The sequence below is a fragment of the Pedobacter sp. Leaf216 genome (genome assembly GCF_001421515.1).
Lineage (GTDB): Bacteria > Bacteroidota > Bacteroidia > Sphingobacteriales > Sphingobacteriaceae > Pedobacter.
In genome coordinates, this window is record NZ_LMKM01000036.1 from 57,672 (window position 1) to 173,014 (window position 115,343).

A 115,343-nucleotide genomic window follows, 5' to 3' on the forward strand; every position below is an offset into this window, starting at 1 on the left:
TCTATTCAACATTCCTTTGTCGTTGTTCCAGAAGCGTTGATCTCTAAGACCAGCTTGCGATCCATAATAAATTTTATTACCTCCGGAGAATGTTAGTCCCAAACTTAGATCAAAGGCTTTATAGCGGAAGTTATTATCCAAACCGCCAAACCATTTTGGTATTGACTGACCTGTGATTGTTGCATCTAATGCAGCATCAATTGCTGGGGCATTCTGTCCAGCGTTTGGCCCATCAAGATATTGATACCTTGCAGCTGTAGCACGTCCAAAACTAAATCTCAATTTTTGCCCAAATCTATTTACAAAAATACGTTCACCGGTTGCAGGGTCCACACCGGCAGTAGGTACGGTGTAAATAGAGCCAATTGGATAGCCAACACGTGTTATATTAGCAGTTTCAAGAGAAGTAGCTCCAAAAACATCCGCATTGTTATTTCCCAGTGCAGTAACTTCATTTTTCAAAGTACTGAAAGTAAAACTCGTTGTCCAGCCAAAGTCATCACCATCAAAGTTTTTTGAATTTAATGTAAATTCAAGCCCCTTGTTATACATCCTTCCTATGTTTGTTGTGATGGCGTTGTCAGGAATACCTTTAGAAGGTGCCTGAGGAGCATTTTGAACAAGGTTGTCTATATCATTATGATAATAATCCACATCCAAAGAGAAACGTCCACCCAAAAATTCTAAATTAATTCCAATATCAGCTTTTTTACTTGTTTCCCACCTTAAATTAGGATTACCCGCCTGTGAAAATGACAGCGCTGAGGATGACCCATATAATCCTGGGCTGTAAAGGAATAGAGCTGGGTAATTACCAATATTTATATTTCCAACTTCTCCATAGCTTCCATGCAATTTAATACGAGTTAATACCTTGCTGAAGGCTAGATCTTTATAAAAATTCTCTTCAGAAATGGCATAACCAACGGAAGCGCCACCGAAATTACCATATTGATTTCCCGCTGAAAGGCCTGAATAACCATCTCTTCTGAAAGATCCGGTTAAATAATATTTCTTCTTAAAATCGTAATTGATGCTACCAAAAAAAGAACGGAAAGCATTATCTCCCTGTACTAACCCTGCTGGGGTAATGGCACCAAATGCACCTTGAAAAACCTCAATAAAGGGATCGATTACGCCTTGTCTGGTTGCACCATAACCAAGTGATTTGGTATACTGGTCTTCAGCACCTATAAATGCGCCTAAAGTATGATCACCGAAAACACCACTGTAATTTAAAGTATTAGACCAGTTCCATCTGCTATTTTTTACAAAGTTACTTGTAGCACCACCATTATAAGAAAAGCCATCTCCCTGCAAACGATTCACAAAAGAGTTATTATCAATTTTGAGATTATCTAAACTATAGGTGGTCTTAAAAGTTAGGCCTTTTAAAATTCGGATTGAAGCATAAGCATTAGCAATAATACGATCGCTTTCTGAAGTATTTTTATCTTCATTTACCAATACGGCCGCATTCGGATAATTCGATGCAATGGTATTAGCACCCAAACCAACCGAACCTGCCGGAGCATTTATGTTATAGGAGCCATCTTCATTGTAAGCGGCTACGTTTGGAGGAAGTACAATGGCCAGCCTTCCTAAGCCTACTGTTGAAAACGCCTGTCCCGCGAGTGAACCTGTATTTGGCGCACGGTTTAAAGTATTACTATATGAGAAATTAGTTCCAATTGTAACGTTTTTAAACAGTTTATGATCTAAATTTACACGTCCATTTTTTCTCTCAAATGAGTTACCAATAATAAATCCTTCCTGATTACTATAACCAACAGATACATAATATGAGGTTTTATCATTAGCACCCGAGAAGTTTAGCGCATGATTTTGAGAAGTCGCGGTTCTGTAAGCATAGTCATACCAATTGGTTTCCACCTGAGAGCCATCAGATTTATTTTGTAAAAAGAATGCCGGAGCCTGACCGTTATTGGTCCTTGATTCATTTTTGATCAGCACATATTCTGATGCATTTAATAAAGGGGTAAGATTTTGAGCTTTTGTAGTTCCTACCCAACCCTCGTAATTAACTTTAGTTGTTCCTTGCTTACCCTTTTTGGTGGTAATTACTACAACACCATTGGCAGCTCTTGAACCGTAAATTGCTGAAGACGCTGCATCTTTAAGTATATCAATTGATTCGATATCTGCTGGGTTGATATCCCCCAAAGCATTGCCCGCGGCACTATTAGATGATTGATCACCTGTGAATACCGGGATACCATCAACAATGATCAATGGGTAAGAACTTAATGAGATAGAGTTAAAACCACGAACCCTGAAAACAGGAGGATTGTTCAGTACGCCATTTGGTTGAATAATGTTTACACCGGCGGCTTTACCAGCCAATGCCTGTTCGAAACTCTGAACCGGCTGATTTTTAAGTTTTTCTCCACTCACACTCGCAATTGATCCTGTAACATCTCTTTTAGATTGCGTAGTATAACCTGTTACCACAACATCAGATAATGTTTTGGAATCACTTTTAAGCTGCACATTTACTATACTACCACCGCCAATAGTTTTGGTTTGACTCAAGAAGCCGATATAGGAAAATTCTAATGTTGTTGTATTACCTGCAACTTTAAGTGAATATTTGCCATTTGCACCTGTAGTGGTTCCGCCAGTTGCACCCTTAATTTTAACACTTACTCCAGGGAGGGGTAATCCATCCTCCAAACCCGTAACTGTTCCTGTGATTGTTCGATCTTGTGCTATTGCTGGGGAGGCAATAAACAACAATATGAACAAACTTTGTAGAAGTTTTTTCATAAAAAATTTAGTCTAGTTTTAGTTAATAATGGTTAATATATGATTATTATATTGTAATACAAATTTTACAATACTAAGCGGGCAATACTGTTTAAGAATAATGGTTCTTAAATGACTGCCAAATAACTTATAATACCCTCTTTGTTATCTTTAGCATTAAATGCTTCTTAACACCTTATTTATCTGATTTGATCAGGTGTATTAATTGTTCATTAATGTAATATTTCTTAAAAAAATCTACTGTGGTGGTTCTAACAGTAATTTGTGATAAGGCTTTAGCAGTCGATCGAGAGATCAGTATCTGAACTAGGGGGCACTTTAAATATTAATTGGTGGTAAAAAGAGAGAAATGCCGTGAAAAAAAGACACACAATAGAGCCATTTGAAGGTTTTTTCATAAAAAATTAATTTAGTTCGGTTAATGATTCACACAAAATACTATTTAAAACTCTTTTTTACAAAAATTATAGCTTAAAAGAAAAAGATACACACAAACAATCTCAAAACACCATTTAAAAACGACAATAAATCAAATTAAATCTAAAAAAAAACAAACATATCTTAAAAAGACGCCTATTTACGAACTCAATCCAATAAAAATCTTAATTATCAACGCTCACAAACACTAAAATTATAGTCATTGCAGAAAATTATGAACGTTAACGAAAAAAAGATATAAATATGATAAAGCAAAAAAAAAGGGCTGTTCAAATAGAACAGCCCTTATTAATTTTATTTTTTTTTTATTTTATGGGTTTTGTGCGCTCTGTGGAATAAGAGGATTTGCATTCAACTCATCGCGGGGAATTAAGAACAAAAACTTAACATCACCAGCAGGAATAGTTAATAAATTTGCAACTGATGTACCTACATAATTAGGAACATTTGCTGCGGTTCTATCTAAAGGCAGGTTCAAACGTTTTAAATCTAAATATCTGAAACCTTCACCCCAAAGCTCAACTCTGCGGTTAATCATGATTTCATCAATCAATGCTGTTCCGGTTTTAACCGTTTTAACCGCTGTAAGATCCCTTACTTTAACCAGATCAAACAACGCTGTTTGGGCAAGTGCATCCTGACCGCTACGTGCATAAGCTTCAGCTAAAATCAGATACATTTCTGCACTTCTCATCCATGGTGTATCACCCAATGAAGGGTCGCCAACTGTTTTTACAGAAAACTTTCTACTCATGTACGCACGACGTGTAAATGCTGCAGTAGGAAGCGGAAAGTTAGCCGCCGTTGGAGCTGGCTCCCATAATTTTCTTCTTACATCATTAACGGGAATTTGATTGTACAAATTTGAATTGATCATTTTTGGTGTACCACGCATATAAGTGGTATTTGCATTATAAGCTATTTGACCATAAAAAGACCCAAACGTATCTCCTTGCTCAGTGGTAGGCATTGCGCACCACATAAATTCAGATAATGCATTATTATTAAAGCCTGTTACATAATCTGTTTGACTCATTAATGGGTATTTACCCCCGTCAATCACATCTTTCGCAAATTTAATTGCGTTTGGATAATCTTGCATTGTTAAAGCAACCCTTGCTCTTAAGCCTCTTGCCACCCAAACATCAGCGTGTGTTTTATTTGTTTTGGTAGTAGAGTTTAAAGCAATTGCCTTATCTAAATCAGCAACAATCTGAGTATAAACTTCCTCTACAGTAGCACGTGGCTTTATAATGTCAGCACTAGTTAATACTAGAGGTACGCCCAATTGAGCATTAGGTTTTGCTGCTGCATTATACCTTGTTCCATAAAACTGCACCAGGTATGAGTAAGCATAGGCCCTGATCGTTAAAGCTTCTGCTTTCAATCTACTTTTTTCCGAATCTAAACCTGTTACACCCGGTAGGTCTATATTATCAAGCACATAATTTGCGTTGTTAATCATACGGTAAAAGGTACGGTAGTAGTAAAGGTTACTAGCATGAGTATCCGTTCGTGGTGCAACATAGTTACCTTCACCTGTTGAAGTAAACCATGTAGCTGCTGCCTGATGTAGATCCTCACCCATAAAATCTATACCCAACAATATACCTCCAACACCGGGTTTACCTTGTGCATTTGAAGTTGTGGTTGTAGTTCTGGTATTCATATAGGCATAAATACCACTAATTACTGCATTTGCATTTGTTGTTGAAGTAAATACCTCTTCCAAAGCAATCTGATCAGTTGGTTTGGTTTCAAGGTATTCCTTTTTACAGCCGGGAGCGATTAAAGCTACCACTAAGCTGGTTAATATTAAAAGCTTTTTCATATCTCTTTCTACACTATTTTTAAAGATTACAAGGTTAAATTAATACCCAAACTAAAGTTTCTGCTTTGTGGATAAACATTACTGTTTAGACCATCAAAAGATTCAGACGGGTTTAAACCTTTTCTTTTTGAATGAAGGTATAAATTCTCACCTGTTGCAAAAACACGGGCACTTGGTACCTTAATTTTGTTTAACCAAGCTTTAGGCAAATTATACGATAGGTTAACATTACGTAAGCTCCAGTAAGAAGCATCAATCAACCATCTGTTTGATGTTGCGTTGGTATTTGCGGTTGCTCCAAAATCAGCTCTTGGTATATTTGAAGTATTATTTGCTGGTGTCCAAGAGTTTAGAATATCCTGGTGCAATGCACCTCCATAAGAACCTGTACTCATTAAGCCTTGATATATAGAATCGTAAGCTTTGCCACCAACCTGGTAATTTACCATAAATGATAACGACAGGTTTTTGTAGCTGAATGTATTTACAAATGAGCCCATCAAATCTGGAATCGCTGTACCTGAATAGTCAAATTTTGCAAATGATTGGTTGGTTACATATTGTACACCATTCACCGTACGGATATTCGCAGGAAGTGTGCCATCAGCTGGAATATACAATGCAGCTCCATCATTTGGATCAACACCAGCATATTGTCTTAACCAATAATCATAGATGCCATGGCCAACCTCACGTTTTTTCGTTCCACTGATGATTGTTGGGGTTTCTGCCGGAAGCTTAGTAATCTTATTCTTAAAAATGCTCCAGTTGGTGATTAAACCCCAGGTAAAATTCTGTTCGCGAATGATGTCGCCACCCAGTTGAAGCTCTACACCTCTGTTATACATGGCACCAATGTTGCGATAAACACTTGTAACCGCTGCAGATAATGGTTGAGGTACACTGAAAATTAAATCATCTACTTGTTTGTTGTAGTATTCCAATTCACCATATAATCTCCTTCCAAAAAAAGCAAAAGAAACGCCTGTGTTTAGCGTGTTTTGTTTTTCCCAAGTTAAATTAGGCGTTGCAATAGATGCCAATAAAACCCCACCTTCGGTATTACTATTCGAACCTAGATCAAAAAAGGCTCTGTCTCCATAGTACCTATTATTTCCATTGCCATCAAGCAAAGCATTATTACCTACCTGACCGTATGAAACTTTTAGTCTTAAATCATCTAACCAGCTTACCTCTTTTAAGAAATTTTCTTTCTTAATGGCCCAGGTTGCTCCTGCTGAGAAAAACGTTCCCCATCTTTGATCTGCAGAAAATCTTGACGAACCATCACGTCTTAATGATCCATCTATAAAATATTTATCATCATAACTATAGCTAACTTTAGATAAATAAGACTCAATACGGTCGTTATCCTCTCTACCGTATGAACTAGATGATGTAACAAAATTAGCAAACTCAGTGTTACCACGAGCAACCATATTTGTTCTATCAGCCTGAAATATTCTGTATTTAAAGTAATAGTTTTCGTGGCCTGCTAATACTGAAATTGCATGTTTTCCAATCGTTTTATTATAGCTTAAAATTTGGTTAAAAGTGTAAGATTTAGTAACCGCATTACTTTGGAATTTATAACCATTAGAACCAGCACCATCACCTACAATTGGATTTTGAAACTGATCAACATTATTGTTTCTCAAATCCATGCTAATTGTTGGAGTGAAGGTAAAGTCTTTAAGAAATTTTACCTCAATGTAACTTCTTGCACTTAACTGGCTTCTTTTATAAGCATTATCATTAAGCATTGTTTCATAAACAACGTTTCTACCTGGAGAAGCACCTGATGGGCGATTCACAGCACCTGGATGGATACCATAATCATACCACTGCTCACCTGTTAGCGAATTAGCGATTGGCTCTCCAGCTGCATTAAAGGCATGTACCGGATAAATTGGGCCAATTCCTCTTGCAAATGAAAATGGATTTACAAAGCTAGAGCCGTTTCCTGTAGAAGCATCACTTGCGGTATTGGCATCAGACATTGCTCCTGATAAATTCAAACCTGTTTTTAACCAAGATCTAAGTTTGGTATTCACATTTACACGAGCGTTAAACCGTTCGAAGTCTGATTTCAGAATGAAACCACTATCCTTTAAATAGCCTAATGAAACGAAGTAATCTGTTTTATCACTTTTCCCTGCCGTGCTAACATTTGCATCTGTTCTTTTTCCAGTACGCTCTAATGGAGCATACCAGTTAAAATCATCATATAATAAAGATGCGTTAGGATTAAGCTTACCATCAGTACCTACAACTTGCCCCCCAGGAACATTAAACGGGTTATAAACCAAGTTTGTGAAAACATCTGCAGAAGCTTTTGTTGCAGCTGCTGCATCAGATAGCACAGGAGAAGCTGAAAACATCAAGTTGTTCTTGATTGCCTGCCAAACCGCTGGATAATATTGAGCAGCATCTAAACGCTCGTACTCAGGAATACCCCGGGTAGACCATCCTTGACTAAAGTTAACATTAATTGCTGGCTCTGCCGATTTCCCTCTTTTGGTAGTAACGATAATTACTCCATTAGCTCCCCTTGAACCATAAAGTGCTGAAGAAGATGCATCTTTCAATACAGAAATACTTTCAACATCATTTTGGTTGATATCGCCAATATTACCATCATACACTGCGCCATCAAGAACAATGAGCGGGTTATTTGATGATGAATAAGAACCAAAACCACGAATACGGATACCAGAACTATTTCCTGGTTGCCCGTTAGATGCTAGTACTGAAATACCTGGTGCAGATCCCTGTAAGGAAGCAGTAATATTAGTTACAGTTCTTTTTTCTAAGTCTTTAGCACTAATACTTGAAACAGAACCAGTAATGGATTCTTTTTTCTGTGTACCGTAAGCTACAACTACAACATCAGCCAGACTTTTAGAATCGGGAGCTAAACCAACATTTAAAATACTCGAAGAGGTGATGTTAACTGTTTTGCTTGAGAATCCGATATAAGAAAATTGTATTGCAGTAACAGAAGAACTGATTCTAAGCGAATATTTTCCATCACCACCGGTAATTGCCACCGCTTGTGACCCCACCGCTTTGACACTAACACCTGGAAGGGGAATGTTATCCTCTGTAGACGTTACTGTTCCTGTAATTGTCCGCTCTTGAGCCATTGCATTAAATGCAACAAACAAAAGCACGAACAAACTTTGTAAAAGTTTTTTCATGAATTTAAATTAGTTGTTTGATTAATTAAAGAATTAAAAAAACCAATCTACAGAAAAAAACAATATGTCTTCAAAATGATACAAAAATTTAATTTTAATCGCCTTTTTATGACAATTAAATTACCAAAAAAGACTGAGAAAGATAACGTATACTTTAGTTAAAAATATTTGGGAATTTACTTTCAGTTCACCATAAGGATTGCTTTGATAGCAAATCGAAATGTACTTACATAAATGCAGCAAAAAAAGGTAAGTACTCAATAGTTAAGGATTTTGTTCAAACATTAATGCATAATGGAATTAAATTATTCGCAGTCGACAAAAAATTATCATTAAACAGAGAAGGAGCATTATTATGCTCCTTCTCTGTTTACAATGTAACTTCTTCTATTTTAAAACATTTTTCCTGGCGGGTTAATATTTAAAGCAAAATCAAATTATTCCTTAAATTAGTATACCCATATAAACCTTTGCTTGATGCCTGGCTTTTGTGCAAAATCAATTTTTGCCCTTACTGAAAATACAGATGCGTAGTTGGTTCCTCTATAGGTTGAAGGGATCCAATCGATATCAAATGCTTTTTCAGCTATAATTAAACGTTTAGTTACAGGGATGCCGTCAACAACATAAGCAGCCATATAATTTGCTTTACCATTTTTATCAATATTGGTGATTAAATCAACATCAAGGGAACCATCGGCACTTTTATTTTCCTTTAAAATCATTCTTTTCAATTCAGTACCTAATAAAGAAATATATTGATCTATCGATGATATTGGCACCGGGATACTAGCCTTCTCCTTAATTTCGGGATCATCAGTCTTAACTTCCACTTTTAATCGGTTAATACTTACCGTATCAAGATATAGCAGTTTTTTAAGATCGTAATTATAGCGTAGAAACACATTACCGTTATCATTGAATGCGTACCAATTCCCGGAGCGAGCATTGTCTTTATATACACCTCTTAAAAAAACCTGGTCATTATCTTTAACAACTGAGTAAACGCCTTCTAGTTTTTTTGCATCGTTCATTGCGTAAACTACTTTTGTTTGATCAGAAAGAACAGATGTTTTTTGTTCATTTTGCGCAAATGATACTTGGTTTATTAAAGAAAATAATAAAATTAATGATAATAAATTTAGTATAGTTTTCATAATTTTTTTATTAAGAGTCGTTTAAATATAAACATAATTAAATAAAAAAGGGGTATGATTTTTATAATCACACCCCTTTTAAATTGCCGATCAATATTACCTTTCGTGATCGTATTTAATCACTAATCCAGTAACCGCTCTTCTATTAGAAGTTGGGTTCCATTCGAAGTTTAAAGTGAATGTTTTAGTAGCTGGATCATATTTACTTACAGTACCTGGTATATTTCTAAGTGACGTATTGCCCAAAGCATTCATAGTTACCAAGTTTGTTGCCGGATCTATGGTTGCACGTAAATTATCAATACCAGACACACCAGAACTACCTCCGTGCCAAGTCAAACCAGAAATTTGAACAGTGGTTAAGTTTATTGTTTGCAGAGAAAGATTGGGATTGCCAGCTAAATCACCATTTAACCCATCATTTTGAGTTGGTGTAGTAGGGTTTGTGTATCTTTGAACATTTCCGGCGGTAATTTTATATACACCATCATAAATGTTTTTTGGTGTTACATTTAATAAAATTGTATTAAAATTACCACTAATAATTCCAGATGACACTGATGAAATCGTTAATGGAAGCACTTGCAAACCAGTAAATTCAAATGTTAATGGGCGGAATGCAACGTTAAATGTTGCTTTGCTTGTTCCTGCTTTAATTACAACTTCTGTTGCACTTAAGGTATAGCTACCCGAACCTAACAAAGTATAACTACTTGAAGTTGCCGTATTATATTCATTGATCTTAGAAACAGTACCAGGAGTTATTTTCACTGTGATATCTTGAGGAGCCACAGCCTCCGGTCCAGAGTAACTAACTGTAATCGGCAACGTCGGAAGACTTGCTGTTGAATATGCAAACTGATACATAGGCGAAGGAGTACCATTTACAGCAATTTGAGCCGGATTTGCAAACTCAATCACATTATGACCCTTTGCAGGATCTAAAACCAAGCTGTCATCTTTAAGACAAGAGGTAAGCGTTGTTGATAAAAACGCCATAGCCAATAGATTTATAATATACTTTTTCATCTCTTTATATTAATTTAAGTCCCAAAAAATACGTGAACCGAATAGGGTAACTCCGGCAGGAACATTACTAGTATTCAAATTGAATTCTTGCTGAGGATATAATATTCTTCCGATTAATTTATCAGGTCTGGTTGAAACTGATTGTTTTGAAGCGAATGTCAATCTACCATCTGAAGATCCCTCAACAATCTTAGGATAACCTGTCCTTTTGAATTCGTTAAAAGCCTCATCGCAATTGATTACGTTCATGGCAATGTACTTTTGGGTAATTATCGCTTCGATTTTTTGATTCAAATCTGCAGCTAAGTTATAATTAACCAATCTATTTGTTGGGTTTTCATCAACTTGATATGCTTTAGATTCTGATACATACTCCCAATTTGGAATGGGAGCTCCATTCTGATCTTGATAAATGTATTTAAAGGATGCTTTAATACCTTCATCAAAAGCAGTTTGTGCGTTTCCAGTCAAATAACCACGAGCAAATGCCTCCGCCTGAAGGAAACGGCTTTCTGCTGCTAACATTATTGGCTGGCCTTGTGAAGGGCCCTTTGCAACCCCTATATAAGGTGTATTTGCATCTGTTCCAGTAAACCATGAGGTAAAATTAGCAGGAGGGATAACTGTTGACCCAACATTCTCTTCACCCAATCTGTTTGTTGCAGTATTTGGAAAACCTCTATACATTGCATAGCCCCTACCTTGATCAGAAATTTTATTTCCATTATAGAATGTAAAAATCCAGGTTGTTGGAATAGCTTGACTTTGAGACCTTGTATTGTCACTTGCAAAAGCCAAAGAGTTATATAATGGATTCTGTCTTCCAGATTCTTTTACATAGCCAGGTTGAACCAAAGCGTCGTCATCGATAAAACCAATTGTCAAGTTTAATGCAGCAAATTCTGTAGTTGCAAAAGATGAAAGTGCCGGTACTCCAGCCATCTTAATTAACAAACGTAGTTTTATAGTATTAGCAAACCTTTTCCAATAATTCATTTGCTGTTCCTTTTTGCTTCCAAATAAAGGATCAGTGCTTGAAGCAACAACTGTAGTTGTAGTTACTGCCTGTCCATCAGTGATTAACTTAATGGAAAGATTAAGTTGAGAAACTAAATCTTTATAGATGTCTTCAGCTTTATCATATTTTGGCGTCAGGTTTGAGCTTCCTTTTAAAGCATCTGTATAAGGTACGTCGTTATACTGATCAACTAGTTTAGAAAAAATGAATGCCTTCATTATTCGTGCAATTGCATTTGAATACGCTAATGCAGGCTTACCTGTAGTGTTATCAATTACATATTGATAATCGGTCGCATTGTCATAAACACTGCTAAATAAGTTGGTAAAACTACTCGCAGTATAAGCATAAGTAACACCTGCTCCATAACCACCAACACCGTAAATGTTTGCAGCAAATCCTCCCGGAAAATAATAAGCACTATTATAAGCTTGAGAAACTGAGGCTGTACCCACAATAGCTTGTGGCAATACCAATTCTGGAGTTGAAGATGTAGAGCTATTTGTATTATCGTTTATATCAAGATACTTTTTGCAGGATGTAAAACCCAATGCTAAAGAGATTATGAATAAACCGTTAAATATCTTTTTCATATGTGTATTATTAAAAAGTTAATGATAATGTGGCACCATAAACGCGTGAAGGCGGAGTTTGACCTAAAGAGGTAATACCAATACCATTGTTATCAGAACCAGCCGCACTATATTCAGGATCTGTATAAATATTAGTTTTAGGCGTCCAAATGAATAAATTTCTACCTTGAACACTGATACGCGCAGCTTTAACATACTTCAAACTTCCTAGAATTGATTTTGGAAGTTCATAAGATAATGAAAGCTCTCTTAATTTCCAGAATGCTGCAGAATAAGTATAATTTGTGGCTACACCAGTATTCGTTGGTCCATTTGTCCAAAAATCAACACCACCTGTACGCGTGGTAATGTTAGTATTTTCAACGTATGTATTTGTAACAGGATCCAGATATGACGAGTTAGGGATAACAAAACGTTCACGGTTAAAATAGGTTGTTCTGATACCAGCACCAGAGAAATCGAAACTTCCTGAATTTTGAGCCATAACGAAACCACCACGGTATTCAAACAAGCCCGCCAATCGGAAGCCTTTAAAGGTAACCGCAGCATCAACACCTAAGCGATGTTTTGGTTCGGTATTTCCCAAAATACTAGTTCCGGTAGTAACACTTGGAAAACCTGTAAACTTATCAACTATAATTCTTCCTTGAGGATCCCTATTGTAATCTGTTCCTTTTAATACAGGGAACGCAGATCCTTCAACCGCATAAACACCTAAAGTAGTAGTTCCAGATAATCCCAACTGGGTTAAGCCGTTACTAATAGAAACTACCTTGTTGTCGTTATAAGTATAGTTGGCACCAACAGTAACTTCTAAACCATTACTTGTATTTCTGTATGGAACAAAACGAAGGCTTGTTTCTACCCCCCTATTGCTAACTTCTCCTGTGTTAGTCAAATAAGATGAGAAACCAGTTGAGTTTGCAACATTTACTGGAACTGTTTGATCGGTAGTATTCGATTTATAATAAGTGAAACTACCTGTAATTCTTGATTTCAATAATGAGAAATCAACACCACCCTCATAGGCTAAAGTAATCTCAGGTTTAATATTAGGCGAAACAATACGATCACTCAAAGTAAATCCCGGAATACCATTATAAGGGTAACCATAAGCCTGACCAAAAGTTGGTAATAGCGAATAAGCACCGAAGTTTGAACTGTTACCTAAATTGACATTACCTACTTTTGAAACACCGCCTCTAATTTTCAAAGATTCTATAATCTTTGAGTTTTTTAAGAAAGGGATTGCATCCGAAGCAATGAATGAAATATCTGCAGCAGGATAAAAGAAAGATCTACTTTCAGGAGCCAATACAGATCTCCAGTCGTTTCTACCTGTTACGTGTAAGTACAAATAATCTCTGAAACCTAAACGGGCATCTGCATAAACGCCAATCTGTCTAGCTTTGAAATTAGATTCACCTGCACCTGGGTTTTGTAAACCGTTAGATATGTTATAGAATCCAGCGAGTGCTAAACCTCCATTTGTATTAACATTTACGCTTTTGTAAGTGTTCTGACGCATAGTAGCACCACCGATTACATTCAAAGAAAAGTCTTTACTTAATTTTTTAATGTATTGCGCCTGAAACTCTGGGTTAATTTGAACATTGTAACCTGAATAATCACTCACACCACCTACTACATTTGAAAAATTAGGGGTCAAACCTAACCTATATCCAGAATAAGTGAATTTATCTGTTGTAGATTTGTTTGAAAAAGCTCTGTTAGAGAGGTTAGCCCTAACCAATAAAGATAAATCTTTTATTGGTTTCCATTTTAATTGAGCATTACCAGTTAAATAATCATTACGAGTAGCACTTCTATTATTTCCTAACGCAAAGTAAGGATTTTGGTAATACTCATTATAGTAACCATCCGGTGTAGAAAAAGGATCATTTTTATAATCCTTATATCTTGTTAAAGGAATTTGTCCTGGCGATTGCAAAACATTATCATAAACTGTTGCAATAGCACTTGATTGATCGTAACGATTTTGGACATAATTTAAGTTAAAGCCGAAGGTAACATTATTACCTAAATCTCTTTCACCGTTAACACGCATGGTAAACCTATTATACTTATCTCCTGGAACGGTACTTTTTTGATCAAAATATTGACCAGAAAAATAATATGTTCCCTTATCATCACCAGAGGATAAGTTAAAGTCGGTTTGATTTGAAACACCAGTTTCCCAAAATGCATTTTTATTCTCATCAGAGTTAAATGAGTAAGGTACTGATTGGATAGATCCATCAGCTAAAGGCTTACCTATCGGACGAACAACACCATCAAACGCAGGACCATACTGTTGATTCTCAAATGGTGTATAACTTGGTACATCATCATTACCGGTACCAGAACCGAAACGCTCTTGTAATTGAGGTAAGAAACTTACCTGCTCAACATTAGTAGTATGACTAATATTTATAGTTGAAGCACCTCTTTTACCTTTTTTAGTTTGAATAATTAATGCACCGTTAGAAGCATCAGAACCATAAAGTGCGGCGGCACCAGCACCGTTCAGTACCTCAATGTTCTCAATATCCTCAGGATTTAAATTTCCTAAGATATCACTTGGCACAATCACGTTATCTACCACAACCAAGGCTTGGTTATTACCTAATAACGAACGGTTACCCCTTAATACCAAACGGATGTTTGGATTAACACCACTACTAACTGCGTTAACCTGTAATCCAGCAACCTTACCCGTTAAGGCACTTGCAACGTTAAATGCTTTACCTTGTGTTAATTCTTCAGCTTTAACGGTAGTAGACTGGTTACCTTGCTGACGACGCTGGATAGTAACACCACCGGCAGTTACAACAACTTCATTTAATGAAGTAACATCAGAATTTAAAGAGGCGTTAACTACATTGTTTGCTGGAATAACAAACTCTTTGGTTCCGTAACCTAAAAAAGTTACCACTAATGTTTTTCCATTTTTAGGAACACTAAGTGAGAATTTTCCGTTTGCGCCTGTTTGAGCGCCTAAACTTGGGATTTCTTTTACCCTTACTGATGCACCTGGTACAGGTAGACCATCTTCTTGAGATGTTACTGTACCAGTTACCGTTCTATCTTGTGCAAATGCTGAGGATGCGCATAGCACAAGAATGAACAAACTTTGTAGAAGTTTTTTCATAATTTGAAAATAGGTTAGTTAATGATTTTTGAAGTGCTAAATATAGTAGAGATAAGCTATATTTTAACAAAGTTTAACAAAACCTAAATGCATAATGACTTTATTTTGACAATTATACTGTATGAGTAAAAAGGCTTTTTGGGGAAAATCATACACAAGTTGTCAAATTATTTACGCAAAATTCACATTTTAAGACACCTAAGTACGCAGAATAGGCCTTTTGGATGATTATTAACTAGGTAATACTCACGAAAAAACCGTGCCAGAATCTACTAAAGTCTTAGTAGAAAATTTTAAGGAATTTTATCCATAAAACAATGATTTTTTTGAGATGAATAAGATTTACATAGTGCTATTTGGAGTATAGAATAAGATTTTTTACAAAAGTTGAGTTGCTTTTCTTCAAAAATTAGATCCATTAATTTATAATACAAGAATGACATATCATTAATGAAGGGAACAATTGCTTAACTTTTCCTATAAATAAAAAAGCCCTCCAGAAATAATTCTGGAAGGCTTCAATATTAAGATTGTTAATTATATTAGTTTACCAAAAGATTGTAATAAACGGTACTATACAAACTTATTGATTCTCCATCTGCTGAAACAATAGAGACAGGTAATACATATTTGGTATTTGCTGCTCCAATTAATGATGAATTAATTTTAAAAACTGCTGTGGCTGTTCGTTGGCCAGCTGGAATTGTAACTTGTAAATTAGAAACCGAATAAAGGTTTGCAGGTGCCAAAATATAACCTCCTGCAGGAACAGCCGTATTCAGTTTACCAATCGCATCATTAGCATTAACAGCTAAAGTAACCTTTAAATCTCTATCCAATGGCTTTGGAGAGGCAATGTTAACTACAACTGGTAAATCAGTCGCAGTTGTACTTGAAGTGTATGTTTTGGCAACCACTTTAACACCTGTTTCCTGATTTAACGCCGCCAAAGGCAATTCGATAGTAGTTCCTACCTTACTAAAATCAACAAAAGTATCTTTTGATTTTAGACATGAGCTTAAACTTATTATCGCTGAAAAAAGGATAACAGGAATAATTTTTTTTGAATGATATTTTGTTTTCATAGTTATAATTATTTAGCCCAAAAGATTTTGGATGTGAACTGATTAATTGTTCCCTGAGCCTTAACATTATCGCCGTTGTTAGACAATTCTGTTGCTGGATAGAAAATCCTACTTGGAATTGTTGGCTGAGTAGACTGAGTAGAAACCGGAATATCAGACGGGAAACCTGTTCTTCTGTATTCACTGTAAGCCTCAAGATTTCCATAACCATTTAAAGCAGTCCATTTTTGAACGATAATTGCCTGAACCTTATCTGTAGAAGCCGTCCAACTTACATTATTTATAGCCTGTCCGTAATAGGCAGCTGCTGCAGTTGCAGCATTAGGAACTGTTAAAGCAGTAAATGACGCAGTAATTCCTTTTTCATATAAGGATTGTGCATTTCCGGGAAGTATGCTATAAACAGCAGCCTCAGACTGTAGAAACAATGATTCGGCAGAACTCATTAACACCGCATTCATTGTGGGTCCTGTAAGTAAACCAGGGCCTATGCCACTTGTTTTTGGATTATTGCTTGGTGCTGTAGATCCATAAATATTTCCAAAAAATGGAACTGCTGGATCTGTTGGGGCAGGGGCAGGGGCATACAATCTAGACAAACGGGGATCATTCGTATTTTTCAATTTTGTAATAGCATAATTATTAGCTTTATAATAATCACCAGGAAGCGAAACAGCACCTGTTGCATTAGCACCATAACTTAGCCAGAACGGGCTTTGTTTGCCACTGTTGGCATCATCATTAGTATAGCCAGGGTTTGCAGCAACCTGGAACGTTTCATCCACGTAGCCATCAGCACTTGTGGCTAAAATAGCAGTTTTTAATGCTGCCTGTTTAGCTGGTAACTTATTCCATTGTCTAATCGCTAACCTTAACTTGATTGTATTAGCAAACTTAATCCAGTTGGCCATTGTACCTTTGAATACAATATCTGAAGTGCCCGGATTTACTGCAGATGTTGGTGCAGCTTTTATTGCTGCTATCGCCGCATCAAGTTGTTTAATTAAATCATCATAAATAGATTCGCCTGAGTCATATTTAGGAAAAAGAACATCTGGTGCTTTAAAGGCATCAGTATAAGGAACATTATTATAAGTATCAACCAATGTCTGAAATTCAAAAGCTTTCATAATTTTGCCTATTGAAGCAAAATGTACCAATGTTGGATCAGCAGTTCCTTTTTTAACAAGATCATTATAATTTGATAGGTTAAGGTAAAACTGGGTAAATATTTGGTAAGCGGTATTGGTGAAGTTATTTGTATTGAGTGCCGAATTGGGAACATAATTACCACTTGGTGTCCAGTAACCCATCCAAACCCCAACTGTAGCCGGATAACCACCTGTTGTAAGGCTAATCGCCCCATTACCAGTTGCTACTACGTTGGCATTATATAAATTAGCTGAAACAGCTAAAGTTCCCGACAGCTGAAATTGAGGGGTAGCCACAGAAGGTGTATTTGGGTTTACTTCCAGGCTCAAAAAGTCTTTCTTACAACCAGTAATGCCGATTATTGCAGAAAGTGCTATGATGGAAAATATCTTTTTCATAATTGTCATTTAAAATGTTACCTGAAGATTTGCACCGAAAATTCTTAAAGGAGGTGTTTGATTTGCATTGGTTACTCCGGTTGCATTAGAAGTATCCAAATTATATTCAGGATCGGTATAAGGGTTATCTTTTGGTCTAAACATAAATAAGTTTCTACCGGTTAGCGCAAAGTTCAATCCTTTGATAGCTTTAGTTTTGTTGATAAACTGCGTTAGATTAAAATTCAAAGCAATTTCCCTAATTTTCCAAAATGCAGCGCTTGTTACAAATGGAGTGGCAGCTGCGCCATAGTTAGATGATTGCCAGAAACCATAATTACCGTCAACAACCGGAACTGTCGTATTCGGAACGTAGACACCAGGGGAAGTTTGGATAACTGAATTAGGATAAATAAAACGTTGACGATCTGCTGAAGCACTTGTGGCAGATATCCCACCGAAATCCAATGTGGAAGCAACAGAGTTTAAAATTACAAATCCACTTTTATATTCTGCCACTGCACTAAGCGTCATAAACTTATAGCTAGCAGATAAATTTAAGCCCATAACATATTTTGGAGTCGTTCTTCCAAAATTTGTTAATCCTGAGCCCAATTGCGGATAACCTGCAGTTGTACCGCCTGCATCAACAATTACACGGCCCTGAAGATCACGTGCATAATCTGTTCCAAGTAATGATGGGAATGGCTGACCAACAACAGCATATACAGATGTAGTGGTACCAGAGCTAATCTGAAATTGTGTACTACCTGGAAGTAACGACTTAACTTCAGAATCGTAGATACCAAAATTACCGCCTAATTTCAAGCCAACTGAATTCGGCCCTGCAGGAAGAACTGTTCCGTTCAGTTCAAATTCATAACCATCGTTTTCGATTTCACCAGCATTAATTGTTGCAGTATTAAATCCTGTAGAGGCTGAAGTTTGAACACCTAATGTTTGGTTTTTGCTGTTTTGTTTATAATAGGTAGCATTTAAGTTAATCCTGTTATTTAATAAACCTAGCTCAATACCAATTTCCTTTTCATTTACAAACTCAGGCTCTAAGAGTGGGTTGTTATTGGTTGTACCTAACGATAAACCACCTAAACCACCGTATGGAAAACCAGGAGTACTAGAGAATACGTTATTGATTGAGTATGGTGGAACACTCACCTGACCAACCTTACTGATTGCGGCCCTAAGCTTACCATATGAAATGATCTTATTGCCCTTTAAAGCTTCAAAAGCATTAGTAAATACGAATGATCCAGATAATGAAGGATAGAAGAATGAACGCTTACTTGCAGATAAACGTGAATCATCATCATTTCTGGCAGTAGCCTGTAAGAATGCAATATCTTTATATCCAATATTTAGGGACGCATAAAAACCAATTTGACGAACAAAGAACTCACTTTGATTAGCCGTTGGCGCACCTGAAATTAATCCAATATTATAAAAATCCGGAATTAACAAGTTTGCGCTCTGGTCATTCTGTATACGTACTTTGGTTTGCCAGATGGTATTACCCAATAATAAATCTGTTTTGAAATCATCAAAGAAAGTATGATTAAATTTAACAAAAATATCCTGTTGTAAACGAGATGACCCTTGATTATTCAATGGATTATATGTTGTAGTACCATCACCATATTGAGTATAATCCTGTACAAAACCTGGCGATTTCCTAGAAGCACCATAACGGGATGGAATATTACTAACACCAAGCGGATCTCCTGCAGCATAAGCAGAAAACTGCACTTCTTTACGTGTATATTTTAAGGTATTTATACCAAAATTTTGAGATAAGCGATAAGTAGCATCAAACCATTTTGTAGGCTTTACATTTAAGCTAATATTACCCAAAAAAGTATCACTTTTATTTTCTCTTCTGGAATTCTTGATTTGCCAGAAAGGATTTACATTATAGGCACTATAGTAATCATTTGGATTATAAAATTTACTGTTATCTCCTTCAGCTAAATCTGCAATATTGATAAAAGCTGGCATTTGGAATAAATTAGCATACAAAATCTGAGTAGTTGCATTTGTAGAATAATTAATTCCATAAGTGCTCGTATTACCATTTGTATAGCCAACAGAATAATCTAATTTAAAAATACCAGATGTTTTAGTACCAGAAACACGTAAAGAAGTTCTTTTAGACAAATCATCAGGAATTACACCTTTTGTGTAAATATTTTGAGCAGAAAAGTAGAAATTGTTATCTACATCACCACTTTGATAAGAAAGATCATTTTGCTCGGTAAATCCTGTTTTGAAAAAAGCTTCAATGGGGCTTTTTTCGTTAGGAGAATAAGTAATCATATTTTTCTCCCCATTTGCAATAGGAGCACCTAACTGATAGGTTGCGCCATTGTATGCCGGGCCATATAACTGATTTTCATATCCAGTAAATAATGGAAACCCAGTATCCGGATCACGGAAACCATCTGCAACAGTTTCTCCTCCATAAGGACCAAATTTTGTTTGAATATCAGGAAAATAAGAAACTTTATTAATCTGAAACGAGTTACCGTATTTAATAATTGGTTTATTTGCTGTAGTACCCCTTTTTGAAGTGATAATTAAAGCACCATTTGAAGCTTCAGAACCATAAAGTGCTGATGCACTCGATCCTTTTAAGATAGTAACATCTTCAATATCATTTGGGTTTATCGAGTTTAACGTTCCGTTTGGAATAGGAACTCCATCCAGAACTATTAAGGCATTGTTATTACCGTTGATTGATCTTGCTCCACGTAATGTAATCCTTACCTGAGGATCAATACCATTATTAACAGTACTTACCTGCAAGCCTGCAGCTTTCGCAGTTAAACCATTTGCCAAGTTAGTTACATTGGTTTGGGTTAAATCTTTCGCACTAACATTAGTAGTGGAATAGCCAATTTCTTTTGCCTGTCTTTTGATACCCAAGGCACCTGTTACCACAACTTCTCCAAGTTGTTGAGAATCGGAGGATAGTACTGCATTAATTACAGTTGATGAGCCAATAGTAATTTCTTTTGTGCCGAAACCAAGGCTAGAAATGACCAGTGTAGTTGCATTTGCAGGAACTGAAAGTGAATACTTTCCGTTTGCGTCGGTAGATGCACCAATAGTAGTGCCCTTAACCTTTACAGAAACGCCTGGGATGGGAAGTTTGTCATCCAAAGCCGTAACTGTACCTGTGATTGTTCGATCTTGAGCCATTGCTGTAGTAACAATTAGCAACAATACGAACAAACTTTGTAGAAGTTTTTTCATAGTTAATAATAGGTTAGTTAATGATATTAATTGTACGCTAATGTAAAATTAACTACTTGTTGAAACAAATGTTTTTTAACATATTTTAACAAAACCTACTTTAAATAGACATAAAGGCACTATTTAATTAACTGATATTCTGATATAATCTACTTTTTAAACTAAAAACATAGTATTTGACACGCTGTAAATCAATAGCTACAGAACAGAATATTCCCAAAAAGCGTTTTTCCACCTTCCCAAAAATTTCTGAACAGGGGATTATTAGCCAGGTAAACAACCTCACCCCGGCCAAAATCCTGAACGCCAATTAGCAGTCCAGCTTTTAGTTCTTCCCGTGCTTTTTTTCCTACCACACCTGCCATTAAACTTTTTTCGTTAATTAACCCCACATTCCAACCCTTAACAAAAGGTTCGTAAATTTTGCGGTCGGTTTTTAAACTATAATAGGCTTTACCAAGGCCATAAGAAAAAGGATGGCTCGCATCGAGGTTAATCTTATAAATTGCCCCTGGTATAGTTGTTTCGAAGTCATCACGGTCTTTATCCTTAAAAAGCAGTTTATTGGCTTCCGGTTTTTCATCTTTTTTTACTGGGGCTTCTTTCTTTTTAATATCAAAGCCTTTTTTCTCCAATACACTTTCAATCGCATCTTCCATTAAAATAAGCTTACCGCCTTTATTCAGCCATGCGGTTAAACCATCCCCAATAAAAGGACTATAACTTCCATCAGGCAATAGGAGGGTATTAACTTTATTGATATCCAAATTATTGATGTCTTTTGCATTAATGATACTCGGTGAAAGGTTTAAATCATGCTCCAGATAAAACCATGCTTCGCCAAAAGCCAGAGATGACACTTCCATTCCAGATACTATAGCGATTTTTGGTTGTTTTAGGAGCGGATAAACATTAGATCCAAAATCCTTTCCTTTTTCTACAAAACCGCTGCTCACCGCTTGAATCGGTTTATCGAGCATTTTAGCAATTAAAGCCACTTTTTCCTTTATGCCTTTAAGTGATTTCTCATTTTCTGCCCGCAATACAATCAATGTTCCGGCAGGATAATCTTTACCGCCAACTGAAAAAGGCTGATCGGCCTGGCGCACTTTTATATTTTCTTTTTGCAGTGCAATTAAAAGGCGGGCATCTTCGTTGGTTCCCCAGCTAAAAAGCCATGCCAAGGGTTTATCTACCTCATTATTAACAGTTTTCGGTTCTTCCAAGGATGAGAATTTACCTCTGATGCTCTCTTTACTTGCATAACCTTTTAATCCATATACATAAGGCAGGGCCCAAGCGGTAATGTCGTATGTGTTAGAATCGGTTACAAATGTTTGCGGTTCCAATAAAACATTCGCCAAAACGGCACGCGGTTGCTGAACATTTACAATCAAATCATTACGACCTATCGTAAAGGATTCTTCCTTTTGCGTATCATAATCGTAAGCTTTTCCTGTTTTATCTCCTCCATAAGCAAATTCAATCTTGTTTTTTGTTAATAGCTCAGCCAATTTTTTCAACCGTGATAAATTGCTGGGCTTAATGATGTAACTTTTATAAATGCCTGGAGCAGTGGTTAGCTCTTGCTGAAAATATTTTTTATATTCTTCTAATAATTTTAGATGGTTTAAGGAAGTTACTTCAAGCGTCGACATTCCTGTGGTAAAGTGGTGTGCAATACGGTCTTTTAAGGTAAGCGTATCCCCATCATTTGTTACTACTGATAATCCTGCCCTTATTCCGCCCTGCTCATACGTCATCCCAATTGATCCGTTATATAAAGGATAGGTATCGCCATAAGAGGGATAAAGCAAATCGAAACGCTCTTTAGTGAAGTATTGCCACCCTTCGGCATCAAAATACTTTGCATTATTTTTTCCTACCACAACCTGAAAGCTCTTCTGCCAAGGCGTAATATCCTGGTGTACGGGCTCTGCTGCAGGTGCAAAATAATAAGGCTCATTATAGCCCTGTTCATGAAAATCTACATGCACTTGTGGCATCCATTGGTTATAGAGAGCCAATCTTTGCACGCTTTCTATTTGTGTTTGCCAGGCCCAATCACGGTTCAGATCGAAATAATAATGATTAGGTCTGCCACCTGGCCAAGGTTCAATATGCTCCCTTGATGATGGATCGGAATTAGGCGTTTTACCCACCACACTATTAAAGTAATTAACATAACGGTCTCTTCCATCCGGGTTTAAACAAGGATCAATAACAACAACTGTATTTTTTAGCCATTCATTGGCAGGCTTATTAATGCCCGAAACAAGCGTATAAAGCATCTTCATAGCGGTTTCGGTAGAATTTGCCTCGTTCCCATGCACATTGTAGCTTAACCAAAGAATGGCAGGTTGATTTGCTAAATCGATACTATTATTATTCGTTCCTGTTGACAGTACGATATTGTTATTTCTGATCTGCTCTAGCTTAGTTATATTTTCCGCTGATGAAACAATGGCAACCATTAAAGGCCTTCCTTCATTGGTTTTACCATACTCAATAAGTTTAATGTTTTTTGGAGAAGCCGCAGCAGTTTGCCTAAAGTAATCGGCTACTTTATGGTGAGGAGTAAAGTGCGAACCAAGCTCATAGCCCAAAAAATCATCTGGAGATTTTAGCTGGGCATGTACAAATAATACAGAACTAAGAAAGCTTAGGCAGAACGTTAACAGTCTCTTCATAGGAAAATAATTTTACCTAATGTACTAATTTTGTTTTTTGTTGTTGCTAAAGCTTAATTTTACATCATATTTTTTACGATAAGCATGATCACAACTGAAAAATTATACCAATACTACCTGCAAAGCCCCGTTATTTCTACCGATACAAGAAATATCAGTTCGGGTTGTATCTTTTTTGCCCTAAAAGGAGATCTTTTTAACGCCAATGAGTTTGCTGCCCAGGCCATTGAAAAAGGTGCGGCTTTTGCCGTTGTAGATGAAGAAAAATATGCCGTAAACGAGCAGTTTTTGTTGGTAAATGATGTTTTGACCGCTTTACAGGATCTTGCACGCCAACACCGCAAACAGTTAAACATCCCGGTGATCGGTTTAACTGGGAGTAATGGAAAGACAACCAGTAAAGAGCTGGTAAATGCTGTTTTAGCAGAGCAATATAAAACCTTTGCGACTTTTGGCAACCTAAATAACCACATAGGCGTTCCTTTGTCTATATTATCCATCACTGATGATGTTCAGATTGCGGTAATTGAAATGGGGGCAAACCACCAAAAGGAAATAGAACTGCTTTGTACCATTGCCCAGCCAACCCATGGCATTATTACCAATGTAGGCATGGCGCACCTAGATGGTTTTGGTGGATTTGAAGGGGTAAAAAAAGGAAAGGCCGAGCTTTACGCCTACTTAAAAGAAACGCATGGTTATACCTTTATTAATAGGGATAATGCTTATTTACTCGAAATGAGTACTGCTGCTGGCCTAAGTAAGTTAATTTATTATGGAACTGAAAATGGCAATACCATTAAAGGGACATTAAAAAGCAGCGATCCTTTTATTGAAGTGGAGTGGACAAATCATGATGTATCATCTACCGTAAAAACCAATTTAACCGGAAGTTATAATTTCGAAAATATTCTTGCAGCAATATGCATAGGTGATTTTTTCGACATGAGCCCTGAAGCAATAAATAATGGTTTATCGAATTATCAACCTAAAAACAACCGCTCGCAACTTACCAAAACAGAAAATAATACGGTTATTTGCGATTTTTACAATGCAAATCCCAGCAGCATGTCGGCAGCTTTAAAAAATATTGCGGTATTATCGGCAGGTAAAAAAATGGCTATTTTGGGCGATATGTTCGAACTGGGGCCTGAATCTCTTGCGCAGCATGACTTAATTGCAAAACAGGCAGCTGAAAGTGATCTGAATCAGATTATTTTTATCGGAAAAGATTTTTATACGTTTAAAAACGATGTTAACGGCGTTTTTTTCGAAAGCCCAGCCGAAGCAGAAAACTATCTGCAAGAAAATCCTGTGCAAAATCATCTGGTGCTATTAAAAGGATCACGCGGAATGAAACTGGAAAGTTTACTGCAATATTTATAACTTACTTTGAAAATTGAATTTCAGACTTCATCAGTAATTTATAAAAAGTTCGGCTTTATTTTAAAAAGATAGCTGATAAGCAATAGTTTTTTCAAACTTTTTTGAAGCCATAAAGTTGTTTTATTTTTTCCTATTATTGCAACGACTGTAGCGTAATACACGAACGAAACTGAATATAGTACTGCGTTTACGACATCCGGAAAAGAAAACTTGCGAAAAATCCATCTAAACCGTTTCGTCTGTTTTATGTACTACTTTCACCTCTATGCTAACAAAAATATAATCTTTTATAGTTACTATTCTCCTGTTTCTGTGGCTTGTTGGGTTCAGAACTCCTTCCGCATATTTATATACTACATTATTTTTGCAGTTGACTCTCTTTCAGCAGCATTGAGCTGGTAGACGGTTAGACATGGGAATATTTCGATCAACCCGAAAAAGATTCATATGAAGAGCGACATTTTCACAGGCTGATGCTTTTTAATTTCCCGAGGACTTACTTACAGTTAAGCCGACGTCGCTCACCTCCAACAGTGGATTATCACGCATATTTTGTTCAATCTCTATTTCAAACTTGCCATTTTTAGGAAAATGATAGTTAGTAAGCATTGGTAGGGTATAGGTAAATAGATTGCCCGATCCACTGCCCAGCCACTCACCGTCGTTTTTCGCCAGTTTGTATTGATACCGCCTGGTTACCGTGTTTTTACCATCCTTAAAATGTGCAAGAATAAAAATATTTGCATATTTATAATCAGCGGTATGCCTAAGTTTAAAGTATATATTATAGGCTTTGGTATTGTCTTTAATTTCAAACGAGGTAAGAATATGCCTGCGGTAGCTCCACCTTCGATCGGTAATTTCTACATTACTATCAATTACACTGGTGGTGCAGCCAACAAACAACGAAATCACCAATAAAAAACCAAGCAAAAACAATTGCTTTTTACTCTGTAGCAGGTTTATTTTCTGAGCCATTGTTATTATTTCGGCGGTTATTGTTCTTCCTACGGTTATTTCTGCTCTTATTTTTACTTTGCTCAGGTTTTAAACCATCTGCTCCAGCCTCACCCTCAGCTTTCACTACAGGTTTTTGTGCCTGGGGCTGCTGTGGTTTTTGCTTATTGATATTTTGCGGCTTAGGTCCGTTAACATGCTGTGGCTTAGGCACAACATGTTGCTGAGGCTTTTGCCCAGAATTTTGTGGCTGTTTCGGCCCGTTAGGCTGTGGCTTGTTCCCTTGCTGAGGTTTCTGTCCGCCTTGCGCAGGCTGTTGAGACCTGTTATTTGGACCGGCATTTTTATCGCCAGCAGGCACTCTATCTCTTCTATTCTGGTTATTATTGCGGCTATTTTTCTGGCTGTTGTTTCTGTTCTGGTTGTTTTTACCCCGTGATCGTTCATCCAACCGGGTTAAACTATCCTGACCAACCACATTCTCATAATCGAAAGATTTTTCGATCACAACCGGCGCAGCAATTTGAACCGCTTCTTCTTTAAGATTTGGTGCTTTTTTACCCGCCTTGTTCATGGCCATAATTTCTTTTACACGGGCCGCTTTAACCGGAATCCAGTTTTCGTCACCCTGGTAACTGAACCACATTATTTTTTTAAAAATATCTGTTTTCTGGTGGCGGGCATAACCTGCTTCGGTATCTAAGTTTTCGATTCTATCCGGAATATCCTTTAAAGCATCTAAATAGGTATCCAACTCGTAGTTTAGGCAGCATTTTAATTTGCCGCACTGGCCAGCAAGCTTTAAAGTGTTTAACGAAAGGTTTTGATAACGTGCAGCAGCTGTAGAAACGGTTTTAAAATTGGTTAACCATGTAGAGCAGCATAATTCGCGGCCGCAAGATCCGATTCCGCCTAAACGGCCTGCTTCCTGACGCATTCCAATCTGGCGCATTTCGATCCTGATGCGGAAACTTTCGGCCATTTTTTTAATCAGCTCGCGAAAATCGACACGGCCATCAGCAGTATAAAAGAATGTGGCCTTGGTTTTATCAGCCTGGTAATCAACATCACTGATTTTCATCTGTAACCGAAGATCAAGCGCCAGTTTACGGGCTTTGTGCATGGTTTCCCACTCCATCCCTTTGGCGGCGTTCCACTTTTCCACATCAGCCTCTGTGGCCTTGCGGTATATTTTTTTGGTTACCTGATCAAGCGCAGTTTTGCGGCGTTTCATCTGAATGCGCACCAATTCGCCTGTTAGCGAAACGTGCCCAACATCAAAACCACCCGTAGGCCCCTCAACAGCAACAAGTTCTCCAATTTCGAGATAAATATTGTCGTTATTAAGAAAAAACTCCTTACGCGAACCTTTAAATTTAATTTCTGTAACCTGAAAAGGTTTATAATTAGATGGCATATCCAAATTGGATAGCCAATCGTGAACTTCCATTGTTTGGCAACCACCGGTGCCACATGAGCCATTACTTTTGCATCCATTAGGGGTGCAACCACCACCTGTTGAACAACTTCCACATCCCATATTAATTGTATATATATTGAGTCCCCGCAGGGAGCGTTTTAAACTTGATAATTTTTACCAATTGTAAAGATACATCTAAAAACAGAATTTTCGGGTTTGCGTTTCTTTCAATGTGGTAATGCGCCTTTTCCAACTCGCCAATTATGGCTTCTGCCATGGGCAGTGTAAGTACGTGCGTACTGAGCTTTTTTGCTGTTTCAAAGGTTAATGGCGGCAGTTTTACCAATTCTTCGGCACCACTTAAAATCAAACAGCATTCGCGCAAATAGTTTACGCCATATTTTAAAAAATTCTTTTGGTTTTCTCTTCCCCACTTTGCCGCCTCATCGGTAAACTCCACTAAATCGGGTACTTTGTTGCCAAAACCCATTCTTAACCAGGCTGTAAATGTACCCGAGCTATCGCTTTGTGTATCTGCAGCCAGTGCTTTTGCTTCAATTAAATTCCCATCAGCTAAAAAGGAATAATCAATGGCCTGGTGCTCAGTTAATCCGCTTGCGTTTAATAAATACCCGGTTACCTCTTCTGATGATAATTTCGGGATCTTAACAATCTGCGTACGCGATAAAATAGTGGTTAAAATTTGGTCTTGGCTTTGCGCAATTAAGATAAACAGGGTATTTGCAGGTGGTTCTTCAATTAATTTTAACAGGGCATTACCGGCTTTATCCAAATATTCGGGCAGCCACATAATTAAAACCTTTGTTTCGGCTTCAAAAGCTTTATAGCTCAGTTTTTTAATAATATCGTGGCATTCTGCAATGTTGATATTGGCCTGTTTATTGGCTGCGTCAAGTTTTGACCGCCAGATATCAATATCAAAATAAGGATCGTGCATTACCATGCTGCGCCATTCTTCAAGTACATCTACAGCAATTTTTACACTTGCCGAAGCAAAAAAAGGATAGGAAAAATGAAGGTCAGGGTGAATTAAACGTTCGTACTTTCTGCAGCTCGAGCATTCGCCACAGCTATCATTTTCACCTTTGTTAAGGCAGTTGATGTATTGCGCATAGGCAATAGCCAAAGGCAAAGCACCCGAACCAGCCGCCGATAAAAACAGTTGCGCATGGCTAATGCGGTTTTCTTTAACCGTTTGCACCAATTGTTGCTTTACTCTTTCCTGTCCGATGATTTCTTTAAACTGCATTTGGTGCAAAATAAGAAATAGATATGAGAAGTTAGATATTAGATTTGAGATTTGACCAAAGTCAAGTTAATCTGGTTTAAGAAAAGTAAGCTCCGGTATTGCATTAACAAACCCCGGAGGTTTAAAAATCTGCGAGGTTTACCGATTATTTCAAAAACGTTACCTTTGAACTTTTTAAAATTAAAAGATGGGTTAACGCTTTACGCCAACACCTAACGCTTAACATTTATGGCAAGAATCCTCGCATTTGATTATGGCACAAAACGCATCGGTATTGCAGTAACCGATCCCTTGCAGATAATTGCAACCGGATTGGATACCGTACATCCGAAAGATGTAATCGAATATGTTAAAAAATATATGGTTAATGAACAGGTTGAGGCTTTTGTACTCGGCGATCCTAAGCAAATGGATGGTTCACCATCTGATTCGGCACAACATGTAAAGGGCTTTGCTACCTTGTTAAAAAAATCATTTCCCGATATTCCAAGGCACTGGGTTGATGAACGTTTTACCTCCAAACTTGCACATGAAGCAATTATGCAAAGTGGTTTGAAAAAAATGGATAGAAGGGATAAAGACAGGGTAGACACCATCGCTGCAACCATCATTTTACAATATTTTATGGAAAGTAACCGTTTATAACCAACAAATGAGCCTGATAAACGACGATTTACAAGATTTATTAATTGCCTACTGCGCGCCTGAAAGCGAACTGCTTCAACAGATAGACCGCGAAACCAACCTTAAAGTTTTAATGCCACGCATGTTATCCGGCCACTACCAGGGCAGGGTTTTGAGTATGCTCAGCAAAATGGTTTCGCCCAAACGTATTTTAGAAATTGGCACTTTTACCGGTTATGCAACTTTATGTTTAGCAGAAGGCTTATCCAGCGATGGCTTGCTGTATACTTTGGATATTAACGAGGAACTGGAAGACATGGTACGGAGCAATTTTAAAAAGTCTGCCTACAATGATCAGATTAAATACATCCTTGGCGATGCAACTGCTACCATTGCTCACTTGGATGAAAGTTTTGATATTGTTTTTATTGATGCCGACAAAAAAAACAATGGCACTTATTATGATTTAATTTTCGATCGCGTTCGCCCCGGAGGGATTATCATTGTGGATAATGTATTGTGGAGTGGAAAAGTACTTCAGGAGAAACAAGATAAAGACACCAGGAATATTACTAGTTTTAATGACAAAATAGCTGCAGATGAACGGATTGAAAAACTGATTTTGCCTGTTCGGGATGGTTTGTTTGTGATTAGGAAGAACTGATGTTGGCCTATAGTAAATTGCTCCTGGCCGTATAAGTCAAGGCTATTACCTATTAAACCATGGTCTATTAACCAAAAATGAAATGAAGAAAATCTTTACTTTTTGTCTTTTCCTTTTATCAGGAATTGTTGCAAAGGCGCAAGACACGGAAGAATATATTGCAGAACATGTAGAATATGCGCAGGGATTAATGCGCGACCATAAAATACCTGCAAGTATTATTTTGGCTGTTGCGATACACGAATCTGGCGCAGGTAACAGCAAAATAGCCCAACAAATGAATAATCATTTTGGTGTTAAAGGCCCGAACAACAATGCTGGAATCCGATCTTCTTATCGCGATTACTTAAATGCGGATGAATCTTACAGTCATTTTGTGGAAATTATGGAAACACGCGAGCCTTTTAACAATCTTTTCGCAAAATATGACCAGTATGATTATAAAGGCTGGGCTTATGGAATCCGCCGCTGTGGTTATGCAAGCAGCAGAAGCTGGTCCAGTCAGGTTATCGGACTGATTAAAAAATACGAGCTTTATCAATATGACGAAAGACCGGAAGGATACGAAGAACCGGTTTACGCAGCTCCGGTTCGCCACCGCACAAGAAGCCGAAGAACTACCACAACTTATACAGTAAAATCGGGCGATAACTTAAGTATCATAGCAAAAAAGAAAGGTACAACAGTTAAAAAATTGATGCAGAAAAACGGCATAAAAAAGCGAACTTAAAGCCAGGGCAGAAGTTGAAGTTTTAAGCAAAGCGCTAAGTCAATAGAAATTTAATTCATTCCAACAATTTACAATACCACAGCTCACAATTAACCAGTTAACCGATTTAAACAATTAAATATACACCAAGAATGCGTTCATCCAATCATTTAATTTTCTTAGCGGCAATCCTTATCTTTTTGAGCTCGTGCGGTTCGCGGAAATTTTCCAAAAACAACAAACAGATCGAAAAAGCAGCCAATAAGGCCAATAACAATTCGTACAAAAGCTATAATACTTTAAGCTATATAGATGAATTTAAGGGTGTAGCGGTAGAAGAAATGAATGCCAACGGTATCCCCGCCAGTATTACCTTAGCACAGGGAATTTTAGAATCGGGCAGTGGAAACAGCGATCTGGCCAAATATGCCAATAATCATTTTGGTATTAAATGCACATCCGATTGGAAAGGAAAAAACTATTTCCGCGATGACGACCAGAAAAATGATTGTTTTAGGGTTTATAAAGATGCCCGCGAATCCTTTAGGGATCATTCTGAATTTTTAAAACGCAAACGCTACAGCTTTCTTTTCCAGTTGGATAAAAACGACTATAAAAGCTGGGCGCAGGGATTAAAAACAGCAGGTTACGCCACCAATCCGAAATATCCTGATCTTTTGATCAATACAATAGAGAAATATCAACTTCATCAATACGATCAATCAGAAAGCGAAAAGCAGAAAATTGCGCGTGAGGATAGGGTATTTACTGAAATTAATCAAAATATTCCGCAGGAAAAAGCCAAATTTACACCTGTTGAAACACCTCCTCCCGGTGCAAAACCAATTCTTGCTGATGGCACTTATACCGTTGTAAAAGGCGATACCTTATATAATATTGCAAAACGGTTTAACCTAACTGTTGATCAACTTAAAATGCTGAACGAAATGAGTACGGATGCTATTAAACTGGGGCAGCTACTTAAGGTTAAATAATGTTAAGTACAAACATTGCCTGCCGGATATTTGTAGTTTTGTAATCTGATGAAATTTCTTTTCACACTTATTTCCCTCTTAGGCTGCTCTGTGCTGCTTTATGCACAAACAAAACCCGTGCAGGGAATCGTTATTGACAAAGAAACCAAACAACGGCTGGCAAAGGTTTACATTTACAACATCCGTACGGGTGATGGTTTATACAATACCACCAAAGGTGAATTTAGCACTTTTGCCATACCAGGCGATACTTTGGTTGCAGCTTTATCGGGCTATGGGGTTGATACAATGGTTTTTAAGGGCCAGCCGGCAATATATTTTCAACTTAAAACACTTGGCATACGACTTCGGGATGTAGTGATTCAGCGGCAAAGGTTAACACCCCAACAACTTTACGAAAAAAACGTACAGGAATACCGCTATCAAACCATGAAGGGCAGCAGTAAAGATTTATTAAACCTGGGCAACGGTGGGGTAGGCCTTGGTATAGATGCGATTTATAACTTATTAAGCAAACAGGGACGAAATGCGCGCCACCTTCAAAAAGTACTCGAAAAAGATTACCGTGAAGATTTGATCGATTATCGTTTTAATGCCAATTTAGTGCGGCAGGTTTTAGGCATAAAAGATGATGAACTAACGGATTTTATGCAGCAGTACCGCCCAACTTATCAATTTGTACTCGATGCAACCGATTATTCATTTAATCAGTTTATTAAAAATGCCTATAAAAGCTACAGGTTAAATCCGAAAGCATTGCAATTGCCTGCACTGCCTAAAATAACCATCGAGAAATTGTGAGAGCACCAATACTCATTGTTAAAAAGCTTCCTGCAGCAGGCATGGCCATATTTCCATTTATCTTATTAAAATCGGCAAGTTTTAAAAGTGACCCTGAAATTATCAATCACGAAAAAATCCATTTACGCCAACAACTGGAACTGCTTGTTTTTCCTTTTTACATTGCTTACCTGCTTAACTATTTAGTTAACCTCCTTCACTATAAAAAACACGAATTAGCCTACCGGAACATCGTTTTTGAAAAGGAGGCATATGATTATGAAGCAGACTTAAATTACCTTAAATATGGTAACTGGTACGGCTGGATCAAAAAGTTTTGAAACAACTGTTTTCGCATTCAATTCAATTGCCAATCCGACAATCATTTTGTTAAATGCTTTTTATCTCTAAAATTTTTCTTTTTCTTTGTAGGTAATGAAGAACTGTTTAGCTGCCATCATCCTGACTCTAAGTTTCTGCTCTACAAAATTATATGCACAGGAAATTGATACCATCCCGATCAATACAAAAGACCTGAACATTAAATTAAAACGCAGTCCGCTGCCAAGCAGACAAGGGCCGTTAAATTTTGAGCCTGTAAAAATTAAGCCTTTGGTTGTAAACGCCAAAATTAATTACTGGAAAACCAGAACCAATATAGGCATCAACGTTAACCAGGCGCAGTTTAGCAATAACTGGAAGGGCGGGGGTACCAACTCTGTTGCCGTTGGTGGCTTAGTGAACTGGAAAGCTGAATACAATAAAAACAGCTATAGCTATGTAAGTGAACTTGTTTTACAGTACGGTAAAATAAAAAACAAAGATCAACTGCAAAAGAAAACCAACGACCGTATTTTTTGGGATAATAAAGCCTCTTTTCAATTGTCTAAAAGCTGGTTCTTTTTCGGCTCGGTAAGTTTTGAATCTCAGTTTGATAAAGGTTTCAGGTATTACAGAGATGGCAATGGAGACGAGCAGCAGGTGCTGATCTCGAAATTTATGGCACCAGGTTATTTAACCGAATCGATAGGTTTTGAGTATAAACCGGTTAAATATTTCTCTACCAGGATTGGTACAGGTACAGCCAGACAAACTTTTGTACTTGATACAGCGGTTTACGACAATAAAAACGAAGTTTACGCGGTAGAAAAAGGAAAAAACTTTAAAAATGAACTGGCTTTCCAGGTTGTAAGTGCTTTTGATAAAGATATTTTCACCAACACCAATCTAAAAGCGAGATATGCCATGTTTATTCCTTATAAAGATTTTAAAGCGAGTAAAATAGATCATAGATTGGACATTGCTTTAACAGCAAAAATTAACCGTTTTATGAATACGAGCCTAACCGGTGTATTATTATTTGATGATGATACTGGTACAAATAAAATACAAGCCAACCAAACATTGGCCCTGGGTTTTGGCTTTACTTTCCCGAGGTAGAAATATTATCCCCCGCCAATTTTACCCATTTCCCAATAAGGTGCGGTAATAATCTGCCTAAAGCTTACCCCTTTTTGTTTGAGGTACTTTTTAAATGCTTGTACCGATTTAGCCCGGCCAGTTAAATAAAATGTAGCATTTCGCCACATTTCCCAGCAGATGGGATGCATGTTATCCATCCAGTTGATGGCGTTTTTTGCCGGGGAGTTCACATCAGCGGGCACAGTATCGATCAATAACTTAAGCTGATTTACAGCACTGAGGTTTTCTTCCATAAGCTCCAAAACGCCAAAGTATTCTACATCCTCATGCATTACTTTTTTACCAAACGATTCATACAAACCAAGGCTGGTTTCATCACCAAAAAAGAAGTGTTGGTTCGCCTCTTCATCGTATTTTACCTTTGCTCCATCAGCAATAAGTTTCAACTGATCTCCTTTTTTAATGTTAACTGCTAAACTATGTCCTGGCCCCTGTTTGTTAAGGTAAAAAATCACCTCGCAGGTTTCATTTGCTTCATCAAAGCCCGAAAGCGTATAATGCCTGTATTCGTTTGCATTTACCCTGAATAATACTTCATTGCCGGGCATAAAGTTAGCATCAAAAAAATCGCCTTTAAACGTAACGCACTTTAAGTTGCTGTTTAACATATTAATTCCGACAACTTCTACCTGGTATATTTTATTGCTGATCACTTTTTCCATTGTATTGGCCAGCCAGGATGGTATTTTAGGCATCATGTTTTTTTGTTTAGTAACTTTGCCCAAAAGTAGTTGTCTAATAACAGGATCTTTTTATACCAAAAGGATTAAAATTTATATCAAAAGGATTTTATGGGCCTAAACATTTATGATGGCGAAGAAGGATGTTATGTTGTTGGGAACAAGTTCGATAATTTAGCCCTAAACCAGGCATTGGTAACCGAAAGGAGGGATAAATACAGTTTTCCGTTTGGTGACGCTGAGATTGTGGAAATCGCTTTTTCGGGTATTTACATTGTTTATGGCGATGTAGTGGTAAAAAAAAGCCGTTTGCGGATTAAATCTTTTGATGAACCAGATATGGTAGAGCTCCATTTTTCATTAATGGGCGGCGGTATTATGGAAAACTTCCTTACCAATAAACGCATGGATATTAAATCCAATCAGCATAATATTATCTACAGTCCTGATTTTGATGGAACGGCGGAATTTTCATTAGGTGGGCCGCACAAATTTTTTGAGGTAAATTTCGAAAGATCACGTTTTATCGATTTAACCAGCGAAAGCAGTACTTTATTAAAGAATTTTGCAGAAAATATTACAAATAACCGTCCGGTAGAGATTTCGGCAGAAAACCTTCCGATCAGTTTAGCCATGCACAGTTGTATTAGCGACATTATAAACTGCCATTTTACGGGCGGCTTAAAGCTCTTGTTCCTTCAATCTAAATGTTTAGAGCTTTTGGCCCTACAAGCACAGGCTTTTGAGCTGGCGGCTAAAAAAACAGAAAGTCCAACCATCAAATCGGCCTATGATAAAGAACGCATTTATTATGCAAGAGAATTTTTATTGGCTAACGCAAGCCATCCGCCATCGTTAACCGAGCTTGCTAAAACCGCAGGAATAAATGAGTTTAAACTTAAACATGGTTTTAAAGAAATTTTCAATAATACAGTTTTTGGCTATTTAAGCGATTATAAATTAATGCGTGCAAAAGAACTTTTGGCCGATAACAGTAAAAACATTAAGCATATATCTGAAGAACTGGGTTATTCATCCGTACAACACTTTAGTAATGCTTTTAGTAAAAAATTTGGTGTAAGCCCAGGGAAAGCACGTTAATTAAATCGAAAATCCTTTAACGTAACCGTCACCTGCATTTATTTCAGTGCCTTACGGGCAAGAAAGATGTTGAAATAAATTTAGCACGCCGCCCGTTTATCATAAGCTGTGGCTTAAACCTTTTTCCTTTTTTTCTTTAAATCAAGATAATCTACATAATATAAAACCTTAACAGAAAGGCTGTTATTCTGCGGAGCATTTAAAATCCCGCTCAGGTTTTTATTGTACCGCTGCGTATAGTAAGTATCATAAGTTTCGGCGGCATCCTTATAAGAAACTGAAAGTGTGCTCCCTGGTGCAAACTGCCAGGTATAAATTAAATCAATGTTAAATACATTGTAATTTCTATCGGTACCTGTTAATGCTGGTCCTTTATAATCTGTTAAATTGCCATCTGGCTTAAGTAAATAAAATTCTTTGTTGCGCCTATCGCTCCAATAATGCCTCAACACAACCGTAAAGCCCATTAAATTGGTAAAGGTATATTTCGCATCAAAAGAGTTTTCTACCGTTCTGCGGTCGTATTTAGAAAAAATGGCTTTATCGCCCTGTGCTGTTACCCAGTTTACATAATTGTAGTTTGGATTAAAACTAAGGTCTAAACCAAAGGCAATTTTATCATTTAGCCTCAGGTTCTGGAAAAAGTAAAAATTATATTCCTTACCCTTAAAAAGTTCTTGTTCTTTATAACGGATGTTTCCGCCCAAATTATAGGCTTTGGCACGGTTGGGGTTAATGTATAAAGCAAAGCCATAGCTTTCGGGTGCCTTATATACATGTCCGTTTCTCGATTCGTAGAAATCATTCCTTGCAGCGGTATAAACACCATTTACTTCTGCCGACCATAAGTTTTTGAATTGAACATATGGACCGCCTTCTACAGAAAAAGTTTGATAGCTGCCTGGCATTGCCCTCCGCGAATATAAAACATTAAAATAGCTCAATAACTGATTGTACCAACTACTGGGTTTATAAACATTGTAATGGAAATCAAGCACCTGATCTAAAAAATTGTTATTGGTAAAAAAGCCTAAGTCAGATGGATCGAATTTATCATCGGCATATTGCTGCGAGTAACTCCAGGTAAAATTTCCGCTTTGTTTACCAAACTTTAGGCCATAACTGTATCCGGTAACCGCATCTTTACCTTTTAAATAACTCATTTTACCTGCGCCATTTATAAAGTATTTGTTGCCTTTATTGTTGAGGTTAAACAGTAAAGCGGTTACATTGGCATCGTAAGCCGAACCCTGCCTTAACACATTGGTATTAATAAACGTTGCCGAACTATTGTTTTTTAGCGACTGATCAAAAACCAAAATATTATAATTGGTAAGGGGTTGCGTTTCTACCTCACGAAGATTTCCCTGCGCATCTTCAACTTCCGTTTGCATGCTATTGGTAATGGCATTAAAAATCCCGATACCAAGGCCTTTCGCCGTACGCCCTGAAATTTTTGTGGCATTTAACACTTTAGCTTCCGTTTGATCTTTTACTACCTTATCTCCTCCTACTTCGCTATAATTATAATAAGATGGGATGGAGCCGATCCGCTTGGAATAAAAAAGATCACCTTTGTTAAAAAGTTCGGTTCCTTCGGTAAAAAACTGTCGGTTTTCATTAAATTTTACCTCAAAAGGAGTAAGGTTTAAAATCCTGTTATCTGATTGTACCTGACCAAAATCGGGCACTAATGTCATATCCAGCGTAAAACTGTTATTAATGCCATACTTCACATCCATACCACCGTTAAAGCGCGAAGTTGTATTTTTTATGCCCGGTAAATTAACAGGATAATGATTAACATAGGCCGAAACGTATGGAGAAAATGACAACCTCAATGGCGGTTTTACATCTTTTATTCCCATCCAAAGCCCTTCCTGATTTATAAATCCGTTTACTTTCGGATCAACAAAATTCCAAAAAGTTTGAAGGTTTTGCCGCTGAATCCGCCTGCTAAAATTTAATCCCCAGTTTTGCACATCTTTACCAGAAAAACGCAAAGCCGAATAAGGAATTTTCATTTCACACGTCCATCCTTTATCATCTATTTTAACTGCACTTTCCCAAACAGCATTCCAGTTTGCATCTTCATCACCTACCTGTGAGTATTTAGCATCAAACTGCACGCCCGCAGCGGTAACAAAAAACCCGTTACCGTTCATTTTATCATAAAAAGGATCAACAATAATGGAAATAAAATCGGCGTTACCAATATTATCTCTCGAAACCAGTTCGTGCGAAACACTATCAGGATTATCGTACATGCGTGCATAAACATAAATCGCAACGTCATCATAAATTACCTTCATTTCAGTACGTTTATCCTGAGTTTCAATTTTTCCGGGGTTGGGCTTATTTTCGATAAAATCTGTAGCAATAGGTACATTATTCCAGCATTCATCATCTAAAACACCATCAATTTTAGGAATATGGATTGTTCTTTTAGCATCCAACTGCTTTTGTTTAGCAATATCCTGTGCTTTACAGTAAGTACAAACAAATATTAAAATTGGGAGAATAAAGCGTTTCATGGGTTTAGGTTAGTTGGGTATAAGACTGCGTAAAGAACAAAATGTTGCACGGCCTGATTAAATAATATAGTAAACTAGCTAAAGTTTTGACTTTGAGTTGCGAAGATTTACAAGCAAAATTTAATACATTTGCCTTTTATTAAAAACAAGTAGCTTTTTGCTCATTGGCATTAAGCTTTTAGCTTAAAAAAAGATGTTTGATAATTTACAGGACAAGCTAGACAGAGCATTTAAAGTATTAAAAGGACAAGGCAGCATTACGGAAATCAACGTGGCAGAAACCATGAAAGAAATCCGCAAAGCGTTATTGGATGCCGACGTAAACTATAAAACAGCAAAAGCATTTACGGACGATGTGAGGCAAAAAGCTTTAGGGCAAAATGTGTTAACATCAGTTTCGCCAGGGCAATTGCTTACCAAAATAATGAACGATGAGCTTGCGGCCTTAATGGGTGGCGAGGTTACAGAGTTAGAAACCAAAGCAAACCCTACCATTATATTAATTGCAGGTTTAAACGGTGCGGGTAAAACCACCTTCGCGGGTAAACTGGCGCTGCATTTAAAAGGTAAAGGTAAAAAACCTTTACTGGTTGCCGGCGATATGTACCGCCCTGCGGCTGTAGATCAGTTGGAGGTTTTAGGAACGTCTGTAGGGGTTTCTGTATATGCCAACCGCGAATCAAAAGATCCTGTTGCCATTGCCTTGGAAGGTATTGAGCATGGTAAACAAAATGGAAATAATGTAATCATTATCGATACCGCCGGCCGTTTGGCTATTGACGAGTCGTTGATGAACGAAATATCGGAAGTTAAAGCCCAAACCCATCCACACGAAATTTTGTTTGTAGTGGATTCGATGACGGGACAGGATGCCGTAAATACAGCTAAGATATTTAACGATAGATTAGATTTTACAGGTGTTGTTTTAACCAAGTTAGATGGTGATACCCGCGGTGGTGCAGCACTTTCAATTAAATCGGTAGTAAATAAACCGATTAAATTTATTGGTACCGGCGAGAAAATGGAAGCCCTTGATGTTTTCTATCCAGATCGTATGGCATCGCGTATTTTGGGTATGGGTGATGTGGTTTCACTTGTTGAGCGTGCACAAATGCAGTTCGATGAGAAAGAGGCTGCAGAACTTCAGAAAAAAATCCGCAAGAATAAATTCGATTTCAACGATTTCTACAACCAGATTCAGCAGATCAAGAAAATGGGTAACATGAAAGATTTGATGGGCATGATTCCTGGTGTGGGTAAAATGATGAAGAATGTAGATATACAGGACGATGCTTTTAAATCAATCGAAGCCATTATCAATTCAATGACGCCGTTTGAAAAAGAAAATCCAGACAGCATTCAACAAAGCCGTCGCTTGCGTATTGCAAAAGGATCTGGCAGCAAGGTAGAAGAAGTAACCAAGCTGATTAAACAGTTTGAAGATATGCGTAAAATGATGAAACAGTTTTCGAACCCGGCAGCCGCAGCAGCAATGATGAAAGGTATGCCTAAAATGCCATTTGGCAGATAGTTTAAAAGGTTTAGGGTAGAGAAGTTTAGGGCCTAAGGTCTTATTCTTCGTGAAGATATTAATCCCGATCAGTAATGGTCGGGATTTTTTTTTGCATGAACATCGGTATTTTATATGAAAAAGCTGATTTAGTTTGGTAATTTGAGCAGAAAACGTTGTATTTGGCACTTAACCTAAAAAAATTTGATCCTTAGCTAAACAATCTCTATATTGTGATCAATATTCATCCCGAATAGTTTACATCTCCATTTATTTATTTAGAATTTAATGCTTGTAAAAACATACGGGAGTGCTGTTTATGGTGTAAATGCACTAACCATAACAATCGAAGTGAATATTAGTGCGGGTACCAAATACTACATGGTGGGCCTGCCCGATAATGCAGTTAAAGAAAGTTTGCAAAGGGTGGCCAGCGCAATAAACGTTTCTGGCTTTCGCATGCCCAAACAGAAAATTGTAGTCAACTTAGCTCCGGCCGATATCAAAAAAGAAGGTTCATCATACGATCTGCCAATCGCTATTGGCATTTTAGCAGCGTCAGGGCAAATTCCTGCTGATGAATTGGAGAATTATTTTATTATGGGAGAGCTATCATTAGATGGAAGCATTCAGCCCATAAAAGGTGCCTTACCAATTGCTATACAAGCCCAACAGGATGGATTTGATGGTTTTATCCTGCCCAAACAAAATGTTCGTGAAGCTGGCATTGTGAACGATTTAATTGCTTACGGTGTAGAAAACCTTGCGCAGGTAGTAGGTTTTTTTAATAAAACAGAACAGCTGGAACAAGTAAAGGTTAATACCAAAGAGGAGTTTTTAAAAAATATCAATAATTACGAACATGATTTTGCTGATGTTAAAGGGCAGGAAAATATAAAACGAGCGTTGGAAATTGCCGCTGCAGGTGGCCATAATGTAATTTTGATTGGTCCGCCGGGTGCCGGTAAAACCATGTTAGCCAAACGCTTACCTACAATTTTACCCCCGTTAAATTTAACAGAAGCGTTGGAAACAACAAAAATTCACTCCGTTGCCGGAAAACTTTCGGCAGCTGATGCTTTAATGACTATCCGCCCATACCGTTCGCCCCATCACACCATTAGCGATGTAGCTTTAGTTGGTGGAGGAATAAATCCACAGCCTGGAGAAATATCACTTGCACATAACGGTGTATTATTTTTAGATGAACTTCCGGAATTTAAACGAAGCGTTTTAGAAGTGATGAGGCAACCTTTGGAAGACCGCAAAGTTGCCATTGCCAGAGCACGGTTTTCAGTAGAATACCCGGCAAGCTTTATGTTGGTAGCCTCGATGAACCCCTGTCCGTGCGGGTTTTATAACCATCCGGAAAAGGATTGTGTTTGTGCCCCCGGCGTAGTGCAAAAATACCTGAGTAAAATATCTGGGCCACTTTTAGATCGGATTGATCTTCATGTTGAGGTTACGCCAGTTAATTTTAACGAATTGGCTTCCGCCCAAAGTGCAGAAAAAAGTGATTGTATCCGCGACCGCGTAATTAAAGCGAGAGAAATTCAGGACCTACGCTTTGCTAACCAGGAGGATTTGCATTATAACGCACAAATGAGCCCTAAAATGGTGCGCAAAGTATGCCAGATTAGTAACGAGGACACTACTTTATTAAAAACCGCTATGGAACGACTGGGCTTATCGGCCCGTGCCTACGACAGAATTTTAAAAGTTGCGCGAACCATTGCCGACTTGGCTGGAAGCGAGCACGTTGAACTCGAACACCTTGCAGAATCAATTAATTACCGGAGTTTAGATAGAGATGGCTGGGCGGGATAAAATGTTGTTAAGAAAGCGTTTAATTTATTTGTTATCTTGATAAACATTAAGTTTATTGGCGTGCAAATATCCCCTATGAAAAAATTGCCTTTTATATTTTTAAGCTTAATCATCATTTCCCTAAAAAGCAACAGTCAAACATTGCCGGATTTTTTTCCACCCAAAAACTACAAAATGGTTACCCAAACCAAAGGCGACTTAGATAAAGATGGCATTGAAGAATTGGTAATTGTTTTTGATACTGACAAAGCGGATGGAGAAAATGGATTTAAAAGAATGTTATACATCTGCAAACAAATAAATGGTAAAAACAAACTTTGGAAAAGCAATAGCAGCATTTTAAAAAGCAGTAAAGATTGTGGCTTCTGTATTGATGCAGGGGTAAATCTCTCGGTAAAAATCAAAAATAATACACTAATAACCGAACAAAGCTTTAACCACAACAGCAGGCATTATAGTACTTGGAAAAATGTTTATCGCTATCAAAATGCCGATTGGTTTCTGATCGGCTCTACCTATGATGATTACGATACCTGTGATTTTGATTACAAATACGACATTAATTTCTCTACCAAACAAGTGAGTGTCGCCTATACCTATGGCGATTGCGATGACGGAACAAAGATCCCAAAAGATAGTTTTTATAATTTCAAATACCCTTTTAAAGCACTTCCAAAAATGGATGGTTTTATCCCTGGCCAAATTGAATTAAAAATCCCCGCCAACGGCAAATATTTCTATTATTAACGCTCACCATACCTTCCATGAGAAAGATCTTTTGTTTATGCCTTATATTCATCACCAGCCATTCATTTGCCCAAAAAATATTCAATCAGTCAAATGCAAAAGGAAGCTGGCAATACGTTTATCCTTTTAAAAATACAAGTTATGTGCTGGCTTTACAATGCCTTACTACTGAAAAAGAACCGTTTTCAGAATTGTGCAACACAATACTGTACTTTGGTAAAACCGGAGTAAAAACCGACAAAATATTTTGGAAAAAAAATATTGAAATGCGCCACATAGCCGATAACCTTAAATATGAGGATTTTAACAATGATGGGGTTAAGGATTTATTAATTTTTGAAGATACCGGAGCAAGGGGAGGAAACTCTTTTTATAACCTTTATTTAATTAATCGTAAAAAATATACTTTAACTAAAGTTAAAAATTTTGATAAAATTGTTAACCCAAGCTATGATAAAAAGCATGGCGTAATTATAAGTTACGGTTTTACAGGAACCAATTATTATCAGTTGTACCGCCTTGATAAAAATTATAAACCATACAAAACCGGCGATTCTTTTGATGACAAAGAAAATCTAGACCTCGATAAAAAAATAACTGCAATTTTAAACAAAAAATAATTTTTGTCTACTTTATTCAATTAAACTGAACAGTTTTATTATCCAAAAACGATAACCATACATTTCAGGTAGACCTTTAAAAGATTTTCGTCTTTTGCTTTTTAAGCGACTAATCAACGCCTTGTATTACAGATGCTTACAAGTGAAAATAATTTTCTACTATCATGTCTTCTCTCCTTATTTACCCTTCCATCAAAACGGTTTGGCATAGTGATTGTCTTTAGGCAGTTACATTTATTACCTATATAAAATAAAAAAAGTGAAAGAGATGAAAAAGACAATCCAAATTTTCAGCATGCTATTAATAGCATTAACAGTAATGGTATCATGTAAAAAAGATACCGATCCGGCCGACAAAGATTTCTTTGTGGGTACCTATAAAGGAACAGTTTCTTATAGAAACGGTCAAACAACAATTAACAGCAGCGATGGCAAAGTAACTGTGAGTAAAGTTGGCGAAACTTATAACTTTTACTTTGGTAACAACATTCCTGATATTACAGGTGTAAAGTTTGAAAAGAAAAGCGATAACAATTATGTGAGCATAGGCTCAGGTTTAACTGGTATTAGTATTGATGCAAGTAATCTTAATATTTTAGTATCAAAAGATGGGCAAACATGGACAGCCAATTGCAACAGGTAAAAACATTGTAAAGCAAAAGGCCCGATTTTAAAATCGGGCCTTTTTTTTGTGACTATAACTCTTCTATATCCTCATCATCTTCTTCAGGCACGTACTTTTCAATGGCCTGGCCGATGGCATTAACTTCTTCATCTTCTTCAAAAATTGGCAATTCGGTTTTATAATCCATTTTTAGCCAAATTGAAGAGGTATCTTTTTGAATCTGAATATATTCCTTACCATCTTTAAAAATGGTGTAAGAATCATTTCCTTCAGGGAAAACTGAATAGTTTATTGGTCCGATTACGATATCAAAAGGCTCTTGCATGCTGAATGTTTTTTTACAAAGATAAAAAATCTTTTCGTTGACTTTGAGCTTGACCGGATATATCATACATTCTTATCTTTATAGGATCAATTGATAAAGATGGATTTTTCAAAAGCAGATAACAAGGTTGCCCGAAAATTATTTGAGGTAGCTTTACAAAGAGAATTAATAAAAGGCATGCACGAATTCGCTGAAGTTTTGGATCAATGGAAAACGCAACAGCCTGTAGACAATAGGGATGATTACTATAAGATATTTACTACAGTAAAGGATTTTGACAAACATATCGCCAGAAGATATGACGGTCTCAAAAATTCCTGGTTTTTTGATACGGTCATTGCTATGCTTTTAGACAAAACAATCACACAAGCTGATTTAGAACATTTTTCAGAAGAAGCCAAAACTGAAATCTTAAGGATTCTAAAATTCAGGGAAAACGACAGACTATAATTAAAAAATTACGCCTGATTGTTTAAAAATCCCATCAATTATACTACTTTACGGCTAAAGAATTTACTGTACAGATAAGAAGATGAAGTTAACGTTTTGGGGCGCAGCACAACAAGTAACAGGCAGTATGCACTTGCTGGAGGCTGGCCATTATAAAATACTGATAGATTGTGGGTTAGATTACGAGAAAGAAACCTACCAGGAAGAAAACCAACAGTTTCCATTCGATCCGGCAAGTATAAACCTGGTTATTTTAACCCACGCCCATATTGATCACTCCGGCAATTTACCTACGTTGGTGCGCCTGGGTTTTGATGGACAAGTACTTTGTACACCACCAACAGCCGATTTAACTTCAATATTATTATTCGATTCTGTGGAACTTTTTTTAAGAAAGGCAGGTCGAAAACCCAGAACCAAACGAGGCAATTTTAGTGGCCCAAAACCCTTGTATCTGCACAAACATGTGATGGATACGATTGATCGTTTTGTAACTATTGCTTTTAATAAGCCTTTTAAAATAAACGGCGATATTAGTTTAACTTTTGTTCCTGTTGGGCATTTATTAGGCGCAGCTGCCGCTGTTTTAACTATAAATGACCATGGTGAGGAAAAGAAAATTGCTTTTACCGGTGATATTGGAAGAGATAATTATCCGGTTTTAGTTAATCCCGAACCATTGCCCGAAGTTGATTACCTGGTAAGTGAAGCAACCTACGGCGGAAGAATGCATACTAAAGATCAAACTTTGGAAGAAAGATTGGTACAGGAAATTACCGAAGCTTGTATAAAAAGCCCCGGTAGATTGATTATTCCTGCATTCAGTATTGGTAGAACACAATCTTTGGTATTTGCTTTAAATCAAATTTTCACCAAAAAACTGTTGCCGCCAGTTCAAATCTTTGTAGATAGTCCTATGGCTATTCAAGCTACAGAGGTTTACCGTAAACACCATAACCTGGTAAACCAGGAGGCTAAGGATTTTTACCAAACCATGGGTGATGAATTTGAATTTGAGCATTTGGCTTATGTTCACACCATGAAAGAGAGTAAAGATGTTTCCAATTATTTTGATCCATGCATCATCATTTCATCAGCAGGTATGTTAGAAGGTGGCCGGATTCAGGATCACCTGTATTACAACATTCAAAATTATTACTGCACCATTCTGTTTATTGGTTATTGCGCAAAAGGAACACTTGGCTATAAATTATTAAGCGGCGCACCAATTGTTCGGATTAAAGACCGCGAAATGATGGTTTATGCTACAATACGCCAAACGGATTTGCTTAGCGGGCATGGCGACCATAACGATTTAATTAAAACAATAAAACAAACGGGGCAACCCAAAAAAGTATTCTTGGTTCATGGTGAAGATAAGAGCCTGCAAAGCTTATCATCGGCATTACAGGAAGATGGTTTTAATGTTGCAGTTCCCGAAAGAGGAGAAGTATTTGAATTGTAGCGAATTGCGTATGGGCTCGTTCATGGTTTTTTGGTTGATAGTCCATGGTTTTTTGGCTCATAGCTGATGGTTTGGCGGCCATTGACCATAATCTAGTAACCATTTGTCTTTTAATTGGTTTACCATGGTTTTCGGCCCATAGCTGATGGTCTGCGCGGCTATTAACCATTGTGATTAGACTGGACGATAGTTCATGGTTTTTTGGCTCATAGCTAATGGTTTGGCGGCCATTGAAAATAATCTAGTTACCATTTGTCTTTTAATTGGTTTACCATGGTTTTCGGCTCATAGCTGAGTGCTCCGCGGCCATTGACCATTGTGAATCAGGCTGACGATAGTTCATGGTTTTTTGGCTCATAGCTGATCCCTCCCAGGCTATCGACCATAATCAATTAACCATTATCTTCTGATTGGTTTGTAAAGCGTTTTGGCTGATCGCTCCGCGGCCATTGACCATAATCTATTAACCATCGTGCTTTTTTTGTAATGAAAATGATTAACCCCTTACTTGGCCGGTTCCCCTCACCACCCATTTGTAGCTGGTTAATTCTTCAAGTCCCATTGGGCCACGGGCATGAAGTTTTTGCGTACTGATCCCAATTTCGGCCCCCAGGCCAAACTGTGCTCCATCTGTAAACCCGGTAGAAGCATTGGCATACACCGCAGCGGCATCTACTTCATTTAAAAATTGAGCAATATTAGTAGCATCTTCTGATATAATTGCTTCACTGTGTTTCGAGCTGTATTTTGCAATGTGGTTTAATGCATCATTTAAATCTTCAACTATTTTTACGGCAAGCTTTAACGACAAAAACTCTGTGCCGAAATGATCCGGCGCAGCATGATTTAACAATTCTGCAGGATAAGTAGCTTTTAATGCATCATAACTTCTTTCATCTGCATAAAGCTCAACATTTCCATCAGCCAACGGCGATAAAAGTGCAGATAAATCGTTCAACCTGTTCTGGTTGATCAGCACACAATCAAGCGAATTACAAACACTTACCCTCCTGGTTTTTGCGTTAAAAATAATTGCTTTTCCTTTTTCCAAATCTCCAGATTCATCAAAATAAGTGTGAACAATCCCTGCTCCGGTTTCTATGACAGGAATTTTGCTGTTTTCGCGAACATAAGTAATTAAAGATTGACTTCCTCTTGGAATCAGCACATCAACAAAACCTCTTGCATTCAATAAAGCTTCAGTAGCTGCCCTTTCTGCAGGCAATAGTGTTAATACATCACGATTAATTTTATGTTTATCCAATACTTCGTGGATCACTTTTGCAATCGCCAGATTTGAAAATTCTGCATCGCTTCCACCTTTAAGTACAGCCACGTTTCCTGTTTTAAAACAGAGTGAAAATACATCGGCAGTAACATTTGGGCGGGCTTCGTAAATTACACCTACAACACCTAATGGCACACTAACTTTCTGAATATGAAGTTGATTTTCAAGCGTTTTATCTGAAAGAATTTTACCTAAAGGACTGTTTAAGCCTGCAACATTTATAAGATCGTTCGCAATATCAGCAATGCGCGCTGCACTTAACTTTAGCCTGTCGTATTTTGGATCTTCGATGGGCATTTTTGCTAAATCTCTTACATTTTCAGTAAGAATTGATGCTGTATTGGCTACCAAAGCCTCAGCCAGATCTGTTAGAACAGCATTTGTCGTTTCTTTACCAACGCCAACCAAGGTACGACTTGCTTGTTTTGCTTTTTCGAAGTATTGTTTGTAATCCATTGTTTTGTTTTAATTAGAGGTTCGTCATGCTGAATTTATTTCAGCATCTATTAATAAGATCCTGAAACGAGTTCAGGATGACGAATGAGCCTGCTAAATAGCCGAATAAAAATAATCGTAATGCACCAGCGCTTTCTGTTTCTTTTGTCCAATGCGTTCCCTGGCTTTATCCGAACCATATTCTGCGATGCCCAATCCGATCAGGTTATTTTTTTCATCCACAATTTTAATAATATCGCCCTTTAAAAAATCTGTTTGTATTTCGATAATCCCCACGGGCAATAAACTGGTGGCTTTTCCTGAGGTTAGTACGGTTTTTGCACCATCGTTTAATTTCACAACACCAGTTGCAGCTGTTTCCGAATGAGCAATCCATTTTTTCTTGCCTGATTTACTTTTTTCGGGTACAAAACGAGTGTGCACCAATTCATTATTTAATAATTCCGTAAGCACATCGTTTTTAGTTCCATTGGCAATATGAACCGTTATGCCAAGTTTCGCCACTTTTTGTGCCATGGTAGATTTAGTAATCATGCCCCCACGCCCAAATTGCGATTTACCTGTTTGTATAAAAGATGCCAAATTAGCAACCGAGCCATTAATTTCTTCAATAACAGCCGATCCTTCAATTTTTGGGTCGCCATTATAAATTCCATTCACATTAGATAAGATAATCAGCGCGTCAGCATTTAACATCGAAGCAATTAATCCGGCAAGCTCATCATTATCAGTAAACATCAACTCGGTAACAGATACCACATCGTTTTCATTTACAACAGGAATTACCTCATTTTGAAGCAAAATCTGCAAACAGTTTTTCATGTTTAAATAATGTGCCCGGTCGCGAAAATCTTCTTTGGTAACCAAAACCTGCGCACACTGAATATCATGGGTGGCAAAAAAATTAGCATAGGTATTAATTAATTTCACCTGGCCAATTGCAGCCAATAACTGTCGGGTAGTTACCGCATCTTGCTTTTCAGAAACCTTAATCAGGCTTCTACCAGATGCTACTGCCCCCGAAGAAACAAGAATAACTTCAATACCTTGTTTTTTAATATCTGCCAATTGGTTTACAAGGTGTTTAATCCTTGCTTCATCGGGCAAACCATTCGCTTGTGTAATTACATTTGAACCAACTTTAACAACTATTTTTTTGTAGCCTAATTTCATCCTTCTTTTCAAGCATTTTGATTTGGCAATTTAACATCAATTTTTCTATTTCGGATAATTATCTATAGGCTTTATGGATTTTTGCTAAAATGGTAATAGGTGGTTTGGGATTGAGCGCTTGGCGTTTGGTGCAGCATAATCGATTTAAACAATTAACAAGTTATCCTGCCCGCCACTACTACTGAACACGGAACAAATGAACTCCTGAGCTAATGCTAATAAACTATTGAACTATTTGACTAAATTGCATTTGAACCTAAATCAAACCGCTATGAAACGTATCTTACCCAGCCTAATTGTACTTAGTACAGTTATGGCTTGCAATAACCCCCAAAAGAAAGAAATGAAAGCGATTAAGTGGCCCGATGCCAAAGCTCCTGTAGCAGAAATTATTCCTCACCAAAGAGTAATACATGGCGATACTGTAGTAGATAATTACTATTGGATGATCGATTACTTTAAAAAAGGTCCGGATAGTACAAAAGTTGTCAATTATTTAAAAGCCGAAAATACTTACCTCAACACAATGATGAAAAGTACAGATCAATTTCAGGCTGATCTGTTTAAAGAAATGAAGGGAAGGATAAAGGAGAAAGATGAATCTGTACCTGTTTTAAAGAACGGCTATTTTTATTATACAAGAACCGAAGATGGACAACAATACTTTAAATATTGCCGGAAAAAGGGAAGTTTATCAGCTGCTGAAGAGGTTTTGCTAGATGTTGACGACCTTGCAAAAGGGCACACTTATTATAGTGCTACAGGTTTTAGTGTTAGTCCTGACAATAAACTTTTAGCTTTTGGTGTGGATCAGGTTTCTCGCCGCCAATACACCATTAACATTAAAAATTTAGAAACAGGAGAAATACTTAAAGATGCCATTACCAATACCGAAAGTGCAGTAGCATGGGCAAATGATAATAAAACATTTTTTTACACCTCAAAAAACCCTGTTACGCTTTTAAGTGAGAAAATTAAAAAACACACACTTGGTACGGATGCCAAAACAGATGCGGTAGTTTATGAGGAGAAAGACAACAGCAACTATATTGGCGTAATGAAATCAAAAAACGGTCGATACATTTTCATCGGCTCACAGGGAACACTAAGCGCTGAATATAGAATGATTGATGCTGATCATCCTGAAAATGCTTTTAAAGTGTTTTCTAGCCGATCGAAAGATGTTTTATACGACATTTTGCCTGTAGACGATAAATTTTATATTATAACCAATTGGAACGCCAAAAATTTCCGCCTGATGGAATGCCCTTTGGATAAAACAGAAAAGGAGAACTGGAAAGAGGTTATTCCAAACCGCAAAGATGTTTTACTCGAATATGGGGAAGAATTTAAAGATCATTTGGTATTATCAGAACGTAAAAACGGCTTGACAGAGCTCCGCGTACTTAAAAATGATGGGGGCGATTACTACATCAAATTTGATGAGCCTGTTTATGCTGCCGGAGTAGGTGCAAACCCGGAGTACAACAGTAAAACGCTCCGTTATTCTTACACTTCTTTAACCACACCAAGTTCTGTTTATGATTACGACCTTGATAAGAAGGATAAAAAACTAATGAAGCAACAGGAAGTTATTGGTGGCTACGATCCTAATGATTACGCAACAGAACGTGTTTTCGCTACGGCAAAGGATGGAACAAAGATTCCGATTGCTCTGGTTTATAAAAAGGGTTTCGAAAAGAATGGACATGCGCCATTGCTGTTGTACGCTTATGGATCTTATGGAGCAAGCACCGATGCCACTTTCTCTTCACCCAGATTAAGCCTTTTAAACCGTGGTTTCGTTTTCGCTATTGCAAATATCCGTGGCGGACAGGAAATGGGCAGACAGTGGTATGAAGATGGCAAGCTGATGAAAAAGAAAAACACATTTACCGATTTTATTGCTGCAGGCGAATATCTTGTTGATCAAAAGTACACTTCTAAAGGTCATTTATATGCACATGGAGGCAGCGCAGGAGGCTTATTGATGGGTGCAGTTGCCAATATGGCTCCTGGTTTATGGAACGGAATTATTGCTGATGTTCCTTTTGTAGATGTAATTAATACCATGCTGGATGAAAGCATTCCGTTGACCACAAATGAATTTGATGAGTGGGGAAATCCTAAACAAAAAGCAGCTTACGATTATATGAAAAGCTATTCCCCTTACGAAAATGTAGAGAAAAAGGCCTACCCGAATATGCTGGTTACCACAGGCCTGCACGATAGCCAGGTGCAGTATTTCGAACCTGCCAAATGGGTGGCTAAACTAAGGGCTACAAAAACAGATAAGAACGTACTATTGCTTAAAACCAATATGGAATTTGGCCATGGCGGCGCATCAGGCCGTTTCGATTATTTAAAAGATGTTTCCTTACGGTGGGCATTTTTGTTCTCGCTGGAGGGGATAACGAAATAATTTTTTTACCCGGTTCGTCATTTCCGCCTGAGCGGGAATGACGACCACCCTTTTTAAAATATAAATCAAGCTAAAACCCCACAATGAACACCAAACTAAAAACACTCCAAATTATCCATCTTGCCTTATGCTCAGGGGTTTTCCTTTTTGCATTGGTAACCATTTTTCTAAATCGCGAAATGATGTTTTTCGATGCCAATCCTAAAACCACATCACCCTTTAACCCAATATTTCCGATCATGGGTTTGATCACGATTTCTGCAAGTATCTTTTTTCATAGAAATTTAATGGCAAAAATTAATAAAAATGCACCTGTCGATACAAAAATCAATATGTATCAAAGTGCATTTATCATTAGCTCAGCGATGCTGGAAGGAGGTGCGCTTTTTAACATTGTTGGTTTTTTTATCACACATAATTCGTTCTTTTTGATTTTTGCTGCGGCAAATTTTGCTTTTTTGGTACTTAAAAGGCCAACTAAAGATAAATTGATCTCCACTTTACAATTGCAATATCCAGATACAGAGTCATTGTGAGCAAATAGCCTTATCTTTGCCCTTCAATGGAATACAATGTTCACACTTTGCCAAACGGTATACGCTTATTGCATGTGCCTTCGGCCTCTGCCATATCACACGCCTGCGTTATCGTAAATACCGGCTCTCGCGATGAGCCGGAAAATAAAGCAGGTTTAGCGCATTTTATCGAACACCTGATTTTTAAAAGAACTGAAAAACGCAGTACCAATCAGATTTTAAACCGCTTAGAAAGTGTTGGTGCTGATTTAAATGCCTATACCACAAAGGAATATACCTGCATACATGCTTCTTTTTTAAACCCTTATCTGGATAGAACTTTAGATCTTTTCAACGATATTCTGTTCCACTCTACTTTTCCCGAAGAGGAAATGGATAAAGAGAAAAGTGTAATCCTGGATGAGATTTCTTCTTACCTGGATCAACCTGAAGAAGCCATTAACGATGATTTTGAAGACATGCTTTTTGCAGGGCATCCACTTGGCAACAACATTTTGGGCACAACTGAAACGGTGCAGCATTTTACCCGCGAAGATGTAATTAATTTTAGAAAAGCCAACTACCGAACAAATGAAATTGTAGTGGCTATTTTAGGAAATTATACCCTAAACAGCGTAGTTAGCAAGGGCAGCAAACATTTTGCCAATGTTGAAGAAAATAATCCCGATAAAGCCAGGTTAAAACCAACCGTACTATCACAAAGCAATACCACCATTTACAAACCGATTATGCAGGCACACTGCATTTTGGGCACCCAGGCTTATTCTACCCATCAGGAGAAAAAGGTACCCTTAATGCTGTTGAACAATTATTTTGGTGGTAACGGAATGAGTTCGGTTTTAAACCTGCAGATTAGAGAGAAATATGGGATAGCGTACACAATAGAATCTAATTTTTCTCCATTAAGCGATACGGGTATTTTTTCAATTTATTTTGGAACAGATAAAGAAAAACAGACCAAAGCACTTTCTCTGATTTTTAAAGAAATTAAAAGGCTTAGAGAACATCCCTTAAATGAACTTCAATTGCAAAAAGCAAAAAACAAGTTTATAGGGCAAATTGCCTTGGGAGAAGAAAATAGAATCGGACTAATTATTTCGATGGCAAAAAGCCTGATCGATCACAATAAAATAGATTCTTTAGAAACTGTTTTTGAGAAAATAAATGCAGTTACCACCAAAGAAATGGCCGATGTGGTGCATGAAATATTAGATATTGAGCACCTGAATATCTTTACTTTCTGCCCAATAGAGGAATAATTCTTATTTTTGTAAAAAAATGCTCGTGCATTGCTTTACTTTTTCGTTATTGCAAGGTACAAAGCAACAATACAACAATCGCTGGTTCAACCAGCGCATTAAAACTGCTTCGTACCCGTAATGAAGGACGACATAAATATTATACAATGAAATTACCAATAGTAGCATACGGCGATCCTGTTTTAAAAAAGGTAGGAACCGATATTGATAAAGATTATCCAGAACTAAAACAATTGATCAGCGATATGTTCGACACCATGTATTACGCAAATGGTGTAGGTTTGGCCGCTCCTCAGATTGGCTTGCCTATCCGTTTGTTTATTGTAGATACCGGTGAAGATGAAGATGGCAAACCTGGTTATAAAAAAGTATTTATCAACGCCGAAATTTTAGAAGAAACCGGAGAAGCCTGGAGTTTTAACGAAGGCTGTTTGAGTATTCCTGATATCCGCGAAAACATTATGCGCAAGCCTAATATCAAAATTACTTATTTTGATGAAAACTGGGTAGAGCATACTGAAGATGTAGACGGAATGCCAGCACGCGTAATCCAACATGAATACGACCATATTGAAGGTAAATTATTTACCGACAAAGTAAGTGTGCTCCGTAAAACCATGCTTAAAAGCAAGCTGGATGCGATTTCGAAAGGAAATATCAAAACGGATTACAAAATGAAGTTTCCGAATAAAAGTAAGAAAAGATAAGTTTTAATGTAAGATATCAAAGGGAAAGTGGAAACATTTTCCCTTTTTTATTTAAGGTTCGTCGCTATTAATTGCTCTTATACGTCTAAAATAAAATTAAGGTAATAATTATCTTTTGCAATGGACCTCTGTACCCAGACTAATTCGTCCGGCTCTTATCGCCATCAAAGATCTGCTGCATCAGCTTGCCCCAGGCAAAAGGGTTAAGTAGGGGGTTGGTTTGCACCATGTTCTTATTGATCATCCTATCAAAATTATACCTGTAATTCTGACTTCCGATTTCTTGCCCATCACGCGGTAAGGTTTGTATTAAACCATCAATTGAGGAACGGGAGAGGTTCTTTTTGGCAATGGCCATATCATCATCCGCCAGTTTCATTGATAAAAACTCGCGGGTAAATTCTTCTGTTGTGGCCCAAGGGAAAACACGTACTGATGGTAAATCAATCACATTGGCTTTTAATTTAACCATAATGGTGTACTTACTATCAGGGGTACTTTCCGGAATTACTGTAGAAAATTTTTTGTAACCAATAGCGGTAAATAAAATGGTATCGCCAGGGTTTACAATAAAAGTAAAATACCCTCTATAATCAGCACCAACCCTTTTACTCTTGGCAGAAAGATTGGTGATGGTAACATAAGGAATCACATTTGAACTATCAATATCGGTAATAATCCCAGAAAATTGGATGAGTTTATCCTGTGCCGGCTTTTGTTGCGCAAAAGCGGTTACAGAAAAAATTAAGCAAATCAGGGCAATACAATATCTCATTAAGACAAAAGTAATTTTATTAATAAAACTTCCTTGTTAAATAGTGTTAAAGCTTAATCCTGCTCGGCCATGTTTACGGCTACAACTGAAGTGATCTGTGGAACGGCTTTCATAATTGCCTGTTCAATACCAGATTTCATAGTCATGAAACTCATCGGGCAAGAACCACAGTTGCCTAAAAGCTTAAGCTTTACCGTTCCTTCTGATGTAATTTCTTCAACAGAAACATCACCTCCATCAGCCTTTAAATATGGCCTGATAGTTTCCAATGCCTGTTCTACTTGTTCTGTTAAATTCATTATATATATTTTAATTTATAAAAATAGTAATTTTTTAGCAATTCACCATTTGCGCATTGTTGATGGATATCTGCTGTGCAATTTTACTTGCAATATCACCAAATATAACATCCAACAGAGGGTTTTGGTTCAAAGCAACCGGTTTTCCGTTATCTCCGGCTTCCGAAATACTTTGTATAATCGGAATTTCACCTAAAAATGGCACATCAAAGCGTTCAGCAAGTTTAGTACCGCCACCTTTTCCGAAGATATAATATTTATTCTCAGGCAATTCTGCAGGAGTAAAATACGACATGTTTTCTATAACACCTAAAATTGGAATATTAATTCCTGGCATCCTGAACATAGCTAAACCCTTGTGGGTATCGGCAAGTGCTACCTGTTGAGGTGTGGTAACCACCACCGCGCCAGAAATAGGGAAACTTTGAGTTATGGTAATGTGGATATCGCCCGTTCCCGGTGGAAGATCTACGATCAGATAATCCAATTCGCCCCAATTTGTATCGTTGAACAACTGCTTTACCGCGTTAGATGCCATTGGTCCGCGCCATGGCACAGGTTGGCCCGGATCTGCAAAAAAACCCAGCGACAATAACTTGATTCCGTATTTTTCGATCGGTAAAATTTTTGTTTTCCCGTCTGCAGTTTCTTCAGCTCCAGGCTTGGCATCAACAAGATCGAACATCGTGGGTACCGATGGCCCGTAAATATCGGCATCGATTAGGCCCACTTTAGCACCATCTTTAGCCAATACAACCGCCAAATTGCTTGCCACTGTTGATTTACCAACGCCACCTTTGCCAGATGAAACCAAAATGATGTTTTTGATGTTATCTAACGATGATGAATTGGTTGGCTGGGTAACCCTCGACGTTACATTGATGATTACTTCTGCCGTTTGCGAAACAAAATGTTTGATTGCATTTGTACAGGCATTTTTCAACATCTCCTTCATAGGACATGCTGGTGTAGTAAGCTCTAATGTAAAATTTACCTGGTTATCCGTTATCTGTAAATCTTTAATCATGTTTAAAGTAACCAGATCTTTTTTAAGATCGGGATCTTCAACATTTTTAAGCGCATCTAAAACTTGTTGCGGGCTAATCTGCATGGTATTAATTTAAATTCAAAATTAACAAAACATAGCCATAAATACTTTTATTTAGGCTTTTTAACTGTAATTTTAACACGAAATAAACATTTAATTGTTACGTTTAAGCAATTAACCATTTTAACGACTATATGCGAATACCAAAAATTAAGATCCCCAAAAAATATTTAAAAATCGGAGCCTGGGTTTTAGGTGTTTTTTTAGTTGTTTGTATCGCTTTGGGTGCTGTAGCGTATAGCAAAAGGGAAGCACTTCTTAAAAAAATGGTGGCGAAGGCAATAGCAAAGGCCGATAAAGATTATGGCTTAGAAGTTAAAATTGGCTCCGCTGGCTTTACAGGCCTTAGTACCGTAAAAATGACGAACATTTCTGTTGTTCCTAAAGAGCGCGATACCCTCTCCAACATTGGTGAGTTAAGTGTAGGCGTAAAGCTTCTTCCTCTTATTTTTGGCAATGTAAAGCTCTCAGAAGTAAAACTGAACGATGGTTTTGTGAGTGTGGTGCTTAAAGACTCTACCACGAATATCGATTTCATTTTAAAAAGAAAAAAGAAGGACAGCACAGAAAACAAGGGCAAGGTTAACCTATCAGAAATAGCGAGCAATATTTTAAATCAGGTTTTATATAAAATACCTGATGATATGGATGTACAGAACATGATTTTTAAATTAAACGATCATGATACCGCCAAATTAAGTTTTGCAACCATGGCAACAATAGATGGTGGCGACTTAAAATCGGCAATAAATGTAAATAATGGCGAATCTACCTGGCATGTTGATGGTTATGTAAATCCAGGCAGTAAAGAGTTGCGGTTTACGGCTTATGCGGATGGAAAAAAACTCGAATTGCCCTACCTAAACAATAAATTACACGCAAAATTAAGCTTCGACACCCTTCAAACAGAACTTAAAAACGCAAAATACAGTGGAGATGATTATAAAATTTCTGGTTCATGGTCGGTAAAAAACATGTTGATCAATCAACCCCGGATTGCTTCAAATGATATTATTGTACAACATGCAAAATTGGATGCAGATATTCTGGTCGGACCAAATTACATTACGCTCGACAGCACTTCAACAGCATTCCTTAAAAATGCTCAGATTCATCCCTACGTTAAATACACACTGGGTAAAAACAAAATTTATGAGTTAAAGCTAAATGCCGAGGAACAAGATGCACAAGGCGTTTTAGATGCGTTTCCACAAGGCTTATTCGAATCGTTGGAAGGACTAAAAGTACAAGGAAAAGTTAAATACAACCTTAATTTTTATTTGGATACGAAAATTCCGGATAGCGTTCGGTTCAGCTCTACATTAACTCCGGTAAACTTTAAAATTGTACAATGGGGTAAAACCAATTTACAAAAAATAAACAGCCCATTCGTTTATACGCCTTATGAGTACGGCAAGCCCATGCGCGACATTACCATTGGCCCATCTAACCCAAACTTTACCCCATTATCTGCTATTTCGAAAAACTTCATCAATGCCGTATTAACTGCAGAAGATCCTTCATTTTTTACGCACAATGGTTTTGTTGAAGAATCTATCCGTAAATCTATTGCGGTGAATTTTAAAGAAAAGAAATTTAAACGCGGTGGCAGTACCATCAGTATGCAGCTGGTTAAAAATGTTTATTTAAGCCGGCAGAAAACCCTGGCCCGCAAGGCAGAAGAGATCTTAATTGTTTGGCTTATTGAGCACAACCACCTGGTAAGCAAACAGCGGATGTTGGAGGTTTATTTCAATATTATGGAATTAGGCCAAAACATTTATGGAATAGGAGAGGCATCAAGGTATTATTTTGGAAAACAACCTGCTGATTTAACCATTGGCGATGGATTGTTTCTGGCCAGCATTGTGCCTAAACCAAAAGCTTCTATGTATAAATTTATGGCCGATGGAAGCTTAAAACCTTACATGTTTAATTATTTCAGGTTTATGGGAAATATTATGGCAAGAAGGGGCCTAGTAGCCAGCGATACTTCTGGTTATGGTTTTTATAATGTTCGTTTAAGAGAGGGCTTACGTAGGTATTTGGCTCCAGATACTGCAGTTATCGATACCAATGCTTTTGATGATGACGGAGATGGATTGCCTGTTGTAATTGTACACGATAAAAATAAAAGTTTCTTCGAACGCCTTTTTGGTGGAGGAGCTAAAAAGGATACCGCAAGCAAACCGGTAACTACTCCGGCAGATACCACCAAAACAAAAAAACAATTGAGACAGGAGCGCAGGGAAGAACGAAGAAGACAGAAAGAACTGGAAAAAACGCAACAGTAATTAGTTGGAAATTTTTAGTTTACTAGTTCTACAAACAATAATTTAAACCATTTAACGGCAGCATGCACAAAATAAAAGTAGAAGATAAAGAGTTCGAGATATTTTTAGAAAACGATACTTTAAATAAACGGATCCGTTTATTGGGCATTCAACTCAATGTAGATTATGAGGGTAAATGCCCGTTATTTATAGGTGTGTTAAACGGAAGTTTCTTATTTATGGCCGATTTAATTAAAGAAATTAATGTGCCTTGCGAAATTGCTTTTATGCGTGTAGCATCTTATGAAGGAACATCAAGCTCTGGAAACGTAAAAGAGCTGATCGGTTTACCAGAAAATATTGAAGGAAGAGACATTATCATTGTAGAAGATATTGTAGATACCGGTTTAACCCTAACCCATATTTTAAAAACGATTAAAGCAAAAAATCCTGCATCAGTTAAAGTAAGCTCACTTTTACTTAAACCAAGTGCACTAAAGTACGAAATTGAAGAACTGGAGTATGTTGGTTTTGAAATACCTAACGAATTTGTGGTTGGATATGGTTTAGATTACAATGGCCTTGGCCGGAACCTAACCGACATTTATAGAGCAACGGGTGCATAATTTTTAGATTGGATTAATTTATTTTTCGCACCTTTGCCCAATAATTTTTAACTCAATGACCATACATAAAGAAGGTTACACCACCATTGCATTAAGCATACTGTTTATTTTCGTAATCAACGCAATAGTTGATTATAAATACCATGACATTACCTGGTTGCGCTGGTTCATTTATATCTTTTCTGCCGCATTATTTATAATTGTACTTCAGTTTTTCAGAAATCCGACCCGCAGTTTTTCTTCAGGTGAAAATTTGGTTGTATGCCCTGCTGATGGTAAAGTAGTGGTAATTGAAGAAACAGAAGAAGGAGAATACTTTAAAGATAAACGTTTACAGGTTTCAATTTTTATGTCACCGGTAAATGTGCACATCAACCGTAACCCGATTTCGGGAGTGGTAAAATTCTTTAAATATCATCCTGGTAAATACCTTGCCGCCTGGAACCCAAAATCTTCAACCGAGAATGAACGCACCACAACAGTAGTAGAACACAAAAACGGTACGCCTGTATTATTCCGCCAAATTGCTGGTGCTTTAGCCCGCAGGATTGTTTGGTACGTAAAAGAGGGAGATCAGGTAATACAAACAGAACAGTTCGGTTTTATTAAATTCGGATCGAGGGTTGATGTTTTTCTTCCGGTTGGAACTAAAGTAAACGTAGAACTTAACCAGGTTGTTAAAGGTGGCATAACAACCTTGGCCACATTAAGTTAGTAGAACAATATAAACACATTAAAAAGCCGTTCCGATTCATATTGGAACGGCTTTTATATGATATCGACCTTCAAAAAGGATTTGAAAAACAAAAGTTCCCATATAAACCTGATCGAAGCGAGATGCCGATATTTCAACCGGCAGAAGCTGGAGCAGGAACAAACTTCAATAGCACCGCTACACTTGCTTTCCAAACAAGAAATATTTTCTATCCATTATCTAAAACGTCTAATACCATCAATTTTAGATAATAATATAAGCTGTAGTCTGCAAGGACACAGACTAAGCAAGCATAACTGATAGATTTTAATCCGTAGCATCATTACCTACTTCTTCTTTATTTACCGCAGCAGTTGGCCTATCGCTAATTAAACGTTGTGTAGGGTAAGCAAAATCTGATTTGTTACGGATTACAATATCCATAATTTCTAAATTGATTTCCTGCCTTATTTTGAGGAATTCTGCGTAATTAAGCACCGTTACAAAGTAATTAACCTCTACGTTTAATCCCGAATCGCCAAAACTTTTAAAAGAAGCGTTACCATCGTCACTTGTACCTACGTGGTTGTTGATATAGCTTTCTATTTCGGTAATAATTCTTCTAAGTGATTCCGAGTTGGTTTCGTAGGTAAGTCCGATTATAAAGGATACTTTACGTGAATTCCGGAGCGACAGATTTTCTAAAACTCCGTCGATCATACCTCTGTTAGGGATAGTAGCCATCGTTTTTTCCGAAGTTCTGATTCTTGTACTTCTAAAACCAACCTTTTCAACGGTTCCTTCCACACCATCCACCTTTACAAGATCTCCAACAGTAAAAGGTTTGTCTAAAAAGATGGTAAAAGAGCCTATCAGGTTCTCCAAGCTTTCTTTAGCAGCAAGGGCAATGGCAATACCACCGATCCCTAAACCGGTAATCAGCGTTAAAACATTAACCTCAAATACAAAACCCAGAAGCGTAAAAAAGCCAATAAAAATTACAACCGTTTTAAATAATTCTTTTAAAAACGGCACCAGCTGATCGTCGGCTTTATTTTCGGTAAGTGAAGCTTTATAGAGTAATACGTGACTGATAAAATCGATTATCCTTAAAATGATCCAAAAGACTGAGAGTATAATTCCAAAAAGAAATATCCGGTCAATACAATCGCCAATCGTTACCGGAATTAATTCTTTTACTTTACCAATTAATTTACTGTAATGAAAAACAGCAACTTCCAGCGGATGTTTAAGCTGATTAATGGAAAGATACAGCGTAGCTAGCAGAATAAAAACCTCGATCGGTTTTACCAGCAGGGCTACAAAGGCATCATTATGAGATTGATTGGAAAAGTTTTTGAAAAGCTTAAAAAGTAACCTGCTTAAAAGCTTCGAAACAATGTTTTTAAAAACCAGACCTAAAAAAAGTATGCCTCCAAAAAGGAAATAGGCTTTTACAGTGTTGCCCCAAATAATTTGGTCGAAAAAAGCAGAGTTTAACATGTAACAAAGGTATAAACAAAAAAACCTCCACGAAATTAATCGTGAAGGCTATATCGTATAATAAAGAATATTATTTTCTCAAAGATTTGATACGAGCAGCTTTACCAGTTAAAGCACGTAAATAGAACAATTTCGCTCTACGAACTTTACCATAGCTATTCACTTCTACTTTCTCAATGTTTGGAGAATTAAAAGGAAAAATACGCTCAACACCAACGCCGTTGCTCATTTTACGTACGGTGAAGGTTTCATTAGCACCTGCACTGTTACGTTGTATTACAACACCTTGGTAAATTTGAACACGTTCTTTATTACCTTCGCGAATTTTATAGTGTACGCTCACTGTATCGCCAGACTTGAACGCAGGAAAATCTTTTTTCGCGATGGCCTGCTCTTCAACAAATTTTACTAAATCCATGATTTTAAGCTATTAAACCAACTTTCTTTACCTTGAAAATCGGATTGCAATATTAGGGATTTTTTTTGATATAAAAAAACCTATTTTAATTTTTTCCACAATCTTTACGAATTCCACATTCGAATGTGTTAAATGCTTCTATTCCAAAAGGTCAGGCCGACGGCTTTTTGTACGCGCCAAGGCTTGATCGTGCCGCCACTCATTCACTTTTGCCTCATGGCCGCTTAACAAAACATCAGGCACCTTATGTCCCCGCCAATCGGCCGGACGTGTGTAAACAGGTGCATCGAGCAGTTCGCCCTGAAAACTATCCGATAAGGCAGAAGTTTCATCATTTAAAACACCAGGGATTAAACGCACAACAGCATCAACCACAATCGCAGCAGGAAGCTCACCACCGCTTAAAACATAATCACCTACCGAGATCTCCCTTGTTACAAAGATATCGCGTATACGTTGATCTATGCCCTTATAATGCCCGCATAAAATAATGATGTTCTGCTTAATAGAGAGTTCGTTTGCTGTAGTTTGATTTAAAGTAACACCGTCAGGACTCATGAAGATAATTTCATCATATTCGCGCTCTGCCTGAAGTTTTTCAATACAGGCTGCAAAAGGCTCAATACTCATTACCATGCCGCTACCACCACCGTACTGGTAATCATCTACACTTTTTTGTTTGTTGGTTGCATAATCACGCAGATTATGTACTACAATTTCGGCAATGCCCTTTTTTTGTGCGCGCTGTAGAATAGAATGAGCAAACGGACTTTCTAATAAAGCGGGCAGAACTGTTATAATATCGAAACGCATGGGGCAAAGGTAAGGCTTTAGTCTGAAGTCTTTAGTCTGAACTCGAATTTTGCGCTGCTAGGCCGTCCATTGATCGTGTATAACGGCAACGAGATAATAATTACTTTGATATTTTTTAAATACAAACTTTAAACTGCTCCAGTCTAAACCTGTATACTTTTTATCAAAGCCTTTAAAATAATATTCAGTAAAATGCAGTTGGGGATAAACCTCTTTAAGGTTATTGATAGAGTTGCCACCTCCGATAAATGAGTCGTAAGCTTTTTTCTCGGCCGTTAAATAATCGGCATTGTAAATGTAGCGTTGGATGTAAGGTTTAACCCTGAGTTTAATTGCTGCACCAGAGCCATCGTAATGCCCCCAGGTTAATATCCAGTTCTTATTTATGGCTTCTAAAAAATCTTTAGCCAGGGTTTGTTTATGGGTAAAATCTACAAAACCATAAGGAGAAAAACGGACACCTTCGGTAGGATGGAAGCAAGATGCGAAACCACTATAATCTTGTGCTTTTAAGGCCTTTAATGCAACCAGGGCTACCTTTTGTATGGAATCCTTTTGGGTTAAACTCCGTGTGTTTGAAACGCGTTTGTTTGCGGCTTGATCATTTCGTTTAGCCCGGTTACAAGCAAATAACAAAACGATCACTATAGCAAACAGATACCTCATTACAGCTAGAACGAAAAACCACAGAAAAAGTTTTTTGCTACAGTTATTATTGTGCTAAATAAATATCGAGTAAACCTTCTGGTAAATCGAGGGTTAGTGTTTTTTTATCCTCATCATATTCCACTATAAAATCTTCATTCAAGGGGAATAAAACTTCGGTATCCTTATACATCACCGTTGCCACAAATTGCTGCGGGTATTCGTTTACTTCAATAATTTCGCCAAGTTCGCCAAGGGTTTCATCAATAGCCACATAACCATTAAAATCGGTATAGAAAAATTCTCCTTCTTCCCGTTCGGGCATTTGCGAAAGCGGGAGGTATAATTTTTTCTTTAAAAGTGGTTGTACTTTATCAATATGGTCTGCATCATCAAAATTAAAATAACCCGTTTTATTGGCTTGCAATTTTGCCGATGCTACAAAATAAGGAACCAGTTTGCCGTTCATATCTGCAAAAACGACATCAAACTCCAGTTGCTCATAATCGTCGAATTCAAAAAAGACCTGAACTTCTCCTTTTAAACCCCGCGTTTTTGTAACGTAACCTATGTAAAATGCTTCTTCGTGTTTCATATTCAAATTCAATCGCCACCCAGAATAATTTCGGGATCTATAAAATGAAAGATGCTGATTGCGATTTGACATCGGGCAGCATGACGAACTGTAAATATCATCTTTAAATAAAAATAGCGTTCCGGAAATTCGGAACGCTATTTTTTAAAACAAAATAATTAAAATTATTCTGCTCCTTCTTCTTTAGTAGCTTCTGCTGCAGGAGCTTCTTCAGTTGCCTCAGCCTCAACAGCTGGTGCTTCTTCTTCAACAACTTCTTCTGCAACTGGTGCATTTTTAGCTGCGATAGCTGCTGCTTTATCTTCTTTTTTCTTTGCTTCTGCTGCTAAAGCTGCTTTGCGTGCATCTGCTTTAGAAGTAGCTAAACCTTCTGATTTACCAGAAATTTTACCTGCTTTAGCATCTAACCAAGTTGCAAATTTTTCATCTGCCTGTTCTTGAGTTAAAGCTCCTTTTTTAACACCACCTTCTAAGTGTTTTTTGTATAAAACACCTTTGTAAGAAAGGATAGCACGAGCAGTATCAGTTGGTTGTGCACCACTGTTAACCCAAGCTAAAGTTTTTTCGAAGTTAATTTCGATGGTAGCAGGATTGGTGTTTGGGTTGTAAGAACCTAAACGCTCAATAAATTTACCATCACGTGGAGAGCGAGAATCTGCTACCACAACGTGGAAAAAAGGTTTTCCTTTTTTACCGAATCTTTGCAATCTGATTTTAGTTGCCATTTTCTTTTGTATTTATGTATTCAACATAGTTCCCGGAGCTACATGCTGCGGGGCTGCAAAGATAACTAAAATACTGTAAATTAAAAACATAGTTTAATTTCTTTGTTTTCAGGATATTTGCGCCAAAATATTTGCAGCTACAAAATGAAAAGAATTGCGATTGATATGGACGAGGTGATTGCCGATGCCGTTGGAAAATTTATCAAATTATATAACCGGGATTATAATGTTCCGCTTGATTTAAAAATCGATGCCGGAAACGAAATTTATCACCACGTACCACAAGATGTTAACCAGAAATGGTTTGAATATATCAATGAGCCGGGCTTTTTTCGCGATCTTGAAGTGATAGAAGACAGCCAGCGGGTAATTAAAGCCCTACAAGAAAAATATGATGTTTACATTGTTTCTGCAGCTATGGAATTTCGCAATTCATTAATTGATAAGTATGATTGGATGGCAGAGCATTTTCCGTTTATTGATTGGCAGCACATTATGTTCTGCGGAAATAAAATTGTAAACGTTGACATTATAATAGACGACCGTACAAAAAACTTTGTAAATTTTGCGGGCAGGCCATTATTGTTTACCTCTCCTCATAATTTACTGGTTACCGAATTCGAACGGGTAAACAACTGGGAGGAAGTAGCAGGTTTACTGCTTTAAATTTGAAAAAGATCCGTCGTTTCGATTGACGTATAGGATAATGGAGAAATCTAATTTTTAAAAGAGTTGTCAACCTTCCAGCAAACTGGCTATAAATTGACAACTCTGATCCATTAAATTATTTAATTGATGTTATCACCTTTTAAAAATTAAACTCACCAACAAAATTACCTCCGCTATTTCCTGATGCCAAAGGCAATACAATAACTTTTCTTTGCTGTTTGCCTGTAGCATACCGGGTATAAATTTCTGCAGTTACAGTTGTTGGTCCGCTGATATTTATCTGCCGGTCACCATAATAATTAACCTCAATTTTATATTTTCCCTTTATTGCTTTTTTGATCATAAACTGCTCCGGACCATAACCTGAAGTAAAATCGTTACTGATTCTGCCACCAATTTTTGTTTTTGAATTGCCGTAAAACCCTTTTTCGCCCGTTGGGTCAGTTAACCATAAATCGATATCGGTATCATTTTTATTCCAGTTAAGTACAACGCGCACATCAACAGGCAAAGGCTGAATCAAACGCTTATCTATTCCTTTTGTATCCAGTTTATTGCCATATTTTACAATCAGGTTATTTATTTCGGATATTATAATTTCTTCAATCCCCTGATCTCTATCGGCAATCTGGCTATTATAACTTTGAGTAAGTACTTTGTAGAGGTTATCTAAAGCAGCCTGATATTGCCCCTGATCAGCCAAGGCCAACGCATAATCACGGTAACTTTGCGCATCCATAGGCCGCCACTGCAGTATTTTTTGAGTAATAAAAATCTCGTTATTATAATTACCCGTTTGTTTCAGTTTATAAGCCAGGGTTTTGTATAAATCGGCATTTTCGAGGTCAAGATCAGCAATATTACTCAAAATGGTTAGCGCCCTAACGCTATCCTTTTGCTGATAAAACCAGTTGGCCACATCAAAATAAAACATAGGCGTACTGATATATTTAGGCCTTATTTTTAAATAGGCCATGTAAGCACTATCTGGCTTGCCTACCAAACTTTTCATATAATCTTTATCGCTTTTGAACTCGGGTAGTAAAATTGTTGGTTGAGGTTGCGGTACCTTAGCCTTATCTTTTAGTGTTACATTAACTCCGGCAACTTTTCCTGTAAGCGCATTGCCCGAACCTTCGAAAACTTTATTATCCGAAACTGAGGTTACCGCCCCTGTTACCACAGCTTTTCGTTGCGTTGCGTAGCCAACAACTACAATCTCATTTAATTGGTTGCTTTTTGCGGCCCGTCTCGCTGCCCCGGTAGGAGGAGATAGCGAAACAGCGATAGCCTGTGGCGAAGGCACAACCATTTCAGCTACTTTAGCAACTTCAGCCCGGCTACTTTTGGGCCTCGTATCAGAAGACCCATATAATGTAGGATCTCCGATCATATCCCTTTGCCCCGGGTCGGGATATCTTTCCTTTTTCTTTTCAGGTTCTTTATAACTAAAATCGGTGTTCCACCAGGCTTTTAGCTCCTTTGTCATGGCGGCGGCAGCATTTATCAAATCTTCCTTTCGCTCCAAAATGGCTGTTCTGCGTTGCTTTAAAACAGCATTGTAAGCCTGTTGAAGTTCAACTGGAGGTGCTATGTCATAACGTATATAATCGTCTAGATTTTCCAATACAATCAGGCTGGTGTTCCGTGTAACGATCCCAAACTGTTTACTCAAAATACTGATATCATCTTTATTTTCGTCGTAACGGATATCCATTTCTGCAATTTTCTTTTGTGCCCAAACGCGGCTTACATCAATACTGCTTAAAGTGTGTTCTGTAGGGTTTAAACGGACTGCCTGTTCTGAAACCACCGTATTTCCAAAGCCGAATTGCAGAATAAACTCAGTATTAAATTCGTTCATAATACCTGCAAGCGAAAAATGACCGTTTACGTTTACCCTCAATGATGGATAAGTTTGCCTAACGTTGCTGCCGTTTTTAATTCCTAAAAACTGTAGATTTTGCTGGTTCAGTTGTTTAAATCCATCTTCAACAGAAATGGAATTCAGATTAACAAATTGTCCGCCAGTTTTCATGCTGATGAATTTCAAAGTGCTGTAATCAGCCTTTAGCGCGGTATTGATGCAATGAATGGGTTTATTTAATGCTACCGTGTTTTTACCGAAGGTGGATAGCCCGTCGCTGAATAAAATATACTCATCGGCCTGGAGAGCTCTCGTATTTATCGCACTGAAATTTGTACCGCCATCGTACACTAAACTTTTTAATTTGTTTCTCAGTTCAGTCCAATTTCCGTTATTGATAATGAAAGTTCCTGCATATTTAAAGCCGTTGTTAACCAGGCCCAATTGTATTGTTAAGTTTTGTTTTTGCCTGATCATTAAATCTAGCAATTGTATTTCTTTCTCGGTATCTCGTTGAAGGCCACTTAACGATACATCCCAGATTAAACCAATATTGTTTGCCCATTGCTTTTTGCGGCTTTCTATTTTAGGAAAAACATTAACAAGAAAATAATATCCAGATGAAGCTTTTTGCATTTGTACCTCTGGCAGATTATTCCTTTTTGGAAGATTAATTGTGAGCCCCTTTTTTGGTTTATAGTTGCTTTTATTAATTTCGCCTACATATGTATTTCCGTTAACTTTTAAATCAAAACTTCCATCGGGCTGTTCACCAAGCTCAGGCTTTACAATACTCTCATACACAGTGGTTTTCAAAGTAAAGTTTTCTATAGCTTGGTTATAATCCAAAGGCAAATGATACTTTAAAGCATTTCCTTTGCTAAAACCCAGTTCTTCCTCATAACCCACAATAATTGTTCTACTTCCATTAGCAGGCAATGGGTAAATTCTGGTACGGAAATTATTTCCTTCCACCTTTTCCAGTAAGCCTGGATCAACCCTGCGCCGCTCAATACTTTCGAAAACTTCTGTTGCCTTGGCTTTTTCTACCGGCACCGCCTCACGCATTTTTCCATTTATATCTAAAGCATAACGGTTTATGCTTACACCCTCTGGCATAGGGAAAGTAAGTTCGCCTTCTAAAATGCGGCTGCTGTTATTGTAGAAAGTCATTGTCATTACCGTTGTGGCTATGTTTCCGGTAATCTGCACATCAATGGCTAACTTTTTAAGTTTAACCACATCTTTTTGATCGCTGGTTTCGGCCTGTTGTACCTTTAATACAGGCATTTGCGCCCGAAGAAAAAATGAAACCAAAAGTAAAAGGAGGGTGAGGAAGGTTTTAGATGCGCTCATAACTTGATTTTTAATATTGATGCAAAAACTTTCCCGATTACATAAATTTATTTTTCAAAGATCTTTCTCAATACATTCGAAAAAATGTAACATTTCTTAAAGAAGATGTTCTAATTAAAAAACTGAAACTATGTTAGTAACCACAACGCCTACAGTTGAGGGCAGAAAAATTATAAAATATATCGGTTTAGTTACCGGCGAAACGATTATTGGAGCAAATATTTTTAAGGATTTATTTGCTGGGATAACAGATATAGTAGGAGGGAGATCGAGTTCCTATGAACGCGTTTTACGAGAGGGAAAAGATACAGCTGTTAACGAAATGCAACAGTATGCAGCAGCGTTAGGCGCAAATGCAATTGTTGGAGTTGATTTGGATTATGAAACCGTTGGGAGCGGTGGCAGCATGTTAATGGTAAGTGCCAATGGCACAGCTGTAATTTTAGAAGATTAAGAAATTGCTTATCGCGAAAAACTAAGCAAAAACAAGAAAGTCTTTCCGGTGCGGGAAAGACTTTTCTTTTATAATTCATTTTTTTCGCTTAAAACGAAAGAATATCAATTAGCTTCAACCATTTTGCGCTCACTTTTTCAGCGTTAATGTGTTTAATAGCATGATCGAAAGGAGTAAATACAATTTCCCGGTTTATCTGACCAGCCATTACACCACTTTCGCCATTAATTAAGCCTTCTACAGCAGCAACACCCAACCTGCTGGCCAATACGCGATCCATACAGGTTGGTTTTCCTCCACGTTGGATATGCCCCAAAACCGACACTTTCGTATCATAATGCGGGTATTTCTCTTGAAGAATTTCGCCAACTTTAAAAGCACCACCGGTATCATCTCCTTCGGCCACAATAATAATTTTTGAGGCTTTATCTTTACGGCTATGTTCAAGTTTGTGCAAAATATCGTCTGCATTCATGTTTGCTTCAGGAATCATAATGGCTTCGGCACCTACACCAATACCGCTTCTTAAAGCAATTAAACCAGAATCGCGCCCCATTACCTCAACAATAAAAAGCCTGTCGTGTGATTCTGCAGTATCTCTAATCCTGTCTACAGCATCAATAACCGTATTAATGGCAGAGTCATAGCCAATTGTAAAATCAGTACCTGCCAAATCGTTATCAATCGTACCAGGCAAACCCACAATAGGAAAATCGAATTCCTTTGAAAAGATATTGGCACCCGTAAATGTTCCATCCCCACCTATTACAATCAGGGCATCAATTCCTAAAGCTTTCAGGTTAGCATAAGCGGTTTTTCTACCTTCTGCGGTTCTAAAAGCTTCACTTCTGGCGGTTTTTAGTATGGTACCACCTCGCTGAATGATGTTTGCTACAGATTTGCGGTCCATAGAGATATAATCATTATTGATCAGCCCTTCGTAGCCACGGATAAAACCGGTTACTTCAATATCATAATAAATAGAGCCCCTAACTACGGCCCTAATTGCGGCGTTCATGCCTGGCGAATCGCCACCAGAGGTTAAAACACCAATATTCTTAATCTTATTCATTTGTTTGTTTCTTTCCTTTGAAAATATCTAAGGCGCTTTGCAAATATAGTGCATATTCTTTTGCATCAAAGATTGCTCCTTCTGGTTTAACTAAAGCATTAAGGTCATGACCAGCCAGTACATAAAAAGGCTGAGAATTAGAATTATACTTCGTTGCCTGAAAATCTGCATTCCACGCGCCTAAAGTTTCTGTGTTTTTGCGCAAAATAGAAGAATAATGAACTTGATTAGACGGCACTTTAACTGATGTTTCATCAACGTAAAGCTGTATTAAAACAAATTCTTCTTTAATTAAACGTCCTACTTCTGAATTTATCCAGACTTTATCTTCCATTTTTCTGCAATTCACACACGCATGTCCGGTAAAATCGATCATCACTGGTTTGTTTACTTTTTTTGCAAATGCTAATCCTTCTTCCAAATCAAAAAATGCATTAAAGCCATGTGGAGGATGTAAAACATCCTGATATTTTACAGAAGCAGGAAAATTGGAAGAACTGTTTGATGCCTGAGTGTTGCCGCCTAAAATAAAATCTTGTGTATTAAGAGGAGGAGCTAATCCACTTAATACATTTACTGGTGCCCCCCATAATCCGGGTAAAATGTAAACCGCAAATGAGAATGATAAAATGGCGAAAAATAATCGGGGCACTGATACGAAAGGTAAATCGCTATCATGAGAAAACTTAATTTTACCCAGCAGATAAATGCCCATTAAAGTAAAAATAACGATCCATAAACAAAGGAAGATCTCTCTATCAAACCACTCCCAATGCCATACCAAATCTGCGGCAGATAAAAATTTTAAAGCTAACGCAAGTTCTAGGAAGCCCAAGCAAACTTTTACACTATTTAACCAACCACCAGATTTAGGGAGCGTATTTAAAAAGCCTGGGAAGATTGCAGATAAGGTAAAGGGTAATGCCAAAGCCAAAGCAAAGCCAAACATTCCTACTGCAGGGCCGAGCACAGCTCCCTTTGAGCTAGCCTCAACAAGTAAAGTTCCGATGATTGGCCCTGTACAAGAAAATGATACCAGTGCTAAAGAAGCGGCCATAAAAAAGATACCGCCTAAACCTTTACTCGAATCTGCTTTTTGATCAATTTTATTTACAAAAGAACTTGGCAATGTGATTTCAAATGCGCCGAAAAAAGAAATGGCAAATATGATGAGCAGGATAAAGAAAGCAAAATTAAACCATCCACTGCTACTCAATTCATTTAATTTCCCAGAACCGAAAATTAAAGTAATCAGTAATCCAAAAACGACGTAAATAACGATTATCGAAATACCATAGATTATTGCTTGTCCTATCCCTTTTTTTCTACTCCCTGCTCTTTTTGTAAAATAGCTAATGGTTAATGGCACCATTGGAAATATACATGGCATTAAAAAAGCCAAAAACCCACCAAATAAACCTTTAAGAAAAGTTTGCCAAAGGGTTAGTTTTTCAGAATCAGTGGTTTTTGTTGTCTTTAAGGTGGTTGCCTTCGTTGTATCTTTTTTTACAGTGTCTTTTACAAGATGATTCGCCGCACTATCCTGTGCAGAACCAACCTCGGTAAAAACAATATCATCGGGAGGAGCGGTTGATGTGGTATCTTGGGTTACAATAGCGTAACTCTTAACAGCGGGCAATGCAATAAACATTGTGGCCATTAATAACAATAATAAAACCTTTTTCATTTGTGTGTTTAAGTGTGTGTGTGTTTGAAACCGTGAAATTAAGAATAATTTTATAAACGGTTTTTTTTAAACCACCTCAGCACGCAGATTTTACTTTAAAAAGAAACAGTCCTGAAAATTCAGGACTGCTTGTAAATATTTTGAGGTTCAACTATTTAACCGGAATGCTAAACTCAACTTCTTCTGGCGGAAGACACTGTTTATCGTTACAAACCATAAACTCTACCACTCCTTTTACAACTGTTGTTGCCTTATTTAATTTAACTTTTTGTTGAAAAATTACTGATTTTTCGAAATAACTTACATTCATTTTGAAAGTGCTTTCGTACTTAACAATCGCTTTGGGTTCTATTGTTTTTCCAACCAGGCTAAAATCTTTTGATGGGGAAAAAGTAAAAGTAGTTTTAACCGGTCCGCCATCTTTAACATTTTGAGAATAGATGTGCCACCTATCTTCAATTGTTGCTTTTAAATAAATTACAGCTTCTGTTCTACTTATTTTCTTTGCAGAATAAGCCCAGGTTACTGGTTTTTCGATCTGAGCGAAGGCACCTGCAATGGTAAAAAGAACCATCGAAAGCACTAGGGTGATTTTTTTCATTATGTGTTTATTTTGTGTGTGTAAATTCAATTTCTTTAAAGTTGAAAGCCTTTAATCCGTCTTTAGTTTCAACAGTTAACCTGCCATTTTCTTCAACTCCTGTTATTCTCCCTTCAAAAACCTCGCCGTGTTGTTTATATAATGCCCAAACATTTAAGTTATAAAGCTTGGCAAGGTAATCATTTTGTAAAATAGTATATTTCCCTGCTCTCAAAATTAAGTAGTATTTCTCCAGAAACGTGAAGATTTTCGCCATAATATCCATTAAAAGCACATCTTTTTGTAAAATTTGAATGACGGAGGTAGCCCTTTGGCTGATGTTATCAGGAAATTCCTTTTGATTGATGTTTAACCCAATGCCAATAACTGATGATTTAATAGAAGAACCTGTCAGTGTATTTTCAATGAGAATTCCACCCAGTTTTTTATCCAGGTAATACATATCGTTTGGCCATTTTACCTTTATTCCCTCCGGCACAAAACATAATAAAGCATCGCTAACCGCTAAACTAACGGCAATATTAAGATAAAACTGTTTATCGAGCGGCAGGAAGGATGGCTTTAGATAAATACTGGTACTAATGTTTTTGCCCGCCTGCGTTTGCCAAACGCTTTCCTGCTGTCCTCTACCGGCAAACTGATTATCTGCCATAATTACAGTCCCTTCGGCTAATGGCTCGGATTTTGACACCAAATCTTTTAAAAAGTTATTGGTAGAATCAACCTCTTTTAATTTGATTAAATTTTGACCAACAAATAGTGTCGAAAAAGTGTTATTTTGCAAGTGTTGAATTTATAATATTGTAATTCCAAAATTAAAGCATTTTAATGGTAAAAAAGAAAATAGTAGCCCTTTCTACATACCTTTCTGAGTTAGCCGTACACGGCATTCAAGAAAAAAAAGGAGAAGATATAGTGCGGTTAGATCTTAGAAATATTCATACTTCAGTAGCAGATTACTTTATCATTGCAAGTGCCACCTCAGGCACCCAGGTTAAAGCTATTGCCGATAGTGTAGAAAAAGAAATATATAAGGCCACCCAGGCCGACCCAAGACATAAAGAAGGTTTCGAATCTGCAGATTGGATTATTCTAGATTATTTTGATGTGGTTGTGCACATTTTTAAAACCGAAAAGCGCCACTTTTATGGCATAGAAGAACTTTGGGGGGATGCGGAAAGCACAAATTATCAGAGCGCATAACCTTTAGAACCATTTTGAAAAAGACAAATGAACGACAATCAAAATACCAACGAAAAACAAGGGAAAAGAATACCCAATATCCCCAAGAAACCACAAAAGGGATCGAAATTTAATATTTTTTGGGTTTATGCAGCAATTATTATAGCCATTATTGCCGCACAATTTTTATTTACTACCGATGGTGGTAAAGAAGTTACCTATCAAAAATTCGAACAACAAATGTTGCTTAAAGGCGACGTTCAAAAAGTTGTTGCCTATAAATCAGATGATTTAGTACGGGTAGAGGTTTATATCAAGAAAGATAGTTTAGAGAAAAAGAAGCTGTATGATGCTTATAAAAGCAATAGCACTTTTAATGTAAACAACAGTAATGCAAGCCCGGTGGTGTATTTCAATGCAGGTACAATGGACGGTCTTGATAAACAATTGGCAGAATCGCAAGTAAGTTTACCTCCAAACCAGCCACGTATTTTGGCAGAAAAAACCAGCCGCAGCAATCCATTGGCTAGCTGGTTCCTGAGCATTATTCTTCCGGTACTACTTCTAATCGGTTTCTGGATCTTTATGATGCGCAGAATGGGCGGTGGAGCCGGCGGCGGTGGTCAGATTTTTAGCATCGGAAAATCGAAAGCTACATTATTCGATAAAGAAAGCCAGGTGAACATTACATTTAATGATGTTGCCGGTTTAGAAGAAGCTAAAACTGAGGTAATGGAAATTGTAGATTTCCTTAAAAACCCTAAAAAATATACCGATTTAGGTGGGAAAATCCCTAAAGGTGCTTTATTGGTCGGTTCGCCGGGTACTGGTAAAACCTTATTGGCTAAAGCTGTTGCAGGCGAGGCTCAGGTTCCATTCTTCTCTTTATCAGGTTCTGATTTTGTTGAAATGTTTGTTGGAGTAGGTGCTTCACGTGTGCGTGATCTATTTAAACAAGCAAAAGATAAATCGCCTTGTATCATTTTCATTGATGAGATTGATGCAATTGGTCGTGCCCGTGGTAAAAACGGCGTGATGGGTGGTAATGATGAACGCGAAAACACTTTAAATCAACTTTTAGTTGAGATGGACGGTTTCGGCACCAATACACATGTTATTATCTTGGCAGCAACCAACCGTGCTGATGTTTTAGATAAAGCTTTATTAAGGGCCGGTAGGTTTGACAGACAGATTTATGTTGATTTACCAGATGTTATTGAACGTAAACAGATTTTCGAAGTACACATTACTCCACTTAAAAAATCAGAAGAATTAGATACCGAATTTTTAGCCAAACAAACTCCAGGGTTTTCGGGTGCTGATATTGCCAACGTTTGTAATGAGGCCGCTTTAATTGCTGCACGTAAAAACAAATCGGCAGTTGATAAACAGGATTTCTTAGATGCTGTAGACAGAATTGTTGGTGGTTTAGAAAAGAAAAATAAAATTATTACCCCAAGTGAAAAACGTGCCATCGCAATTCACGAAGCTGGTCATGCTACCGTAAGCTGGTTGTTGGAACATGCGGCACCGCTTGTTAAGGTTACTATTGTTCCACGCGGACAAAGCCTGGGTGCAGCCTGGTATTTACCAGAAGAACGTTTGATTGTTCGTCCGCACCAAATGCTTGATGAAATGTGTGCAACAATGGGTGGCAGAGCAGCCGAAAAAGTAATGTTCGATACCATTTCTACCGGCGCACTTAGCGATTTGGAGAAAGTGAACAAACAAGCAAGAGCGATGGTTACCATTTATGGCTTAAACGATAAATTAGGAAACATTACTTACTACGATTCGTCGGGTCAGAATGAATATAATTTCTCTAAACCATATTCAGAAGATACCGCTTTAACCATTGATAAAGAAATTTCGGCACTGATTGAAGGTCAATATCAAAGAGCAATCAATTTATTGGAAGAAAATAAAGATAAATTGATTCAACTTGCTGATATCCTGATCGAAAAAGAAGTTTTATTTAAAGATGATTTAGAAGTGATTTTTGGTAAACGTTTATTCGAAAATCAAGGCGAAAATGGAACTCCCGGACATATTACTCCGGTAGAGGCATAAATAAATAATTTCTATTATTACATTTGCTACCCTAGTTAATCATTAGGGTAGCTTTTTTTTTATAATGAAGGATAATACGACAGCGAAGGAACAAATACTAAAAAAGATAAGGAAAGCACTATTAGAGAAACGCGAAAACCCTTATCCAAATTTAGAAGAAAGTCAACTGTATAAAAAAAATACAGATGAGCTGGAGGTATTGTTTGCCGAACAGCTTACTGCCATTTCGGGTAATTTCATTTTCTGCGAGGATGGGATCGATTTTTTTGAGAATATCCTTCAGCTGGCCGATAAATTTAAATGGCGCAAAATATATTGCTGGGAGCCAGAACTCCAACAGTTTTTAAGCAAATACGAATTTCCTTTTTACCAAACAGATAAAGATTTCGAACAGGCAGAGGTGGGTATCACCCTTTGCGAAGCACTTGTTGCCCGCAACGGAAGCGTAATGGTAACTAACCAGAGTGCCGCCGGAAGAAGGCTCAGTATTTTCCCACACCACCACATTGTAATCGCGAGAACAAGTCAGTTGGTGTTAGACCTAAAAGATGCTTTTCAGCTGTTGAAGAATAAATATGGCAACCAAATCCCATCAATGATCAGCAACATTACTGGCCCCAGCAGAACTGCCGATATTGAAAAAACATTGGTTTTAGGAGCGCATGGCCCAAAAGAGCTTTTTGTGTTTTTGATTGATGATTTTAGTTAAGAAATATATTAATCACTAAAAATTTTATCCAGTCTTCTTTGAAAATTGATATGCCCTCGCTTCTTATCAGGTTATTACAAAATCTACATCAAATTAAAGTGCCATTAGTGGTGGCCTATTCTTCGATTCAAACTGCAATTCAGGTATTTTAAAAATTTATAGGTATCGTTGGCAAAACTCAAAATATGCTTTAATGATTCTTTAAAAAATAGTATCTTCATTTTCTGGTTAAATGACAGGGTGGGCTGTTAAAAAAATAAATTTATTTTCGATTATCGAATATAATTGATAGTTTTATACTACATACCGTTTTAGTATGCGGTATTATAATTATGAGCAAAGCAATAAATACGGTAATTACCGGCACCGGAAGTTATATTCCTCAGAATATTATTTCAGGTAGTGAATTTTTAAATTCTACATTTTTTGAGAATGGAAACCGATTGGAGAAGGAGAATTCAGAAATCATTAATAAGTTTTCTGAAATTACCGAGATCGTTGAAAGACGCTACGTCTGCCCCGAGCAGTTAAGCAACCATATTGGTGCCAAGGCTGCAGAAAAAGCTATAGAAAACGCCGGTATCGATAAAGAAACCTTAGATTATATTATCTTCTGCCATAATTTTGGCGATATCCCGTTGGGAAGTAACCGTACAGATGTTTTACCCGCTTTAGCAGCGAAAGTAAAACAACAATTAGGCATCCAAAACCCTGATTGTGTTGCCTACGATATCATTTTTGGATGCCCGGGATGGGTTCAGGGTGCGATACAGGCTGATTATTACATTAAAAGTGGCGATGCAAAACGGGTAATGGTAATTGGAGCAGAAACCTTAAGCCGCATTATCGATCCGCACGACCGTGATAGCATGATTTTTTCGGATGGTGCCGGAGCTGTAATTTTTGAAGCAGAAGAATCAGACGAAAAGAAAGGTATTCTGGCCCATAAAACCGAAACCCATGCGGTGAATCACGGCAACCTTTTAATCATGGGCAAAAGTGCTCATCCGGAGGAAACCAATGGAAACCTTTACTTAAAAATGAATGGCCGTAAACTTTATGAGTTTGCAGTAATTCAGGTGCCGCAGGTGATTAAAAAGGCTATTGATAAAGCTGGCTTAACTGTAGATGATGTAAATATTGTGTTTGTGCACCAGGCCAACGGAAAAATGGATACCGCCATTATGAAGCGTTTATTTAAGCTTTATGGTAAAGATACCGTACCAGAAAATTTAGTGCCGATGACGATTTCGTGGTTGGGAAACAGTTCAGTAGCAACTGTACCAACTTTGTTGGATCTGGTTTTAAAAGAACAGGTAGAAGGTTATAAAGTTAAAGCTGGTGATGTAGCGGTTTTTGCTTCAGTTGGAGCAGGGATGCACATCAATGCTTTTGTACACCGTTTTTAATTCGTCAATCTTCTTAACCCGGCTTTTGCCTGGCTTTCAATACTGCTTTCAAATTCATGATTTTTCATGCTTATGGCCGTATTGAAAGCCTCTTTTGCTTTAGCGGTATTTTTCTTCCGTTCGTAAACCTTACCCATCTGCAATGCAGCATTTGCAGCAAAATAATATTTCAGGTTTCTGCCTCCATTGATGGTTTCCTGATAAGCAGCTAAAGCTTGGTCATCCTTACCTAAATCATCATAAATTCTTCCCAAGCGGTAATTAAACTCTGTTTTATCTCTATCATTCGTATAATCACTTGCTTTCTTATCATTGAGCGTTTGCAGTGCCCTGCTTAAATAGCCTCCATCAAATAAAAGCCGGGCTTTTAAAAGATCTAACGTAGGCGTTCCGGCGGCAGCTTCGCTTTTGGCCTGCTTGTCTTTTTCCATATAGGTATAGCCATTTTTAACAGCCTTTGCCGCAAAGGCCGTATAACCGGCCTTATCTCCCTTCAGAAGTCCTATCCAGCCGAGATGCAGGTAAGCGTCTTTAACAAAATTAACGCCCTTGGTTGCTTGTAAAAAGCGGTTAAAATACGTAGCTGCATTAAGATCCAATTTATTCAAATGCGCAATACCTTCAAGGTAATCTAAATATGGGAAAGGTTGATAAACACCACCTTCAGGCCGCTTGGCCAAAATGGAGATGGCCTCTTCGCTGTGGCCGTTCTTAATGCATACATAACTTTGTAAATAGCTTTTTAACAAACTGGTATCGGCAATCCTTTCGGTATATTTTATGGTTTTGGCATAGGCCTGGGGGCTATGCGCTACATCAGTTAATACATAGGCATAATAAAACACCACTTCTTCATAAAATGGCTCATAGGAAGATTTAGGCAGGTTATCGGCAAGTTTTTCGAACATATTCAGTCCATTTTGGAGATTGCCTTTTATGCCAAAAGTAGAAAGTGCTGTTTTAAGGGCTCCATCTGGTAAATTACCTAAAACGGCATTAATTAAACCCAATCCTTTAAGGTTAAGGTGAAAGTTGGGGAATTTCTTATTATTTTCCTGTAAAAGGCTGTTCGCTTTTTTTACTTCCATTGCCGCATTAAAATATTCTCCAAAACGGCCCCTTATTAAAGCCCATTGCAGATTGATTTCTGCCTGTGCATATAAGTAATATGGCGAATTTTTATCATCATCGCTGATTTGATCCAAACGGGCAGATTTATTCACTTTCAAGCGGTCGAAATCAGCTTTGCTTTCCGATGTTAAAACGGTAAAATAATCTACATAATTTTCTAAAAGCGGAATGATGGAGTTATTTGGATGTTGCTTTTTTTCGGTAGAGATATATGCCCTGGCATTGCCCAATTTCAGTTCGAAGATGCTTTTATAGGCATTTAGGCAATTGCTGTTAAAATCGAAGTTTGCAAATGAAAACAGAGGAGAAATGAGCAGGGCAGAGGTTACAAAAAAACGGAAGCTTTTATTCATTCGGGATTCTATTTCGGTTTAATTATGCGCACAAAGCAACAGGGCTTTCACATTAACATCAATTATTTACTAAAACGCTAAAAATGTACTCTTGTTTTGTGTACACAAAAAATGGGCGTATATAAAAAACGTCCCGATTAAATCGGGACGTTCTAATAATTTTATGATTCGGATTAAGCTTCGGTTACTTCGTGAGTTAAAGCTTCATCTACCAAAATACGACCACAATGTTCGCAAACGATAATTTTTTTACGTTGACGGATATCTAACTGGCGTTGAGGCGGAATCTGGTTAAAACAACCTGAGCAAGAATCGCGGTCGATGGTTACCACAGCCAAACCGTTAATTGCGTTTTTGCGCAAACGTTTGTAAGCAACCAATAAACGCTCATCAATTTGAGGCTCCGCTTTGTCAGCTTTCTTTTGTAAATCTTGCTCTTCTTTTTCAGTTTCGGCAGTAATTACATCCAATTCACCTTTTTTAACTTCTAAATCTTTCTTTCTGCCATCTAATTCAGCTTTGGCAGCTTCATAGATTTCTGTTTTAGAAGTGATTTCGAAACCATGTTCTTTAATTTTCTTTTCAGATACCTGAATATCTAAACCTTGAATCTCAATTTCTTTAGTTAAAGCATCGTATTCACGGTTGTTTTTAACTTCTTTTAATTGAGTATCGTATCTTTTGATGGCAGCTTGCGCATCTTTAATTGTATTTTTACGGGTTACGATTGAATCCTCAAGATCATCAAGTTCACCTTTGATTTTTGCAATTCTAGTTTCTAATCCTAAAACGTCATCCTCAAGATCGGCAACTTCCATTGGTAATTCACCACGTACCTGGCGGATCTTATCAATTTTTGTGTGGATATTTTGTAATTCGTATAAAGCCTTTAGCTTTTGTTCTACGGTTTGTTCCATTAAAACAAGTAATTTATGGGGTTTGTATTTTGCTCCGTTAAACGGATTGCAAAGTTAGTAAATTTTTTCTGAATAATTTCAAGCAATAAATTTGAGGTAAATTGTTCAGTTTCAAAGTGTCCGATGTCGGCAATGATCAGTTTTTCCTCTGCATCAAAAAACTCATGATATTTAAAATCTGCCGTAATAAAAGCATCGGCCCCCGCAGCAATCGCCTCTTTTAAAAGAAAACTTCCTGAGCCGCCACAAACGGCAACTTTTTTTATCCTTTTACCTATAATTTCGGTATGCCTAACCACTTTAGCCTGCATGCGGTCTTTTACCAAATGTAAAAAATCGTAAGCATCCATATCATATTCAAGCCAGCCCACCATGCCCGAACCAACTAAATCATGCTTGTTTTCGAGCTTATAAATATCGTAGGCCACATCCTCGTAAGGATGGTTTTCAAACAAGGCTACCAAAATTTTACGCTCGGCCTGTGTAGGGTAAACCATTTCAATGCGCACTTCTGCTTCACGATGGCGAACACCTTTTTCACCTACAAAAGGATCTGAATTTTCATTTCCTTTAAATGTACCAAAGCCATCAGCGTTAAAACTGCATTCGCTATAATTGCCGATGTTGCCCGCACCTGCATAAAAAAGTGCAGACCGCAACTGTTCTGCCTGGGCCTGCGGACAATACGTAACCAGTTTCTTTAATACCCCGGCCTTTGGCGAAAGTACTTTGGTTCCTGTTAGGCCTAATCTTTCACAAATTTTTGCATTTACACCTGTATGGATACTATCCAGGTTGGTGTGAATGGCGTAAAGTGCAATGTTATTTCTGATTGCCTTTAACACCACACGTTCTACATAATTTTTACCATTTAGCTTTTTTAAACCCTTAAAAACAATTGGGTGGTGGGTAATAATCAAATTGCAACCTGTCGAAATCGCCTCATCAACAATCTTCTCCACACAATCTAAAGCCACCAAAGCGCCACGAATTTCCATATTGGGATCGCCTACAATTAAGCCAGAATTATCATAATCTTCCTGGTAATTCAATGGTGCAATGCTTTCGAGATAATTTGTAATTTCAGCTAATTTCATTTTCTAAAGATAGAAAAAATGGCGTTTGTGTTAAAAATGAAAATTTAAACTTAGCAATATGTTTTCAATAATTAAATTAGTGATCTAAATTAGATAACGCCCTCACATTTATGAAAATAAAATTGTTTAAAATTTCATTCCTAGTATTATTATTTACTTCGATAGCCTGCAATAGTTATTGTCAGGTTAAATATAGTGCCAAAGCAGAATTTGGTCATCTTTATTATGGCTCGCAACTCATAAGATACGAGAGAGTAGAACCTAGTACCTCTGATTTCTTGACTGACAAAGGTGGAGGAAATGAAATTAACCTGATTAACGGTATCATTCTTAATCGTTTTTTATTTATGGGTATAGGTTTAAGCTATCTTAAATTAAACAATGCCAATGGAGTGGCACCTAGCTTAGATGTTGAACTTTTAGCGAATCAAAAAAAATTGAGTCCACTCTTCAATTTAAAATTAGGTCAAAGTTTTCTGAAAAATGATATGGGGAGAAAAAAGAGCTCAACTTTTGGAGAATTTGACTTTGGGTTAAATTATCACCTTGTTCCACAACTTAGCACATATGCGAAAGTAGGTATTCAAATTACACAAAATACAAGCTTTCTATCTATTCGTGGTGGTGTGAGGTTTTAGCAGTTTATTGTGTTTTTTCATCTAAACTGATAAAAAAAAGCCCGCAAACCCGGTTTTTTATGGGTGCGGACTTATAGTGTATGGTAGGATGAACATTAAAGCTGTTCTGTATATAATTCCCAAAAAAAGACTCATTAAAAATGAGGGGTTTACTGAAACCCGCCCATTCTAACCATCTGCAAACTTTCGAAAACCATTTTCTGGTTATGCTCAAAAGCAAGTGTTTTATGGTTTACAACATCGATAATTGATCCGATGAAACATAAACCTGCGGTTACCAGGTATAAAATACCCATCCCAATCTGGCCGATGATAAATCGTTGCAGGCCGGGAACTGCAAATAAACCGATCAAACAGAAAATTAACATATCTGAGGGGTTTTTCCTTTTGCTGCTGTAAACCATTAAGAAATTACGCAACTGCTGTTCCGTTAACCCGGTAGTAGCTTGTTGTAAGTATGAAAATTCTTCTGGCGTTATACCTGGTAACGACATTAGAGGTGATTGAAATATATCCATGGTTTCTATATATTAGTGGTTGAAATTTTAAATCTTTTTTTATTTTTTATCAATGTGTATATTCTGTAAACTATAATTAAAAGTGCCGGAAACCCAAACCAATGCTCCGAAAAGCTTTCGGTAAATTCGCCATGTAAAATATGACTGATCGACCTGCCTATGCCACATCCCGGACACCAATCCTCAAACCCTAAATTGGCTAATGGACAAAGTGTAAAATGATGCTCGTGGCCATTTGCTGCTGCCAGTAATACCAAAGCTGCTACCCAGAAAAATAGTTCCATAGGAAAGCTTTTAATGTATTTCATTGGTGATCATTTATTTTCATTGGTGATGAAGTTCCTACGATTTATTTTTATTTAAATGGAAATCATAATAGCTTCATTGTTTCACTTTTTATACAATTTAGAGGCTATACGACTACCTTTGTTACATCATTTTGCCCTTAATCGACGAATAGGGCATATATTTCGACCAAATGAGTAATGGAATCTAACAAAAAGAATTTATTTCTTTTTCGTCTTTTGATTTTTACCTGCAACCCTGCCAAAATTAGTTAAAAAAACCTTTACACAAATTGCGGGTTAATATTAAAAGATAAGCTTATTTTTGTGCCTTGAACATTCGCGATTTAATAAACAGATACAAAACCGACGATAGGGTAAGCCAGTTTACCAAAGCGTTAAACAGTACCAAAAACCCAAAGATACAATTAAAGGGATTGGTGGGTTCTGCCGATGCTATTGTTGCACTTTCTTCTTATTTTTTACTCCACAAACCTATTTTGTTCGTTTTACCAGATAGGGAAGAAGCGGCCTATTTTCAATCCGACCTGGAAAGTGTTTTGGATAAACAGGTTTTACTGTTTCCATCTTCATACCGAAAATCTTTCGATTTTACCCAGGTAGATACCGCTAATGTACTGGCCCGTGCAGAGGTATTGAATGAATTGAACCACGATTCTGAATATGGTAAAATTGTGGTTTCCTATCCGGAAGCCATTGCAGAAAAAGTAATCGACCGATCGGCTTTAGAAAAGAATACACTGGAAATAAGCCTGGGTGCTAAGCTTGGTATCGATTTTATAAATGAATTTTTAATTGATTACGACTTTGACAGAAGAGATTTTGTTTACGAACCAGGTCAGTTTTCTATCCGCGGCGGTATTGTAGATATTTTTTCTTTTTCTTCTGATCTGCCTTTCCGGATCGAATTTTTCGGTGATGAGGTAGAAAGTATCAGAAGTTTTGAAATTGAAAGTCAGCTTTCAGTAACCGATGTAAAATCGCTTACCATTGTGCCGAACGTTCAGGCGAAATTTTTAACCGAAAGCAATATCAGCATCCTCGATTACATCGATCAGGATACACAACTCTGGTTTAAGGATGTTGAGTTTACCTTGGATATTGTAAAAGCCGGGTTTAAAAAAGCTGTCGAACTATGGAAAGCGCTTCCTGCTGCAGATAAAAATCAAAATCCCGAATGGATTGATCCTAAATTTGCTTTTACCGATGAGAAATTATTAGGTGATCATCTTCAGGATTTTCCCATCATCGAATTCGGAAAGCAGTTTTTTTATAAAACAGATCACCGTTTTGAATTTGAAACAAAGCCACAGCCATCATTCAATAAAGATTTCAATCTGTTAATTCATAACCTCAAGGAAAACGAAAAAGAAGGCATTGTTAACTTTATTTTTACTGATTCACCGAAACAGGTTGAACGTTTATATGCCATTTTAGAAGACATTGACAAAACGGCCAAATTTACACCGATCAATAGCATGCTGCGCGAGGGTTTTATAGATTCCCAGATTCAGACTGCATTTTATACTGATCACCAGATTTTTGACCGTTACTATAAATATAAGCTTAAAAAAGGCTATCAGAAAAGTCAGGCCATTACCCTAAAAGATTTAAGGGAATTAAAATCCGGCGATTATGTTACCCACATCGATCACGGGATCGGCAAATATGCCGGACTGGAAAAGGTTGAGGTAAATGGTAAAACACAGGAGATGATCCGTTTGATTTATGCCGATAACGATCTTCTTTATGTAAACATCAACTCATTAAACAGGATAGCCAAATACAGCGGCAAAGATAGTGGTGTGCCCAAGATGAATAAGCTGGGTACCGATGCCTGGGACAAGCTAAAAAAAACCACTAAAAAAAAAGTTAAAGATATTGCCCGAGACCTGATTAAGCTTTATGCATTGCGTAAAACCCAGGCCGGAACGGCATTTTCGCCAGATAGCTATTTACAAACCGAACTGGAGGCTTCTTTTATTTATGAAGATACTCCCGATCAGTTAAAGGCTACCCAGGATGTAAAAAAAGACATGGAATCGCCTCACCCGATGGATCGTTTGGTTTGTGGCGATGTGGGTTTCGGAAAAACTGAGATTGCAGTCCGTGCAGCATTTAAAGCCGTTGCTGAAGGCAAACAGGCCGCTATTTTAGTGCCTACCACAATTTTAGCTTTACAACATTTTAAAACTTTTTCGTCGCGTTTAAAAGATTTTCCGGTTACGGTAGATTACATTAACAGGTTTAAAACCAATAAACAGATTAAAGATACGCTAGCCGAGGCCGCAGCAGGTAAAGTTGATATTTTGATCGGCACACACCGTTTACTGAGCAAGGATGTAAAGTTTAAAGACCTCGGCATCATGATTATTGATGAAGAGCAGAAATTTGGCGTTACAGCAAAAGAAAGGTTGAAAGCCGTGCGTGTAAATGTTGATACTTTAACACTTACAGCAACTCCGATTCCAAGAACGCTGCATTTTTCATTAATGGGCGCAAGAGATTTATCCATTATTAGTACGCCACCACCAAACAGGCAACCCGTTAGTACCGAATTGCATGTTTTTAACGATAAACTGATCCAGGAAGCTGTTCAGTTCGAGTTAGACCGTGGCGGACAGGTTTTCTTTATACATAACCGTGTAAACGACTTGATGCAATTGGGTGGAATGATCCAGAAATTGGTACCGAAAGCAAGGATTGGTATTGCGCACGGGCAATTGGATGGCGATCAACTCGAGGATGTAATGCTCGATTTCATTAATGGAGAAAAAGATGTTTTAGTGGCCACTACCATTATCGAAGCTGGTTTGGATATCCCGAATGCAAATACCATCATCATTAACCATGCACATATGTTTGGTTTGAGCGATCTGCATCAAATGCGCGGCAGGGTGGGCCGGAGCAATAAAAAAGCTTTTTGTTATTTACTTTCGCCACCATTATCTACGCTAACATCTGAAGCCCGGAAGCGTTTAAGTGCAATTGAAGAATTTTCTGATCTTGGAAGTGGCTTCAATGTGGCCATGCGCGATTTAGATATCCGAGGAAGCGGGAACCTGCTTGGTGCTGAGCAAAGTGGTTTTATTGCCGAAATCGGATTCGAGATGTACCATAAAATACTGGATGAAGCCATTCAGGAACTTAAAGAAGCAGAGTTTAAGGGCCTTTTTGAAAATGAACCTGCCCGGCCGTTTGTGGGCTTTACGCAAGTAGATACGGATCTGGAATTGTATATCCCCGATGCTTACATTACTAACATAACTGAACGTTATAATTTATATACCGAACTTTCTAAACTTGATAACGAAACAGAGCTTGCTATTTTTGAAAAACATTTAGCCGATCGTTTCGGACCTGTTCCACCTCAGGTAAAAACCATGCTCAGCGTGGTACGGTTACAGTGGTTAGGTAAGAAATTAGGTTTTGAAAAAATCAGTTTCAAGAAAAACAGCTTGCGCGGATATTTCTTGAGCGACAAACAATCAGCTTATTTTGATTCAAATACTTTTACCAGAATTTTAACTTTTGCACAAAATCATCCACGGATGTGTAATTTAAAAGAGGTAAAAAACACCTTAAGGATTGCTTTCGATAATGTAAAAACCGTTGAGGAAGCGATTGAAACTTTAGAGCTGATTGATTAAAAAACATTAATTCAGTCAGTTCATTGACTGAATTAACGTTAATTGAGTCAGTCTGTTGACTGAATTAATGTTTTTTCAATTATGAGCACTTATTTTAAAACAAAATGTTAGACCCTACTTTATTGCTCGATTTAGTGAAAATGCAAATGCCCTATGGAAAATATAAAGGTTATCTGATCTGCAATATTCCTGAAAGTTACTTGCTTTGGTATAAGGATAAGGGCTTTCCGAAAGGAAAACTGGGCGATTTAATGGCTACTATGTTTGAAATACGGGTAAATGGTTTAGAATACCTGTTAACGCCTTTAAAAAATCAGAATCGGTAAGTAAGAATGATAGGTTTATGCGAACATTTATTCCGGGCTATTGTCTTCCCGAACCAAAAAGTGATGGTGGCAGGTATAGAGGAATCGTCCTTCCCAACTTGATTGGGAATCGTAATGCCTTAGTAGGGTCGGAGGTTGCATTAAGATTCCCGCCTGCGCGGGAAAGACGACCGTTTTGAATAGATCTCTCCATTGCGCTGCTTCAGTCGAGATGACGGTTTTCTATGTATTTTCATGTAAAAGTCACTCAGATCTAAAGGAACTTTACAGAAAAAGATCTGCTTTGATCTACTAATCTTTAGGAAACAAATTTATATCTCACAACCATTCTCATCACAAACCGCATCATTATTTTTGTTTAATGAGGTTATTGTAGTTTTAGGTTGTGCTTCTTTCCATTCGGTAAAACTTTGGGTAAGCGCATCTGTGAAAGCCTGTACAGGTTGCGCACCGGAAACGCCATATTTGCGGTCCATAACAAAATAAGGAACCCCTCTAATTCCTAAGTTCTGGCTTTCATAAATATCATAACGTACAGCTTCTGCAAATTCATTTCCATTTAAAACCGACATGGCTTCTGCTTTATCCAAGCCAATTTCTACGGCAAGATCAATCAAAACGTCGGTTTCACCAATATTTTTGCTTTTTACAAAATGAGCTTCAAACAATTTTTCTTCTGCTAAATCCTGAAGTTTATGTTTAGATGCCAAATGAATCAATCGATGTGCGTTAAAAGTATTGGCAGGTATATTTGTATCAAAATCAATCGTTAAACCAGCATTTTCAGCCATATCAACAACCTGTTTTGTCATCTGTTTGGCTTGCTCAACGGGCATACCTTTGCTTCTCGAAAGGTAATCGTAAATTGTTTCATTGTTGGTATTGTGGTACTCAGGGTTGAGCTGAAAACTTTTCCAATCTACTTCAATTTCATTTTTGAACGGTAATTTTTCAATTGCCTGTTCAAAATGTCTTTTCCCAATATAGCAAAACGGACACATTACGTCCGACCAGATTTCTACTTTCATAGCACAAAATTAAGTGGATAATAATTGACTATAGTAAAGCCAAAGTAAAAAGCCACTATCGTTTAGTATAGTGGCCCTAGTGTCTTAATAAAATTTTCATCTCAAGATATCATCATTTCGACCGCAGTGGAGAAATCTTTAACAGTTCAAAGATTTCTCCATTTCACTACGATTCAGTCGAAATGACGACCTTTATATTTGATTTGTCAATCAATTATAACTATTTATACAACTGGTTAAATATCAGTTTAAACGTACCATGTGTTTGAGCCCTGAAAGCAATTTCAGGCCCAAAAGCAAGCAGCTTCCCTTTGCCAACCTTTGCTTCAAAAGCCGTTACACCATCTTGAAGATAGGCTTGCCCCCATGCCCATCCGCTGCGCAATGGTGAGGCGTTTTCAAACCACAATAATGGTTTGATCTTTCCAGAAGCAATGGCGTCGCCAGTGAGCTTAAAAACAGGGCTGTTATCAAAATAAACATCAGCTTCCTTTTCCATTCCCCAATTGGTTGGCAAGGTTGTATCTACACCAACATTTAAAACACTTCCGGGAACATAATACTTCTCAGCAGGCAATCTCTTTTCCTCCCCGTTCACAATTTCGACCATTGCATTCCGCACCGGCAGATTTAAGTGATAAGCTAAATTTGTACTGCTGCCAATGGTTACAATATTTCCTCCTGCTTCCAGAAATTTCTTTAATTCAGGAATCGATTTATCGGAAGTGATTCTTCCTAAACGGTTTCTGAATTCTTTTGGAACTTCGTCTGCCTTTGGGCCAAAAGTTCTGTTTCCGGCACCTCCCTGTACTCCTGGGATTGCACCACCAACAAAAATAATCACATCATATTTTGATTTTAAATTGCCTGAATCGATATCCTGAGGATAAATTACGCTTGCATTGTAATGGTACTGTTCCATTAAAAAGCGAACCCAGCCCGAAGCCATAGAACCTCCATAAGTATCCCATAAGGCAATTCTGGCAGTTGATATTTTAACTTTGCTTTTTGGAGCCGCAGCAATTTTTAGTTTGACATTTACTTTTTCCAATACCGATTTTCCTGCTGATGAAACATAAAAATCGCCATTTTCTGTGGAGCGGTAAACCTCAACTTTGTTTCTCAATAAATCATTTACTGCCGTGTAAGAATCATTCTGTGCCGCACTTAATACATAGCTTGATCCGTTGGCTAATTTATTTTCAGGCTGTAATAATTGTCCATAAGGATTTTTCTCAAACGGACCTGAGAAATCATCAAGAATCCGATCAAATTTCACATCCATTAAATACGCTAATGTCCATCCAGCAGCATCATATGGTGGAATTGGCGCACCGCCTTCGTATTTAAAATCGTTTGGATGATCTTGCGGTTCGAACATGTCCAAAACATGCGGACGGAAAGCCTGATCGGTTTTAACCACATAACTGCCGGCAGAATAATTTTTTCCGGCAACACTAAAAGATGAGGTTGCTTTTTGCACCACAATACCCGTTCTGATCAATGCATTTAAAAACTTGATGGCTGTATTGAAATCAGGTTGATCTGCAGATAAAATATAACCATGAGGATCTCTGTTTAAAGGGGCTTTCATTACCGTATCAAAAGCTTTCATACCGATTTGCCTTCTTGCTCCAAAATCTGCATCTCCACCTGCAACGGAGGTGCCTTTTTCACCTTTTGCAGCATTGTTAATGGCTTCAATTTTCTTAGGAGAGAAAGACCAGGTATCTTTTTTACCACGCTCGATTGAGTTTCGGCCCATTTGGTAAATGTTGTATAATAATTCATCCCGATAACGCTGTGCGTAGCCTAAAACAGCATAATTTAAAGAAACTGAATAATCGATCGAATTTTTAAAATACCATTTTCTTGGCGTAATCGGGTTTGGTGAATCGCCACTAGGTAATAAACGCGATGGAACCAGGGGAATTTCAGATGGGGTAGGATTACCTATAATTTCTGTTAAAAGCCCAACCATATTGTGAAAATAAGTTGTGGTTCTTAACCCTCCATTGTACCAGGTAGAATAAACCGATCCTCCACGCTGGGTGTAGCCAGGTTTATTTTCTACATTCATTCTATTGTGCATGGCAGCACCCACAGCATCTAAACTGGTTAATATGGTTGGATCGAAAACATAATTGAATGGGTCGCGGTAGGGTGGGCCTGCCACAACTGTACCTGCCGGACCAGCCTGGTGGTGGTTATACATGATCTGCGGAATCCATTCTACAAAGAGCTGACGGCCGATATTCTGAGTTTCTTTGAGGTTTAACATAAAGAAATCGCGGTTATTATCATGTCCTGCATATTTTTCATACAGAACGGGCAATCCAGAAGTAGTTCTTTTTTTAGGATCTTTATCCCTCATGTACCAATTGCTCACCAACTCTTGCCCATCCGGGTTGGCATGCGTAAACAAAATAATCACATTATCCAGAATGCGTGTTGTTTCAGCATCATCCCTTGAAGCAAATTCGTAAATAGTCTGAATTAACTGATGCGCACCCACCACTTCATTTGCATGCAAACCACCATCTATCCATACCACGGCTTTACCTTCTTGTGCCAATGATTTTGCTTGCTCCGGCGTAATTTCGGCATGTGCCAGCTGTTGCGCAATTTCTTTATACCGATCTAATTTTTTTAGATTTTCCGGAGAGGAAACAATGAGCATATACTGGCTTCTGCCTTCTTCAGTTTTACCTATATCGACTAATTTGATGCGGTTGGAGTTTGCGGCAAGTTTTTTAAAATAAGTTTCTGTTTGAGTATAATTAGCGAGCTGATAATCATCGCCTATATCAAAACCAAAATGAGATTTTGGCGTGGGTACCTCCTGCGAAAACACAGCGAGGCCATTTACCATTAAAAAAGCTAAACAGAGCCCTTTAAAGTAGTTTTTTATCATAATAAGAAGTTTAGTTGGTAATCAAATATAATAGAGAAAAAGTGCTAAAAACAGCTTGCTGTAAATTTGTTACAAGTTTTAAATCCTAATCCATACATTTGCCTTGATGTAAGTTCTTAACTTTATTTTTCATCAACCGATACAGGTTCCCGGAATACACCCGGGATTAATAGGGAATCGTGTGCAAATCACGAGCTGTCGCGCAACTGTAAATTCTGTCTATAAAAAAGACAACGGTTTTACCATTCATGCCACTGTGCCGTTTAACCGGTATGGGAAGGCGGTAAAATCGGGAATAAGTCAGGAGACCTGCCTATATTGAATTGACGGTGCTTTCGCGTTATAAAGTAATTGGTCAGGTCTGATTGTACACAATAAAATTAAATTTTATATGCTTGCTTTAAGCTTTTTGCTGATAGCGGGCAGGCTGTGCCGTAACCTTTCCTTTTTATTTATAAATAGAAACCCATTAAAATACTGATCTGAGCTTTTAAACGATTTATTTACTTAATCTTTAAAAGAGATGCTAACGCAAAATCTAGGCTATCCGCGAATAGGTAGTCAAAGGGAATTAAAGAAAATCTGCGAAAATTATTGGGCAGATAAAACTGGGTACAAAAACGTACTTCAGGTGGGCAAAAACATTCGCCACGAAAACTGGAAACTTCAAAAAGAAGCCGGAATTGATGTTATTCCATCGAACGACTTCTCTTTTTATGATCATGTGCTCGATCATTCCTTAACTTTTGGGGCGATTCCTAAAAGGTATAACGAGGTGATTCTGAAAAAAGGAAACGAAGAACTCGATCTTTATTTCGCCATGGCAAGGGGATATCAAAAAGAAGGCTTGGATGTGGTGGCAATGGAAATGACCAAATGGTTTGATACCAATTACCATTACATTGTACCTGAATTTTATAAAAACCAGCCATTTAAACTCTTCTCGACCAAAATTATTGATGAGTTTTATGAGGCAAAACAGCTGGGGATTACTACAAAGCCGGTTTTGATCGGCCCTGTTTCCTACCTTTTATTAGGTAAGGAAAAAGAAGCTGGTTTTGAAAAAATTGATCTTATTAAAAACCTCCTTCCGGTTTATATAGAAATTTTATCACGCTTAGATGCTTTAAATGCAGAATATGTTCAGTTTGATGAGCCTTTTTTAACGTTAGACCTTACTGAAAAAGACAAAAAGGCTTATGAATACGTTTATAAAGAGATCAGAAAAGCTTTTCCGCGGTTAAAAATTGTTTTAGCTACCTATTTTGAAGGCTTGGGCAATAATTTAGCTTTAACAACTTCATTACCTATAAATATCTTACACATCGATCTGGTACGTGCTGAAGATCAGTTAACGGATGTTTTAACTTCATTAAAAGAAGAAACCGTTCTTTCTTTAGGTTTGGTAGATGGAAGAAATATCTGGAAAAATGATTTCGAAAAATCTGTTTCCATCATTAATCAAGCCATAGAAAAAAGAGGTTTGGATAAAATCTGGATTGCCCCATCTTGCTCTTTAATCCACTCACCGGTTGATTTAGACAATGAAACCAACGAAAAAAATTTATCGGCAAAAATTAAACAATGGTTAGCCTATGCGAAACAAAAAATTACAGAGGTTGCTACCTTAAAAAAACTGATTACCAACGAGAACCCTGCATCTACCCAACAAAAATTGGAGGAAAACAAAATTGCCATCAGTAACCGTAAAGTTTCTAAAATCATCCACAATCCTGAAGTTAAACAACGTGTTTTAGGATTAAAAGAGCAGGATGCTGAACGCTTAAGTCCATTTTCTGCTAGAAAAATTAAACAGCAGGAACTTAATTTACCAAGTTATGCCACTACAACCATCGGCTCATTTCCGCAAACAGCCGAAGTACGGAGCTGGAGAGCCAAACTTAAAAACGGAACTTTTACGGTTGAGGAATATGATAATTTGATCGCTCTGGAAACCGAAAAAGCGGTAAAATGGCAGGAAGAAATAGACCTTGATGTACTGGTACATGGCGAATTTGAGCGCAATGATATGGTTGAATACTTCGGTGAGCAACTTGATGGCTTTGCTTTTTCTAAAAACGGCTGGGTACAAAGTTATGGTTCACGCTGTGTAAAACCGCCAATTATTTTTGGTGATGTTTCCCGACCTGAACCGATGACGGTAAAGTGGACCGCTTATGCTCAGTCACTTACCTCAAAGTACATGAAAGGTATGTTAACTGGCCCGGTAACGATTTTACAATGGTCGTTTGTGCGTAACGATCAGCCACGATCAGAAACTTGTACACAAATTGCCCTTGCTATCCGCGATGAAGTTTGCGACCTTGAAAATGCTGGTATAAAAATTATTCAGATTGATGAGCCAGCCATTAGGGAAGGTTTACCCTTACGCAAAGCAGATTGGCAAACCTACCTGAACTGGGCAGTTAAAGCCTTTAAAATTTCGGCTAGTGGCGTTAAAGATGCTACTCAGATCCATACACATATGTGTTACTCGGAATTTAACGATATTATCCTAAACATAGCCGATATGGATGCCGATGTTATTACCATCGAAACCTCACGTTCACAAATGGAATTATTGGATGCTTTTGCCGATTTTAAATATCCAAACGAAATTGGTCCGGGTGTTTACGATATTCACTCTCCAAGGGTTCCGAAAAGGGAAGAAATGGTTCAGTTACTCAAAAAAGCAAAGGCTGTTATTCCATCAGAACAGTTATGGGTAAACCCTGATTGTGGCTTAAAAACCCGGGGTTGGGACGAAACTAAAAAAGCCTTAATAGAAATGGTTGATGCTGCTAAAGAAATGCGTAAAGCCGAAGAAGTTTTGGCTGCAGATCTTCAGGCGAATTAATCAAATTTGGCCACGGAAACACAGAAAACACGCGTTTTTATATTTCTGTTTTCTATGGCCAAGCTATACTTTGACAACTTTCTTTATTGGAAAGTTGTCAAAGCTTTTTTCAGCCCCTATATTTATCCCATGACTCTAGAAGAAAGAATAGAAAACTCTAAAACCAGTATTTTTAAAGCCGTTTTTCCTAATACAACCAATCATTACGATACCCTTTTCGGAGGTACTGCCATGCACCTGATGGATGAGGTAGCTTTTATCACTGCAACGCGTTTCAGCCGCCAAATTATGGTTACGGTAAGCAGCGACAGAATAGATTTTAAAAAACCAATTCCTGCGGGCACCATTGTAGAGCTTATTGGCAAGGTAAATCATGTAGGAAACACCAGTTTAAAAGTTAATGTAGAGATTTATATTGAGCAAATGTATGCCGAGGGAAGAGAATTGGCGGTACATGGCGATTTTACTTTTGTAGCCATCGATGAAAATAAAAAGCCTGTTCAGGTAATTAAATAATCTAAAAAGATGTAAAAATCATCCATTCTTAATTTTTAGCTTTGATTATGGAACATCAACATTCAGTAGAAGAGCTAAAAAATATTGCAAAACAATTAAGTTGCCCTGAAAGTGAGCATGGCATTAAAACAGGGGAGATGATGCATGCCAATAACATCGGAATGACTAATGCTGCAATTAATGCATTACAGCTAAAAAGCAATGAAACCGTTTTAGAAATTGGTCATGGTAATGGCGGTCATATCGCTCAATTATTATTAAAAGCAGAAAATATAACGTATTACGGAGCCGATATTTCGGAAACGATGATTGCTGAGGCCGAAAAGATCAACCAGCATTATATTACAAATGGAAAAGTTCATTTTCAGTTAAGCGATGGCGTTACGCTGCCATTTGAAAATTATATGTTCGATAAAGTTTTTACTGTTAATACGATCTATTTTTGGCCTGATGCGAGCAAATACCTGAACGAAATTAAGCGTGTATTAAAGCCTAAAGGGACTTTAGCTATATGTTTTGCGGATAAAACCTTTATGCAAAACCTTCCTTTTACCCCTTATGGATTTACACTATATGAGGTAAAAACCGTAATAGACTTATTAGAGAATGCAGGTTTTACAATTAAAGATTCTATTAAAAAGTTAGAACAGGTTCAAAGTAAAACATCCGGCCAGGTAGAAAGGGAATATTACGTAGTAATGGCTAAAGCATAAGAAACAAATAATAGTAACGAGGATTAGCGAGAATAGCGATTGTATCGCTAATAAAAAAAACCTACATTTTAAATGTGAATCTTATTCATCCTCATTAAAAACGAGGGCGATAATAAGAAAGGGAATATTAAGTAGTAACGGCTAAAGATTATGGAACAAATAATAGTCCTCGTTTGTAACGAGGATTAGCGAGAATAGCGATTGTATCGCTAATAAAAAAAACCTACATTTTAAATGTGAATCTCATTCATTATCGTTAAAAACGAGGACGATAGATAAACCTTTAATACAAAATTAAATACAAATAAGCGTAAACAACTGGAGCAGCCAGTAACAAGCCGTCAAAACGATCCAACAAACCACCATGCCCTGGTAATAACCCTCCGCTATCTTTTGTATCCAAGCTGCGTTTGAGCATCGATTCCACAAGATCACCCAAAGTACCGAAACTGGCAATTAACACGGCCATGCCAGCCCAAACCCAGGCAGGATTTTCTGTAAACCAAAACGATAAAGCAAAAGCAACCAAAACGCTGGTAAACATGCCTCCAAAAAAGCCTTCCCAGCTTTTCTTTGGCGAATGGCGCTCAAACAGTTTGCTTTTACCGTATTTTACACCAAAAAGATAAGCCCCTGTATCATTTGCCCAAAGCATTAATAAAAATGCAAGTGGAAAATGAAAATTATATTCATTCCAATCTTTTAAAAACCCTAAAGCATGGAAAAAGCAAAATGGAATGGTTACATAAACAAAGCCCACAAAAGTGTAAGAGATATTGGCAAAAGGAATTTTATTCTTTTTATAAAGTTCTGTAATAAATACAGAGAAAATTAAAGGTATACACAGCAGCAAATATTTAACATCATATTTAAGGTAATGTAAGCCTGCAGCCATTAAAAATATCAGGAAACCGGCTACTAAACCAATGTTACGGTGTGGCCTGATCCCCGAATTTTTGATCAGTTTATAAAACTCGAATAAGGATAAAACACTTAAAACAAGATAGAAAATAGAAAATGTATAACTCCCTAAAAAAATAGAGCCAAGCATTACAATGGTAAAAAAGAAAGCGGTTATTGCCCTGGTTTTCATTTAAGATAGGAGGTAAAAGGTGTAGGGGATAAGGTCATGTTTTTACTAATCAATTTCGTTTTCAACGATATATTCTATGGCTTTATCAAAATCGACCTTACTTACTAAAACATTTATTTCGCCAATATTATATGCCGAGAGCTGTTTATTCATTGTTACCGCGGGGATGCCAGCCTCTGTTAACCCCTGTTTTAATACCTCTGCCGCAAAGGCATCGCTGGTGGTATATACTTTAACCCAATTTTCGCTCACGTGTTGCGCTATCTTTAAAAAATTTGAACAAAGCTATGGTAATTATTGCACTAATTAAATAGCCATACCACGGAAAACCGATTGGTTGGTCAGCTTTATCTAAAGGCATATGGTGTTTCTGCATGTAAAAAGCTGCACAAACTGCGTAAGCATTATTTATAAAGTGGGCTAAAATGGCATACCAGATACTTCCACTATAATAATATAAATAACCAAAGCCTGCACCTAAAAGCATACGCGGTACAAAACCATAAAACTGAACATGAATGGCACTAAAAATAATTGCAGTACTCCAGATTGCAACATGATGATTGCCAAGCATTTTTTGTAGCGAACCCTGAAGTCCGGCCCTAAAAAAAAGTTCTTCGCCAATTGCCGGCAATGCGGCAATCATGATTAAATTGACTACAAAATCCCAATTACTCCTTACCGTTATCAGCTGAATCGTCATTTTCATCGCTTGCTGCTCCTTCATTTTCATCCAATTTTCGAGTCCTTTCAAAAACTCTGGCAACACCATTTTCTGATTCAGTACAGCTGTCCATTCCATAACAGGCATACTCACAATCATGATAATAAAAACCAATATCAATAGGAGAAAAGAGGGTTTATTAAAACCATAAAAAGTACTTGGCTTTCGCCCTTCTGTATAGGCTAAAACGATAGGAGGTAATATAAACATCCCGGTAGAACTAAAAATCTGAATGATTTTTAATGCTGTAATAAACTTAGGGTCACCATTTAAAATCATCCCAAATTCACCAAATACGGAGGTGCCGTATACCATTGCAATTACAATAAAGCCTAATACTGTGCAGATTACCGCTCCTGCAGCCCAGTAAAGGCAAAGTAAAAATATCTGTAAAAGTGGGTGGCTTTCCTTTCGGATGGGTGTTACAAAATTCATTATTTGTACCTTTGTATGTTTTATTAATCGTTGAAGATAGAAAATGTCTGTTAAGATAGGAAATATAGATTTAGGTGAGTTCCCGTTACTGTTGGCTCCAATGGAGGATGTAAGTGATCCGCCTTTCCGTTATGTATGCAAAAAAAACGGGGCAGATATGATGTATACCGAATTTATTTCTTCGGAAGGTTTAATCCGTGATGCAGCTAAAAGCATTCAAAAACTTGATATTTTCGAATACGAAAGACCAATCGGGATTCAGATTTTTGGTGGTGATATTGAACATATGCGCGAAGCTTCAGAAATCGCTTCTGCTGCAGGGCCCGATCTTGTTGACATCAACTACGGCTGCCCGGTAAAAAATGTAGTATGCAAAGGCGCGGGATCAAGCTTGCTTCAGGATATTGATAAAATGGTAAAAATGACTGATGCTGTAGTTAAGGCCTCTCATTTACCTGTTACCGTTAAAACCCGCCTTGGTTGGGATGATAATACTAAAAATGTTTATGAAGTTGCAGAAAGATTGCAGGATGTAGGTATTCAAGCACTTACCATCCATGGCAGAACCAGGGCACAATTATATAAAGGCGAAGCTGATTGGTCGCTCATCCGCGAAATTAAACGCAATCCCCGGATAAAAATTCCAATTTTTGGCAATGGTGATGTAGACAGTCCGGAAAAAGCTGCAAACTGGCGTATGGAATATGAAATAGATGGCATTATGATTGGTCGCGCTGCCATTGGCTATCCATGGATTTTCCGCGAAGTAAAACACTTTTTTAAAACCGGCGAACATCTTGCCGGACCAACTATCGAAGAAAGAATTGAAGTTTGCCGTACACATTTGGATAAATCGCTGGAATGGAAGGGACCTAAAACCGGAATTTTTGAGATGCGCCGCCATTATGCAAACTATTTTAAAGGCCTGCCAGATTTTAAACCTTACAGAATGCGTTTGGTTGCAGAGCCGGATATTAACAACATTTACAGTATTTTAGAAGAAGTGGCAGAGAAATTTGCCGACTATGATGCCACTAAAGTACTGGCTTGATTTTTGAAAGGTTTTTTTATACATTCGTAAATCATCATGGTTACAGCTATTACAGACGGGGTTAAAGTTTCGGTAGAAACACTTTACCAGCCAGAATATTCAAATCCGGCCAACGAACATTTTATGTTTGCCTATCGCGTAGAAATCTCAAACCTTTCTGATTATGCTGTACAGTTAATGCGCCGTCAATGGTTAATTTTCGATTCTAACAGCAGCCGCAGAGAAGTAGAAGGAGAAGGTGTTGTAGGTTTGCAACCTGTTATTCAACCTGGCGAAACCCACGTATATGTTTCTGGCTGCAATTTAAAAACGGATATGGGCAGCATGAAGGGTACCTACCTTATGAAACGTGATATTGATGATTCAGAATTTGATGTTGATATACCAGAGTTTCAATTGGTAGCACCTTATAAACTGAATTAATTTACAAATATTAATCTCTAGCGTCATCTCCCTGAACTTATTTCTGGGTCTATCTGGCTAAAAAAATGCTGAAATAAATTCAGCAGGACGTTAGCGTGTGAAAAAATAAAATCTTTACCAATGGCTGCGGGAGAGTGAACTTACCCATTTACAACAAACTGGTTTTCCTAATAAAAATTTCCAATAGCATCGTCTCCCTGAATTTATTTCAGGGTCTATCTGGATAAAAAGATGCTGAAATAAATTCAGCAGGACGTTAGCGTGTGAAAAAGTAAAATTCTTTACCAATAGTAGCGGAGCGGACTTTATTTATTTACCACAAACTGGCTTTCCTAATAAAAATTTTCAATAGCGTCGTCTCCCTGAATTTATTTCAGGGTCTATCTGGCTAAAAAGATGCTTAAATAAATTCAGCAGGACGTTGAGTTTAAAAAAGTAAAAAATCTTTACCAATAGTAGCGGAGCGGACTTTATTTATTTACAACAAACTGGTTTTCCTAATAAAAATTTCCAATAGCGTCGTCTCCCTGAATTTATTTCAGGGTCTATCTGGCTAAAAAGATGCTTAAATAAATTCAGCAGGACGTTGAGTTTAAAAAAGTAGAAAATCTTTACCAATAGTAGCGGGAGAGGGAACTTACCCATATACAACAAACTGGTTTTCCTAATAAAAATTTCCAATAGCGTCGTCTCCCTGAATATATTTCAGGGTCTATCTGGCTAAAAAGATGCTGAAATAAATTCAGCAGGAATTTGGTGTTAAATCACACCTTCTTTAGAAACAAGTTAGTAAACTCTAATGAACAAAAACGGCCAGAAATAATCCTGGCCGCCATGTGTTTTTCTAATTAAAATATCGCTAATCTCTGCTTCTACCAAAAAGCATCGATGCGTAATACAATAAATTGGCTAATGCACCAACTGCTGCCACTACATACGTCATAGCTGCCCACCAGAGTGCATCTTTAGCCTGAGCATTTTCTTCCTGCGTTTGCATTACACCGTTATTATTTTTTAACCATGCCAATGCGCGGTTACTGGCATCAAATTCTACCGGTAAGGTAATTACGCTAAATATGGTTACGAGTGCCAGTCCTACCACACCTATTGCTAAAACAATCGGGTTTCCGGTAAAGCCAATCAGCAAAACACCAATTAATAAAACCCACTGTAACAGATTGGATGAAATACTCACCACCGGCACCATGCTGCTTCTCAACTGTAGCCAATGATATGATTTTGCCTGTTGTACGGCATGCCCACATTCGTGTGCCGCCACAGCTGCTGCTGCTACGCTTCGGCTGTAATATACATCTGTACTTAAATTAACGGTTTTATCTGATGGATTGTAATGATCTGTTAATTGCCCTTCGGTACTCATCACCTTCACGTCGTATATCCCATTATCATGCAGCATTCGCTCTGCCACCTCTTTGCCCGATAAACCTGAGCTTAATTGCATTTCGGCATACTTAGAAAACTTATTTCTAAATCGCCATTGTACAAACATGCTCAACAATAATACCGGGATGATTAATATTAAATAAACTCCCATTTTCTTATGTATGTTTTTCATTTAGCCTATATCAAAAAGCGTTCCTATATTATTTGAGCGTTAAAAAACTTACATTTATGCTATGCCAAACACGTTTTCATACTGGGAAAAAGAATCGTTTTTTAATTTTGATGTCATTATAATTGGTAGTGGAATTGTTGGTTTAAATGCAGCAATACACCTAAAAAATTCATTGCCTTCATTAAAAATAGCAGTACTCGAACGCGGTTTTTTACCAACAGGGGCAAGCACCAAAAATGCAGGTTTTGCGTGCTTTGGAAGCATTTCTGAACTAATTGAGCAGGAAGAAATGGCTGATACTGACCGCCTTGCTACACTGATTGAAAGACGATGGAAAGGGCTGCTTAAGCTGCGCAACTTACTGGGTGATAAAACCATTGATTACCAATGTTTAGGCGGTTATGAATTATTTAAGAGCGAAGATGATTTGTTGGCCACTACATGTGTATCTAAAATTGAACATTATAACCATATTATCAATGGTATTGTTGGGATGGATGTTTTTAAGCGCAGTGATGATAAAATCAGTTTATTTGGTTTAAAGGGCGCATCAACACTCATCGAAAACCAATATGAAGCACAGATTGATAGCGGTAAAATGATGTTCTCACTACTGCAATATGCACAACAGCTGGGTATTACTATACTAAATAATTGCCCTGTAGATAAAATTGAGGAGGAAACAAATTTTACGCGTCTGTTAACAATCCACGGAACCTTTTCATGCAAAAATTTGGTTATGACCACCAATGCCTTTATAAAAAACTTATTGCCTGATATTGATATTGTTCCGGGCCGGGGGCAGGTTTTAATTACCAAACCGATTAAACACCTTAAAATAGAAGGTACGTTTCATTACGATAAAGGCTATTATTATTTTAGAAATATCAATAACAGGATTTTATTGGGTGGTGGCAGAAATATTGATTTTAAAGCAGAAGAAACAACCTCATTTGGCCAAACTGATCAAATTCAGGCAGCGCTGGAAAGTTTACTCAAAAATGTAATTCTACCTCAGGTTAATTATGAAATCGATTATCGCTGGAGCGGTATCATGGCTTTTGGTAAAACCCTGGAGCCGACGATCAGCCAAGTCCGTACCAGTATATTTTGTGCCACCGGCTGTAATGGTATGGGAATAGCAATCGGTGCGCAAACAGGCGAGGATGTGGCGAATTTATTGTTGAATAAATTATAGCTGTTTTTTACCACATAGAACATTGAGTTAGGTTTTTTAAAGATCTATATAAAAAGCATCGTCATCTCGACTGCGTTGCACCCGATAGCTATCAGGTCTGCTCGAAATGACGACTTTTGGAACATAGCAAAATGCTTTTATTTAAACACAACCGTCTTATTTCCACTCACAAACACACGATCTTCGAAAATAAGTTCCAGAGCCTCTAACAAAACCTTTTTCTCAATTTCTTTTCCCGCCCTAATCATTTCTTTTACCCCGAAATTATGATCAACATGATTGGTATGTTGTGTAATAATCGGTCCTTCATCCAAATTATCAGTAACAAAATGAGCTGTTGCACCGATAATTTTTACACCACGTTCAAAGGCTTGCCGATAAGGATTTGCACCGATAAAAGCGGGTAAAAACGAGTGGTGGATATTGATAATTTTACCTGCATAATCTTTTACAAAATCAGCAGATAAAATCCGCATAAACTTAGCAAGTACTAAATAATCTACTTCAAACTGATTAATAATTTCTTTTATTTCAGCCTCAAATACACTTTTATCCTTACCGCTGTGATCTACATAAAAATATGGAATACCTAATTTTTCGGTAAAATCTCTTAAGCTTTCATAATTGCCTATAACGCATTGTACATTAGCCCCCAAGGTTTTAAATTGGTTTTTGATCAATATTTCTGCTAAACAATGGTATTCTTTTGTTACTAAAACAGCAATCCTTTTCTCTTGCTCTGCTATTAAATTTATTTCAGCGGCATTTGGAAGATTTTCTAAAAGTTTTTCCTTTAATTTTTCTGCATCTTCGAGCATTCCGGTACAGGCAATGCGGGTAAAAAATGATTTATTTACCTCATCCACAAACTCGCGCATGGCAATAATATTAAACTGGTGTGCTGCAAGCACCCGGGTGATATTGGTAACCAAACCTACCTGATCAGGGCAGGATATGAGGACTGTTAATGCGTTCATTTATAAAATACTAATGTTCAATTATAGAAATTTTTTTCGGTTATCCCTTTTTCATAATAACTAAAATTTTTTGGTATATCTATTTTAAATCTTCATTTTTGCTAAAATTTTTATCATTATGGAGATTGCCGGTATTGCTTTACTAATCGTTATATTAATTGTTTTGGTTCTTTTATTTCTAAAGAATCCTCAGGCAGCCATTTCAATTGTTTCGATAGAAGATTTTGAAAGAACAAAAAGCGAAAATGAATCATTGAAAATCAGTTTAGCCAAAGCAGACGAGCGTGTTTCTAATTTATCGACTGAAAAAGAACACATTACCATATTGCTTAAGCAGGAGCAACAACGTTTAATTGAGGAGTTACAGGCAGAACGCGACCGCCTGGCTGATGCCAACCGAGAACTCGAAAGTACAAGATCTTTTTACCTGGCAGAGAAAGAAAAACTTGCAGAGCAAAAGGCCAGTTACGAGCAATCACAAGAAAAACTGAATAAAGATTTTGAATTGATAGCTAATAAAATCCTCGAAGAAAAATCAACGAAATTTATTGAGCAGAACCGCACCAATCTGGACATCATTTTAAATCCGCTGAAAGAAAACATTAAAGCTTTTGAAGATAAAGTTGAAAAAGTTTACAAAGCCGAATCTGACGAAAGGAATATTTTAAAAGGTGTTATTTCAGAGTTGCAGATTCAAAGCAAACTTATTCAGGAAGATGCCAATAATTTAACAAAAGCGTTGAAAGGCGATAGTAAGAAGCAAGGAAACTGGGGGGAAGTAATTTTAGAAAAGGTTTTGGAACGCTCCGGATTGGTGCGCGATCAGGAATACCGCATTCAGGCCTCGCATACCTCCGCCGAAGGCGGCAGATACCAACCCGATGTGGTGATTGACCTTCCAGATGATAAACATCTTATCGTTGATGCTAAGGTATCGCTGGTTGCTTATGAGCGTTCCGTATCAGCCGACACCGACGAAGAGCGCGAAGGATATGTAAAACAGCATTTGGCCTCCATTAAGAATCACATCCAGGAACTATCTTCTAAAAATTACCAGGATTTATATAAAATTAATTCTCCGGATTTTGTTTTGTTATTCGTACCAATTGAATCTTCTTTTAGTATTGCAGTACAAAAAGATGCAGAATTGTTCAATTTTGCCTGGGATAGAAGAGTGGTTATTGTGAGTCCATCTACATTATTGGCTACTTTACGCACAATTGCCAGCATGTGGAAACAGGAGCGACAAAACCGTAACGTAATGGAAATTGCCCGTTTAAGCGGTAGTATGTACGATAAGTTTGTGGGTTTTGTTACGGATATGGAAAATATCGGCAAACACATTAAAAACGGACAGGATGCTTATGATAAAGCGCTTAATAAACTCTCAGTAGGATCAGGAAATTTAACCAATACGTCTGAAAAGATTAAAAAACTGGGAGCGAAGACCACCAAACAGATTGATACGAAGTATCTGGATGTTAACGAAGACTAGAATATTTAGCTTTTATTAGTGAGTAGAGTAATTATTTAAACTTAGAGCCGTCACCCTGTCCCTATTTTACATCGGCATCAGGGTATATCTTGCAGAAAAGATGCTGAAATAAATTCAGCATGACGATAGCGTTATAAAAGAGCTAAAAAATAATTTTCATAATTAAAGACTCATTTGCAAAAATAGTCATTGCTAAAGAAATTCATATTTTCCTAGCAATGATGTTTACAAAGTAAAATCGTCATCTCGACCGAAACGCAGGAGAATGGAGAGATCTGCTAATATAGATTTCTCGACTACTTTGCACTTCGCTCGAAATGACGACTTACTCTTTATTGATAAATTTTATTTATTAAAAGCATTCCAGCCCTGGGCTTTCAACTCGTGTACTTTTTCTGATTTAGAAACCATTTTACAGCCCGAATTTTTATCGGTAACATGGCCAATCACCGTAATATCTACATCGTGTTTCAGTTTTTTATAATCTTCCTGACTGATCGTAAATAATAGCTCGTAATCTTCACCACCACTTAAAGCACAAACTGTTGGGTCTAACCCCAATTCACGTGCAGTTTCATAAGTCATAGGATCCAAAGGAATTTTCTCTTCGTAAATGGTTATTCCTTTATCAGATTGTTCTGCCAGGTGTAAAATTTCAGATGCCAAACCATCAGAAACATCAATCATTGAGGTTGGTTTAATACCTAAATCATCTAGAAGTGCCACAATATCCATCCGTGCTTCTGGTTTGAGCTGCCTTTCTATGATGTAATCTTTACCTTCCAAATCTGGCTGAACCTGTGGATTTTCGAGATAAATTAGTTTTTCCCTCTCCAAAATTTGCAAACCTAAATAAGCACCTCCTAAATCACCCGATACACACAATAAATCATGTTCCTGAGCGCCATTTCTATATACAACTTTATCCGCATCGGCATAACCAATACTGGTAATACTGATCACCAAACCTTGTTTACTTGATGAGGTATCGCCACCTATCAAATCTATGTTGTATTTATTACAGGCCAGTTCAATGCCTTTATAAATTTCTTCTACAGCTTCTAATGGAAATTTACTCGATAAACCCAGCGAAACAGTAATTTGACTGGCTTTTCCGTTCATCGCATAAATATCACTCAGGTTTACCTGCACCGCTTTATAACCCAGGTGCATTAAAGGCACATAAGCCAAATCGAAGTGAATTCCTTCCAACAATAAATCGGTAGAAATTAAAATTTGTTTTCCTTTAGCATCTAAAACAGCCGCATCATCGCCAACACCTTTAACCGAATAATCATTCTTAATTTTAAAATTAGTGGTGAGGTGTTTAATTAAACCAAACTCTCCTAATTCATTAATATCTGTGCGTTCTTTATTTTCAAACATAAGTTATATTTCATTTATCGTCATGCTGAACTTGTTTCAGCAACTTAACAAATAAGACCTTGATCCCGATGTAAAATCGGGACAGGGCGACGAATCTATTTATTTAATATTTTGCATCCAATTTTTACCCTCTGTAAACCTGGCAATTAACATTGCTGCAACGTTATCACCAGTAGCATTTAACAAGGTAGCCATTGGATCTACTAAGGTACCTATAATCATGGCCGGTGGCAAGGCTTCTGGTGGTAATTGGTATGCCGAAATCATCAATAATTCGCCAATATAACCTCCATTCGGAATTCCACCTTCAACAATACTAACCAAAACAGTAATGCCCAAAGCCAAAATAATGGTATCAACGTGAACCAGATCTTTTCCGAAAATTGCAAAAACTACAGCAATTTTTATAATTGAGCTAATGCTGGAGCCATCTTTATGTAATGTTGATCCTAAAGGGATGGTTACATTGGTGATGTACGCAGGCACGCCCATTTTTGTTGTCCCTTCTAAGTTTGCCGGAATAGTGGCAATGCTGCTACAGGTTCCGATTGAAGTTAAAGAGGGTACAATATTATTTTTCCAAAAAACTTTTATGGCTTTAAATCCACCCGCTACAAAAGCATAAAGCGTAAAAAAAACGATAAAATAAAATGCCCCAACGCCATAATATAAACCTAAAGCTTTGGCATAAGTACCAAAGAGTTGTGGTCCGAAAACTCCAACCTGATAAGCGAAATATGCACCTAAACCAATCGGGCCTAGTTTCATAATTAAAATGATGAGTTTTTTCATCACTTCATTGCCAGAAACGAGGAAATTTTTAAAACCATCACCTTCTTTTTCAGCATATAGCGTAGAAAAACCTACCAAAACTGAAAAAATAATCAATGCAAGCATATTTTTTCTGCTTCCTAGTTCAAAAAATTCCCCTACGGTTAAAAGTTGGGTCATTTGCTCACCAAACGACTGTATTTTTTCAGGTTCATCTGGTAAAACAGCATTTCCCAATTGTTGGTGGATCGGAAAAATCCAGGTTGCTGCCAAGGTCAAAATTGCGGCAATTAAAACAGTTGATAGAAAAACCAATACCATTATGGTTAATAATCTACCCAGTTTTTTTGTTCTATCGATATTCGCAATTGCGGATGAAACGGCGAAAAATACCAATGGTATAACAGCGGTAAACAACAGGTTTAAAAATATATCACCCAAAGGTTTTATGCTTTCAACACTTTTCCCAAAAATTAATCCTACTATACTTCCAACAGTTATACCTGCCAAAAGCCATAATAAGCCGGAGTAGCTTTTAAGAATGTTGTTTTTTTCCATATACTCATTTTTTCTTCATTGCGGGTTACAAAGCAATCTTACACTATTGCTACCAGCAAACTAATTAAGATTTCTTCCCAAAAAAGTTGGGGCAGGCTCTCGTTCCTTCCGGCAATGACAATTTATTTTCTACAAGCCCAATTCTGCAGAAATATCAAGCATACGTTGAATCGGCTTACGTGCTTTTTCAATAATATGCTCAGGTACAGTTACTTCCGGTAAACCATTTTTAATACATAAATATAGTTTTTCTAAAGTATTTCTTTTCATATAAGGGCAATCATTACAGGCACAGCTGTTATTAGGCGGTGCAGGAATAAAAGTTTTAGTAGGATTTGCTTTCTCCATCTGGTGGATAATCCCACTTTCGGTAGCTACAATAAATTCAGTTGCCGGATTGGTAATGGTATATTTTAACAAACCTGTAGTAGAACCTACATAATCGGCCATCTTTAAAACTACTTCTTCACATTCAGGATGCGCAATAAATTTAGCATTCGGATGGCGTTCTTTAAGCTTTGTAATTTTTTCCTGAGAAAAAATTTCATGTACCATACAGGCACCATTCCACAGCACTAAATCGCGCCCGGTTTTTTTAGCCACATAAGCACCTAAATTACGATCAGGACCAAAAATAATTTTTTGATCTTTAGGTAAACTCTCCACAATTTGAACAGCATTGGTACTCGTGCAAACAATATCACTTAAAGCTTTTAATTCGGCCGTACAGTTTACGTAAGTAATTACCAGGTGATCTGGATATTTTTCTTTAAACTTTTTAAACAGGTGTGGCGGGCAACTATCTGCCAATGAGCAACCTGCTTTTACATCAGGCAATAAAACTGTTTTATTGGGCGACAAAATTTTGGCTGTTTCTGCCATAAAATGCACACCGGCAAACACAATCACATCAGCATCTGTTTTTGCAGCTTCTTGCGACAGCCCTAAACTATCGCCAATATAATCTGCAATATCCTGTATGTCAGGCTCTTGATAATAATGAGCAAGAATTATGGCATTCTTTTCCTTTTTCAATTTCTCGATCTCCGCAAAAAGATCGAGTGTAGGATCAATTTCCTCTTCTGCGAAACCTTTTTTGTTGATTTCTTCTAAGACATCTATGTTCATTTTTAAATTTTCCTTTTTTTGAATTTTGACGTTGGCCAAAGATAAAGCTTTCCACGTCTCAATAATTAATAAGTTATTTTAAATAAATAAATCTTGTTTGTTTATTAGTGTGTTAATATTGTTGGCAAGTTTAGAAATTTCTTTCGTTTAGATAAGTTATTAATCGTTTACTAACATTTAGATTACATTTATCTAATATCATAAGTTTGATTTACAGCACTATCGAAAATCCTTTCAAATTTTATCAATACCGGAATGTTAATTGTTTATAAGTGGGTAAAAAGTTAATTACTTAAGTAAAGCTGGTTAAAAATTGCGCAAAAGATTGTGGCAAATTGTGTTTTTAGAGTAGCTTTAAACATTCAAATTTATTTGTTAGGATAATTTAGACATGGAGTTAACATTTATTAACTAGTTGTTAACATCGTGGATAAAGTAAATGTTTTTATTAATGAGAAAAGTAGATTTTCTGGTAATTGGTTCAGGGATAGCAGGTTTAAGTTTTGCACTTAAGGCTGCCAAGTTTGGCAAGGTATTAATTGTAACCAAGTCTAATGAAGACGAATCGAACACGAAATATGCCCAGGGCGGCGTTGCAGTTGTTGTGGATAAAGGTGATTCTTTTGAGAAACATATTGATGATACTTTGATTGCCGGGGATGGATTATGCGACGAAAAAATTGTGGAAATCGTTGTAAAAGAGGGGCCTCAGCGCATCCAGGAGATCATTGACTATGGTATAAATTTCGATAAGGATAATGCCGGTTTTTATGATTTGGCCAAGGAAGGAGGGCACTCAGAACACCGTGTTTTACACTATAAAGACATCACCGGATATGAGATAGAAAGGGTTTTGCTAAAAGAAATTCATGAGAATAACAACATAGAGATATTAACACATTACTTTGCGCTGGAGTTAATAACCCAGCATCACCTTGGTGAGTTTGTGGATAAACGTACAGAAGATATTAACTGTTATGGTATATATGCCTTTAACACAGAGCTTAACGATGTGGAAAAGATTGTGGCAAATGTGACTGTGATGGCTTCGGGTGGTGCCGGCCACGTGTATTCTGCCACAACAAATCCTGTTATTGCAACAGGTGATGGTATGGCGATGGTTTATCGTGCTAAAGGAAAAGTTAGGAATATGGAGTTTATTCAGTTCCATCCAACAGCTTTGTATCATCCGGGAGAATATCCATCGTTCTTAATATCAGAAGCGGTAAGAGGTTTCGGTGGGGTTTTAAGGCGTAAAAATGGAGAAGAATTTATGCATGAGTACGATGAACGAAAATCGCTTGCACCACGTGATATTGTAGCACGCGCTGTTGATAATGAAATGAAAAAATCGGGTGATGAGTTTGTGTATCTTGATATTACCATGCGTAAGAAAGCCGATATTTTAAAGCATTTTCCTAATATATATGCTAAGTGCCTATCTATTGGTATAGATATGACGAAAGATTATATTCCGGTTACACCTGCATCTCATTATATGTGTGGTGGTATTTTGGTTGATGAATACGGACGGTCTTCAATAAAAAATCTATATGCTTGCGGTGAGTGCTCTTCAACGGGTTTACATGGAGCTAACCGATTGGCTTCCAATTCATTACTTGAAGCTACTGTTTTTGCACACCGCATTTATCAGGATGCTATAGAAAAATTTAAAAATAATGTTATCCCTGACCATATTCCTGAATGGGACTCTAAAGGAGTTACACAAAGCAATGAAGACGTATTGGTGACCCATAATTTAAGAGAGTTACAAAAGGTGATGGGCGATTATGTAGGTATTGTGCGTTCTGATTTTCGTTTAGAAAGGGCACATCGCCGATTATTTTTAATATACCAAGAAACTGAAGAATTTTATAAAAAGAATAAGGTATCAGTTAAACTTTGCGAGTTGCGTAATGTAATTCAAACTGCCTATCTTGTAATTAAATCTGCCATACAAAGAAAAGAGAGTAGGGGCTTACATTATACTACTGATTATCCGGAGCATGCTAAAGAATTGGTAGATACTGTTTTTTAATAAGATCTCACCATGCTGTATTATTTCAGCAATATTAGATATACAATAATTAAAAAGAACCCGAATAAATTAAGGGTGACGTAAAATCATGTTATGCCATTAATACTCCCCGTAAAAGATAAATATCCTCAAATTGGGGCTGACAATTTTATTGCTGAAAATGCCACTATCGTTGGTGATGTGGTAATTGGTGATAAATGCTCGGTATGGTTTAATGCCGTAATTAGAGGCGATGTAAACGCCATTACGATTGGAAATGAATCTAATATACAGGATGGTGCAGTAATTCATGCTACCTACCTAAAAGCAGCTACACACATTGGTAACCGGGTATCTGTTGGTCATAATGCTATTGTGCATGGTTGTACTGTGCAGGATAATGTTTTAATCGGGATGGGAGCCATTATAATGGACCACGCCATAGTAGAACAATATTGCATTATAGCTGCAGGTTCGGTGGTTTTGGAAAATACAATTTGCGAAACTGGCTATTTATATGCTGGTACGCCCGCTAAAAAAATAAAGCCCATTACTGAAGAGCAAAGGGCTTTATTAAATAAGTTGCCAGATAATTACATCATGTATTCGGGCTGGTTTACCACATAGTATCCGTCATGCTGAACTTGTTTCAGCATCTTATTTGCTATTAAAGACACTGAAATAAATTCAGGGTGACGACTTTTATTTATTTATTTATTTGGTGGTGGAGGTATTACCAATGCATCTTCCCGTTCCCAGTTTGGCTTAAGGTCCATTAAAGCTTTCAGGTACCAAACTTTTTCAGGTTGGTAGCCACCTTTTACACTTCCGGTATCCCAGACTCCATTTTTGTTATCGTCGTAAACCACTCTTAACATGTATTTGCCAGCAGGATATTTGGAAAAAGTAATCTTAGAATTTTTACTAATAGAAAACGCTTTAACAATATCCTTTTTTTCATTCAGGAACTGAACTACATAACTTTTAGATGTATCAGGCACTGTTACATTGTATATAAGGGTGGTATAAGCATCAGGGCTTTCTAGAGTGAATTTTTTATTAACGTCCTTATTTTTAGCATTAAAAATAGCTGTAAATGCACCTGCACCTAATTTTATATCGTAACTTTTTTTATTCTTCCAGGGATATTTTATGTAATATTTAAGAAAATCGACACTGTCTTTTACCAATTCGAAATTTGTTCGTTTAACAGAATCCTCCAACAGGATTATTTTTGACGGATCTCCGCCTGTGATGGGAAATGGAAATATTAATGTTAATTGCTGGTATGGATTTAGCTTACCTCCTGATAAATTATCGGCAATGGTAACATCCCTCGTATAAGTATCTTTTCTGCCCTTTGTAAAGTTCAAAGTCTGTAAAACTTTACCTTGGTCCTGGATGGCTAGCTTAACAGAGTCGAAACTCAGGTCTTTTAACCATATTTTAGCAGTATCATTATTTTTTGTAAAGTGTACAAACTTTCCAACATCAACAGCAGGAGGATCGGTAACAGTAATTTTAGGGCTTTTAAGCTGCTGATTAAGGATAATTGATATACTTCCATCATTGTTCAGTTTTCGATCTAACACACGAAATTCTGGTGCCAATTCCTTAAATATCTGAAGATTGATGTTTTCTAGATTCTTATCAATAACAACAGGTTCTTTTATAAATCCTATTTCGTCAGAAATTTGCTGGTATATTTTATCTCCTCCACCGCTGCTTTCCTTTACTGCATATACTTTGTAAGTGCCTTTTCTTAAATTATTAAGTTTATAAGTTCCAGCACTATCGGTTGTGGTGTAAATAGATGGACGCTTCTTTCCAAAAATAGTATCCCTTTCTAAAGGCAAAATAAATACGGTAACTTCTTTTTCAGGTTCGTCGCTAAGCGAGTTGATTACTTTTCCGCTAATGGATAATGAATCAATTTCCGGCCCTGTTGAAAAAACATACGAAAGGTTTTTAACAACGTTTCCTTCGTTTACATCGGCTATTGATTTTCCAAAGTTCAAAGTATAAGTTGTGTTTTTCTCCAGGGAATCCTGAAGTGCAATTTCAAGCCTTTTTTGGCGCTTCTTTAAAACCGGAAGTTTTTCCTGATCTGGAGAAATGGAGAATTCTTTAAACTCATCTTTTATATTAAAATATTCGTCAAACTCAATAATGATTTTTTTAGCATTAAAATTTCTGGTTTGATTTTTCGGAGTCATACTCAAAACTTTCGGCGGCTTGTTATCTTTTGGTCCACCCTGAGGAGTTTGTATACTAGCGCAACCGAAAAATAGGAGAAGCGTAACTACAACTACTAAATTTGCAAGGTTAAAATAATGAGCTTTTAAATTTGGCATATTTTAAACGTTCTGACGAATTTTTATACTTTTTGGAATCGTAATATTAAAAAATGTTTTTTCTGTCTTATATCGCTTTATTTTAAGCCTTGTTTATTTTTGTTAAAATACTGATAATCAACTACTTATTAATATATACCATTAAAACTGATATATCTGATGGTGATACGCCAGAAATGCGTGAAGCCTGACCTAAAGTACGTGGTTTTATTTTAAATAATTTTTCACGCGCTTCTTTTGAAATAGAAACCAATTTATTATAATCAAAATCCGACTTAATTTCCTTGTCTTCCATTTTAAGCATTTTAGCTACAATCTCATTTTCTTTTTCGAAATAGCTTTCGTATTTGATTTTTATTTCCGCCTGCTCAATTGTTTCGTTATCTAAATCCTGGGTTGCTGCAGCAAGCGCTTTACTCACTTTAATCAAATCAGGTAAACCAACATGCGGTCTGCCTACCAAGCTATGGATTTTTACATTTTGATTCAACGGGCTTGATCCTAAACTTTCAAGCATCGGATTGGCATCAGCCATTTCTATACCTTGGTTTTTAGTAAATTTAACTAAAGCATCAGCTTTAGCAATTTTCTGATTTACTTTGTCTAATCGCTCATCAGAAATTAAACCCAATTCATGGCCAATAGGAGAGAGGCGGATATCAGCATTATCTTGTCGTAGCAATAAGCGGTGTTCGGCGCGTGAAGTAAACATGCGGTAAGGTTCTTCCGTTCCTTTGGTAACAAGATCGTCAATTAAAACACCAATATAACTATCTGATCGTTTCATAATCAGCTCATGTTTATCCGTAATTTTTTGATGCGCATTTATTCCTGCCATAAAACCTTGACAAGCCGCTTCTTCATAACCCGTTGTTCCGTTAATTTGCCCGGCTAAAAATAAATTGCTGATCAGTTTAGTTTCCAGTGTTAACGATAGCTGAGTAGGTGGGAAGAAATCATATTCAATAGCGTAACCTGGTCTGAACATTTTTGCTTGCTCAAAACCCGGTATTAATCTTAACGCTTTAAATTGTACATCTTCAGGAAGTGAAGTTGAAAAACCATTTACATAAATTTCACAGGTATTCCATCCTTCAGGTTCAACAAAAATTTGGTGTCTGTCGCGTTCAGCAAAACGGTTAATTTTATCTTCAATAGATGGGCAGTATCTCGGGCCTAAACCTTTAATTCTACCCGTAAACATCGGCGACTTTTCAAAACCTTCTTTCAATGTTTCATGTACATCTCCATTGGTATACGTAATCCAGCAACACCGTTGATCAGTTGAAACGGTGGTGTCAGTATAAGAGAATTTGCCAGGATTTTCATCTCCCCATTGCTCTTCCATTTTAGAATAATCTAAACTTCTACCATCAACACGTGGGGGAGTACCTGTTTTCATTCTGCCAGCCTCCATACCTAATTCTACCAGTTGTTCGGTAATTCCTGTCGATGCTCTTTCAGCAGTTCTGCCTCCTCCAAATTTCTTTTCTCCAATGTGCATTACACCGTTTAAAAATGTTCCATTGGTGAGTACAACTGCGGTACTTTCTATCTCTATTCCTAACGATGTTTTTACACCATAAACGGTATTGTCTTTCACTAACAAACCAACAACACTATCCTGCCACATATCAACATTCGGAGTACGCTCCAATGCCAACCTCCATTCTTCAGCAAAACGCATCCTATCAATCTGAGCACGCGGACTCCACATTGCAGGCCCTTTTGATTTATTGAGCATTCTAAATTGTATGGTTGATTTATCGGATATAATACCTGAATAACCACCCATAGCATCAACCTCACGAACAATTTGTCCTTTCGCTACACCACCCATGGCAGGGTTACAACTCATCTGGGCAATAGTACCCATATTCATTGTAATTAGTAAAACAGAAGATCCTAGATTGGCGGCAGCTGCGGCAGCTTCACAGCCTGCGTGACCAGCACCAACAACAATCAAATCATATTTTGCAAACATTTTCTTTTTGTATATTTAATTGTTCCACGTGAAACAATTATTATAAATCTTTATTTAACTATATAATATAAGGCTACTGTTATACAAATTCATTCAATAGTGATAACTGAATACGTATGTTCTAATGAAGTTATTTATTTGGTGAAATAACATGTTCCACGTGAAACACCAAGACTCAATTTACCTTCAAATTATATTTTCTTATTATGACAACTCAAGCCAACGCAGCGTTAACTCATCGAGTTTTGACTGAAGAATTTCTATCTCGCTAGAAACTTCTTGAATTTTTACATAGTCAGCGGCATCGATTTTAGTTAGATTTTCGTTAAGCAAAGCGATTTTATTTTCTAAATCTGCAATACCTTTTTCGCTATCTTCTAATTCTTTTTGTTCTTTAAAACTCAACTTTTTTACTGCTTTGGTCGGTGTAACTTCAACAATAGGAGCAGTGGTTTTCTTAGTTTCGGTTTTAACTTTTGGTTGTTCCAAACTCAAACGGTACTCCGAATAATTGCCATTGTATATTTTAACTACTCCTTCGCCCTCCATAATAAATAGCTGATCGCTCATTTTATCGAGCAGGTACCTATCATGTGAAACCAACATTAAAATACCTGGAAAATTTTCTAAGAATTCTTCCAAAACATTTAAAGTATCAATATCTAAATCATTGGTAGGCTCATCCAAAATCAAAAAATTTGGATTCTGCATCAACACCTTCATCAGGTTCAGACGCTTCTTTTCTCCACCACTTAATTTCTCAACCATACCATGTTGTTTCTTTGGAGGAAAGAGAAAAAGCGTGAGTAGGGCAGAAGCAGTGATTACAGAACCATCTGCCATTTTTATATATTCCGCATCCGATTTCACAATATCGATTACCCTTTCTTTTGGATCGAATGTTAAACCGCCTTGTTTGTAATAACCAAACACAGTAGTTTCACCAGTATCAACTTTCCCTGAATCTGGCGTAAGCTGGCTGGTTATAATGTTTAACAAGGTTGATTTTCCAGTTCCATTCTTTCCGGCTAAACCAATTCTGTCTCCTTTTTTGAAGGTGTAACTAAAATCGTTTATAATAGCACGGCCATCAAATGCTTTTGATATGTGTTCTACTTCAATTATCTTCCCACCTTGCCTCGACATCTTCATTTGGAGGTTAATACTCTGATTATCAGTCTTTTTCTTTGATTTTTCTTCTAAATCGTAAAAAGCATTGATTCTGGCGTTAGATTTTGTTCCACGTGCCTGTGGCATGCGTCTCATCCACTCCAATTCTTTCTTTAATAGCTGTTGGTTTTTATGTAAAACCGTTGCGTCTAAAGCTTCTCTTTCACTTTTCTTTTCCAGGAAATAGGCATAGTTTCCGTTATAGTTAAATATTTTTCCTCTATCTAACTCAACGATGGTGTTGCAAACATTATCTAAAAAATAACGGTCGTGGGTAACCAATAGTATTGTTTTTTGCCCCGTGGTTAATAATTTTTCCAACCATTCAATGGTATCAATATCCAAATGGTTGGTTGGCTCATCAAGCACCAAAATTTCCGGATCTTCAATTAAAAGTTTAGCCAGGGCCAAACGTTTCTTTTGTCCGCCAGATAGGGTAGATATTTTTTGTTGAAGATGGGTAATACCCATTCTGTTTAGAATGGTTTTGATCTCATGCTCATATTCCCAGGCGTTATGCTCACTTAATTCTTCGTATAAGCGATTAAGTGTTTTCTCATCCGGGTTGGGATTCTCAATTAATTCCTCATACTCTTTAATGAGCTGCTGTTGTTTATTTTCTAGAGAAAATATATGGTCACTGATTGAAAAACCTTCAGTAAACTGTGGTTCTTGGTCGAGAAAGCCAATTTTAACAGCT

92 protein-coding genes, 1 pseudogene and 1 riboswitch (2 of these 94 cut by a window edge) are annotated in these 115,343 nt (G+C 37.3%); of the genes and pseudogenes, 42 read left to right on the plus strand and 51 right to left on the minus strand.

The window, feature by feature from the left end; genetic code table 11:
- The 11 genes from ASE74_RS22005 to ASE74_RS22055 form a co-directional block, all read right to left on the minus strand.
- On the minus strand, positions 1 to 2,787 hold the 5' portion of the coding sequence (locus ASE74_RS22005) for a TonB-dependent receptor (protein ID WP_055914152.1). It extends 366 nt beyond the left edge of the window; only the first 2,787 of its 3,153 coding nucleotides appear in the window; it begins with the start codon at positions 2,785 to 2,787; its stop codon lies off the left edge, out of view.
- A gap of 748 nt (positions 2,788 to 3,535) precedes the next feature.
- On the minus strand, positions 3,536 to 5,056 hold the full coding sequence (locus tag ASE74_RS22010; RefSeq protein WP_055914155.1) for a RagB/SusD family nutrient uptake outer membrane protein: 1,521 nt from the start codon (positions 5,054 to 5,056) through the stop codon (positions 3,536 to 3,538).
- 26 nt (positions 5,057 to 5,082) lie between these two features.
- The gene (locus ASE74_RS22015; RefSeq protein ID WP_055914158.1) at positions 5,083 to 8,256 is read right to left on the minus strand and encodes a TonB-dependent receptor; all 3,174 of its coding nucleotides are present in this window, start codon (positions 8,254 to 8,256) and stop codon (positions 5,083 to 5,085) included.
- A 449-nt stretch (positions 8,257 to 8,705) separates the two neighbouring features.
- Positions 8,706 to 9,413 (minus strand): hypothetical protein, encoded by a 708-nt coding sequence (locus ASE74_RS22020; RefSeq protein WP_055914161.1) that lies wholly within the window; start codon positions 9,411 to 9,413, stop codon positions 8,706 to 8,708.
- A 96-nt stretch (positions 9,414 to 9,509) separates the two neighbouring features.
- Positions 9,510 to 10,442 carry a DUF1735 domain-containing protein gene (locus tag ASE74_RS22025; RefSeq protein WP_055914163.1) on the minus strand — a complete coding sequence of 311 codons (933 nt, stop codon included), beginning with the start codon at positions 10,440 to 10,442 and terminating at the stop codon, positions 9,510 to 9,512.
- Between the two features lie 9 nt (positions 10,443 to 10,451).
- Entirely contained in the window at positions 10,452 to 12,053 is a 1,602-nt protein-coding gene (locus tag ASE74_RS22030) for a SusD/RagB family nutrient-binding outer membrane lipoprotein (RefSeq protein ID WP_055914165.1), read from the minus strand.
- A 10-nt stretch (positions 12,054 to 12,063) separates the two neighbouring features.
- Complete coding sequence (locus ASE74_RS22035; protein ID WP_055914168.1) at positions 12,064 to 15,204, minus strand: SusC/RagA family TonB-linked outer membrane protein; 3,141 nt, start codon at positions 15,202 to 15,204, stop codon at positions 12,064 to 12,066.
- Between the two features lie 542 nt (positions 15,205 to 15,746).
- Positions 15,747 to 16,289, minus strand: coding sequence for a DUF1735 domain-containing protein (locus tag ASE74_RS22040; RefSeq protein WP_055914170.1), 543 nt, complete (start codon positions 16,287 to 16,289; stop codon positions 15,747 to 15,749).
- Positions 16,290 to 16,297: 8 nt separating this feature from the next.
- Entirely contained in the window at positions 16,298 to 17,839 is a 1,542-nt protein-coding gene (locus ASE74_RS22045; RefSeq protein WP_162235838.1) for a SusD/RagB family nutrient-binding outer membrane lipoprotein, read from the minus strand.
- A gap of 9 nt (positions 17,840 to 17,848) precedes the next feature.
- Complete coding sequence (locus tag ASE74_RS22050; protein ID WP_082458897.1) at positions 17,849 to 21,088, minus strand: SusC/RagA family TonB-linked outer membrane protein; 3,240 nt, start codon at positions 21,086 to 21,088, stop codon at positions 17,849 to 17,851.
- Positions 21,089 to 21,279: 191 nt separating this feature from the next.
- Positions 21,280 to 23,778 (minus strand): M14 family metallopeptidase, encoded by a 2,499-nt coding sequence (locus ASE74_RS22055; protein WP_055914179.1) that lies wholly within the window; start codon positions 23,776 to 23,778, stop codon positions 21,280 to 21,282.
- Positions 23,779 to 23,862: 84 nt separating this feature from the next.
- On the opposite strand from ASE74_RS22055, the gene murF reads away from it, so the two are divergent.
- Positions 23,863 to 25,164: a UDP-N-acetylmuramoyl-tripeptide--D-alanyl-D-alanine ligase gene (gene murF / locus ASE74_RS22060; protein ID WP_200912346.1), complete on the plus strand. Its 1,302-nt coding sequence runs from the start codon at positions 23,863 to 23,865 to the stop codon at positions 25,162 to 25,164.
- Between the two features lie 480 nt (positions 25,165 to 25,644).
- Here murF and ASE74_RS22065 read toward each other — a convergent pair whose 3' ends face one another.
- From ASE74_RS22065 to ASE74_RS22075, 3 genes are read right to left on the minus strand one after another with little or no spacing between them, the layout of a single operon-like run.
- Complete coding sequence (locus ASE74_RS22065; RefSeq protein WP_055914182.1) at positions 25,645 to 26,142, minus strand: gliding motility lipoprotein GldH; 498 nt, start codon at positions 26,140 to 26,142, stop codon at positions 25,645 to 25,647.
- On the minus strand, positions 26,111 to 27,661 hold the full coding sequence (gene ricT, locus ASE74_RS22070) for a regulatory iron-sulfur-containing complex subunit RicT (RefSeq protein ID WP_082458898.1): 1,551 nt from the start codon (positions 27,659 to 27,661) through the stop codon (positions 26,111 to 26,113). Before ricT ends, ASE74_RS22065 begins: the two co-directional genes overlap by 32 nt.
- 1 nt (position 27,662) lies before the next feature.
- Positions 27,663 to 28,811 carry an ATP-binding protein gene (locus tag ASE74_RS22075; protein WP_055914185.1) on the minus strand — a complete coding sequence of 383 codons (1,149 nt, stop codon included), beginning with the start codon at positions 28,809 to 28,811 and terminating at the stop codon, positions 27,663 to 27,665.
- A 228-nt stretch (positions 28,812 to 29,039) separates the two neighbouring features.
- On the opposite strand from ASE74_RS22075, the gene ruvX reads away from it, so the two are divergent.
- The 7 genes from ruvX to ASE74_RS22110 all read left to right on the plus strand — a co-directional run bounded on the left by ruvX (position 29,040) and on the right by ASE74_RS22110 (position 34,023).
- Positions 29,040 to 29,456: a Holliday junction resolvase RuvX gene (gene ruvX / locus ASE74_RS22080; protein WP_055914188.1), complete on the plus strand. Its 417-nt coding sequence runs from the start codon at positions 29,040 to 29,042 to the stop codon at positions 29,454 to 29,456.
- A 7-nt stretch (positions 29,457 to 29,463) separates the two neighbouring features.
- Entirely contained in the window at positions 29,464 to 30,099 is a 636-nt protein-coding gene (locus tag ASE74_RS22085; protein ID WP_055914191.1) for an O-methyltransferase, read from the plus strand.
- Between the two features lie 82 nt (positions 30,100 to 30,181).
- Entirely contained in the window at positions 30,182 to 30,829 is a 648-nt protein-coding gene (locus tag ASE74_RS25415) for a glucosaminidase domain-containing protein (RefSeq protein ID WP_055914194.1), read from the plus strand.
- 131 nt (positions 30,830 to 30,960) lie between these two features.
- A complete protein-coding gene (locus ASE74_RS22095) occupies positions 30,961 to 31,803 on the plus strand; it encodes a glucosaminidase domain-containing protein (protein ID WP_055914197.1) in 843 nt (280 codons plus the stop codon).
- Between the two features lie 48 nt (positions 31,804 to 31,851).
- A complete protein-coding gene (locus tag ASE74_RS22100; protein ID WP_055914200.1) occupies positions 31,852 to 32,604 on the plus strand; it encodes a hypothetical protein in 753 nt (250 codons plus the stop codon).
- On the plus strand, positions 32,601 to 32,924 hold the full coding sequence (locus ASE74_RS22105) for a hypothetical protein (RefSeq protein ID WP_200912347.1): 324 nt from the start codon (positions 32,601 to 32,603) through the stop codon (positions 32,922 to 32,924). Before ASE74_RS22100 ends, ASE74_RS22105 begins: the two co-directional genes overlap by 4 nt.
- A 94-nt stretch (positions 32,925 to 33,018) precedes the next feature.
- Positions 33,019 to 34,023 (plus strand): DUF3078 domain-containing protein, encoded by a 1,005-nt coding sequence (locus tag ASE74_RS22110; protein ID WP_055914203.1) that lies wholly within the window; start codon positions 33,019 to 33,021, stop codon positions 34,021 to 34,023.
- Positions 34,024 to 34,028: 5 nt separating this feature from the next.
- On the opposite strand, the gene ASE74_RS22115 is transcribed toward ASE74_RS22110, so the two are convergent.
- A complete protein-coding gene (locus tag ASE74_RS22115; RefSeq protein WP_157255505.1) occupies positions 34,029 to 34,763 on the minus strand; it encodes a hypothetical protein in 735 nt (244 codons plus the stop codon).
- Between the two features lie 93 nt (positions 34,764 to 34,856).
- Between ASE74_RS22115 and ASE74_RS22120 the strand changes: the two genes are divergently transcribed.
- Positions 34,857 to 35,846, plus strand: a complete 990-nt coding sequence (locus ASE74_RS22120; protein WP_055914208.1) for a helix-turn-helix domain-containing protein — start codon at positions 34,857 to 34,859, stop codon at positions 35,844 to 35,846.
- Between the two features lie 113 nt (positions 35,847 to 35,959).
- On the opposite strand, the gene ASE74_RS22125 is transcribed toward ASE74_RS22120, so the two are convergent.
- The gene (locus ASE74_RS22125) at positions 35,960 to 38,380 is read right to left on the minus strand and encodes a DUF5916 domain-containing protein (RefSeq protein WP_055914211.1); all 2,421 of its coding nucleotides are present in this window, start codon (positions 38,378 to 38,380) and stop codon (positions 35,960 to 35,962) included.
- Positions 38,381 to 38,573: 193 nt separating this feature from the next.
- On the opposite strand from ASE74_RS22125, the gene ffh reads away from it, so the two are divergent.
- The 5 genes from ffh (at position 38,574) to ASE74_RS22150 (ending at position 43,727) form a co-directional block, all read left to right on the plus strand.
- A complete protein-coding gene (ffh, locus tag ASE74_RS22130) occupies positions 38,574 to 39,911 on the plus strand; it encodes a signal recognition particle protein (RefSeq protein WP_055914213.1) in 1,338 nt (445 codons plus the stop codon).
- 267 nt (positions 39,912 to 40,178) lie between these two features.
- On the plus strand, positions 40,179 to 41,717 hold the full coding sequence (locus ASE74_RS22135) for a YifB family Mg chelatase-like AAA ATPase (protein WP_055914217.1): 1,539 nt from the start codon (positions 40,179 to 40,181) through the stop codon (positions 41,715 to 41,717).
- Positions 41,718 to 41,792: 75 nt separating this feature from the next.
- On the plus strand, positions 41,793 to 42,464 hold the full coding sequence (locus ASE74_RS22140) for a hypothetical protein (RefSeq protein ID WP_055914220.1): 672 nt from the start codon (positions 41,793 to 41,795) through the stop codon (positions 42,462 to 42,464).
- A 17-nt stretch (positions 42,465 to 42,481) separates the two neighbouring features.
- Complete coding sequence (locus tag ASE74_RS22145; protein WP_055914223.1) at positions 42,482 to 43,084, plus strand: hypothetical protein; 603 nt, start codon at positions 42,482 to 42,484, stop codon at positions 43,082 to 43,084.
- Between the two features lie 268 nt (positions 43,085 to 43,352).
- Complete coding sequence (locus ASE74_RS22150; RefSeq protein WP_055914447.1) at positions 43,353 to 43,727, plus strand: hypothetical protein; 375 nt, start codon at positions 43,353 to 43,355, stop codon at positions 43,725 to 43,727.
- A 52-nt stretch (positions 43,728 to 43,779) separates the two neighbouring features.
- On the opposite strand, the gene ASE74_RS22155 is transcribed toward ASE74_RS22150, so the two are convergent.
- Positions 43,780 to 44,034, minus strand: a complete 255-nt coding sequence (locus ASE74_RS22155; RefSeq protein ID WP_055914227.1) for a hypothetical protein — start codon at positions 44,032 to 44,034, stop codon at positions 43,780 to 43,782.
- 99 nt (positions 44,035 to 44,133) lie between these two features.
- Here ASE74_RS22155 and ASE74_RS22160 point away from each other — a divergent pair, with 99 nt between their 5' ends.
- Together ASE74_RS22160 and ASE74_RS22165 are read left to right on the plus strand one after the other, a co-directional pair.
- Complete coding sequence (locus tag ASE74_RS22160) at positions 44,134 to 44,484, plus strand: hypothetical protein (protein ID WP_055914230.1); 351 nt, start codon at positions 44,134 to 44,136, stop codon at positions 44,482 to 44,484.
- A gap of 82 nt (positions 44,485 to 44,566) precedes the next feature.
- Positions 44,567 to 45,949 carry an MBL fold metallo-hydrolase RNA specificity domain-containing protein gene (locus tag ASE74_RS22165; RefSeq protein WP_055914233.1) on the plus strand — a complete coding sequence of 461 codons (1,383 nt, stop codon included), beginning with the start codon at positions 44,567 to 44,569 and terminating at the stop codon, positions 45,947 to 45,949.
- Positions 45,950 to 46,445: 496 nt separating this feature from the next.
- Here the strand turns inward: ASE74_RS22165 and ASE74_RS22170 are convergent, their stop codons facing one another.
- The gene (locus ASE74_RS22170; protein WP_055914236.1) at positions 46,446 to 47,693 is read right to left on the minus strand and encodes a glutamate-5-semialdehyde dehydrogenase; all 1,248 of its coding nucleotides are present in this window, start codon (positions 47,691 to 47,693) and stop codon (positions 46,446 to 46,448) included.
- 93 nt (positions 47,694 to 47,786) lie between these two features.
- The gene (proB, locus tag ASE74_RS22175) at positions 47,787 to 48,866 is read right to left on the minus strand and encodes a glutamate 5-kinase (protein ID WP_055914239.1); all 1,080 of its coding nucleotides are present in this window, start codon (positions 48,864 to 48,866) and stop codon (positions 47,787 to 47,789) included.
- 271 nt (positions 48,867 to 49,137) lie between these two features.
- On the opposite strand from proB, the gene ASE74_RS22180 reads away from it, so the two are divergent.
- From ASE74_RS22180 to def, 4 genes are all read left to right on the plus strand, one after another.
- Positions 49,138 to 51,288 (plus strand): S9 family peptidase, encoded by a 2,151-nt coding sequence (locus ASE74_RS22180; protein WP_055914242.1) that lies wholly within the window; start codon positions 49,138 to 49,140, stop codon positions 51,286 to 51,288.
- An 83-nt stretch (positions 51,289 to 51,371) separates the two neighbouring features.
- A complete protein-coding gene (locus ASE74_RS22185; protein ID WP_055914244.1) occupies positions 51,372 to 51,824 on the plus strand; it encodes a hypothetical protein in 453 nt (150 codons plus the stop codon).
- Positions 51,825 to 51,850: 26 nt separating this feature from the next.
- Complete coding sequence (locus tag ASE74_RS22190) at positions 51,851 to 53,083, plus strand: pitrilysin family protein (protein WP_055914247.1); 1,233 nt, start codon at positions 51,851 to 51,853, stop codon at positions 53,081 to 53,083.
- A 146-nt stretch (positions 53,084 to 53,229) separates the two neighbouring features.
- A complete protein-coding gene (gene def / locus ASE74_RS22195) occupies positions 53,230 to 53,790 on the plus strand; it encodes a peptide deformylase (RefSeq protein WP_055914249.1) in 561 nt (186 codons plus the stop codon).
- Between the two features lie 139 nt (positions 53,791 to 53,929).
- Here def and ASE74_RS22200 read toward each other — a convergent pair whose 3' ends face one another.
- Genes ASE74_RS22200 through ASE74_RS22210 form a run of 3 tightly spaced genes read right to left on the minus strand, consistent with a single transcriptional unit; the run spans position 53,930 to position 55,975 of the window.
- The gene (locus ASE74_RS22200) at positions 53,930 to 54,565 is read right to left on the minus strand and encodes a hypothetical protein (RefSeq protein WP_055914252.1); all 636 of its coding nucleotides are present in this window, start codon (positions 54,563 to 54,565) and stop codon (positions 53,930 to 53,932) included.
- 53 nt (positions 54,566 to 54,618) lie between these two features.
- A complete protein-coding gene (locus ASE74_RS22205; RefSeq protein WP_029274884.1) occupies positions 54,619 to 54,864 on the minus strand; it encodes a NifU family protein in 246 nt (81 codons plus the stop codon).
- Positions 54,865 to 54,898: 34 nt separating this feature from the next.
- The gene (locus tag ASE74_RS22210) at positions 54,899 to 55,975 is read right to left on the minus strand and encodes an Mrp/NBP35 family ATP-binding protein (protein WP_055914255.1); all 1,077 of its coding nucleotides are present in this window, start codon (positions 55,973 to 55,975) and stop codon (positions 54,899 to 54,901) included.
- 131 nt (positions 55,976 to 56,106) lie between these two features.
- On the opposite strand from ASE74_RS22210, the gene ASE74_RS22215 reads away from it, so the two are divergent.
- The 4 genes from ASE74_RS22215 to ASE74_RS25390 all read left to right on the plus strand — a co-directional run bounded on the left by ASE74_RS22215 (position 56,107) and on the right by ASE74_RS25390 (position 59,837).
- The gene (locus tag ASE74_RS22215) at positions 56,107 to 58,266 is read left to right on the plus strand and encodes a transglycosylase domain-containing protein (RefSeq protein WP_055914258.1); all 2,160 of its coding nucleotides are present in this window, start codon (positions 56,107 to 56,109) and stop codon (positions 58,264 to 58,266) included.
- Between the two features lie 62 nt (positions 58,267 to 58,328).
- Entirely contained in the window at positions 58,329 to 58,871 is a 543-nt protein-coding gene (gene hpt / locus ASE74_RS22220) for a hypoxanthine phosphoribosyltransferase (protein ID WP_055914260.1), read from the plus strand.
- A 55-nt stretch (positions 58,872 to 58,926) separates the two neighbouring features.
- Complete coding sequence (locus ASE74_RS22225; protein WP_055914263.1) at positions 58,927 to 59,586, plus strand: phosphatidylserine decarboxylase family protein; 660 nt, start codon at positions 58,927 to 58,929, stop codon at positions 59,584 to 59,586.
- Between the two features lie 122 nt (positions 59,587 to 59,708).
- Positions 59,709 to 59,837 (plus strand): hypothetical protein, encoded by a 129-nt coding sequence (locus ASE74_RS25390; protein ID WP_255352072.1) that lies wholly within the window; start codon positions 59,709 to 59,711, stop codon positions 59,835 to 59,837.
- A 55-nt stretch (positions 59,838 to 59,892) separates the two neighbouring features.
- Here the strand turns inward: ASE74_RS25390 and ASE74_RS22230 are convergent, their stop codons facing one another.
- From ASE74_RS22230 to ASE74_RS22255, 6 genes are all read right to left on the minus strand, one after another.
- The gene (locus ASE74_RS22230; RefSeq protein WP_055914266.1) at positions 59,893 to 61,068 is read right to left on the minus strand and encodes a mechanosensitive ion channel family protein; all 1,176 of its coding nucleotides are present in this window, start codon (positions 61,066 to 61,068) and stop codon (positions 59,893 to 59,895) included.
- Positions 61,069 to 61,138: 70 nt separating this feature from the next.
- The gene (gene rplS / locus ASE74_RS22235) at positions 61,139 to 61,486 is read right to left on the minus strand and encodes a 50S ribosomal protein L19 (RefSeq protein ID WP_039474107.1); all 348 of its coding nucleotides are present in this window, start codon (positions 61,484 to 61,486) and stop codon (positions 61,139 to 61,141) included.
- 138 nt (positions 61,487 to 61,624) lie between these two features.
- Positions 61,625 to 62,299: a tRNA (guanosine(37)-N1)-methyltransferase TrmD gene (trmD, locus tag ASE74_RS22240; RefSeq protein ID WP_055914269.1), complete on the minus strand. Its 675-nt coding sequence runs from the start codon at positions 62,297 to 62,299 to the stop codon at positions 61,625 to 61,627.
- Between the two features lie 57 nt (positions 62,300 to 62,356).
- Positions 62,357 to 62,965 carry a hypothetical protein gene (locus ASE74_RS22245; RefSeq protein ID WP_055914272.1) on the minus strand — a complete coding sequence of 203 codons (609 nt, stop codon included), beginning with the start codon at positions 62,963 to 62,965 and terminating at the stop codon, positions 62,357 to 62,359.
- A 46-nt stretch (positions 62,966 to 63,011) separates the two neighbouring features.
- The gene (rimM, locus tag ASE74_RS22250) at positions 63,012 to 63,539 is read right to left on the minus strand and encodes a ribosome maturation factor RimM (protein ID WP_055914275.1); all 528 of its coding nucleotides are present in this window, start codon (positions 63,537 to 63,539) and stop codon (positions 63,012 to 63,014) included.
- A gap of 164 nt (positions 63,540 to 63,703) precedes the next feature.
- Positions 63,704 to 64,264, minus strand: coding sequence for a 30S ribosomal protein S16 (locus ASE74_RS22255; protein ID WP_055914278.1), 561 nt, complete (start codon positions 64,262 to 64,264; stop codon positions 63,704 to 63,706).
- A gap of 144 nt (positions 64,265 to 64,408) precedes the next feature.
- Here ASE74_RS22255 and ASE74_RS22260 point away from each other — a divergent pair, with 144 nt between their 5' ends.
- Entirely contained in the window at positions 64,409 to 64,930 is a 522-nt protein-coding gene (locus ASE74_RS22260; protein ID WP_055914282.1) for a 5'-3'-deoxyribonucleotidase, read from the plus strand.
- A gap of 142 nt (positions 64,931 to 65,072) precedes the next feature.
- On the opposite strand, the gene ASE74_RS22265 is transcribed toward ASE74_RS22260, so the two are convergent.
- Positions 65,073 to 68,156 (minus strand): VIT domain-containing protein, encoded by a 3,084-nt coding sequence (locus tag ASE74_RS22265; protein WP_055914284.1) that lies wholly within the window; start codon positions 68,154 to 68,156, stop codon positions 65,073 to 65,075.
- Positions 68,157 to 68,286: 130 nt separating this feature from the next.
- On the opposite strand from ASE74_RS22265, the gene ASE74_RS22270 reads away from it, so the two are divergent.
- On the plus strand, positions 68,287 to 68,610 hold the full coding sequence (locus ASE74_RS22270) for a heavy metal-binding domain-containing protein (protein ID WP_029281519.1): 324 nt from the start codon (positions 68,287 to 68,289) through the stop codon (positions 68,608 to 68,610).
- A gap of 88 nt (positions 68,611 to 68,698) precedes the next feature.
- Here ASE74_RS22270 and pfkA read toward each other — a convergent pair whose 3' ends face one another.
- The 4 genes from pfkA to ASE74_RS22290 all read right to left on the minus strand — a co-directional run bounded on the left by pfkA (position 68,699) and on the right by ASE74_RS22290 (position 72,754).
- Positions 68,699 to 69,682, minus strand: a complete 984-nt coding sequence (gene pfkA / locus ASE74_RS22275; RefSeq protein ID WP_055914288.1) for a 6-phosphofructokinase — start codon at positions 69,680 to 69,682, stop codon at positions 68,699 to 68,701.
- Positions 69,675 to 71,369 (minus strand): protein-disulfide reductase DsbD, encoded by a 1,695-nt coding sequence (locus ASE74_RS22280; RefSeq protein ID WP_055914291.1) that lies wholly within the window; start codon positions 71,367 to 71,369, stop codon positions 69,675 to 69,677. Before ASE74_RS22280 ends, pfkA begins: the two co-directional genes overlap by 8 nt.
- A gap of 151 nt (positions 71,370 to 71,520) precedes the next feature.
- A complete protein-coding gene (locus ASE74_RS22285) occupies positions 71,521 to 71,970 on the minus strand; it encodes a protein-disulfide reductase DsbD domain-containing protein (RefSeq protein WP_055914294.1) in 450 nt (149 codons plus the stop codon).
- Positions 71,971 to 71,977: 7 nt separating this feature from the next.
- Positions 71,978 to 72,754, minus strand: a complete 777-nt coding sequence (locus ASE74_RS22290) for a biotin--[acetyl-CoA-carboxylase] ligase (protein WP_055914297.1) — start codon at positions 72,752 to 72,754, stop codon at positions 71,978 to 71,980.
- A 44-nt stretch (positions 72,755 to 72,798) separates the two neighbouring features.
- Here ASE74_RS22290 and rsfS point away from each other — a divergent pair, with 44 nt between their 5' ends.
- From rsfS to ASE74_RS22310, 4 genes are all read left to right on the plus strand, one after another.
- On the plus strand, positions 72,799 to 73,173 hold the full coding sequence (rsfS, locus tag ASE74_RS22295) for a ribosome silencing factor (protein ID WP_055914301.1): 375 nt from the start codon (positions 72,799 to 72,801) through the stop codon (positions 73,171 to 73,173).
- A 27-nt stretch (positions 73,174 to 73,200) separates the two neighbouring features.
- A complete protein-coding gene (gene ftsH, locus ASE74_RS22300) occupies positions 73,201 to 75,222 on the plus strand; it encodes an ATP-dependent zinc metalloprotease FtsH (RefSeq protein ID WP_055914304.1) in 2,022 nt (673 codons plus the stop codon).
- Positions 75,223 to 75,286: 64 nt separating this feature from the next.
- Positions 75,287 to 75,931, plus strand: coding sequence for an LUD domain-containing protein (locus ASE74_RS22305; protein WP_055914307.1), 645 nt, complete (start codon positions 75,287 to 75,289; stop codon positions 75,929 to 75,931).
- A 332-nt stretch (positions 75,932 to 76,263) separates the two neighbouring features.
- Complete coding sequence (locus tag ASE74_RS22310) at positions 76,264 to 77,340, plus strand: 3-oxoacyl-ACP synthase III family protein (protein WP_055914309.1); 1,077 nt, start codon at positions 76,264 to 76,266, stop codon at positions 77,338 to 77,340.
- Here the strand turns inward: ASE74_RS22310 and ASE74_RS22315 are convergent.
- The 3 genes from ASE74_RS22315 to ASE74_RS22325 all read right to left on the minus strand — a co-directional run bounded on the left by ASE74_RS22315 (position 77,337) and on the right by ASE74_RS22325 (position 80,838).
- Positions 77,337 to 78,824: a tetratricopeptide repeat protein gene (locus ASE74_RS22315; protein WP_055914311.1), complete on the minus strand. Its 1,488-nt coding sequence runs from the start codon at positions 78,822 to 78,824 to the stop codon at positions 77,337 to 77,339. The genes ASE74_RS22310 and ASE74_RS22315 overlap by 4 nt on opposite strands.
- Before the next feature lie 173 nt (positions 78,825 to 78,997).
- Positions 78,998 to 79,741 (minus strand): zinc ribbon domain-containing protein, encoded by a 744-nt coding sequence (locus ASE74_RS22320; protein WP_055914314.1) that lies wholly within the window; start codon positions 79,739 to 79,741, stop codon positions 78,998 to 79,000.
- Positions 79,741 to 80,838 carry a Nif3-like dinuclear metal center hexameric protein gene (locus tag ASE74_RS22325; RefSeq protein ID WP_055914317.1) on the minus strand — a complete coding sequence of 366 codons (1,098 nt, stop codon included), beginning with the start codon at positions 80,836 to 80,838 and terminating at the stop codon, positions 79,741 to 79,743. Before ASE74_RS22325 ends, ASE74_RS22320 begins: the two co-directional genes overlap by 1 nt.
- 110 nt (positions 80,839 to 80,948) lie before the next feature.
- Here ASE74_RS22325 and ASE74_RS22330 point away from each other — a divergent pair, with 110 nt between their 5' ends.
- Positions 80,949 to 81,476 carry a hypothetical protein gene (locus ASE74_RS22330; protein WP_055914320.1) on the plus strand — a complete coding sequence of 176 codons (528 nt, stop codon included), beginning with the start codon at positions 80,949 to 80,951 and terminating at the stop codon, positions 81,474 to 81,476.
- Between the two features lie 149 nt (positions 81,477 to 81,625).
- On the opposite strand, the gene ASE74_RS22335 is transcribed toward ASE74_RS22330, so the two are convergent.
- On the minus strand, positions 81,626 to 81,994 hold the full coding sequence (locus ASE74_RS22335; protein ID WP_055914323.1) for a TM2 domain-containing protein: 369 nt from the start codon (positions 81,992 to 81,994) through the stop codon (positions 81,626 to 81,628).
- A gap of 5 nt (positions 81,995 to 81,999) precedes the next feature.
- Entirely contained in the window at positions 82,000 to 82,302 is a 303-nt protein-coding gene (locus ASE74_RS22340) for a DUF2752 domain-containing protein (RefSeq protein WP_055914327.1), read from the minus strand.
- Between the two features lie 308 nt (positions 82,303 to 82,610).
- Here ASE74_RS22340 and mfd point away from each other — a divergent pair, with 308 nt between their 5' ends.
- Positions 82,611 to 85,949 (plus strand): transcription-repair coupling factor, encoded by a 3,339-nt coding sequence (gene mfd / locus ASE74_RS22345; protein WP_055914330.1) that lies wholly within the window; start codon positions 82,611 to 82,613, stop codon positions 85,947 to 85,949.
- Between the two features lie 104 nt (positions 85,950 to 86,053).
- Positions 86,054 to 86,275 carry a DUF3820 family protein gene (locus ASE74_RS22350; RefSeq protein ID WP_029274918.1) on the plus strand — a complete coding sequence of 74 codons (222 nt, stop codon included), beginning with the start codon at positions 86,054 to 86,056 and terminating at the stop codon, positions 86,273 to 86,275.
- A 476-nt stretch (positions 86,276 to 86,751) separates the two neighbouring features.
- Here the strand turns inward: ASE74_RS22350 and ASE74_RS22355 are convergent.
- Positions 86,752 to 87,303 (minus strand): annotated as a pseudogene (locus tag ASE74_RS22355) (DsbA family protein); the annotation flags it as partial.
- A 220-nt stretch (positions 87,304 to 87,523) separates the two neighbouring features.
- A complete protein-coding gene (locus tag ASE74_RS22360; protein WP_055914336.1) occupies positions 87,524 to 90,217 on the minus strand; it encodes a M14 metallopeptidase family protein in 2,694 nt (897 codons plus the stop codon).
- Positions 90,218 to 90,343: 126 nt separating this feature from the next.
- A riboswitch (cobalamin riboswitch) is annotated at positions 90,344 to 90,549 on the plus strand.
- Positions 90,550 to 90,740: 191 nt separating this feature from the next.
- Here ASE74_RS22360 and metE point away from each other — a divergent pair.
- From metE to ASE74_RS22375, 3 genes are all read left to right on the plus strand, one after another.
- Entirely contained in the window at positions 90,741 to 93,074 is a 2,334-nt protein-coding gene (gene metE / locus ASE74_RS22365; protein ID WP_055914338.1) for a 5-methyltetrahydropteroyltriglutamate--homocysteine S-methyltransferase, read from the plus strand.
- 129 nt (positions 93,075 to 93,203) lie between these two features.
- A complete protein-coding gene (locus ASE74_RS22370) occupies positions 93,204 to 93,590 on the plus strand; it encodes an acyl-CoA thioesterase (RefSeq protein ID WP_025141655.1) in 387 nt (128 codons plus the stop codon).
- Positions 93,591 to 93,637: 47 nt separating this feature from the next.
- The gene (locus tag ASE74_RS22375) at positions 93,638 to 94,303 is read left to right on the plus strand and encodes a class I SAM-dependent methyltransferase (RefSeq protein WP_055914339.1); all 666 of its coding nucleotides are present in this window, start codon (positions 93,638 to 93,640) and stop codon (positions 94,301 to 94,303) included.
- A 283-nt stretch (positions 94,304 to 94,586) separates the two neighbouring features.
- Here the strand turns inward: ASE74_RS22375 and ASE74_RS22380 are convergent, their stop codons facing one another.
- Genes ASE74_RS22380 through ASE74_RS22390 form a run of 3 tightly spaced genes read right to left on the minus strand, consistent with a single transcriptional unit; the run spans position 94,587 to position 96,555 of the window.
- Entirely contained in the window at positions 94,587 to 95,396 is an 810-nt protein-coding gene (locus ASE74_RS22380; RefSeq protein WP_055914341.1) for a phosphatidate cytidylyltransferase, read from the minus strand.
- A gap of 45 nt (positions 95,397 to 95,441) precedes the next feature.
- Positions 95,442 to 95,648: a putative signal transducing protein gene (locus ASE74_RS22385; protein WP_055914343.1), complete on the minus strand. Its 207-nt coding sequence runs from the start codon at positions 95,646 to 95,648 to the stop codon at positions 95,442 to 95,444.
- Positions 95,629 to 96,555, minus strand: a complete 927-nt coding sequence (locus tag ASE74_RS22390; RefSeq protein WP_055914346.1) for a CPBP family intramembrane glutamic endopeptidase — start codon at positions 96,553 to 96,555, stop codon at positions 95,629 to 95,631. The genes ASE74_RS22385 and ASE74_RS22390 overlap by 20 nt, the downstream gene beginning before the upstream one ends.
- A gap of 43 nt (positions 96,556 to 96,598) precedes the next feature.
- Here ASE74_RS22390 and dusB point away from each other — a divergent pair, with 43 nt between their 5' ends.
- Both dusB and apaG read left to right on the plus strand, forming a co-directional pair.
- Complete coding sequence (dusB, locus tag ASE74_RS22395) at positions 96,599 to 97,606, plus strand: tRNA dihydrouridine synthase DusB (protein WP_055914349.1); 1,008 nt, start codon at positions 96,599 to 96,601, stop codon at positions 97,604 to 97,606.
- Between the two features lie 36 nt (positions 97,607 to 97,642).
- Positions 97,643 to 98,029 carry a Co2+/Mg2+ efflux protein ApaG gene (gene apaG / locus ASE74_RS22400; protein WP_055914352.1) on the plus strand — a complete coding sequence of 129 codons (387 nt, stop codon included), beginning with the start codon at positions 97,643 to 97,645 and terminating at the stop codon, positions 98,027 to 98,029.
- Positions 98,030 to 98,888: 859 nt separating this feature from the next.
- On the opposite strand, the gene ASE74_RS22405 is transcribed toward apaG, so the two are convergent.
- Positions 98,889 to 99,584, minus strand: a complete 696-nt coding sequence (locus tag ASE74_RS22405) for a zinc metallopeptidase (protein ID WP_055914355.1) — start codon at positions 99,582 to 99,584, stop codon at positions 98,889 to 98,891.
- A gap of 82 nt (positions 99,585 to 99,666) precedes the next feature.
- On the opposite strand from ASE74_RS22405, the gene ASE74_RS22410 reads away from it, so the two are divergent.
- A complete protein-coding gene (locus ASE74_RS22410; RefSeq protein WP_055914358.1) occupies positions 99,667 to 100,803 on the plus strand; it encodes an FAD-binding oxidoreductase in 1,137 nt (378 codons plus the stop codon).
- Between the two features lie 137 nt (positions 100,804 to 100,940).
- Here the strand turns inward: ASE74_RS22410 and purU are convergent, their stop codons facing one another.
- Positions 100,941 to 101,780 (minus strand): formyltetrahydrofolate deformylase, encoded by an 840-nt coding sequence (gene purU / locus ASE74_RS22415; RefSeq protein ID WP_055914360.1) that lies wholly within the window; start codon positions 101,778 to 101,780, stop codon positions 100,941 to 100,943.
- A gap of 118 nt (positions 101,781 to 101,898) precedes the next feature.
- Between purU and rmuC the strand changes: the two genes are divergently transcribed.
- Positions 101,899 to 103,275, plus strand: coding sequence for a DNA recombination protein RmuC (gene rmuC / locus ASE74_RS22420; RefSeq protein WP_055914363.1), 1,377 nt, complete (start codon positions 101,899 to 101,901; stop codon positions 103,273 to 103,275).
- 345 nt (positions 103,276 to 103,620) lie between these two features.
- Here the strand turns inward: rmuC and thiL are convergent, their stop codons facing one another.
- From thiL to nadA, 3 genes are all read right to left on the minus strand, one after another.
- Positions 103,621 to 104,661: a thiamine-phosphate kinase gene (gene thiL / locus ASE74_RS22425; RefSeq protein ID WP_055914366.1), complete on the minus strand. Its 1,041-nt coding sequence runs from the start codon at positions 104,659 to 104,661 to the stop codon at positions 103,621 to 103,623.
- A 99-nt stretch (positions 104,662 to 104,760) separates the two neighbouring features.
- Positions 104,761 to 105,990, minus strand: coding sequence for a dicarboxylate/amino acid:cation symporter (locus ASE74_RS22430; RefSeq protein ID WP_055914368.1), 1,230 nt, complete (start codon positions 105,988 to 105,990; stop codon positions 104,761 to 104,763).
- Between the two features lie 129 nt (positions 105,991 to 106,119).
- Positions 106,120 to 107,118 (minus strand): quinolinate synthase NadA, encoded by a 999-nt coding sequence (gene nadA, locus ASE74_RS22435; protein WP_055914372.1) that lies wholly within the window; start codon positions 107,116 to 107,118, stop codon positions 106,120 to 106,122.
- Between the two features lie 451 nt (positions 107,119 to 107,569).
- Between nadA and nadB the strand changes: the two genes are divergently transcribed.
- Positions 107,570 to 109,156 carry an L-aspartate oxidase gene (gene nadB / locus ASE74_RS22440; protein ID WP_055914450.1) on the plus strand — a complete coding sequence of 529 codons (1,587 nt, stop codon included), beginning with the start codon at positions 107,570 to 107,572 and terminating at the stop codon, positions 109,154 to 109,156.
- A gap of 93 nt (positions 109,157 to 109,249) precedes the next feature.
- Complete coding sequence (locus ASE74_RS22445; RefSeq protein WP_055914375.1) at positions 109,250 to 109,762, plus strand: gamma carbonic anhydrase family protein; 513 nt, start codon at positions 109,250 to 109,252, stop codon at positions 109,760 to 109,762.
- Positions 109,763 to 109,845: 83 nt separating this feature from the next.
- Here the strand turns inward: ASE74_RS22445 and ASE74_RS22450 are convergent, their stop codons facing one another.
- The 3 genes from ASE74_RS22450 to ASE74_RS22460 form a co-directional block, all read right to left on the minus strand.
- Entirely contained in the window at positions 109,846 to 111,489 is a 1,644-nt protein-coding gene (locus tag ASE74_RS22450; protein WP_055914378.1) for an Ig-like domain-containing protein, read from the minus strand.
- Between the two features lie 121 nt (positions 111,490 to 111,610).
- A complete protein-coding gene (gene mnmG, locus ASE74_RS22455) occupies positions 111,611 to 113,473 on the minus strand; it encodes a tRNA uridine-5-carboxymethylaminomethyl(34) synthesis enzyme MnmG (RefSeq protein WP_055914381.1) in 1,863 nt (620 codons plus the stop codon).
- A 204-nt stretch (positions 113,474 to 113,677) separates the two neighbouring features.
- On the minus strand, positions 113,678 to 115,343 hold the 3' portion of the coding sequence (locus ASE74_RS22460) for an ABC-F family ATP-binding cassette domain-containing protein (RefSeq protein WP_055914383.1). It continues 194 nt past the right edge of the window; the window shows 1,666 of its 1,860 coding nt (coding positions 195-1,860); its start codon lies beyond the right edge, outside the window — the gene reads right to left on this strand; it ends in the stop codon at positions 113,678 to 113,680.

Coding starts and splice junctions, on each gene's coding strand:
- ASE74_RS22010 (WP_055914155.1), bottom strand. CDS start 5,056: ATGAAAAAGCTTTTAATATTAACCAGCTTAGTGGTAGCTTTAATCGCT.
- ASE74_RS22015 (WP_055914158.1), bottom strand. CDS start 8,256: ATGAAAAAACTTTTACAAAGTTTGTTCGTGCTTTTGTTTGTTGCATTT.
- ASE74_RS22020 (WP_055914161.1), bottom strand. CDS start 9,413: ATGAAAACTATACTAAATTTATTATCATTAATTTTATTATTTTCTTTA.
- ASE74_RS22025 (WP_055914163.1), bottom strand. CDS start 10,442: ATGAAAAAGTATATTATAAATCTATTGGCTATGGCGTTTTTATCAACA.
- ASE74_RS22030 (WP_055914165.1), bottom strand. CDS start 12,053: ATGAAAAAGATATTTAACGGTTTATTCATAATCTCTTTAGCATTGGGT.
- ASE74_RS22035 (WP_055914168.1), bottom strand. CDS start 15,204: ATGAAAAAACTTCTACAAAGTTTGTTCATTCTTGTGCTATGCGCATCC.
- ASE74_RS22040 (WP_055914170.1), bottom strand. CDS start 16,289: ATGAAAACAAAATATCATTCAAAAAAAATTATTCCTGTTATCCTTTTT.
- ASE74_RS22045 (WP_162235838.1), bottom strand. CDS start 17,839: ATGAAAAAGATATTTTCCATCATAGCACTTTCTGCAATAATCGGCATT.
- ASE74_RS22050 (WP_082458897.1), bottom strand. CDS start 21,088: ATGAAAAAACTTCTACAAAGTTTGTTCGTATTGTTGCTAATTGTTACT.
- ASE74_RS22055 (WP_055914179.1), bottom strand. CDS start 23,778: ATGAAGAGACTGTTAACGTTCTGCCTAAGCTTTCTTAGTTCTGTATTA.
- murF (WP_200912346.1), top strand. CDS start 23,863: ATGATCACAACTGAAAAATTATACCAATACTACCTGCAAAGCCCCGTT.
- ASE74_RS22065 (WP_055914182.1), bottom strand. CDS start 26,142: ATGGCTCAGAAAATAAACCTGCTACAGAGTAAAAAGCAATTGTTTTTG.
- ricT (WP_082458898.1), bottom strand. CDS start 27,661: ATGGGATGTGGAAGTTGTTCAACAGGTGGTGGTTGCACCCCTAATGGA.
- ASE74_RS22075 (WP_055914185.1), bottom strand. CDS start 28,811: ATGCAGTTTAAAGAAATCATCGGACAGGAAAGAGTAAAGCAACAATTG.
- ruvX (WP_055914188.1), top strand. CDS start 29,040: ATGGCAAGAATCCTCGCATTTGATTATGGCACAAAACGCATCGGTATT.
- ASE74_RS22085 (WP_055914191.1), top strand. CDS start 29,464: ATGAGCCTGATAAACGACGATTTACAAGATTTATTAATTGCCTACTGC.
- ASE74_RS25415 (WP_055914194.1), top strand. CDS start 30,182: ATGAAGAAAATCTTTACTTTTTGTCTTTTCCTTTTATCAGGAATTGTT.
- ASE74_RS22095 (WP_055914197.1), top strand. CDS start 30,961: ATGCGTTCATCCAATCATTTAATTTTCTTAGCGGCAATCCTTATCTTT.
- ASE74_RS22100 (WP_055914200.1), top strand. CDS start 31,852: ATGAAATTTCTTTTCACACTTATTTCCCTCTTAGGCTGCTCTGTGCTG.
- ASE74_RS22110 (WP_055914203.1), top strand. CDS start 33,019: ATGAAGAACTGTTTAGCTGCCATCATCCTGACTCTAAGTTTCTGCTCT.
- ASE74_RS22115 (WP_157255505.1), bottom strand. CDS start 34,763: ATGATGCCTAAAATACCATCCTGGCTGGCCAATACAATGGAAAAAGTG.
- ASE74_RS22120 (WP_055914208.1), top strand. CDS start 34,857: ATGGGCCTAAACATTTATGATGGCGAAGAAGGATGTTATGTTGTTGGG.
- ASE74_RS22125 (WP_055914211.1), bottom strand. CDS start 38,380: ATGAAACGCTTTATTCTCCCAATTTTAATATTTGTTTGTACTTACTGT.
- ffh (WP_055914213.1), top strand. CDS start 38,574: ATGTTTGATAATTTACAGGACAAGCTAGACAGAGCATTTAAAGTATTA.
- ASE74_RS22135 (WP_055914217.1), top strand. CDS start 40,179: ATGCTTGTAAAAACATACGGGAGTGCTGTTTATGGTGTAAATGCACTA.
- ASE74_RS22140 (WP_055914220.1), top strand. CDS start 41,793: ATGAAAAAATTGCCTTTTATATTTTTAAGCTTAATCATCATTTCCCTA.
- ASE74_RS22145 (WP_055914223.1), top strand. CDS start 42,482: ATGAGAAAGATCTTTTGTTTATGCCTTATATTCATCACCAGCCATTCA.
- ASE74_RS22150 (WP_055914447.1), top strand. CDS start 43,353: ATGAAAAAGACAATCCAAATTTTCAGCATGCTATTAATAGCATTAACA.
- ASE74_RS22155 (WP_055914227.1), bottom strand. CDS start 44,034: ATGCAAGAGCCTTTTGATATCGTAATCGGACCAATAAACTATTCAGTT.
- ASE74_RS22160 (WP_055914230.1), top strand. CDS start 44,134: ATGGATTTTTCAAAAGCAGATAACAAGGTTGCCCGAAAATTATTTGAG.
- ASE74_RS22165 (WP_055914233.1), top strand. CDS start 44,567: ATGAAGTTAACGTTTTGGGGCGCAGCACAACAAGTAACAGGCAGTATG.
- ASE74_RS22170 (WP_055914236.1), bottom strand. CDS start 47,693: ATGGATTACAAACAATACTTCGAAAAAGCAAAACAAGCAAGTCGTACC.
- proB (WP_055914239.1), bottom strand. CDS start 48,866: ATGAAATTAGGCTACAAAAAAATAGTTGTTAAAGTTGGTTCAAATGTA.
- ASE74_RS22180 (WP_055914242.1), top strand. CDS start 49,138: ATGAAACGTATCTTACCCAGCCTAATTGTACTTAGTACAGTTATGGCT.
- ASE74_RS22185 (WP_055914244.1), top strand. CDS start 51,372: ATGAACACCAAACTAAAAACACTCCAAATTATCCATCTTGCCTTATGC.
- ASE74_RS22190 (WP_055914247.1), top strand. CDS start 51,851: ATGGAATACAATGTTCACACTTTGCCAAACGGTATACGCTTATTGCAT.
- def (WP_055914249.1), top strand. CDS start 53,230: ATGAAATTACCAATAGTAGCATACGGCGATCCTGTTTTAAAAAAGGTA.
- ASE74_RS22200 (WP_055914252.1), bottom strand. CDS start 54,565: ATGAGATATTGTATTGCCCTGATTTGCTTAATTTTTTCTGTAACCGCT.
- ASE74_RS22205 (WP_029274884.1), bottom strand. CDS start 54,864: ATGAATTTAACAGAACAAGTAGAACAGGCATTGGAAACTATCAGGCCA.
- ASE74_RS22210 (WP_055914255.1), bottom strand. CDS start 55,975: ATGCAGATTAGCCCGCAACAAGTTTTAGATGCGCTTAAAAATGTTGAA.
- ASE74_RS22215 (WP_055914258.1), top strand. CDS start 56,107: ATGCGAATACCAAAAATTAAGATCCCCAAAAAATATTTAAAAATCGGA.
- hpt (WP_055914260.1), top strand. CDS start 58,329: ATGCACAAAATAAAAGTAGAAGATAAAGAGTTCGAGATATTTTTAGAA.
- ASE74_RS22225 (WP_055914263.1), top strand. CDS start 58,927: ATGACCATACATAAAGAAGGTTACACCACCATTGCATTAAGCATACTG.
- ASE74_RS25390 (WP_255352072.1), top strand. CDS start 59,709: ATGCCGATATTTCAACCGGCAGAAGCTGGAGCAGGAACAAACTTCAAT.
- ASE74_RS22230 (WP_055914266.1), bottom strand. CDS start 61,068: ATGTTAAACTCTGCTTTTTTCGACCAAATTATTTGGGGCAACACTGTA.
- rplS (WP_039474107.1), bottom strand. CDS start 61,486: ATGGATTTAGTAAAATTTGTTGAAGAGCAGGCCATCGCGAAAAAAGAT.
- trmD (WP_055914269.1), bottom strand. CDS start 62,299: ATGCGTTTCGATATTATAACAGTTCTGCCCGCTTTATTAGAAAGTCCG.
- ASE74_RS22245 (WP_055914272.1), bottom strand. CDS start 62,965: ATGAGGTATCTGTTTGCTATAGTGATCGTTTTGTTATTTGCTTGTAAC.
- rimM (WP_055914275.1), bottom strand. CDS start 63,539: ATGAAACACGAAGAAGCATTTTACATAGGTTACGTTACAAAAACGCGG.
- ASE74_RS22255 (WP_055914278.1), bottom strand. CDS start 64,264: ATGGCAACTAAAATCAGATTGCAAAGATTCGGTAAAAAAGGAAAACCT.
- ASE74_RS22260 (WP_055914282.1), top strand. CDS start 64,409: ATGAAAAGAATTGCGATTGATATGGACGAGGTGATTGCCGATGCCGTT.
- ASE74_RS22265 (WP_055914284.1), bottom strand. CDS start 68,156: ATGAGCGCATCTAAAACCTTCCTCACCCTCCTTTTACTTTTGGTTTCA.
- ASE74_RS22270 (WP_029281519.1), top strand. CDS start 68,287: ATGTTAGTAACCACAACGCCTACAGTTGAGGGCAGAAAAATTATAAAA.
- pfkA (WP_055914288.1), bottom strand. CDS start 69,682: ATGAATAAGATTAAGAATATTGGTGTTTTAACCTCTGGTGGCGATTCG.
- ASE74_RS22280 (WP_055914291.1), bottom strand. CDS start 71,369: ATGAAAAAGGTTTTATTATTGTTATTAATGGCCACAATGTTTATTGCA.
- ASE74_RS22285 (WP_055914294.1), bottom strand. CDS start 71,970: ATGAAAAAAATCACCCTAGTGCTTTCGATGGTTCTTTTTACCATTGCA.
- rsfS (WP_055914301.1), top strand. CDS start 72,799: ATGGTAAAAAAGAAAATAGTAGCCCTTTCTACATACCTTTCTGAGTTA.
- ftsH (WP_055914304.1), top strand. CDS start 73,201: ATGAACGACAATCAAAATACCAACGAAAAACAAGGGAAAAGAATACCC.
- ASE74_RS22305 (WP_055914307.1), top strand. CDS start 75,287: ATGAAGGATAATACGACAGCGAAGGAACAAATACTAAAAAAGATAAGG.
- ASE74_RS22310 (WP_055914309.1), top strand. CDS start 76,264: ATGAGCAAAGCAATAAATACGGTAATTACCGGCACCGGAAGTTATATT.
- ASE74_RS22315 (WP_055914311.1), bottom strand. CDS start 78,824: ATGAATAAAAGCTTCCGTTTTTTTGTAACCTCTGCCCTGCTCATTTCT.
- ASE74_RS22320 (WP_055914314.1), bottom strand. CDS start 79,741: ATGGAACAAACCGTAGAACAAAAGCTAAAGGCTTTATACGAATTACAA.
- ASE74_RS22325 (WP_055914317.1), bottom strand. CDS start 80,838: ATGAAATTAGCTGAAATTACAAATTATCTCGAAAGCATTGCACCATTG.
- ASE74_RS22330 (WP_055914320.1), top strand. CDS start 80,949: ATGAAAATAAAATTGTTTAAAATTTCATTCCTAGTATTATTATTTACT.
- ASE74_RS22335 (WP_055914323.1), bottom strand. CDS start 81,994: ATGGATATATTTCAATCACCTCTAATGTCGTTACCAGGTATAACGCCA.
- ASE74_RS22340 (WP_055914327.1), bottom strand. CDS start 82,302: ATGAAATACATTAAAAGCTTTCCTATGGAACTATTTTTCTGGGTAGCA.
- ASE74_RS22350 (WP_029274918.1), top strand. CDS start 86,054: ATGTTAGACCCTACTTTATTGCTCGATTTAGTGAAAATGCAAATGCCC.
- ASE74_RS22360 (WP_055914336.1), bottom strand. CDS start 90,217: ATGATAAAAAACTACTTTAAAGGGCTCTGTTTAGCTTTTTTAATGGTA.
- metE (WP_055914338.1), top strand. CDS start 90,741: ATGCTAACGCAAAATCTAGGCTATCCGCGAATAGGTAGTCAAAGGGAA.
- ASE74_RS22370 (WP_025141655.1), top strand. CDS start 93,204: ATGACTCTAGAAGAAAGAATAGAAAACTCTAAAACCAGTATTTTTAAA.
- ASE74_RS22375 (WP_055914339.1), top strand. CDS start 93,638: ATGGAACATCAACATTCAGTAGAAGAGCTAAAAAATATTGCAAAACAA.
- ASE74_RS22380 (WP_055914341.1), bottom strand. CDS start 95,396: ATGAAAACCAGGGCAATAACCGCTTTCTTTTTTACCATTGTAATGCTT.
- ASE74_RS22390 (WP_055914346.1), bottom strand. CDS start 96,555: ATGAATTTTGTAACACCCATCCGAAAGGAAAGCCACCCACTTTTACAG.
- dusB (WP_055914349.1), top strand. CDS start 96,599: ATGTCTGTTAAGATAGGAAATATAGATTTAGGTGAGTTCCCGTTACTG.
- apaG (WP_055914352.1), top strand. CDS start 97,643: ATGGTTACAGCTATTACAGACGGGGTTAAAGTTTCGGTAGAAACACTT.
- ASE74_RS22405 (WP_055914355.1), bottom strand. CDS start 99,584: ATGGGAGTTTATTTAATATTAATCATCCCGGTATTATTGTTGAGCATG.
- ASE74_RS22410 (WP_055914358.1), top strand. CDS start 99,667: ATGCCAAACACGTTTTCATACTGGGAAAAAGAATCGTTTTTTAATTTT.
- purU (WP_055914360.1), bottom strand. CDS start 101,780: ATGAACGCATTAACAGTCCTCATATCCTGCCCTGATCAGGTAGGTTTG.
- rmuC (WP_055914363.1), top strand. CDS start 101,899: ATGGAGATTGCCGGTATTGCTTTACTAATCGTTATATTAATTGTTTTG.
- thiL (WP_055914366.1), bottom strand. CDS start 104,661: ATGTTTGAAAATAAAGAACGCACAGATATTAATGAATTAGGAGAGTTT.
- ASE74_RS22430 (WP_055914368.1), bottom strand. CDS start 105,990: ATGGAAAAAAACAACATTCTTAAAAGCTACTCCGGCTTATTATGGCTT.
- nadA (WP_055914372.1), bottom strand. CDS start 107,118: ATGAACATAGATGTCTTAGAAGAAATCAACAAAAAAGGTTTCGCAGAA.
- nadB (WP_055914450.1), top strand. CDS start 107,570: ATGAGAAAAGTAGATTTTCTGGTAATTGGTTCAGGGATAGCAGGTTTA.
- ASE74_RS22445 (WP_055914375.1), top strand. CDS start 109,250: ATGCCATTAATACTCCCCGTAAAAGATAAATATCCTCAAATTGGGGCT.
- ASE74_RS22450 (WP_055914378.1), bottom strand. CDS start 111,489: ATGCCAAATTTAAAAGCTCATTATTTTAACCTTGCAAATTTAGTAGTT.
- mnmG (WP_055914381.1), bottom strand. CDS start 113,473: ATGTTTGCAAAATATGATTTGATTGTTGTTGGTGCTGGTCACGCAGGC.